General features: G+C 65.9%; 100 protein-coding genes, 1 tRNA gene and 3 pseudogenes (2 of these 104 only partly in view). 54 read left to right on the forward strand and 50 right to left on the reverse strand.

Annotated features, from left to right (window positions below; all coding sequences use genetic code 11):
- The 4 genes in view from FA90_RS18260 to FA90_RS18275 are tightly spaced (at most 40 nt apart) and all read right to left on the reverse strand, a layout consistent with a single transcriptional unit that may run on beyond the window.
- Positions 1-657, reverse strand: the 5' portion of a protein-coding gene (locus FA90_RS18260) for a VacJ family lipoprotein (protein ID WP_036171181.1). 261 nt of this gene lie to the left of the window's left edge; 657 of the gene's 918 nt are visible here — the first part of the coding sequence; it begins with the start codon at positions 655-657; its stop codon lies off the left edge, out of view.
- Positions 654-1127 carry an outer membrane lipid asymmetry maintenance protein MlaD gene (mlaD, locus tag FA90_RS18265; protein ID WP_036171184.1) on the reverse strand — a complete coding sequence of 158 codons (474 nt, stop codon included), beginning with the start codon at positions 1125-1127 and terminating at the stop codon, positions 654-656. Before mlaD ends, FA90_RS18260 begins: the two co-directional genes overlap by 4 nt.
- 40 nt (positions 1128-1167) lie before the next feature.
- Complete coding sequence (gene mlaE / locus FA90_RS18270) at positions 1168-1953, reverse strand: lipid asymmetry maintenance ABC transporter permease subunit MlaE (RefSeq protein ID WP_036171187.1); 786 nt, start codon at positions 1951-1953, stop codon at positions 1168-1170.
- Entirely contained in the window at positions 1950-2753 is an 804-nt protein-coding gene (locus FA90_RS18275) for an ABC transporter ATP-binding protein (RefSeq protein ID WP_036171190.1), read from the reverse strand. Before FA90_RS18275 ends, mlaE begins: the two co-directional genes overlap by 4 nt.
- 289 nt (positions 2754-3042) lie before the next feature.
- Between FA90_RS18275 and FA90_RS26610 the strand changes: the two genes are divergently transcribed.
- The 4 genes from FA90_RS26610 to FA90_RS18290 all read left to right on the forward strand — a co-directional run bounded on the left by FA90_RS26610 (position 3043) and on the right by FA90_RS18290 (position 6725).
- Positions 3043-3291 (forward strand): hypothetical protein, encoded by a 249-nt coding sequence (locus tag FA90_RS26610; protein WP_156116766.1) that lies wholly within the window; start codon positions 3043-3045, stop codon positions 3289-3291.
- A 274-nt stretch (positions 3292-3565) separates the two neighbouring features.
- On the forward strand, positions 3566-3979 hold the full coding sequence (locus FA90_RS18280) for a GtrA family protein (protein ID WP_051971901.1): 414 nt from the start codon (positions 3566-3568) through the stop codon (positions 3977-3979).
- A complete protein-coding gene (locus FA90_RS18285; protein ID WP_081933923.1) occupies positions 3964-5010 on the forward strand; it encodes a glycosyltransferase family 2 protein in 1047 nt (348 codons plus the stop codon). The genes FA90_RS18280 and FA90_RS18285 overlap by 16 nt, the downstream gene beginning before the upstream one ends.
- Positions 5007-6725, forward strand: a complete 1719-nt coding sequence (locus FA90_RS18290) for a 6-pyruvoyl-tetrahydropterin synthase-related protein (RefSeq protein WP_036171193.1) — start codon at positions 5007-5009, stop codon at positions 6723-6725. The genes FA90_RS18285 and FA90_RS18290 overlap by 4 nt, the downstream gene beginning before the upstream one ends.
- Positions 6726-6804: 79 nt before the next feature.
- On the opposite strand, the gene FA90_RS18295 is transcribed toward FA90_RS18290, so the two are convergent.
- From FA90_RS18295 to FA90_RS18305, 3 genes are all read right to left on the reverse strand, one after another.
- The gene (locus FA90_RS18295) at positions 6805-8268 is read right to left on the reverse strand and encodes a glutamate synthase subunit beta (protein WP_036171196.1); all 1464 of its coding nucleotides are present in this window, start codon (positions 8266-8268) and stop codon (positions 6805-6807) included.
- A 27-nt stretch (positions 8269-8295) separates the two neighbouring features.
- Entirely contained in the window at positions 8296-13002 is a 4707-nt protein-coding gene (locus tag FA90_RS18300; protein WP_036171199.1) for a glutamate synthase-related protein, read from the reverse strand.
- Between the two features lie 146 nt (positions 13003-13148).
- Positions 13149-13997: an alpha/beta fold hydrolase gene (locus tag FA90_RS18305; RefSeq protein WP_036171201.1), complete on the reverse strand. Its 849-nt coding sequence runs from the start codon at positions 13995-13997 to the stop codon at positions 13149-13151.
- A 230-nt stretch (positions 13998-14227) separates the two neighbouring features.
- Between FA90_RS18305 and FA90_RS18310 the strand changes: the two genes are divergently transcribed.
- Entirely contained in the window at positions 14228-15061 is an 834-nt protein-coding gene (locus FA90_RS18310; protein WP_239700813.1) for an alpha/beta fold hydrolase, read from the forward strand.
- A gap of 28 nt (positions 15062-15089) precedes the next feature.
- Here FA90_RS18310 and FA90_RS18315 read toward each other — a convergent pair whose 3' ends face one another.
- The 5 genes and pseudogenes from FA90_RS18315 to FA90_RS18335 all read right to left on the reverse strand — a co-directional run bounded on the left by FA90_RS18315 (position 15090) and on the right by FA90_RS18335 (position 21475).
- Entirely contained in the window at positions 15090-15815 is a 726-nt protein-coding gene (locus FA90_RS18315; RefSeq protein WP_036171202.1) for a transposase, read from the reverse strand.
- Between the two features lie 117 nt (positions 15816-15932).
- Positions 15933-16190 (reverse strand): hypothetical protein, encoded by a 258-nt coding sequence (locus FA90_RS18320; protein ID WP_036171205.1) that lies wholly within the window; start codon positions 16188-16190, stop codon positions 15933-15935.
- 93 nt (positions 16191-16283) lie between these two features.
- Positions 16284-16967, reverse strand: a complete 684-nt coding sequence (locus tag FA90_RS18325; RefSeq protein WP_036171208.1) for a response regulator transcription factor — start codon at positions 16965-16967, stop codon at positions 16284-16286.
- 24 nt (positions 16968-16991) lie between these two features.
- Complete coding sequence (locus tag FA90_RS18330; RefSeq protein ID WP_081933924.1) at positions 16992-18185, reverse strand: PAS domain-containing sensor histidine kinase; 1194 nt, start codon at positions 18183-18185, stop codon at positions 16992-16994.
- 175 nt (positions 18186-18360) lie between these two features.
- Positions 18361-21475, reverse strand: a pseudogene (locus FA90_RS18335) (DEAD/DEAH box helicase).
- A gap of 330 nt (positions 21476-21805) precedes the next feature.
- Between FA90_RS18335 and FA90_RS25155 the strand changes: the two are divergent.
- The 4 genes from FA90_RS25155 (at position 21806) to FA90_RS18355 (ending at position 26023) form a co-directional block, all read left to right on the forward strand.
- Positions 21806-22432 carry a PEP-CTERM sorting domain-containing protein gene (locus FA90_RS25155; protein WP_051971902.1) on the forward strand — a complete coding sequence of 209 codons (627 nt, stop codon included), beginning with the start codon at positions 21806-21808 and terminating at the stop codon, positions 22430-22432.
- A 141-nt stretch (positions 22433-22573) separates the two neighbouring features.
- Positions 22574-24949: a Tex family protein gene (locus tag FA90_RS18345; RefSeq protein WP_036171211.1), complete on the forward strand. Its 2376-nt coding sequence runs from the start codon at positions 22574-22576 to the stop codon at positions 24947-24949.
- A gap of 156 nt (positions 24950-25105) precedes the next feature.
- Positions 25106-25423: a Grx4 family monothiol glutaredoxin gene (gene grxD / locus FA90_RS18350; RefSeq protein WP_036171213.1), complete on the forward strand. Its 318-nt coding sequence runs from the start codon at positions 25106-25108 to the stop codon at positions 25421-25423.
- Positions 25424-25429: 6 nt separating this feature from the next.
- A complete protein-coding gene (locus tag FA90_RS18355) occupies positions 25430-26023 on the forward strand; it encodes a UbiX family flavin prenyltransferase (RefSeq protein WP_036171215.1) in 594 nt (197 codons plus the stop codon).
- Between the two features lie 173 nt (positions 26024-26196).
- Here the strand turns inward: FA90_RS18355 and FA90_RS27000 are convergent, their stop codons facing one another.
- The 3 genes from FA90_RS27000 to FA90_RS18365 all read right to left on the reverse strand — a co-directional run bounded on the left by FA90_RS27000 (position 26197) and on the right by FA90_RS18365 (position 28392).
- Positions 26197-26367: a hypothetical protein gene (locus FA90_RS27000; RefSeq protein WP_197065325.1), complete on the reverse strand. Its 171-nt coding sequence runs from the start codon at positions 26365-26367 to the stop codon at positions 26197-26199.
- A 242-nt stretch (positions 26368-26609) separates the two neighbouring features.
- Positions 26610-27023 (reverse strand): hypothetical protein, encoded by a 414-nt coding sequence (locus tag FA90_RS18360; protein ID WP_036171219.1) that lies wholly within the window; start codon positions 27021-27023, stop codon positions 26610-26612.
- Between the two features lie 313 nt (positions 27024-27336).
- A complete protein-coding gene (locus FA90_RS18365; protein ID WP_036171223.1) occupies positions 27337-28392 on the reverse strand; it encodes an MBL fold metallo-hydrolase in 1056 nt (351 codons plus the stop codon).
- 140 nt (positions 28393-28532) lie between these two features.
- Between FA90_RS18365 and FA90_RS18370 the strand changes: the two genes are divergently transcribed.
- The 7 genes from FA90_RS18370 to FA90_RS18400 all read left to right on the forward strand — a co-directional run bounded on the left by FA90_RS18370 (position 28533) and on the right by FA90_RS18400 (position 36178).
- Entirely contained in the window at positions 28533-28997 is a 465-nt protein-coding gene (locus tag FA90_RS18370; protein ID WP_051971903.1) for a MerR family DNA-binding transcriptional regulator, read from the forward strand.
- Positions 28998-29128: 131 nt separating this feature from the next.
- A complete protein-coding gene (locus FA90_RS18375; RefSeq protein WP_036171226.1) occupies positions 29129-30313 on the forward strand; it encodes an isovaleryl-CoA dehydrogenase in 1185 nt (394 codons plus the stop codon).
- Positions 30314-30465: 152 nt separating this feature from the next.
- Positions 30466-32301 (forward strand): bifunctional isocitrate dehydrogenase kinase/phosphatase, encoded by a 1836-nt coding sequence (gene aceK, locus FA90_RS18380; protein WP_036171229.1) that lies wholly within the window; start codon positions 30466-30468, stop codon positions 32299-32301.
- Positions 32294-33493 (forward strand): acetyl-CoA C-acyltransferase, encoded by a 1200-nt coding sequence (locus tag FA90_RS18385; protein ID WP_036171230.1) that lies wholly within the window; start codon positions 32294-32296, stop codon positions 33491-33493. The genes aceK and FA90_RS18385 overlap by 8 nt, the downstream gene beginning before the upstream one ends.
- Before the next feature lie 157 nt (positions 33494-33650).
- Entirely contained in the window at positions 33651-34319 is a 669-nt protein-coding gene (locus FA90_RS18390) for an SDR family oxidoreductase (protein WP_036171231.1), read from the forward strand.
- A gap of 141 nt (positions 34320-34460) precedes the next feature.
- Positions 34461-35588, forward strand: a complete 1128-nt coding sequence (locus FA90_RS18395; RefSeq protein WP_036171237.1) for an acyl-CoA dehydrogenase family protein — start codon at positions 34461-34463, stop codon at positions 35586-35588.
- Positions 35589-35599: 11 nt separating this feature from the next.
- A complete protein-coding gene (locus tag FA90_RS18400) occupies positions 35600-36178 on the forward strand; it encodes a GNAT family N-acetyltransferase (protein ID WP_239700815.1) in 579 nt (192 codons plus the stop codon).
- Between the two features lie 14 nt (positions 36179-36192).
- Here the strand turns inward: FA90_RS18400 and FA90_RS25160 are convergent, their stop codons facing one another.
- Together FA90_RS25160 and FA90_RS18410 are read right to left on the reverse strand one after the other, a co-directional pair.
- Positions 36193-37230, reverse strand: a complete 1038-nt coding sequence (locus FA90_RS25160; protein ID WP_197065326.1) for a DJ-1/PfpI family protein — start codon at positions 37228-37230, stop codon at positions 36193-36195.
- Between the two features lie 116 nt (positions 37231-37346).
- A complete protein-coding gene (locus tag FA90_RS18410) occupies positions 37347-38330 on the reverse strand; it encodes a GlxA family transcriptional regulator (protein WP_036171240.1) in 984 nt (327 codons plus the stop codon).
- An 83-nt stretch (positions 38331-38413) separates the two neighbouring features.
- Between FA90_RS18410 and FA90_RS18415 the strand changes: the two genes are divergently transcribed.
- Positions 38414-39103 carry a DJ-1/PfpI family protein gene (locus FA90_RS18415; RefSeq protein ID WP_036171243.1) on the forward strand — a complete coding sequence of 230 codons (690 nt, stop codon included), beginning with the start codon at positions 38414-38416 and terminating at the stop codon, positions 39101-39103.
- Between the two features lie 26 nt (positions 39104-39129).
- Here the strand turns inward: FA90_RS18415 and FA90_RS18420 are convergent, their stop codons facing one another.
- Complete coding sequence (locus FA90_RS18420) at positions 39130-40146, reverse strand: zinc-binding alcohol dehydrogenase family protein (RefSeq protein ID WP_036171246.1); 1017 nt, start codon at positions 40144-40146, stop codon at positions 39130-39132.
- 128 nt (positions 40147-40274) lie between these two features.
- Between FA90_RS18420 and FA90_RS18425 the strand changes: the two genes are divergently transcribed.
- The gene (locus tag FA90_RS18425; protein WP_307171885.1) at positions 40275-41183 is read left to right on the forward strand and encodes a LysR family transcriptional regulator; all 909 of its coding nucleotides are present in this window, start codon (positions 40275-40277) and stop codon (positions 41181-41183) included.
- A 69-nt stretch (positions 41184-41252) separates the two neighbouring features.
- Positions 41253-41792, forward strand: a complete 540-nt coding sequence (locus tag FA90_RS18430; protein WP_036171250.1) for a PaaI family thioesterase — start codon at positions 41253-41255, stop codon at positions 41790-41792.
- A 3-nt stretch (positions 41793-41795) separates the two neighbouring features.
- On the opposite strand, the gene FA90_RS18435 is transcribed toward FA90_RS18430, so the two are convergent.
- The 5 genes from FA90_RS18435 to FA90_RS18455 form a co-directional block, all read right to left on the reverse strand.
- Positions 41796-42590: an SDR family NAD(P)-dependent oxidoreductase gene (locus FA90_RS18435; protein WP_036171253.1), complete on the reverse strand. Its 795-nt coding sequence runs from the start codon at positions 42588-42590 to the stop codon at positions 41796-41798.
- Positions 42591-42609: 19 nt separating this feature from the next.
- On the reverse strand, positions 42610-43335 hold the full coding sequence (locus FA90_RS18440; RefSeq protein ID WP_036176274.1) for an SDR family oxidoreductase: 726 nt from the start codon (positions 43333-43335) through the stop codon (positions 42610-42612).
- 77 nt (positions 43336-43412) lie between these two features.
- A complete protein-coding gene (locus tag FA90_RS18445) occupies positions 43413-44489 on the reverse strand; it encodes an LD-carboxypeptidase (protein WP_036176278.1) in 1077 nt (358 codons plus the stop codon).
- Between the two features lie 99 nt (positions 44490-44588).
- Complete coding sequence (locus FA90_RS18450; protein ID WP_036171256.1) at positions 44589-47348, reverse strand: TonB-dependent receptor domain-containing protein; 2760 nt, start codon at positions 47346-47348, stop codon at positions 44589-44591.
- Positions 47349-47529: 181 nt separating this feature from the next.
- Positions 47530-49329: an ABC transporter substrate-binding protein gene (locus FA90_RS18455; RefSeq protein WP_036171259.1), complete on the reverse strand. Its 1800-nt coding sequence runs from the start codon at positions 49327-49329 to the stop codon at positions 47530-47532.
- Between the two features lie 324 nt (positions 49330-49653).
- Here FA90_RS18455 and FA90_RS18460 point away from each other — a divergent pair, with 324 nt between their 5' ends.
- Genes FA90_RS18460 through FA90_RS18470 form a run of 3 tightly spaced genes read left to right on the forward strand, consistent with a single transcriptional unit; the run spans position 49654 to position 53276 of the window.
- Positions 49654-50892: a nucleoside recognition domain-containing protein gene (locus tag FA90_RS18460; protein WP_036171263.1), complete on the forward strand. Its 1239-nt coding sequence runs from the start codon at positions 49654-49656 to the stop codon at positions 50890-50892.
- Between the two features lie 30 nt (positions 50893-50922).
- Positions 50923-52608 (forward strand): D-alanyl-D-alanine carboxypeptidase/D-alanyl-D-alanine-endopeptidase, encoded by a 1686-nt coding sequence (gene dacB / locus FA90_RS18465; RefSeq protein WP_307171891.1) that lies wholly within the window; start codon positions 50923-50925, stop codon positions 52606-52608.
- On the forward strand, positions 52605-53276 hold the full coding sequence (locus tag FA90_RS18470) for a GNAT family N-acetyltransferase (RefSeq protein WP_239700819.1): 672 nt from the start codon (positions 52605-52607) through the stop codon (positions 53274-53276). The genes dacB and FA90_RS18470 overlap by 4 nt, the downstream gene beginning before the upstream one ends.
- A gap of 42 nt (positions 53277-53318) precedes the next feature.
- On the opposite strand, the gene FA90_RS18475 is transcribed toward FA90_RS18470, so the two are convergent.
- From FA90_RS18475 to murQ, 8 genes and pseudogenes are all read right to left on the reverse strand, one after another.
- Positions 53319-54248, reverse strand: coding sequence for a hypothetical protein (locus FA90_RS18475; protein ID WP_051971906.1), 930 nt, complete (start codon positions 54246-54248; stop codon positions 53319-53321).
- 149 nt (positions 54249-54397) lie between these two features.
- On the reverse strand, positions 54398-55057 hold the full coding sequence (locus FA90_RS18480; RefSeq protein ID WP_081933926.1) for a M15 family metallopeptidase: 660 nt from the start codon (positions 55055-55057) through the stop codon (positions 54398-54400).
- Positions 55029-55958, reverse strand: a complete 930-nt coding sequence (locus tag FA90_RS18485) for a LysR family transcriptional regulator (RefSeq protein WP_036171270.1) — start codon at positions 55956-55958, stop codon at positions 55029-55031. Before FA90_RS18485 ends, FA90_RS18480 begins: the two co-directional genes overlap by 29 nt.
- Before the next feature lie 274 nt (positions 55959-56232).
- Positions 56233-57009 (reverse strand): annotated as a pseudogene (locus FA90_RS18490) (N-acetylmuramoyl-L-alanine amidase); the annotation flags it as partial.
- On the reverse strand, positions 57006-57959 hold the full coding sequence (locus tag FA90_RS18495) for an N-acetylglucosamine kinase (RefSeq protein WP_051972215.1): 954 nt from the start codon (positions 57957-57959) through the stop codon (positions 57006-57008). The gene FA90_RS18495 and the pseudogene FA90_RS18490, both read right to left, overlap by 4 nt.
- Positions 57960-58038: 79 nt before the next feature.
- On the reverse strand, positions 58039-59655 hold the full coding sequence (locus FA90_RS18500) for a glycoside hydrolase family 10 protein (protein WP_036171272.1): 1617 nt from the start codon (positions 59653-59655) through the stop codon (positions 58039-58041).
- A 58-nt stretch (positions 59656-59713) separates the two neighbouring features.
- Positions 59714-60979: an MFS transporter gene (locus tag FA90_RS18505; RefSeq protein WP_036171275.1), complete on the reverse strand. Its 1266-nt coding sequence runs from the start codon at positions 60977-60979 to the stop codon at positions 59714-59716.
- A gap of 57 nt (positions 60980-61036) precedes the next feature.
- Positions 61037-61918 (reverse strand): N-acetylmuramic acid 6-phosphate etherase, encoded by an 882-nt coding sequence (gene murQ, locus FA90_RS18510; RefSeq protein WP_036171278.1) that lies wholly within the window; start codon positions 61916-61918, stop codon positions 61037-61039.
- Positions 61919-62097: 179 nt separating this feature from the next.
- Between murQ and FA90_RS18515 the strand changes: the two genes are divergently transcribed.
- Together FA90_RS18515 and FA90_RS18520 are read left to right on the forward strand one after the other, a co-directional pair.
- Positions 62098-63456 (forward strand): serine hydrolase, encoded by a 1359-nt coding sequence (locus FA90_RS18515; protein ID WP_051971907.1) that lies wholly within the window; start codon positions 62098-62100, stop codon positions 63454-63456.
- 93 nt (positions 63457-63549) lie between these two features.
- Positions 63550-64794, forward strand: a complete 1245-nt coding sequence (locus FA90_RS18520; RefSeq protein WP_036171281.1) for a D-amino acid dehydrogenase — start codon at positions 63550-63552, stop codon at positions 64792-64794.
- 3 nt (positions 64795-64797) lie between these two features.
- Here the strand turns inward: FA90_RS18520 and FA90_RS18525 are convergent, their stop codons facing one another.
- The gene (locus tag FA90_RS18525; RefSeq protein ID WP_036171285.1) at positions 64798-65157 is read right to left on the reverse strand and encodes a hypothetical protein; all 360 of its coding nucleotides are present in this window, start codon (positions 65155-65157) and stop codon (positions 64798-64800) included.
- A gap of 225 nt (positions 65158-65382) precedes the next feature.
- Between FA90_RS18525 and FA90_RS18530 the strand changes: the two genes are divergently transcribed.
- The 10 genes from FA90_RS18530 to FA90_RS18575 all read left to right on the forward strand — a co-directional run bounded on the left by FA90_RS18530 (position 65383) and on the right by FA90_RS18575 (position 76776).
- On the forward strand, positions 65383-65817 hold the full coding sequence (locus FA90_RS18530) for a YchJ family protein (protein ID WP_036171288.1): 435 nt from the start codon (positions 65383-65385) through the stop codon (positions 65815-65817).
- Positions 65818-65841: 24 nt separating this feature from the next.
- On the forward strand, positions 65842-67449 hold the full coding sequence (locus FA90_RS18535; protein ID WP_036171290.1) for a carboxyl transferase domain-containing protein: 1608 nt from the start codon (positions 65842-65844) through the stop codon (positions 67447-67449).
- A 14-nt stretch (positions 67450-67463) separates the two neighbouring features.
- Positions 67464-68252, forward strand: a complete 789-nt coding sequence (locus FA90_RS18540) for an enoyl-CoA hydratase/isomerase family protein (RefSeq protein ID WP_036171293.1) — start codon at positions 67464-67466, stop codon at positions 68250-68252.
- 46 nt (positions 68253-68298) lie between these two features.
- Positions 68299-69648, forward strand: coding sequence for an adenosylmethionine--8-amino-7-oxononanoate transaminase (bioA, locus tag FA90_RS18545; protein WP_036171296.1), 1350 nt, complete (start codon positions 68299-68301; stop codon positions 69646-69648).
- Positions 69645-70883 (forward strand): 8-amino-7-oxononanoate synthase, encoded by a 1239-nt coding sequence (gene bioF / locus FA90_RS18550; RefSeq protein WP_239700822.1) that lies wholly within the window; start codon positions 69645-69647, stop codon positions 70881-70883. The genes bioA and bioF overlap by 4 nt, the downstream gene beginning before the upstream one ends.
- Positions 70880-71704 (forward strand): dethiobiotin synthase, encoded by an 825-nt coding sequence (gene bioD / locus FA90_RS18555; protein WP_081933928.1) that lies wholly within the window; start codon positions 70880-70882, stop codon positions 71702-71704. The genes bioF and bioD overlap by 4 nt, the downstream gene beginning before the upstream one ends.
- Before the next feature lie 10 nt (positions 71705-71714).
- On the forward strand, positions 71715-72743 hold the full coding sequence (bioB, locus tag FA90_RS18560; RefSeq protein ID WP_036171301.1) for a biotin synthase BioB: 1029 nt from the start codon (positions 71715-71717) through the stop codon (positions 72741-72743).
- A gap of 80 nt (positions 72744-72823) precedes the next feature.
- Positions 72824-74872 (forward strand): acetyl/propionyl/methylcrotonyl-CoA carboxylase subunit alpha, encoded by a 2049-nt coding sequence (locus FA90_RS18565; RefSeq protein ID WP_036171302.1) that lies wholly within the window; start codon positions 72824-72826, stop codon positions 74870-74872.
- Between the two features lie 48 nt (positions 74873-74920).
- On the forward strand, positions 74921-75850 hold the full coding sequence (locus FA90_RS18570; protein WP_036171304.1) for a glyoxylate/hydroxypyruvate reductase A: 930 nt from the start codon (positions 74921-74923) through the stop codon (positions 75848-75850).
- Positions 75851-75867: 17 nt separating this feature from the next.
- Positions 75868-76776, forward strand: coding sequence for a hydroxymethylglutaryl-CoA lyase (locus FA90_RS18575; RefSeq protein ID WP_036171306.1), 909 nt, complete (start codon positions 75868-75870; stop codon positions 76774-76776).
- A 68-nt stretch (positions 76777-76844) separates the two neighbouring features.
- Here the strand turns inward: FA90_RS18575 and FA90_RS18580 are convergent.
- Together FA90_RS18580 and rsmI are read right to left on the reverse strand one after the other, a co-directional pair.
- A tRNA-Pro gene (locus tag FA90_RS18580) sits at positions 76845-76921 on the reverse strand.
- 74 nt (positions 76922-76995) lie between these two features.
- On the reverse strand, positions 76996-77913 hold the full coding sequence (gene rsmI, locus FA90_RS18585; protein WP_036171308.1) for a 16S rRNA (cytidine(1402)-2'-O)-methyltransferase: 918 nt from the start codon (positions 77911-77913) through the stop codon (positions 76996-76998).
- Positions 77914-77988: 75 nt separating this feature from the next.
- Between rsmI and FA90_RS18590 the strand changes: the two genes are divergently transcribed.
- The 6 genes from FA90_RS18590 to FA90_RS18615 all read left to right on the forward strand — a co-directional run bounded on the left by FA90_RS18590 (position 77989) and on the right by FA90_RS18615 (position 82324).
- Positions 77989-79224: a penicillin-binding protein activator gene (locus FA90_RS18590; protein WP_197065327.1), complete on the forward strand. Its 1236-nt coding sequence runs from the start codon at positions 77989-77991 to the stop codon at positions 79222-79224.
- A 1-nt stretch (position 79225) separates the two neighbouring features.
- A complete protein-coding gene (locus FA90_RS18595; RefSeq protein ID WP_036171310.1) occupies positions 79226-79585 on the forward strand; it encodes a YraN family protein in 360 nt (119 codons plus the stop codon).
- Positions 79586-79726: 141 nt separating this feature from the next.
- On the forward strand, positions 79727-80323 hold the full coding sequence (locus FA90_RS18600; protein ID WP_036171312.1) for a phosphoheptose isomerase: 597 nt from the start codon (positions 79727-79729) through the stop codon (positions 80321-80323).
- Positions 80313-80939 carry a BON domain-containing protein gene (locus FA90_RS18605; protein ID WP_036171315.1) on the forward strand — a complete coding sequence of 209 codons (627 nt, stop codon included), beginning with the start codon at positions 80313-80315 and terminating at the stop codon, positions 80937-80939. The genes FA90_RS18600 and FA90_RS18605 overlap by 11 nt, the downstream gene beginning before the upstream one ends.
- 94 nt (positions 80940-81033) lie before the next feature.
- Entirely contained in the window at positions 81034-81558 is a 525-nt protein-coding gene (locus FA90_RS18610; RefSeq protein ID WP_036176298.1) for a peroxiredoxin, read from the forward strand.
- Positions 81559-81694: 136 nt separating this feature from the next.
- Positions 81695-82324 (forward strand): hypothetical protein, encoded by a 630-nt coding sequence (locus tag FA90_RS18615; protein WP_156116767.1) that lies wholly within the window; start codon positions 81695-81697, stop codon positions 82322-82324.
- 186 nt (positions 82325-82510) lie between these two features.
- Here FA90_RS18615 and FA90_RS18620 read toward each other — a convergent pair whose 3' ends face one another.
- The 9 genes and pseudogenes from FA90_RS18620 to FA90_RS18660 all read right to left on the reverse strand — a co-directional run bounded on the left by FA90_RS18620 (position 82511) and on the right by FA90_RS18660 (position 91431).
- On the reverse strand, positions 82511-84499 hold the full coding sequence (locus FA90_RS18620; RefSeq protein ID WP_036171323.1) for a helicase-related protein: 1989 nt from the start codon (positions 84497-84499) through the stop codon (positions 82511-82513).
- A 178-nt stretch (positions 84500-84677) separates the two neighbouring features.
- The gene (locus FA90_RS18625; RefSeq protein WP_036171327.1) at positions 84678-85220 is read right to left on the reverse strand and encodes a PEP-CTERM sorting domain-containing protein; all 543 of its coding nucleotides are present in this window, start codon (positions 85218-85220) and stop codon (positions 84678-84680) included.
- 462 nt (positions 85221-85682) lie between these two features.
- Positions 85683-86675 carry a lipoyl synthase gene (lipA, locus tag FA90_RS18630; RefSeq protein ID WP_036171331.1) on the reverse strand — a complete coding sequence of 331 codons (993 nt, stop codon included), beginning with the start codon at positions 86673-86675 and terminating at the stop codon, positions 85683-85685.
- A gap of 23 nt (positions 86676-86698) precedes the next feature.
- Complete coding sequence (lipB, locus tag FA90_RS18635) at positions 86699-87460, reverse strand: lipoyl(octanoyl) transferase LipB (protein WP_081933930.1); 762 nt, start codon at positions 87458-87460, stop codon at positions 86699-86701.
- Between the two features lie 88 nt (positions 87461-87548).
- A pseudogene (locus FA90_RS18640) lies at positions 87549-87818 on the reverse strand (DUF493 family protein); the annotation flags it as partial.
- 95 nt (positions 87819-87913) lie between these two features.
- Positions 87914-89911, reverse strand: a complete 1998-nt coding sequence (locus FA90_RS18645; RefSeq protein ID WP_051971909.1) for a DUF6600 domain-containing protein — start codon at positions 89909-89911, stop codon at positions 87914-87916.
- A 120-nt stretch (positions 89912-90031) separates the two neighbouring features.
- The gene (locus FA90_RS18650; protein WP_036171337.1) at positions 90032-90676 is read right to left on the reverse strand and encodes a LysE family transporter; all 645 of its coding nucleotides are present in this window, start codon (positions 90674-90676) and stop codon (positions 90032-90034) included.
- Positions 90677-90803: 127 nt separating this feature from the next.
- A complete protein-coding gene (locus FA90_RS18655; protein ID WP_036171340.1) occupies positions 90804-91100 on the reverse strand; it encodes an HU family DNA-binding protein in 297 nt (98 codons plus the stop codon).
- Positions 91101-91224: 124 nt separating this feature from the next.
- A complete protein-coding gene (locus FA90_RS18660; protein ID WP_036171343.1) occupies positions 91225-91431 on the reverse strand; it encodes a BrnA antitoxin family protein in 207 nt (68 codons plus the stop codon).
- 217 nt (positions 91432-91648) lie between these two features.
- Here FA90_RS18660 and FA90_RS18665 point away from each other — a divergent pair, with 217 nt between their 5' ends.
- From FA90_RS18665 to FA90_RS18685, 5 genes are all read left to right on the forward strand, one after another.
- Positions 91649-92581, forward strand: a complete 933-nt coding sequence (locus tag FA90_RS18665; protein WP_036176309.1) for a DUF808 domain-containing protein — start codon at positions 91649-91651, stop codon at positions 92579-92581.
- Positions 92582-92651: 70 nt separating this feature from the next.
- A complete protein-coding gene (locus FA90_RS18670; protein ID WP_036171346.1) occupies positions 92652-94805 on the forward strand; it encodes an EAL domain-containing protein in 2154 nt (717 codons plus the stop codon).
- Positions 94806-94988: 183 nt separating this feature from the next.
- Entirely contained in the window at positions 94989-97466 is a 2478-nt protein-coding gene (locus tag FA90_RS18675; protein WP_239700823.1) for a TonB-dependent siderophore receptor, read from the forward strand.
- Between the two features lie 130 nt (positions 97467-97596).
- On the forward strand, positions 97597-99372 hold the full coding sequence (locus FA90_RS18680; RefSeq protein ID WP_036171352.1) for a DUF885 domain-containing protein: 1776 nt from the start codon (positions 97597-97599) through the stop codon (positions 99370-99372).
- Positions 99373-99752: 380 nt separating this feature from the next.
- A complete protein-coding gene (locus FA90_RS18685) occupies positions 99753-100772 on the forward strand; it encodes an NAD(P)-dependent alcohol dehydrogenase (protein WP_036176312.1) in 1020 nt (339 codons plus the stop codon).
- A 3-nt stretch (positions 100773-100775) separates the two neighbouring features.
- On the opposite strand, the gene FA90_RS18690 is transcribed toward FA90_RS18685, so the two are convergent.
- Positions 100776-101579 carry a glutaminyl-peptide cyclotransferase gene (locus FA90_RS18690; RefSeq protein WP_036171355.1) on the reverse strand — a complete coding sequence of 268 codons (804 nt, stop codon included), beginning with the start codon at positions 101577-101579 and terminating at the stop codon, positions 100776-100778.
- 102 nt (positions 101580-101681) lie between these two features.
- Here FA90_RS18690 and FA90_RS18695 point away from each other — a divergent pair, with 102 nt between their 5' ends.
- From FA90_RS18695 to FA90_RS18710, 4 genes are all read left to right on the forward strand, one after another.
- Positions 101682-102116 (forward strand): hypothetical protein, encoded by a 435-nt coding sequence (locus FA90_RS18695; protein WP_036171358.1) that lies wholly within the window; start codon positions 101682-101684, stop codon positions 102114-102116.
- A gap of 87 nt (positions 102117-102203) precedes the next feature.
- Positions 102204-103205, forward strand: coding sequence for an XdhC family protein (locus tag FA90_RS18700; protein ID WP_036171360.1), 1002 nt, complete (start codon positions 102204-102206; stop codon positions 103203-103205).
- Positions 103206-103307: 102 nt separating this feature from the next.
- Positions 103308-103715, forward strand: a complete 408-nt coding sequence (locus tag FA90_RS25165; RefSeq protein WP_156116769.1) for a hypothetical protein — start codon at positions 103308-103310, stop codon at positions 103713-103715.
- 115 nt (positions 103716-103830) lie between these two features.
- Complete coding sequence (locus tag FA90_RS18710; protein ID WP_036171362.1) at positions 103831-104517, forward strand: beta/gamma crystallin-related protein; 687 nt, start codon at positions 103831-103833, stop codon at positions 104515-104517.
- Between the two features lie 24 nt (positions 104518-104541).
- Here FA90_RS18710 and modC read toward each other — a convergent pair whose 3' ends face one another.
- Genes modC through modA form a run of 3 tightly spaced genes read right to left on the reverse strand, consistent with a single transcriptional unit; the run spans position 104542 to position 107092 of the window.
- Positions 104542-105654, reverse strand: coding sequence for a molybdenum ABC transporter ATP-binding protein (gene modC, locus FA90_RS18715; protein WP_036171365.1), 1113 nt, complete (start codon positions 105652-105654; stop codon positions 104542-104544).
- Positions 105651-106334 carry a molybdate ABC transporter permease subunit gene (modB, locus tag FA90_RS18720; protein WP_036171367.1) on the reverse strand — a complete coding sequence of 228 codons (684 nt, stop codon included), beginning with the start codon at positions 106332-106334 and terminating at the stop codon, positions 105651-105653. Before modB ends, modC begins: the two co-directional genes overlap by 4 nt.
- 2 nt (positions 106335-106336) lie before the next feature.
- Positions 106337-107092 (reverse strand): molybdate ABC transporter substrate-binding protein, encoded by a 756-nt coding sequence (gene modA, locus FA90_RS18725; RefSeq protein WP_036171370.1) that lies wholly within the window; start codon positions 107090-107092, stop codon positions 106337-106339.
- A gap of 119 nt (positions 107093-107211) precedes the next feature.
- On the opposite strand from modA, the gene FA90_RS18730 reads away from it, so the two are divergent.
- Positions 107212-108024 (forward strand): TOBE domain-containing protein, encoded by an 813-nt coding sequence (locus FA90_RS18730; RefSeq protein WP_036171373.1) that lies wholly within the window; start codon positions 107212-107214, stop codon positions 108022-108024.
- Here the strand turns inward: FA90_RS18730 and FA90_RS18735 are convergent.
- Positions 107987-109336: a hypothetical protein gene (locus FA90_RS18735; protein WP_156116770.1), complete on the reverse strand. Its 1350-nt coding sequence runs from the start codon at positions 109334-109336 to the stop codon at positions 107987-107989. The two genes, FA90_RS18730 and FA90_RS18735, sit on opposite strands and share 38 nt — an antisense overlap.
- Before the next feature lie 56 nt (positions 109337-109392).
- The gene (gene tssK / locus FA90_RS18740; RefSeq protein ID WP_036171379.1) at positions 109393-110733 is read right to left on the reverse strand and encodes a type VI secretion system baseplate subunit TssK; all 1341 of its coding nucleotides are present in this window, start codon (positions 110731-110733) and stop codon (positions 109393-109395) included.
- 220 nt (positions 110734-110953) lie between these two features.
- Between tssK and tssE the strand changes: the two genes are divergently transcribed.
- Genes tssE through tssG form a run of 3 tightly spaced genes read left to right on the forward strand, consistent with a single transcriptional unit; the run spans position 110954 to position 114359 of the window.
- The gene (gene tssE, locus FA90_RS18745; RefSeq protein WP_036171383.1) at positions 110954-111448 is read left to right on the forward strand and encodes a type VI secretion system baseplate subunit TssE; all 495 of its coding nucleotides are present in this window, start codon (positions 110954-110956) and stop codon (positions 111446-111448) included.
- Between the two features lie 2 nt (positions 111449-111450).
- A complete protein-coding gene (tssF, locus tag FA90_RS18750) occupies positions 111451-113316 on the forward strand; it encodes a type VI secretion system baseplate subunit TssF (protein ID WP_036171385.1) in 1866 nt (621 codons plus the stop codon).
- Positions 113280-114359 carry a type VI secretion system baseplate subunit TssG gene (gene tssG / locus FA90_RS18755; protein WP_036176318.1) on the forward strand — a complete coding sequence of 360 codons (1080 nt, stop codon included), beginning with the start codon at positions 113280-113282 and terminating at the stop codon, positions 114357-114359. The genes tssF and tssG overlap by 37 nt, the downstream gene beginning before the upstream one ends.
- On the opposite strand, the gene FA90_RS18760 is transcribed toward tssG, so the two are convergent.
- The gene (locus FA90_RS18760) at positions 114338-115042 is read right to left on the reverse strand and encodes an MOSC domain-containing protein (RefSeq protein WP_036171387.1); all 705 of its coding nucleotides are present in this window, start codon (positions 115040-115042) and stop codon (positions 114338-114340) included. The genes tssG and FA90_RS18760 overlap by 22 nt on opposite strands.
- A 250-nt stretch (positions 115043-115292) precedes the next feature.
- Here FA90_RS18760 and FA90_RS18765 point away from each other — a divergent pair, with 250 nt between their 5' ends.
- Positions 115293-115343 carry the start of a tyrosinase family protein gene (locus tag FA90_RS18765; protein WP_197065328.1) on the forward strand. Its footprint extends 1419 nt past the window's final position, so only the first 51 of its 1470 coding nucleotides appear in the window; its start codon is at positions 115293-115295; the stop codon falls past the right edge of the window.

Below are 115343 nucleotides of genomic sequence, written 5' to 3' on the forward strand. Positions count from 1 at the left end.
ACCGTCGCGGATGAATTCGTAACGGTCGAGGGCGGCGTCTTCCAGCAGGTTCGAGGCATCCAGCACGCTGGCGCGCTGGTCGACCGCGCGCACCACGATGCCGCTGGTACGCCACGGGATGTCGTTCAGGTGGGTCCATGGATCGGCCCACCAGTCGCCCGGCAAGGCCACGGTGTCACGCACCGTAGATGGGCCCAGAATCGGCAACATCAAGTAGGGACCGCTGGGCACGCCCCAATAGCCCAGGGTCTGGCCCAGGTCTTCGTTGTGCTTGCGCATACCGGCCGGGGTCGCCAGGTCGAACACGCCGAGTACGCCGAACGTCGAGTTGACCGCGAAACGGGTGAAATCGTTCAGGCCATCGTGGCCTTTGCCCTGGAGGAACTGGTTCACCGAGCTCCACAGGTCCGACATGTTGCTGAAGAAGTTGCCCACGCCCGTCTGCACGAAGCTCGGGGTGTAGTTCTTGTACACGGTGGCGGTCGGCTTGAGCGCGACGCGGTCGACCGTGTCGTTGAACGTGAACATGGACCGGTTGAACTTCTCGAACGGATCCTTCGGATTCGTGCTTGCGCAACCGCTCAGCAACAGGGTGGCGCCGGCCGCGGCCGCGAGGCCCCAGGCGCGCAGGCTGCCGGATGTGGTACGGGTGATCATTTATTATTGTCCTTTCCGTCGGCGGCTTTGCTGTAGATGAATTGATTGATCAAATCTTCCAGCACCGTCGCCGATTGCGTACGGGTGATGCGATCGCCGTTCGCCAGGTTGTTGGAGTCGCCGCCGGCTTCGATGCCGACGTATTGTTCGCCGAGCAGGCCCGCCGTCAGGATCTTCAGCGAGCTGTCTTTCGGGAATTTGTAGTCCGGGTTCATATCGAGACGCACCATCGCCTGGTAGGTCTTGTCGTCGAAGCTGATCGAACCGACCCGGCCCACCACCACGCCGGCGCTCTTGACCGCGGCCTGCGGCTTCAAGCTGCCGATGTTGTCGAATTTACCGGTGACGGTGTAGGTCTTGCTGAACGAGATCGTCGCCATGTTGCCGACCTGCAGGGCGAGGAACAGCAGCGAGATCACCCCCAGCAGCACGAACAGGCCGACCCAGACGTCAATAGATTTGCGATGCATAATTTTTCCCGAGTTCTCTAATTTATCCTGCGCTTGTGTCTTAGGTATTAAACATCAGCGCCGTCATGATGAAATCCAGCGCCAGCACCATCAGCGAGGCGATCACCACCGTGCGCGTGGTCGCGCGCGACACGCCTTCCGGGGTCGGCTGCGCTTCGTAGCCCTGGAACAGCGCGGTGAAGGTCACGGCTACGCCAAAGATAACGCTTTTGATAACGCCGTTCAGTACGTCATGTCGCACATCGATGTTGCCTTGCATTTGCGACCAGAACGCGCCCGCGTCCACGCCGATCAGCTGCACGCCGACCAGGTAGCCGCCGATCACGCCGACCGCCGAAAACACCGCTGCCAGCACCGGCATGGCGATCACGCCGCCCCAGAAACGCGGCGCCAGCACGCGCTGGATCGGGTTGACCGCCATCATCTCCATCGCGCTGAGCTGCTCGCCGGCCTTCATCAGGCCGATCTCGGCGGTCAGCGAGGTGCCGGCGCGGCCGGCGAACAGCAGCGCGGTCACCACCGGGCCGAGTTCGCGCAGCAGCGACAGCGCCACCAGCTGGCCCAGCTTTTCCGAGGCGCCGAACTGGCTCAGCGTGTAATAGCCCTGCAGCGCCAGCACCATGCCCACGAACAGGCCCGACACCAGGATGATCAGCATCGAGTAGTTGCCGATGAAGTGGACTTGCTCCGAGATCAGGCTTGGACGGCGCCAGGCGCCCGGCGCCCGGCCCAACAGTTTGAAGAAGGAACGCGTGACGAAGCCGATGCGGCCCAGCATCTTGTCGATCACGAAGCTGCCAATGGCGGCCAAGAAACGCTTGATCATCGCTTGCCTCCCAGGCCCAGGTCGTCGGCCAGCGACTTGCCGGGATAATGGAACGGCACCGGACCGTCCGGCTCGGCGTGCACGAACTGGTGCACGTAGGGATCGGTCGAATTGCGCATGTCTTCAGGCGTGCCCTGGGCCACGATCTTGCCGGCGGACAGGAAATACACGTAGTCGGCGATGCGGAAGGTTTCTTCGACGTCGTGCGAGACCAGGATCGAGGTCGAGCCCAGCGCATCGTTCAGGTTGCGGATCAGGTTGGCGGTGACGCCCATCGAGATCGGGTCGAGGCCGGCGAACGGCTCGTCGTACATGATCAGCCTGGCGTCGAGCGCCACAGCGCGCGCGAGCGCGACCCGGCGCGCCATGCCGCCGGAGATTTCGTTGGGCTTGAGCTGGGCGGCATTGCGCAGGCCGACCGCGTTCAGGCGCATCAGCACCAGGTCGCGGATCAGCTCTTCCGGCAGGTCCGTATGTTCGCGCAGCGGAAACGCCACGTTCTCGAACACGGTCAGGTCGGTAAACAGCGCGCCGAACTGGAACAGCATGCCCATCTTGCGGCGCAAGCGGTACAGCCCTTCCGTGTCGAGCTTGTTGACGACCTGGCCGGCGACCGACACCGTGCCGCGTTGGGCACGGATCTGGCCGCCGATCAGGCGCAGCACCGTGGTCTTGCCCGAGCCCGAACCGCCCATCACGGCGATCAGCTTGCCGCGCGGGAAATCCATGCTCAGGTTCGACAGGATGGGACGATCTCCATACGAAAAATGCAGATCGCGGATTTCGACGAGGTTGGGCACGGTGGATATTGGTATTTAGTGAATCTCGTATTGTAGTGCAGAAAGGGCAATCCCTGCAGGACACCGCCTATTTCGCGGTCTCTCATCGACGCGATATTACAACACTAATAACCTTTGGGTCAGATATTCCGGTTTGTAAGTGCTTGTTTTTACTAAAGTATGCATATGCACACCGTTTCGATACATGAGCATTTGGTAACAAATGCTACATGGAAACTATATTTTCGGGCATGCTGGAGCACGCCGTCAGAACTGGTTTACGCTGATCCAGGTTGGGCATGTGCGCCCCATGCTCGAACTGCTCACGGCCGAGCAAGACCGCTTCTACGATACCCGCTTCGATATCGGCCTGCCGGCGCGGCGATTATGCCGCGCTGCAAGATGGCTCGGTGAACAGGATGCGACCGCAATTTTGCCGCTCGGCCTGTCCCGCGCCAGCACCGGCGCGGCCGCCGCGCGGCGGCTGGCCCGACCTGCCGGGCCTGGGCATCCTGCATGCTGTCGCGGCGCCCACCCTTCTCATCGTCGGCGGCAATGATCACGATGTCATTACGCTCGATCGCCGGGCATGAGCAGGTTTGCATTGGCCGAAAGACCTCGTCATCGCTCCCGGCGCGGGCCACTTCACCTACAACTGAATCGTCGCAGCCGAGTTGTATTTATACCGTGCGGGTTGCCCATATCGCGTAACGAGATCATCATTGTCGTGAATACCACAGGCGCGCACGATAGGAGTTAAATTTTTTTTATTCTGTTAGTATGAAGACATTTTGTGCCTTGCAGCATTAATAATTGATGACCCAACAGCCCCGATGAATAAAGACGTAGCCTACCCCAGCAGTTACATCGGGCGCCGCGCGCTCGGCGCCCAGTTCATGAAGTTCATTTTGTCCGGCGGCGCCGGCACGGTCGCGCAATATCTGGTGCTGATCGTCCTGGTCAAGCTGCTCGGGGTACCTCCGGGCCGCGCCTCGATGGCCGGCGCCGTTATCGGCGCCATCGTGGTGTACCTGCTGAGCCGCCGCTTCACCTTCGAGACCCAGCGCCGCCATCGCGAGACGCTGCCGCGTTTCGTGGTGATGGCCACCGCCGGCACGCTGATGAACGGCGCGCTGGTCGGCTATCTCAGCAAGATCGGTCTGTATTTCCTGTTGGCCCAGATGGTGGCCACGGTCGTCGTCCTCGTATTCAACTTCATCGTGAGCAAATTATGGATCTTCCGCTAGCCTCCCAATCGCGTGCCCTCAGCCATCCCTCGCTGACGCCGCGTGCGCCCAGCGCCCTGCCGTCGATCTCGGTGGTGGCGCCTGCCTATAACGAACAGGAAGTGCTGGAAGAGTTCTACAACCGCGTCAGTGCAGTGCTGAAAGGAACCGGCGCCCAGTACGAGATCGTGCTGGTCAACGACGGCAGCCGCGACAACACGCTGGCCATGATGCATGCGCTGCGCGAACGCGACCCGCACATCACCGTGGTCGACCTGTCGCGCAACTTCGGCAAGGAAATCGCGCTGAGCGCCGGCCTGGATCACACCAAGGGCGAAGTCGTGGTCGTGCTCGACTCCGACCTGCAGGACCCGCCGGAACTGATCCCGCAGATGCTGGACGGCTGGCGGGAAGGCTACGACGTGATCTACGGCATGCGCGCCGTGCGCGACGGCGAGACCTGGCTCAAGAAGGCCACTGCCAAGTATTTCTACCGCATGATCAAGAAGGTCAGCCGGGTCGACATCCCGAAGGACACCGGCGACTTCCGCCTGATGTCGCGCCGCGCGGTCGAAGCGCTGTCCAAGCTGCGCGAGGAACACCGCTTCATGAAGGGCCTGTTCGCCTGGGTCGGTTTCCCGTCGCGTCCGATCATGTACCGGCGCGACCCGCGCGCGGCCGGCGATACCAAATTCAACTATTGGAAGCTGTGGAACTTCGCGCTCGAGGGCATCACCTCGTTCACGGTGGCGCCGCTCAAGGTCAGCACCTATCTCGGCCTGGCCGTCGCCTCGCTCGCGCTGGTGTATGCGGTATTCGTGATCTGGAAGGCGATCATCTACGGCAACGCGGTGCGCGGTTATCCGTCGCTGATGGCGGTAATGTTGTTCCTCGGCGGCGTGCAGCTGATCTCGGTCGGCCTGCTGGGCGAATACGTCGGCCGCATCTTCAACGAGGTCAAGCGCCGTCCCCTGTACCTGCTCAACCGCCTGGTCGATTCCGAGCTGCCGGGTGAGCACAGCGCAAAGAGCGGCGGCGGAGCCAATTCGTGAGTGCAGGCGCGAGCACGCCTGCGCGCGCGCGCCTGGCGGGCGCAGCCTGCCTGCTCCTGCTGATCGCGCTGCTGTGGGCGCATCCGCTGCTCAGCGCCAGCCTGGCGCACCAGAACGACATCCCGGTCCACTTGCGCTGGGCCGAGCAGTTTCTGGACGCCTTCCGTGAAGGATGGGTCTTGCCGCGCTGGGCCTACGCGTCGCGCGGCGGCCTGGGCGACCCGACCTTCTTCTACTACCAGCCACTGTTCTATTACCTGACCACCGCGTTCGCGCTGCTCGGCGTGGACTCGGCGCGCGCACTGATGCTGGGCGCGATGGTGCCTTACGTGCTGCTGGCCGGCGTGGTCTACCTCGGCGTGCTGCGCCGCTACCCGAACCGCCACGCCCTGCTCGGCGCCATGTTCGTGGTGGCCTGCCCGCTGCTGTACTTCCTGTCGACCCACATGGCGGCCTTCCCCTGGTCGCTCAGCCTGCCGTTCAGCGTGCTGTTCGTCGCCGAGAGCAGCCGCGACGAGCCGCGTCCGCATCGTCTCGCCATCCTGCTGTGCCTGATCTGCCTGAGCCACCTGCTGAGCGGCCTGATGACCTTGCTGTGCACCGGCCTGGGCCGCCTGATCTTCGCCTTTCCGAATCGCCGCACGCTGCCGGGCAATATCGCCTGGGCCATCGGCGTGGTGCTGGGCCTGGCCTTGTCGGCGTTCTTCGTCTATCCGGCCGTGACCCAGATGGGCCTGATCACGCCGACCGGCTGGACCACCGGCAGCTTCGACTGGCGCAAGTGCTTCATCTTCCCGACCTTCTCGCTGCTGCACCACCCGCTGCACTGGTTCGCGATCCAGTGGCCGCTGGCGCTGCTGGCGCTGACGATGGCCGTCATCGGCGTGATCCAGCGCCGTTTCGGCACGCTCAATGCGCGCCAGGTGCAGGCGCAGCGCATCGCCATCGTCGCGCTGGCGGCGGTGGCCCTGGGCACCGAGCTGGCTTACCCGCTGTACGCCGGCCTGGGCGCGATGCAGAAGCTGCAATTCCCCTACCGCTTCGTGTTCCTGTCCAGCATCCTCGGCAGCGTCGCCCTGGTGATCCACCTGTGCGAAGGCGCCTGGGCGCGTTGGGGCCGTATCGCCCGCGCGGTCGTGGTCCTGCTGGTGCTGGCCCAGCTCGGCCAGCTGGCGATCATGGAACGCAACCTGTACCGCGACGGCGAGCGCCTGATGGACCGCGCCCACTTCATGCAAGGCCTGTTCGGCCAGCCGGAATACCTGCCGGCGGTCAGCGGCCCGCACTGGGACAAATACATCGCCGACGGCAAGCTGGCCGGCGAATGCCAGCGCCTGGGCATCCGCTGCGAGCAGACCGGCCAGCACACGCACGCCGAGTCGTTCACGATCAACACCCCGCGCGCGGTCGCGGTGCGCCTGCCGCTGTTCGCCTTCCCGGCCTGGCGCTTGAATGTCGACGGCCAGCCGCAGGCCCTGGCCGCCGATCCGGACACCGGCACGGTGGTGGCGCAGCTGACGCCGGGACGCCACCAGGTCGAGCTGGCCTGGGCCGGCCTGCCCGCCGAGAAGACCGGGCGTATCATCACGCTGGTCGCGCTGGTCTTGCTGGCGCTGCTGGCGCTGCGCGCGCGCGTACATGGCGGCGCGCGCGCGCCGGCCGGCACCCTGGACGCGCCGGTGATGGGGACGGGAGCGCGCTCGGACCTGACCTGACGTCCGGATGCTCGAGATGTCGAGATACAAAAAAGCGGCCTCGGCCGCTTTTTTTGTCCTTGCTGTCAGCACACTCCGCTCAGCGCGGCAACTCCGACGATCCCATCAGGAACTCGTCGACCGCGCGTGCGCATTGGCGGCCTTCGCGGATCGCCCACACCACCAGCGACTGGCCGCGGCGCATGTCACCCGCCGTGAACACCTTCGGCACCGAGGTCTGGTACGAGGTCTCGCCGTCGACCGTGGCGCGCGCATTGCCGCGCGCATCCTTCTGCACGCCGAACGCATCCAGCACCTGCTGCACCGGAGATACAAAACCCATGGCCAGCAGCACCAGGTCGGCTTTCAGCTCGAAGTCCGAACCTTCGACTTCCTGCATGCGGCCATCCTTCCACTCGACGCGGCAGGCGATGACCTTGTCGATCTTGCCGTTCTTGCCTTCGAAGCGCTTGGTCGCCACCGCGAAGTCGCGCTCGCAGCCTTCCTCGTGCGACGACGAGGTGCGCAGCTTGGTCGGCCAGTACGGCCACACCAGCGGCTTGTTCTCGTGTTCCGGCGGCATCGGCATCAGTTCGAACTGGGTGACCGATGCGGCGCCGTGACGGTTCGAGGTGCCGACGCAGTCCGAACCGGTGTCGCCGCCGCCGATCACGATCACGTGCTTGCCGGTGGCCTTGATCTGCTCTTTCACCTTGTCGCCGGCATTCACGCGGTTCTGCTGCGGCAGGAAATCCATCGCGAAGTGCACGCCTTTCAGGTCGCGGCCCGGCACCGGCAGGTCGCGCGGCTGCTCGGCGCCGCCGGCCATGACGACCGCGTCGAAGCTGTTGGCCAGGTCTTCCGGGAAGATGGTCTCGCGCGCCATGTTGCTGACCGTGGTCGGGAAATCCTTGCCGATCAGGACACTGGTGCGGAAGGTCACGCCCTCAAGCTGCATCTGTTCGACCCGGCGGTCGATCAGGTCCTTCTCCATCTTGAAGTCGGGGATGCCGTAGCGCAGCAGGCCGCCGACGCGGTCGCTCTTTTCGAACACCGTCACGTCATGGCCGGCGCGCGCCAGCTGCTGGGCCGCGGCCAGGCCGGCCGGACCGGAGCCGACGACTGCGACGCGCTTGCCGGTCTTGACCGCCGCCGGTTGCGGCACGATCCAGCCGTGTTCCCAGCCGGTGTCGGCGATCTTGCGCTCGATCGACTTGATGCCGACCGCTTCGTCGTTGATGTTCAGCGTGCAGGCCGACTCGCACGGCGCCGGGCAGATGCGCCCGGTGAACTCGGGGAAGTTGTTGGTCGAATGCAGGTTCTCGACCGCCGCGCGGAAGTTCCCGTGGTAGACCAGGTCGTTCCAGTCGGGGATCATGTTGTTGACCGGGCAGCCGGTGTTGCAGAACGGGATGCCGCAATCCATGCAGCGCGCGCCCTGCACCTTGGCTTGCGCATCGGTCAGCGTGACGACGAATTCCTTGTAGTTCTTCAGGCGCACGGCGGGGTCCAGGTGGTCTTCTTCCTGGCGCGTGAATTCCATGAAGCCGGTGATTTTACCCATTGTTTTTTCCTTGATTAGTGCCTGAACTTACGCCGTCTCTTCAACCGCGTCGTTCGCCTGTTCCATGCTGCTCTCGTACAGTTCCTGCAGCGCGCGTTTGTACTCGGTCGGGAAGACCTTGACGAACTTGCTGCGGCTGCTCGCCCAGTCGTCAAGCAGGTTGCGCGCGCGCGTGGAGCCGGTGTGCTTGAAGTGGCGCTCGATCAGGCGCTTGAGGATCACCTCGTCCGGCTCGCCCTGGCCGCCGCGGGTCTGCGCGTGCCAGCCGGCCGGGTCGCTCTGCTCCTTGCTCGACAAGACGCGCTCGAGCGCCACCATGCTGGTGTTGCACTTCTGCTCGAAGTCGCCTTTCGGGTCGTACACGAAGGCCACGCCGCCCGACATGCCGGCCGCGAAGTTGCGGCCGGTCTCGCCCAGCACCACGACCGTACCGCCGGTCATGTATTCGCAGCCGTGGTCGCCCAGGCCTTCCACCACGGCGGTCGCGCCCGAGTTGCGCACCGCAAAACGCTCGCCGGCCACGCCGTTGAAGAAGGCTTCGCCGGCGATCGCGCCGTACATCACCGTATTGCCGACGATGATGTTGTCGACCGCCCAGCCGCGGAACTCGGTGTTCGGACGCACGATGATGCGTCCGCCCGACAAGCCCTTGCCGACGTAGTCGTTGCCTTCGCCCACCAGGTCGATCGTGATGCCGGCCGCCAGGAAGGCCGCGGCCGACTGGCCCGCGGTGCCCTGCAGCTGGATGTGGATGGTGTCGTCCGGCAGGCCGACGTGGCCATAGCGCTTGGCGACTTCGCCCGACAGCATCGTGCCGACCGTGCGGTTGACGTTGCGCACCGGCGAGATGAACGAAACCCGCTCGCCCTTTTCCAGCGCCGGCTTGGCTTGCGCAATCAGCTTGTGGTCGAGCGCGCGGTCCAGGCCGTGGTCTTGCACGTCCGAGTGCAGGAGGTTGCGCGGCGCATCGCTCTTCGGCAGGTAGAAGATATTGCTGAAATCCAGGCCCTGCGCCTTCCAGTGGCCGATCGCGCGGCTCTTGTCGAGCAGGTCGGCGCGGCCGATCAGCTCGTCGTAGCTGCGGATGCCCAGCTGGGCCATGATCTGGCGCGCTTCCTCGGCGACGAAGAAGAAGTAGTTCACGACGTGTTCCGGCTTGCCCTGGAACTTGGCGCGCAGCACCGGGTCCTGGGTCGCCACGCCCACCGGGCAGGTGTTCAGGTGGCACTTGCGCATCATGATGCAGCCCTCGACCACCAGCGGTGCGGTGGCGAAGCCGATTTCGTCGGCGCCGAGCATGGCGGCGATCACGACGTCGCGGCCGGTCTTCATCTGGCCGTCGGCCTGCACGCGGATGCGGCTGCGCAGGCCGTTGAGCACCAGCGTCTGCTGGGTTTCGGCCAGGCCCAGCTCCCACGGGGTGCCGGCGTGCTTGACCGAGGACAGCGGCGAGGCGCCGGTGCCGCCGTCATGGCCGGCCACCACCACGTGGTCGGCCTTGGCCTTCGAGACGCCCGCGGCCACGGTGCCGATGCCGACTTCCGACACCAGCTTTACGGAAATCGACGCGTTCGGGTTGGCGTTCTTGAGGTCGTGGATCAGCTGCGCCAGGTCTTCGATCGAATAGATGTCGTGGTGCGGCGGCGGCGAGATCAGGCCCACGCCCGGCACCGAGAAGCGCAGCGAAGCGATGTACTCGGACACCTTGTGACCCGGCAGCTGGCCGCCCTCACCCGGCTTGGCGCCTTGCGCCATCTTGATCTGGATCTGGTCGGCCGAGTTCAGGTACTCGGCGGTCACGCCGAAGCGGCCCGAGGCCACCTGCTTGATCTTCGAGCGCAGCGAATCGCCGTCTTCGAGCGGGATGTCGGCCGCGACACGGTCCTTGCCGAGCACCGAGGCCAGGGTTTCGCCCTTGCTGATCTTGATGCCCTTGAACTCGTTCATGTAGCGCGCCGGGTCTTCGCCGCCTTCGCCGGTGTTCGACTTGCCGCCGATGCGGTTCATCGCGATCGCCAGCGTGGCGTGGGCTTCGGTCGAGATCGAACCGAGCGACATCGCACCGGTGACGAAGCGCTTGACGATTTCCTTGGCCGGCTCGACTTCGTCCAGCGGAATCGCCTTGGCCGGGTCGATCTTGAATTCGAACAAGCCGCGCAGCGTCAGGTGGCGCTTGGTCTGGTCGTTGATCAGCTGCGCGTACTCTTTATAGGTGCTGAAGCTGTTGGCGCGCGTCGAGTGCTGCAGCTTGGCGATCGCATCCGGGGTCCAGAGGTGATCTTCGCCGCGCACGCGGTAGGCGTATTCGCCGCCGACGTCCAGGCTGTGCGCCAGGATCGGATCCTTGCCGAAGGCCAGGGCGTGCAGGCGCAGCGCTTCCTCGGCCACTTCGAACAGGCCGATGCCTTCCACGGTCGACGAGGTGCCCCTGAAGTACTTGTCGACCAGCGACTTGTTCAAGCCGACCGCTTCGAAGATCTGCGCGCCGCAGTAGGACATGTAGGTCGAGATGCCCATCTTCGACATCACCTTCATCAGGCCCTTGCCGGTCGCCTTCGTGAAATTGGCGATGGCTTTTTCAGCCGCCATGTCGTGCGGCAGGTGCGCGGCCAGGTCGGCCAGCGTTTCCAGCGCCAGGTAGGGGTGGACCGCTTCTGCACCGTAGCCGGCCAGCAGGGCGAAATGGTGGGTCTCGCGCGCCGAGCCGGTTTCGACCACCAGGCCGGTGGACGCGCGCAGGCCGCGCTTGACCAGGTGCTGGTGCACGGCGGAGGTCGCCAGCAATGCCGGAATCGCGACCTGCTCGCTGCTCATCGCACGGTCCGACACGATCAGGATGTTGTGGCCCGACTTGACCGCGTCGACGGCTTCCGCGCACAGCGACGCCAGCGACGCCTCGATGCCTTCCTTGCCCCAGGCGACCGGGTAGCAGATGTTCAATTCGTACGACTTGAACTTGCCGCCGGTATGCAGGCTGATGTTGCGCAGGCGCGCCATGTCGTCAAAACTGATGACCGGCTGCGACACTTCCAGGCGCATCGGCGGGTTGACGTTGTTGGTGTCGAGCAGGTTCGGCTTCGGGCCGATGAAGGACACCAGCGACATCACCATCGCTTCGCGGATCGGGTCGATCGGCGGGTTGGTCACCTGCGCGAACAGCTGCTTGAAGTAGGAATACAGCGGCTTGAGCTTGTTCGACATGATCGCCAGCGGCGAGTCGTTGCCCATCGAGCCGGTCGCTTCCTCGGCCAGCACGGCCATCGGCGACATCAGGAACTTCAGGTCTTCCTGCGTGTAGCCGAAGGCTTGCTGGCGATCGAGCAGGCTCAAGGCGCTCTTCTCGCCCTGGGCGCGATGTTGCGCCTGCTGGCTTTCCGACAGCTTGATTTCGTTCAGCTTGATGCGCACCGACTTGATCCATGCCTTGTACGGCTTGGCGTTCGAATAGGTGTCTTTGAGTTCCTTGTCGTCGATGATGCGGCCGGCTTCCAGGTCGATCAGGAACATCTTGCCCGGCTGCAGGCGCCACTTCTTGACGATGCGCGATTCCGGGATCGGCAGCACGCCCGACTCGGACGCCATCACGACCAGGTCGTCGTCGGTCACGACGTAGCGCGCCGGACGCAGGCCGTTGCGGTCCAGCGTGCCGCCGATGTGGCGGCCGTCGGTGAACGCCATGGCGGCCGGGCCGTCCCATGGCTCCATCATCGCGGCATGGTATTCGTAGAAGGCGCGGCGGTTCTCGTCCATGGTCGCATGGTTTTCCCAGGCTTCCGGGATCATCATCATCATCGCCTGGGCGATCGGGTAGCCGGCCATGACCAGCAGTTCGAGCGCGTTGTCGAAGCAGGCGGTGTCGGACTGGCCTTCGTAAATCAGCGGGAACAGCTTGTTCAGGTCTTCGCCCAGCACGGCGGATTTCAGCATGCCCTCGCGCGCGCGGGTCCAGTTGAAGTTGCCCTTGACGGTGTTGATCTCGCCGTTGTGCGCGATCAGGCGGTACGGGTGGGCCAGCGGCCATTCCGGGAAGGTGTTGGTCGAGAAACGCTGGTGCACCAGCGCGAGGGCCGACACGCAGCGCGGATCCTGCAGGTCTTTATAGTAGACGCCGACCTGGTCCGCCAGCAGCAGGCCTTTATAGACGATGGTGCGCGCCGACATCGACGGCACGAAGAATTCTTTGCCGTGCATCAGCTGCAGCGCCTGGATCGCGTGACCCGACGATTTACGGATGACGTACAGCTTGCGCTCGAGCGCATCGGTGACCATCACGTCCGGGCCGCGGCCGATGAAGATCTGGCGGATCAGCGGTTCCTTGGCGCGCACGGTGGGCGACATCGGCATGGTGTCGTCGACCGGCACGTTGCGCCAGCCCAGCACGACCTGGCCTTCGGCGCGCACGGCGCGCTCGATTTCCTGTTCGCAGGCGATGCGCGATGCGTTTTCCTTCGGCAGGAAGATCATGCCGACGCCATATTCGCCCGGCGGCGGCAGCTCGACGCCCTGCCTGGCCATCTCGTCGCGGTAGTACTGGTCCGGGATCTGGATCAGGATGCCGGCGCCGTCGCCCATCAGCGCGTCGGCGCCGACCGCGCCGCGGTGGTCCAGGTTTTTCAGGATCAGCAGGCCCTGGTCGATGATGGAATGGCTCTTGTTGCCCTTGATGTGGGCGATGAAGCCGACGCCGCAGGCATCGTGTTCATTGGCGGGATCGTACAAACCTTGGGCAATCATGAGGGACTCCACGGCATTTTTTAAAGATGAAGGCCGAGAATAGAGCAGAGTCCCGTAAACATCAATCATAACAATTAGGGTCAGAGTTGATTTAATCGCTATGCCTTATCCTTTCCAAATAAATGGGGACATGGTGCTAGCCGAGGTCAGCGTGCGACCGTCGTCATTCTCGACGGCTCCGCCAGCACCTCATGGATGGCCTTGATCACGGGTTCAGGCGTGCTCAACGCCATCTGGTGGTCCGAGTCCAGGATCACGGTTTTCGCTTTCGGATACATGTTGCGGACCAGCTCGATCGATGCCCGGTCGGTCCGGGTTGCGCCGAAGTCGACCGGGACCGGCGGCATCTCGCCCGGGTGCGGCTTGGGCACGTTCACCAGGCGCATGATCGGCATGGCATCGATGCCGGGCAGCGCCAGCACGGCTTCGCCGGTTGTGTCGATTTGTTCGATCTCGCGCCACACCGTGCGCGAGAACAGCAGCCGACCCGCCACACGCGTGGCCCACGGGAAGTCGTCGCTGCGCTTGACCGTGCGCGGATACAGCGCGTCGACCAGCACCAGTCCCTTCACCTCGTCCGGATGGGCCCGCGCAAACAATTGCATGTACAGCCCGCCGAGCGAATGACCGACCAGCACGTAAGGCGGCTGCAAGCCTTTGGCGTGTAGCAGCCGGCGCAGTTCCTCGACGATCGTGCGGCCGTCGCGCGAGGTCGCGACCGGTTCGCTGTTGCCGTAACCGGGCCGGTTATAGGCAAACACTGTCGCCTCGCGGCTGACGTCTGTCAGCAGGGCGCCCCATTTGTCGAGGGTATTGCGTGAGCCGCCTTCGAACACCACCACGAAAGGCGAAGCCGGCTGGCGCAGGGTCAGCGATTCGACCTGGCGCTCGTCGATGGTCTCGACCGCCGGCGGCGTCTGCGCGTGTGCGCATGGCAGGGCGAGGCAAGGGGATGCCAGGGTCATCAGGAGCAGCGAGCGGGACGTCTTGGTCATGGCGTTCTCATCATCGAGTTAAAAATGCCAGCATCGCAGCAGCGCACACCAGGCACACGCGCGATGCGACAAATCGCCAACCGGTGCGATGAACGGCGCTTTCGTCTACTTGCGCCGCTCGCTTCCAGCTTGACTGCTGTCATGACGACCCACACCAGACTATCCACACTATCGTTTCCGCAAGGAAATATTAAACAGACGTTGTTACGCTTAACATTTGGGAGAATCACATGGTCTGGAAAACGATGGATCGGCGCTCTTTTGTCACCACCACGCTGGGCCTGCTGGTCGGCCAGGCCGCGGCTGCAAAGGCCGCGAACGTCACCGTATCGACTGCGCCGCCCGTCAAGCCGAAGAATTTCGTGCTGGTGCACGGCGCCTGGTATGGCGGCTGGTGCTGGGACAAGGTCGCGCGCAACCTGCGCGCGCAGGGCCACACCGTGACCACGCCGACCTGCCCCGGCATGGGCGAGCATGCCCACATGCTATCTAAAGACATTTGTCTCTCGACCTTTATTACCAGCATCAGCAACCACATCGCCTATCAAAACCTGAATGAGGTGGTGCTGGTGGGCAGCGGCTTCGGCGGCGTGGTGATCAGCGGCGTCGCCGACCATATCCCGTTCATGCTCAGGCATCTGGTGTATGTCGACGCGATGGTGCTGGAAAGCGGGATGTCGGCGTTCGAGAGGCAGCCGGCCGCGGTCACGCAAAAACGCCTGGAGCAGGTGGCCACCCAGGGCAAGGGCATCGCCATCCCGGCGCCGCCGGTCAACCCCGATTCCTACCGCGGCGCCGACAAGAAAACCCTGGCTTGGCTGGCGCAGCGCCTGACGCCGCAGCCGGTCGGCACCTACCAGGAAAAGCTGGTGCTCAACAATGCGCTGGGCAATGGCGTGCCGCGCACCTATGTCGATTGCACGGCGTCGCCGTTCGCGCCGCTGGTCGAGGTCAAGAAGCACCTCAGGCGCCAGGGCGGCTGGAACTGGGTCGAGCTGGCGAGCCACCATGATCCGATGATCACCGAGCCGCAGATGCTCAGCGATTTTCTCGCGCGCGTTTGAAGCCCACGCGCCCTTGGCCCGGGCGGCGTCAAACCCCACGCGGTGGCGCGGCGCACTCGACCGGCGCTGCAGCCTTGGCCGGCCGTCCGCGCTTGGCCGGCAGGATGCGGCGCTGGGTCTTTTTCTCGAGCTCGGCCATGAAGGCACGCGAACCGACCGGCGCGCCTTTGGCCAGCGCGGTATCGATCAGCGTCAATTCCTCGCTGTTCTGCCCCTGCTCCACCAGCGCGGTGTAGGCGGCCTCGCGCTGGAACGGCGTATTGCCGAGTCCCCAATACAGCATGTGGTCGGTGATCAGCGCATCCGAGCGCGCGCCCGCATGGTGCGCATAGCTGGACCAGCGATAGTCGAGCGCGCCGGCCGCCAGCTGCGCGCGCACCGGCGCCAGCTCGATGTGGCGGCTGCAGGCCAGCATGTAATGCACGGCATCGACGATGGCGGTGCGAAAACGTCCCTGGAACAGCGTGCCCGAGCGTCCATGCTTGTTGTTGAACCAGGGCACGTAATAGCGGCCGACCTTTTGCATCATCAGCGCCAGGCCGTCCTCGTCGGCAGGCGTAGCCAGGACGATCACGTGACTCGGCATCAGCACGTAGGCATGCACCGCCACCTTGTAAAAGCGCGCGCACTCCTTCAGCCAGCCGAGGAAGCGCTCGTGGTCTTCTTCGTCGCGAAAGATATGCTGATTGTCGTTGCCGCGCTGGATAACCAGGTGCGGCTGGTTCGGCAGGATGAGGCGGGGCTGGCGAGCCATGGTAGGGTCGGGATACGTCGAGGACGCCAATTCTAGCGCAGCCGATTCGCTCTGTCCCTTTTTATTCCAAAAATCATCCAAATCCGGCTTGACTCTGTCCCGGATTATGTGGCCTGCTCATGGAATCCGCTGGAACACGCCATCGAACGGTGGCTCGGGCCATACCAGCCGCCAGACTTCGCGGCTCATGACGTGCATGTACCAGACTTCGACGACTTCGGCTTGCATCGGCGCGTGTCCGGCATAGGCCTGCTCGACCCGGACCTGGCGCGCCATGCCGGCGCTGACCTGGCCGGCGATCCAGCGCTCGAAACTACGGAATTCAACCAGGTTCTGGAACCGGTCGATCGCTTCCCAGGGACAAGCAAACCGCATAGCTCACCTCGCAAACGCTAGGAGCAGGACAGTCTAACCCGAGGCACGTGGCGCGGTGTGCGGCGCCTGATGCAGATCAGCGCTGGTCAGTGCTCAGGCCAGCGTAAAGCCGGCCGACAGGCTGTAGCCTTCGCCGTAGGCGCTGCGCAGGGGCAAATCCTGGCCGAGGCCGGTGCGCGCCTTTTTGCGCAAACGATACACCAGCATGTCGACGCGGCGGCTGGCATCCGGGTCTTCGCCGCCCATGCCGGCCACGATCACCTGGCGCGGCACCGGCCGGGTATTGATCGTCAACAGGTGCAGGAAATTGCACTCTTTTTCGGTCAGGTCGATCACCTTGCCCATCAGCTCGAGCTGGCGCGCCGAGACGCGCAGCGTCCACTTGCTGGTCGCGGCCGGCAGCGGCTCGGGCGGACGCACGCGGCGGTCGAGCGCTTCGATGTGCGCGGCCAGTTCCGGAAACTTGATCGGCTTGGTGAGATAGTGGTCGGCGCCGAGGCGCAGGCCGAGGATGCGGTTGTCGAAAGCGACCCGGCCGGTCAACACCAGCAGGCCGATCTCCGGGTAGAGCTGGCGCATGCGCGGGATGACGTTGAAGCCATCCTCGTCGGGCAGGCCGAGGTCGAGCACGACGACCGCGGCCGGCGTGCGCGTCAGCGCCGCCCACATGTCGCCGGCGGTGGTGGCGATGGTCACCTCGTGGCCCAGCTCCCGCAGGAAGTCGGCCATGTCGCCGGCATATTCGCCATTGTCTTCAACAATCAGTATTTGCGTCATGGGTTTGCCATGTTTCTCGTTATTTCATTGTCCCGGCGTGGTCATTGTCGGGTGGCGATCCCGTGCCTCGTCCCGATTATCACTGTTGGTTTGGTTCGAAGCAAGATTTTTTGCCGCTTCAAGCTGCACCGGCAACCACATCCGGAATTGTGCTCCGCCTTGTACAGACGCCACGCAAGCGAGCGAACCGCCGTGCACCTCGACGACCGAGCGCGCCATGTACAGGCCCAGGCCATTGCCCGGCAGCCCGGCGGCGTTGGCGCCGCGATAACCTTTTTCGAAAATGCGTTCGGCATCCTCGGGCGGCACACCGGGACCCATATCGCGCAGCGACAACTCGACCCCGCCGGCGATGGGCACACCCGATACCGTCAGCGGCGTATGCGGCGGCGAATAGCGTAGCGCATTGTCCAGGATGAGCTTGAGCGCCAGCCGCAGCCCGGCCGGTTCGCAGCGCAGCGCCGCCGGCAGGTCGGCAGCATCGAAGGTGACCGGACGGCCGGCCACGCGCGCCTGCGCGACCACCTCTTCCAGCAGCAAACGCGGCGACACCGTGTTGGCCTGGCGCTCGCGGCCGAGCTCGGCCATGCGGTCCGGCGACAGGTAATCGTCCAGCATCCCGATCAGGCGATCGGTTGCGACCGCGATCTTGCGGTAGCGCTGGCGGGTCGGCTCGTCGGCGTTGGCGGCCGCTGCGGTCGCTTCCAGGCGCTGGATCGCGCCGTCGATGGTCGACAGCGGAGTACGGAATTCATGGTTGAGCATGCTGGCAAAACGCTTTTGCTCGAGAGCACGGGCACGCTGCGCCGACTGGTCGCGCACCAGGCCGACCAGCGCCGCCGCCTGCCCCGACGCATCCAGCACGAGCGTCGAGATCACCTCGAGCGGGACCGTGCGCCCATCCGGCCGGCGCACTTCGAACGCGCGCGTCACGCGCAGGCGCGAACCGTCACCCTCGGCGAAGCGGCGCAAGCGCGCCGGCAAGCCGGCACACAACGCCGCCAGCGGCCCGGCTTCCTGGTTGATCAGCTGTTGTTGGATGTCAGCGCTACCATAGCCCAGCAGGGCGTCGACGTTCGGGCTGACGTAGACCGGCAAGCCGGTTGCGCAATCGAGGATGAAGGCGATATCGCCGCTCAGTTCGGCGATGGTGCGGAAAGCCTCGGCCGTGGCCAGGGCCGCCTGGGCAGACTCTGGGACGGGACAATTGCGGATCATGACGAGAGCGCCTTCCACTGAAAGATTCTGAACAACAAGTATAGTGCCGGGATCGACAGTCTGTATAGACATTGCGGCATGCGGCGTTGCGCCGATCACGCATTTTGCATACGTGGCTCGCAAAAGACATCGCCCCGGGGGAATCGGGGCGACTAGGGCTGCTGAAACTGCTGGTTTATTCGTCCAGCGGGGCGAAGATCGCCTGCAGGTCTTCCTGTGTCAGCGCCATCTTCTGGGATTCGCCTTCGGCCAGGATCGACTGCGCCAGCTCCGACTTCTTCTGCTGCAGCAGCTGGATCTTCTCTTCCAGCGTACCTTTCGCAATCAATTTATTTATACACGAACACCGGCTTGTCCTGCCCGATGCGCCAGGCGCGGTCGGTCGCCTGGTTTTCGGCCGCCGGGTTCCACCACGGGTCGTAGTGGATCACGGTGTCGGCCGCGGTCAGGTTCAGGCCAACGCCACCGGCTTTAAGGCTGATCAGGAAGATCGGTACGGCGCCCTGCTGGAAAGCCGCGACTTGCGCCGAACGGTCGCGCGTCTCACCGGTCAGCAATGCGTAGCGGATATTACGCGCGTCCAGCTCTTCCTCGATCAGGCCGAGCATGCTGGTAAATTGCGAGAACACCAGGATGCGGCGGCCTTCCTGCAGCAAGTCTTCGACCATCTGCATCAGGTCCATCAGCTTGGCCGACACCACCGCCGAATTCTTCTTGCCCGGCATGGCTTTGACCAGGCGCGGGTCGCAGCAGACCTGGCGCAGTTTCAGCAAGGCTTCGAGGATGACGATCTGGCTGCGCGCCACGCCCTTGCGATCGATTTCCTCGCGCACTTTCTTGTCCATCGCCAGGCGCACGGTTTCGTACAGGTCGCGCTGCGGGCCGGAGATTTCGATGCGGCGGATCATCTCCGTCTTTTCCGGCAGTTCCTTGGCAACATTGTCCTTGGTCCGGCGCAGCAGGAACGGCTTGATGCGGCGGTTCAGCAGCGTGCGACGCACCGGATCGTCCTGGCGTTCGATCGGGTGGCGGAACTGACTGTTGAAGGTTTTCTCATCGCCCAGCAAGCCCGGCAGCAGGAAGTGGAACTGCGACCACAACTCACCCAGGTGGTTTTCCAGCGGCGTGCCGGACAGGCACAGGCGGTGGCGTGCATTCAGCGAACCGGCCGTCTGCGCCGCTTTCGAGCGCGTGTTCTTGATGTAGTGCGACTCGTCCAGGATCACCAGGTGATACTCGTGCTCGCGCAGCTTTTCCTCGTCGCGCGGCAGCAAGGCGTAGGTGGTCAGCACGATGTCGGCACCGTCGATCTGGTCGAACAGGTCCATGCGTTCCTTGCCTTGCAGCAGCAGCACTTTCAGGCTGGGGGCGAAACGCGCCGATTCTTCCATCCAGTTCATCATGAGGCTGGTCGGGGCGATCACCAGCGCCGGCGCGGTCAGGCGACCGGCTTCCTTTTCGGTCAGGATGTGCGCGATGGTCTGCACGGTCTTGCCGAGGCCCATGTCGTCGGCCAGGATGCCGCCCAGGTCGTACTCGCGCAGGAACTGCATCCAGGCCAGGCCGTCGAGCTGGTAGTCGCGCAGCGTGGCTTGCAAACCCTGCGGCGCGTCGACCTTTTTGACCTTGCCGAACTGGCTCAGCTTGCGGCCGGTTTCGCGCAGGCGCTCGCCGCCGGTCCAGTTGAACTCGGCGCCGCGCGCCAGTTCTTCCAGGCGCGCAGCGTCCAGCGTTGACAAGCGCACTTTGTTTTTGATCTTGTCGTTAAAATACAACTCACCCAGTGTGGCCAGGATCGGTTTGACGCGCCCCCAGGGCAGCGCAACGCGCACGCCGTCCGGTAGCGTGGCCAGCATCTGGTCGGCCTCGCCGTGGAAAGCCAGCACTTCCGGATTGAAATCGCTCGGCGCGCTGCGGATCAGCTGCACCAGCACCGGCAGCAGCGGCACGCGCTTGCGGTTGACCACGATGCCGAGTTCCAGCTCGAACCAGGCGTTGCCGGCCTCGACCGGTTCGTCGATCTGCGCGTACCAGTCCTCGACCGGCACCACGTCGTAGCGGTACTTCGGCGACTTCTGCACGTGCCAGCCGATGTCCGACAGCGCGTCGAGTTCGTTTTCGGCAAAGCGCAGCCAGTGCGCCTGGCCGTCCAGCAGCAGCGCGCCGGGCAGCGCCGACAAGGGCGCCGTGGCCGGCTTGCGGAAGCCGATCTCGCTGAGCATGTCGAGCGCGGCGGCTTCGAACGCTTCGTTGCGCTGGATGACTTCGGTGACGTCGCCGATCTGGCGCACCACGCGCTGGGCCGGGTCGAACGAGATGCGCTGGCCGTCGTAGTCGAACGACAGGACCGCGAAGTCCTGCCAGCGCTGGCCCGTGCCTTCAGCCAGCGGCAGCGCGTCGAGCAGCAGGTGCGGCTGCGGCTTGACGTCGTCGCGGATGCGCTGCGTGAGCGGCTGCGGCAGAGGCATCAGCTGCTGCAGGCCGTGCGCCAGCAGCAGCTGCGACACGCGTTTCTTGTCGGTGCCGCTCAGCGGCGGCGCTTGCGAGACCAGCGCCTGCAAGTCCGCCAGCGAGATGTCGATGCCGCCGCGGTTCAGGTCCAGCGGACCGCAGGACAGGTTGTCGATATACCAGGGCGGATCGGTCGGCAGCATGTAGTCGACCAAGTCGGCGCCGGCGTGGGTCGCGCCCTTGGAAGGCTCCACCGACCAGCCGAGCTTGGCCGTACGGCCCTCGTCGCGCCAGATCAGATTGGCCTTGCGCACCGGACCGCCCTGCAGCGGGTACAGCAGGCCATTGGTCATGTCCGACCACGAATTCGCCCACAGCAGCTTGCCCTGGTCGAGCAGGTGCTGCAGCAGGATGGCGCCCACTTTACCCTTCGGCTCGGTCGCGCTGGTGCTCTGGTTAGAACCGCTGCGCATGGCGATGAACAGGCGCACCAGGTCTTCGTCGTCGCCTTCGAGATAGCTGGGGGGCGCCGACAGCAGCGAGAACACTTCACTCACCGGGCTGGCCGCGGCCACGTCGCCGTTCGGGCGCAGGCGCGCCTTGCACAGGCAGACCGCCACGTGGCGGCCGCCACTGGTCGGCGCCATGACATAAACAAATTTGTACTGGGCAGCCTTGGGGTCGGCAACCTCGGCGGTCAGCTTGGGCTGCGGATGCGCTGCCGCTTCGACCCTTTGCAGCCAGCTCAACACAGGCGCAGGCAAGGCTGGAGCGCGGGCGGGCGCTCGAGCGGGCGGTGCGTCGCTGATGTCGTCACGAGGTAAATCAACTGTGTGCATGGGTCTCACGAGTCTGGTATTTGAAAAAACAACAACCGTTATTATCCTTCATGCGAACAAAACTGTTTTGTTCGGAATCGCACTTAGCGGATGAAACATTACAAGCCGAAAAGATCAAAAGTTACACTCTTCCGCGCCGTTTGACTACCATGTCAGCAAGCAACAACGTTAGCTAGATAGGGTAAAAGCGTCAGAAAATCTTACAGTTCGCTGAGCTCATCAGTATTTCTTCAATCGGATCAGGCACTTAGTCAGCTGGCACGATATTTGCTATTATTACAACGAATCGCAATCAAATTGCTGCCTTTGTAAGACCTATCTGGAGATGAAATGAACAAATTGCTTTTGGCCGCGCTCATCGCATGCTGCGCCAACGCGTCCGCCGCTGTTCTGACTTTCGACGACCTCCCGGCCGGTTTGAAGGCCGTGCCCGATGGGTATGGCGGTTTCAACTGGAACAAGGATGCTGAGCTCGACGTGTACAGCCGACGCGACATCGCGACCAATAGCTTACCGATGGGTTACTCCAACGGCATCACTTCCGGCAGCCAGGCAAGCGTCAATGCCGGCGGCGATGTGCCGGTCACCGTGACCACGGCGACTGGCGGCACCTTCACCTTCACCGGCGCCAACTTCACCGCCACGGTCGGTACCGAGACCCTGACCTTCCTCGGTTACCTCAACGGCGACTTGACCGCATCGAGTGCGCCTTACCTGATCACCGATGCCGCCGCAACGACCATCACGCTGCCGGATTTTACGAACATCGACACGCTGCTGATCTTTAGCAAATCGCTCGGTTCCACCATGTTCGCCATGGACGACTTCGCCTTCACCGGCGGCAATCCGGGCAACCCGCCCGGCAACGGCGGCAACCCGGTGCCGGAACCGTTCAGCCTGAGCCTGATGGGCCTGGGCCTGGCCGCCATCGGCGCGGTGCGCCGCCGCAAGGGCTGAACCGGGCCTGACCCGGCCGGCACGAGCCGGCCCGGGCCGGGAGGCGCAGGCATCAGAACGTGAACGATGTCAAGACTGGCGCAATGGCCGCGATTGCGTATCATTGCCGGTCCGACTTATCGATTCACGTCTGCCCACGCCATGCTGCCCTCCATCGAACAACGCCTCGCTTCAGAACTGTCCGCCAAACCGGCGCAGGTGGCCGCCGCCATCGCCCTGCTCGACGAAGGCGCGACCGTCCCCTTCATCGCGCGCTACCGCAAGGAAGCCACCGGCGGCCTGGACGACATCCAGCTGCGCCTGCTGGAAGAGCGCCTGCGCTACCTGCGCGAGCTGGAAGAGCGCCGCGCGGCGATCGTCGCCTCGATCACCGAGCAGAACAAGATGACGCCGGAGCTGCTGCAGGCGATTTCCCTGGCCGAGGATAAGACCCGCCTGGAAGACCTGTACCTGCCATACAAGCAGAAGCGCCGCACCAAGGCCCAGATCGCGATCGAAGCCGGCCTGGCGCCGCTGGCTGACGGCCTGCTGACCGACCCGTCGCAAAACCCCGAAGACGTGGCCGCGCAATACCTGCGCGAAGCCTTCACCAACGCCGATGGCGTGAACAACCCCGGCGTGTCCGACACCAAGGCCGCGCTGGACGGCGCGCGCCAGATCCTGATGGAGCGCTTCGCCGAGGATGCCGAGCTGCTGCAATCGCTGCGCGAATACGTGCAGGACCACGGCGTGGTCGAATCGAAGGTCGTCGAAGGCAAGCAGGAAGAAGGCGAAAAGTTCGCCGACTATTTTGACTATTCCGAGACGCTGTCCACGGTCCCCTCGCACCGCGCGCTGGCGCTGCTGCGCGGGCGCCGCGAAGGCATCCTGGACGTCACCCTGCGTCTGGATTCCGAGGAGGAAAAGCCGAAGTGGGACGCGCCGCACAACCCGTGCGAGAGCCGCATCGCGGCGCGCTTCGGCATCAAGGGCGCCGGCCGTCCGGCCGACAAATGGCTGCTCGACACCGCGCGCTGGACCTGGCGCGTGAAAAGCTTCATGTACATCGAGACGGAACTGATGGGCCTGCTGCGCGAAAAGGCGGAGAGCGACGCCATCCACGTATTCGCGCGCAACCTGAAGGACTTGCTGCTGGCCGCGCCCGCAGGCCCGCGCGCGACCATGGGCCTTGACCCGGGCCTGCGCACCGGCGTCAAGGTGGCCGTGGTCGACGCCACCGGCAAGGTGGTCGACACCTCGACCATCTACCCGCACGCGCCGCGCAACGACTGGGACGGTTCGCTGCACACGCTGGCGAAACTCGCGGCCAAGCACAACGTCGCCCTGGTTTCGATCGGCAACGGCACGGCGTCGCGCGAGACCGACAAACTGGCCCAGGACCTGATTAAACAGCATCCGGAACTGAAGCTGACCAAGATCGTCGTGTCGGAAGCCGGCGCGTCGGTGTACTCGGCGTCCGAATTCGCCTCGCGCGAGCTGCCGGAGCTGGACGTGTCGCTACGCGGCGCGGTGTCGATCGCGCGCCGCTTGCAGGACCCGCTGGCCGAACTGGTGAAAATCGACCCGAAGAGCATCGGCGTCGGCCAGTACCAGCACGACGTCTCGCAGACCCAGCTTGCGCGCCAGCTCGACGCCGTGGTCGAGGATTGCGTGAACGCGGTCGGGGTCGACGTCAACACGGCCTCGGCGCCGCTGCTGGCGCGCGTGTCGGGCCTGTCGAGCAGCGTGGCGCAGAGCATCGTCAACTACCGCGACCAGCAGGGCGCCTTCGCCTCGCGCGCGGCCTTGAAGAAAGTCCCGCGTCTCGGCGATAAAACCTTCGAGCAGGCGGCGGGCTTTTTGCGCGTGATGAGCGGCGACAATCCACTGGATGCGTCGGCGGTGCACCCGGAGTCGTACCCGGTGGTCGAAAAAATCCTGGCCGACATCAAGCAGGACATCAAGACGGTGATCGGCGACAGCGCACTGGTCAAACGCCTCGATCCAGCCAAGTACGCCGACGAGAAGTTCGGCGTGCCGACCGTCTCCGACATCCTGAAAGAGCTGGAAAAGCCGGGGCGCGACCCGCGTCCGGAGTTCACGACGGCCACTTTCAAGGAAGGCGTGGAAGAGATTGCCGACCTGCGTCCGGACATGATCCTGGAAGGCGTGGTGACCAACGTCGCGGCCTTCGGGGCGTTCGTCGACATCGGCGTGCACCAGGATGGCCTGGTGCACATCTCGGCGCTGTCGAACACTTTCGTCAAGGATCCGCACACCGTGGTGAAGGCTGGCCAGGTGGTGAAAGTCAAAGTGCTGGAAGTCGACGTCAAGCGCAAGCGCATCGCGCTGACCATGCGCTTGTCCGACAGCGCGCCGCAGGCGGGTTCGCGCCCGGAACAGCGCGGCGACCGCGACGACCGCAAGCGCCTGGGTGAACACCAGCGCCAGAATCAACGCGACAGCGGCCGCCAGGAGCGTTCGGCGGCCCCGGCCAGCGGTGCGATGGCGGCGGCGTTTGCCAAGCTGAAGAAATAATCACCGGCCGGATACGGAGCGCGCCGTGGCTTTGCACCCGGCGCGCTCCGGCATCAAATAGCGCCCGGATTGACGGGCGAAAGGGTCTTGCACCCCCATTCCGGTTTTCTTATAAAATGCCGGCATCCACCCTATTTCTCACCGAAGGCAAACCAAATGAGCGACGTACAAACCTGGATCAAAGAAACCGTGACCAATACGCCGGTCGTGCTGTTCATGAAGGGCACCGCCCAGTTCCCGCAATGCGGCTTTTCCGGCCGCGCCATCCAGATCCTGAAATCGTGCGGTGTCGACAACATCGCCACCGTGAACGTGCTGGAAGATGCAGAAGTACGCCAGGGCATCAAGGAATTCTCGAACTGGCCGACCGTTCCGCAGTTGTACGTGAACGGCGAATTCGTCGGCGGTTCGGACATCATGACCGAGATGTACGAGTCGGGCGAACTGCAGACGCTGCTGAAAAAGAACGGCTGATAAAACATGGCTGACAACAGGCCGCGCCGGATCGTCGTCGCCATCACCGGCGCGACCGGCGCGGTCTATGGCGTGCGGCTGCTCGAGCACCTGCGCGCCATCCCCGGCGTCGAGACCCATCTGGTGATCTCCGACGCCGCGGTCCTCACGCTGCACCAGGAAGTCGGCCTGCAACGGCGCGACGTCGAAGCCCTGGCCCACGTCGTGCACAAGAACCGGGAAATCGGCGCCTCGATCGCCAGCGGTTCGTTCCAGACCGACGGCATGGTGATCGCCCCCTGCTCCATGAAGACGCTGGCCGCCGTGGCCCATGGTCTGGCCGATAACCTGGTCGCGCGCGCCGCCGACGTGTTTCTCAAGGAACGCCGGCGCCTGATCCTGATGGTGCGCGAAACCCCTTTTAATCTGGCGCACCTGCGCAACATGACCGCCGTCACCGAGATGGGCGGTATCGTCTTCCCACCGCTGCCGAGCTTTTACAACCGTCCGGCCACCATCGAAGAGATGGTCGACCACACGGTCGCGCGCGTGCTGGACCTGCTGGGCATCGAGAACAGCGTTGCGCCGCGGTGGAGTGGCCTGAAAGCCGCCGCCACTTAAAAAGCCTTCAAAACCTACTGCGCGTTGCATTTCGGGTTTGCGATGCTCGCCGTACCGTAAGTACGGCTGCGCTTCTCAACCCGAACTGCGGCCGCTCGCTACGGTTTTGAAGGCTTTTTGAGAGCGCTACATTTCTCGAAAAGCATTCTATTTACTTGGGGATCGCTGCTTGATCAGCGCTCGCCATACGGATCGCGCTCGGCGCGCTGCTGTTCGCGGGCATCTTCGATCTTCCTGCGCTGCTCATTACGTTTTCGCATGATCTCTGCATGCTGGGCCGCCGTCATCGGCGGGGCGGTCATCAGGTCTTTCAACTGCGCGGTATTGCTGTAGTTATTAATCATCGGCCTACTGCATCCTTAGTGACTGATAACGGGTGCGATTGCCGGGAAATGTCCGGATGGTCTCCGAAATTTCGCTGGCGTATTGATTATGCGCGAGACTCGGCAATTTGTGCCGCTCAGTTGAACAAAATCGCTGACCGGCAGAAAAAGACAACGGCCCGGTCGGGACATCCCGCCGGGCCGCACTGTTCTGTATCGTATGCGCCGTGCATTCGTCGACGCAGAGCGCTTATCTCAACTGCTTACTTCAGCTGCTGGTGATTCATGCGCACCAGCATGCGGATGAACTCGCGTGCCAGTTGCTTGTGGTGCTCGTCCAGGCGCTGCAGGTCGGCGATCAGCTTGACGTCGGCCGATTCGAAGCGCGCGGCGCCATCGTTGGCTGCGCCGCTGCCGGTCGCGTTCTCGGAGCCGCCGAAGCGCAGCCAGTCGGCCGGCACGCCCAGCCACTGGGCGATCATGCGCAGCTTTTCCTGGGTGGGGATGGCTTCCCCGACCAGCCATTTGCGTGCCGCGTGCACAGTGATCGGGCGGCCTTCGAAACGAATGTTGAACTCGCGCGCCAGCCGCGTCGGGCTATCGGGCGAATAATGGGCGTTTCGCAAGGCCTGCTGCAGGCGCGAGCTGAAACTCTCCCTTTCGTTGGTCGAATTCATGGGTGGTACTAATGGTTCGTGCAAAGCCGTCATGGTCGCTCCGTTAATCAGACCGTCTGTGACGGCTGAACAGGCTGGAAGTAACAAATGAGTGAGTATTGACCAATCCTCACGTTGATGTCCAGCAATTCTCTGCCTTTTGAGGTAAGACAGACACAAGTGTGAAAAATATCCTACAGGAAAAAGAAATCGTTTGCTCGACTCATTTGCAGGTACAAAACAAAGAGGCACGTTGATCTATGTCCTGATGTACATCTTCACGATGTGCCTGACCTTAGCAGGATAACAATCGCGCTGGTCCGTTGCCGAGGTTTTATGCCTTATTTCTGAAACGCAAAATCGCGTCGTTGCCGGTTACACGCGCTAAACGACCGTCAAACCACAGCATATGCAGGTGAGCGAGCGCTTCGCCGATCGCAAAGCTGAGCTGGTGGGCATCGAGCTGGCGGCGGAACATGAGCGGCACGATATCGAGTGCGCTGCGCGGCGTCGCGCAGGCCGCGAGCACTTCTTCCAGTCGCGCAGCGTGGTGTGCGCGCAACTGTTCGATGCGGGTATGCAGGCCACGGAACGGCCGGCCATGCGCCGGCAGCACCAGCGCGTCCGCGGGCAGGTCGGCGAACTTGTCCAGCGAATCGAGGTAGAGCTGCAGCGGATTGCCTTCCGGTTCGACCGCAAACACCGAAACGTTGGTGGAAATACGCGGCAGCACCATGTCGCCGGACAGCAAGATGTTGCACTGTTCGCTGTACAAGGAGACGTGCTCGGGCGAATGCCCAAACCCCGTGATCACGCGCCAGGCATGGCCGCCGATCGTCACCCGCTGGCCATCCTGCAGGCGCGTATAAGCAGCCGGTACCGACGGCACCAGCGACGGGTAGTAATTCTTGCGGCTCTGCATCTGCTCGAGCATGGCCGGGTCGGTCAAGCCGTGCTTCTGGAAGTGCGGAATCGCCGACGGACCGTCGACGCCCGGCAGCGCGGCCGCCATCATGCGCGCAAAAGCGAACTCGGCGGCGCTGGTCCAGAACGGCGCCTCGAAACGCTCGCACAGCCAGCCGGACAGGCCGACGTGGTCGGGGTGGCAGTGGGTGGCGAACAGGCGCAGCAGCGGTCGATTCTCCATCGCGCCGCCGAACAATTGCTCCCATGCGTCGCGCGTGACCGTGGTACCGGCGCCGCTGTCGATCAGCGACCAGCCTTGCCGGCCATCGATCTCGTCGGCGATCAGCCATAAATTGATGTGATCGAGTGCAAACGGCAGCGGCATGCGCAGCCAGAGCAGGCCGGGCGCGACCTCGATTGTCTCGCCAAGCGGCGGCAGGGTGTCGGCGAAGGGATAGCTCAGCTGGGATTCGAGGGCATTCATGATGGGACTTTTGATGTCGATACAGACGTCGCGCTACAATGCGCGGACGTTGACGTTAACGTTGACGTAAACGGAAAACACGCAGAGTACGATTCTAAGCCATTCTCGACGTTGCCACTTTTTGACCGAGCATAAGCACCATGGCCACCACCTACACCATTGCCGAACTGGCGCGCGAATTCGACATCACCGCCCGCGCCATCCGTTTCTACGAAGACCAGGGCTTGCTCAGCCCGATGCGCGAGGGCCAGGGCGGACGCAACCGGGTCTACACGCCGCGCGACCGCACGCGCCTGAAACTGACGCTGCGCGGCAAGCGGCTCGGCCTGACACTGTCGGAGATCAAGAGCATCATCGACATGTACGAAACGCCGAAGGACACCGTGGCCCAGATCGACCGCTTCCTGGCCGTGCTGGCCCACCAGAAGGAAACCCTCGAGCAGCAGCGCGCCGACATCGAGATGTCGCTGGGCGAGATCGCCGTGCACGAAGACGAATGCCGCCGCTTGCTGGCCGAGGCCGGAATGCCTGGCGGTGTTCCCGCTGACGGCGCTGGCGATGCCGCTGGCAACGGCGGGCTGGCGGCCGAGCGCGACGCCGCCTGACCCGGTTTCGCAGGCCCGGGCTGGGTTCGATCGATACGCGCAAGCCGCGTACGACTTGACGTTTACGTTAACGTCACTCCGCGCTATCATGCATCTATTCAGCACAACACCAACACGAGAACGAGGACGACATGCTGCATCTGCCTGGCTTGAGCTTTGATCACGGCGACGACATCGCCGCGCTGCGCGAAGCGGTCCAACAATTTGCGGCCAGCGAAATCGCGCCGCGCGCGGCGGAAATCGACCGCACCGACCAGTTCCCGATGGACCTGTGGAAGAAGATGGGCGAGCTGGGCTTGCTCGGCGTGACCGTCAGCGAGGAATACGGCGGCAGCGACATGGGCTACCTGGCCCACATCGTCGCGATGGAAGAGATCTCGCGCGCCTCGGCTTCGGTCGGCTTGTCCTATGGCGCGCACTCGAACCTGTGCGTCAACCAGATCAAGCGCAACGGTACCGCGGAACAAAAACAGAAATACCTGCCCAAGCTCATCTCGGGTGAACACGTCGGCGCGCTGGCGATGTCCGAACCGAACGCCGGCTCCGATGTGGTCAGCATGAAGCTGCGCGCCGAGCTGAAGGGCGACCGCTACGTGCTCAACGGCACCAAGATGTGGATTACCAACGGTCCGGATGCCGACACCCTGGTCGTCTACGCCAAGACCGACGTCAATGCCGGCGCGCGCGGCATGACCGCCTTCCTGGTCGAAAAGGGCTACAAGGGCTTTTCGGTGGCGCAAAAGCTCAACAAGCTGGGCATGCGCGGTTCGCACACCGGCGAGCTGGTGTTCGAGGATTGCGAAGTGCCGGCCGAGAACGTGCTGGGCGGCGTCGGCAAGGGTGTCAACGTGCTGATGTCGGGCCTGGACTTCGAGCGTACCGTGCTGTCCGGCGGGCCGCTGGGCATCATGGCGGCCTGCATGGACGTGGTGGTGCCCTACATCCACGAGCGCAAGCAGTTCGGCCAGGCGATCGGTGAATTCCAGCTGATGCAGGGCAAGATCGCCGATATGTACTCGACCATGATGGCCTCGCGCGCATACGTGTACGCGGTCGGCCAGGCCTGCGACCGCGCCAAGACGCCGGAAGCGGTGCGCGCCTTGCGCAAGGATGCCGCCGGCGCCATCCTGTACAGCGCCGAAAAGGCGACCTGGATGGCGGGCGAAGCGATCCAGACCCTGGGCGGCAACGGCTACATCAACGAAAACCCGACCGGCCGCCTGTGGCGCGACGCCAAGCTGTATGAAATCGGCGCCGGCACCAGCGAAATCCGCCGCATGCTGATCGGTCGCGAGCTGTTCGGCGAGACGGCATAAGCGCTCTAGTAAGAACTTCACGCGGAGAGCGGGAGGAGACACGGGCTGGAAAAAGAGCCAACATATGGCCGTCCCAGTCCGCAGCTCGAACGTCGTCCTGGTGCGTGCCGGGACGACGATCGGCGCTAACCATGACGGAGCGCAAACGACCGATGACCCAGGCCAGCTTTCCCAAACTGCTATCGTCCCGGATCGCCTTCGACATCGCGCGCACCATCCTGGATGGCTTCGATCGCCACTATGCGCTGTTCCGCCATGCCAGCCAGATGGCGCGGACGCATTTCGAGCGCGGCGATTGGCACACGGCCCAGCAAGCCGCGCGCGAACGCATCGGCTTTTACGACACACGCGTGCAGGAATGCGTGCAAGCGCTGGAACAGGCGTACGCGCCCGCCGACCTGAACGACGCCACCTGGCGCGAGGTCAAGCTGCACTACATTGGCCTGCTGACCCACCACAAGCGCCCCGAGCTGGCCGAAAGTTTTTTCAATTCGGTCAGCTGCCACATCCTGCACCGCAGCTATTACCGCAACGATTTTATTTTCGTGCGCCCGGCCGTCTCGACCGAATACATCGAGACCGACGAGCCGGCGCCGACCTACCGCGTCTACTACCCGGGCGTCGATGGCTTGCGCGTGGCGCTGCGCCGCATCGTCACCAATTTTCAGCTGGCGCCGCCGTTTGCCGATCTGGAGCGCGACGTGGCGCTGGTCGAAGCGCGCATGGTCGAATGCTTCGGCCTGGACAAGCCGGAACCGAACCTGCAGCTGCAAGTGCTCTCGAGCCTGTTCTTCCGCAACAAGGGCGCTTACATCGTCGGCCGCGCAATCAATGGCGCGCGCGAATATCCGTTCGTCATCCCGATCCTTTACGGCACTGATGAATCGCATGGCCGGCTGGTGCTGGACACCGTGCTGACCGACCAGGAGCAGGTAACGATTCTGTTCTCGTTCACGCGCGCCTACTTCATGGTCGACATGGAAGTGCCGTCGGCTTACGTGCAGTTCCTGTGCAACCTCATGCCGCACAAGCCGAGAAGCGAGATCTATACCGTGCTCGGCCTGCAAAAACAGGGCAAGACGCTGTTTTACCGCGATTTTTTGCAGCACCTGAAGCACAGTTCCGACGACTTTCGCATCGCGCCCGGCATCCGCGGCCTGGTCATGCTGGTGTTCGAGCTGCCCTCCTTTCCTTACGTGTTCAAGGTGATCAAGGATTGGTATCCGCCGCCGAAGGAAACCACGCGCGCCCAGGTCGAGGAAAAATACCTGCTCGTGAAATACCACGACCGCGTCGGCCGCATGGCCGATACGCTCGAATACTCGGACGTGGCGTTTCCGCTGGCGCGTTTTTCCGAAGCCCTCCTCGACGAACTGAAACGCGATGCGCCGTCGCTGCTCGCCGTCGAGGGCGACCGCCTCGTCATCAAGCACGTGTACATCGAACGGCGCATGACGCCGCTGAACCTGTTCCTGCACGATGCCGACCGCGCCGGCGACGACGCCCTGCTCGCGCATGGCATGCTCGAGTACGGCAACGCGATCCGCGACCTGGTCGCCGCGAATATTTTTCCGGGCGATATGTTGTACAAGAACTTTGGCGTAACCCGCCACGGTCGTGTCGTGTTCTACGACTACGACGAGATCGAGTACCTCAGCGATTGCAACTTCCGCGACATCCCGCCACCCCGCAACGAGGAAGACGAGATGGCCGCCGAACCGTGGTACCCGATCGGACGCCACGACGTGTTTCCCGAACAGTTCGACCGCTTCCTGCTCGCGAACCCGAAGATACGCGAACTCTTCATGCGACACCACGCCGCACTATTGACGCGCGTCTGGTGGCAAACGCACAAGGAGCGCATCTTGGCCGGCGAGGTCGAAGACGTGTTCCCGTATCCGCAGCACATCCGGTTCTGCCGGCAGAACCGCACTATTCCGGCGACTTCATCGCCTTCTTATTACTTGGAGACCTTGCACAATGAATGATCCAGTCGTTATCGTCGGCGCCGCCCGCACTCCGATGGGCGCCTTCCAGGGCGATTTTTCCTCGAAGTCCGCCAGTGACCTGGGCGCCGTCGCGATCAAGGCCGCGGTCGAGCGCGCCGGCGTCGACCCCAGCCTGGTCGAGCACGTCTACTTCGGTAATTGCCTGATGGCCGGCCAGGGCCAGGCCCCGGCGCGCCAGGCCCTGATCAAGGCCGGCTTGCCGGTTTCGACCGGCGCCGTCACGCTGTCCAAGATGTGCGGCTCGGCGATGCAGGCGGCGATCTTCGCGCACGACGTCCTGAAAGCCGGCAGCGCCGACGTGGTCGTGGCCGGCGGCATGGAATCGATGACCAATGCGCCCTACCTGATCCCGAAGGCGCGCGGCGGCTACCGCATCGGCCACGCGCCGATGTTCGACCACATGATGCTCGACGGCCTCGAAGACGCCTATTCGCGTAACGAAAAGACCGGCGAGGGCCGCTCGATGGGCACCTTCGCCGAGGAGTGCGTCAGCAAGTACCAGTTCACCCGCGAGCAGCAGGATGCCTACGCGATCGAATCGGTCAAGCGCGCCCAGGACGCCACCGAAGGCGGCGATTTCAAGTGGGAGATCGCGCCGGTCGCGGTCGCCAACCGCCTGGGCGAAACCATCATCGAAAAGGACGAAGGCCCGGTCAAGGCCAAGACCGACAAGATCCCGACGCTGCGCCCGGCCTTCAAAAAGGACGGCACCATCACCGCGGCGTCTTCCTCGTCGATCAATGACGGCGCCGCCGCGCTGGTCATGATGCGCGAGTCGACCGCCAGGGAACTGGGCCTCACTCCGATCGCGCGCATCGTCGCCCACACCACGCACGCGCAGGCGCCGGACCAGTTCACCACCGCGCCGATCGGCTCGCTGCAAAAGCTGTTCAAGAAGACCGGCTGGACCCCGAAAGACGTCGACCTGTTCGAGATCAACGAAGCCTTCGCGACCGTGCCGATGGCAGCCATGCACGAGCTCGACATCCCGCACAGCAAGGTCAACATCCACGGCGGCGCCTGCGCGCTCGGCCACCCGATCGGCGCCTCGGGCGCGCGCATCGTCGTGACCTTGCTCGGTGCGCTGAAAAAGACCGGCGGCAAGCGCGGCGTGGCCTCGCTGTGCATCGGCGGCGGCGAAGCGACGGCGCTGGCGGTCGAAATGGTCTGATCCGCGGCCCGTCCGACGTGAAGGCAGATTTCGCGTTAGGCTAAAGGATTCCGTTCAATTTAGTTAGCTTATCGGGGCCTCGAAAACCGTAGCGAGCATCGCAGACCGAAGCTGCAACGTGCAGTCGGTTTACGAGGCCCCCTTTCAGGAGATTCACATGCCTACTGCTCTGATTGTCGGCGCTTCGCGCGGCATCGGTAACGAACTGGTCCGTCAATACCGCGCCGACGGCTGGCGCGTGATCGCCACCGCGCGCAAGTCCGAAGATTGCGATGCGCTGCGCCAGCTCGGCGCCGAAGCACACCCGGTCGACGTCACCAACGCCGAGTCGATCGGCGGCCTCGGCTGGAAACTCGACGACGAGAAGATCGATGCCGCCTGGATCGTTGCCGGCGTCTACGGTCCGGACCACACGGGCTTTCCGACCGAGCAGGAGTTCGACCAGGTCATGCACACCAACGTGCTGGCCGCGATGCGCCTGCTGCCGATCGTCGCGCCGCTGGTGGCGCCCACGCGCGGCAAGGTCGCCGTGATCTCGTCGCGCATGGGCTCGATCGGCGAGCGCGACAATACGCAGGGCTCGCTGTACCGCGCCAGCAAGGCGGCGCTCAATTCCGTGCTGGCCGATGCCGCGCTGACCTACGGTCCGCAAGGCGCCACCTGCCTGACGTTCCACCCGGGCTGGGTGCAAACCGACATGGGCGGCGCCGGCGCCACGCTCACCGTGCAGCAAAGCGTCAGCGCCTTGCGCGCCACGCTGGCCAAGGCCACGCATGCGCAGAACGGCGCATTCCTGAATTACGACGGGGCGAACATCCCCTGGTAATCCCTTTTCAATAATCCAACAATATAAAGGACCTTCCAGAACCGTAGCGAGCGGCAGCAGTTTGTCGGAGCATCGCCGGCCTCGGCGACCCCGACGAAAATGCAACGCGCAATAGGTTTTGGAAGGTCCGACCGAGACACGATGATATTGACCGAAGAACACCAGATGATCCGCGACGCCCTGCGCAACTTTGCGCAGGAGCGTCTGGCCCCCAACGCCGCGCGCTGGGACCGAGAGCACCATTTTCCGCAGGACGAACTGAAGGAGCTGGCGCAGCTGGGCGCCTTTGGCGTCGCGGTGCCCGAGGAATACGGTGGGGCCGGCCTCGACTACGTGGCGCTGGCGCTGGTGCTGGAAGAGATCGCGGCCGGCGACGGTGGCGTGTCCACCATCATCTCGGTCAACAATTGCCCCGTGTGCTCGATCGGCATGAGCTACGCCAACGCGGCGCAGAAGGAAAAATGGCTGCGTCCGCTGGCCCAGGGCGAGATGCTGGGCGCGTTCGCCCTCACCGAGCCGCACACCGGCAGCGATGCCGCGGCGCTGCGCACCACCGCCACCCGCGATGGCGATCATTACGTGCTCAACGGTTCCAAGCAGTTCATCACCAGCGGCAAGAACGGCGACGTCGCCATCGTCATGGCGGTCACGGATAAAACGGCCGGCAAGAAAGGCATCAGTGCGTTCTGGGTGCCGGTCGATACGCCCGGCTACATCGTCGCCGGCATTGAAGACAAGATGGGCCAGCATTCGTCGGACACTGCGCAGATCGTGTTCGACAATTGCCGCATGCCGGCCGAGAATCTGATCGGCGAAGAAGGACAAGGCTACAAGATCGCGCTGTCCGGACTGGAGGGCGGACGCATCGGCATCGCCTCGCAATCGGTCGGCATGGCCCGCGCCGCGTTCGAGGCGGCACTGGCGTACTCGAAGGAGCGGACCAGCTTCGGTGCGCCGATTTTCGACCACCAGGCCGTGCAGTTCCGCCTGGCCGAGATGGCGATGCAGATCGAGGCCGCGCGCCAGCTGATCCTGCATGCGGCCTCGATGAAGGATGCGGGATTACCCTGCCTGAAGGAAGCGGCGATGGCCAAGCTGTTCGCCTCCGAGATGGCCGAGCGCGTGGTGTCGAGCGCGATGCAGGTATTCGGCGGCTACGGCTACGTGTCCGACTTCCCGATCGAACGCATCTACCGCGACGTGCGCGTCTGCCAGATCTACGAAGGCACCAGCGACATCCAGAAGATCCTGATCGCGCGGGCGCTCTAGTGAGTGATGCGATGAATGCCGTGATGAATCCGGTGACGCAGCAGGCGCCGAAGTCGACGATCCGCCCGGCTCTCGAGGCCGACCTGGCGCCCTTCTTCTCCTACCTCGACGACCACCTGCGCGACAACGGCGCCGGCGGCACGCCGCTGTTCCAGCCGATCGGGCGTGAGCAGCCGCGCCTGCCGGCCGGCTTGCGCATCGGTTTCATCAAGGGCATCGAGATCCCGGTCGGCCAGCCGGGCTGGCGGCGTCTGTGGCTGGCGCTCGGGCCGACCGGCAACATCGCCGGCCACATCGACCTGCGCAGCCGCCCGGAGCCGGCGGCCACGCATCGCGCCATGCTCGGCATGGGCGTGCACCGCGCCTGGCGCAGGCGTGGGCTGGGCCGGCAGCTGCTCGCGCACGCGCTCGCGTGGGCGCGTGCGGAGACCGAACTGGCCTGGATCGACCTGGAAGTGCTGTCAGATAACCTGCCCGCCGTGACGCTGTACGCGCGCAGCGGCTTTACGACGCTGGCGCGCATTGCGGACATGCTGCAGATCGATGGGGTGAGTCACGACCTCAGCTACATGAGCTACCGGTTGCGTTAGAGCACCTGCCGATATCACCCGTTCGGCCCTGCGCCGGCATCGATACGAACGACGCTGAGCTTGACTGCATGCAGATGCTGATCGTGGGGTGTGGCATGAACGTCAAGCTGCTCGGTCCAGAAACGGCCCTCGGTATCCGCAAATGTCCACTGGTGACGGGAAGAAGCGGCATAAGGCGGATTCATGTTCATCTTTTTGCGTTCCCCCGCCAATACCTGATCGATGCGATTGGCCAGTTCACTGCTCTCGAGGTCGGAGCGTACATACCAGACGTAGCTCCAGTGGCGCGCGTCGCCGCTGGTACTGAACAGCTTGTCGAGATGCCCGAACCCGGCCAGATCGTCGTCGTCGATGGTCTGATGCATGACGTGAAAAGCATTCTGCGCAGGGAGAAAACCGCCTTCAGGCACCCAGTTATATTCCATTACCTGGGCGACCCGTTGCGCATTACCCATCCCTTTCAATCGCGAGACGAGATGCAAGGCGCCGTCGATTCCCGCTGACAGGCCACCCGTCGTGATGATCGGGCCATTGTCCACGACACGCGCATCCGCTACCACATTCAGATCGGGATGCCGGCTACGCAGCGCATCAATATTGCCAGCGGTGGTCGTGACACGCATTCCCTTCAACAAGCCGGTATTCGCGAGCGTAAAAGCACCATTACACACCGACATCAAATAATTGCCGCGCTCGCGTCGCTGTCTGATCCAGGACAGTGTCGCAACATCGTCCTGCACCTTGTGCGTATCGCCTCCGGGGATCAGTACGGCATCCGCATCGGGTGCCGTCGCATAGCTGTAGTCCGGCACGACTTTCATGCCGCCTGTCGTCGTGATCGGCTTTCCTTCGGCACTGACGGTGAATACGTCCATTTCCGCGCTCACGAAGACATCGTATGGGCCGCTGAAATCGATGATGTCAGCACCATCGAACAACAATATCGCGACTTTCTTGTGCGGCACCTTAGCGACGGTCTCGGCGAGCGACATATTGCTGGAGAAGATTGCGAGAAAAAGAATGAACGGCAAAAGACAGCGGTATGAGCGCACGTGACTCTCCATGGTTAATCGAGCGGTTCATCGTAAAGGCCGCTTCCTATGGGTCACAATGACATTCGACGGGCGATTTCTGCCAAGCCCGATGCCGCATCGGCGACATCGTCCAGTCATTCCTGGCCGGGCGAGGCGCTATGGTGCATTTCGCGAAATAAGCCTGGGCTGACGCCGAAGCGACGCACGAATGCCTTGGAAAATTGCACCTGATTCGCAAAACCGATTTTTGCCGCGATCTCTTTCAACGACGCGGCCGTTGCCAAGAGATGACGGGCATGGTCGAGCCGTAATGTCTCGACGAAACGGGCTGGCGTTTCGCCAACCGCTTCCGTGAAGCGGCGATGAAAATTGCGGGGCGACATGGCCGCACGCTCGGCGAGGCACGTCACGTCCAGACGCTCGCCGATATGCGCGACCATCCAGTCAAGCAAGGTCGAAAACGACGACTCCACCTTGGCCTGGGCCGCCAGCACGGGACTGAACTGCGTCTGGTAGCCGGGGCGCCGCGCATACAGCACCAGGCGCTTGGCGATGGCGTTCGCCACCGCGTCCCCGAGGTCGCGCGCGACCAGCGCCAGGCACATGTCGATGCCGGTCGTGACCCCGGCCGAGGTCCATACCCGCCCGTCTTCGACGTAAAGCGCATTGGCGTCCACCTGCAGCTCGGGATGACTGCGGCTCAGGATCGATGTCGCTTCCCAGTGGGTGGTCACGCGTTTTCCCCGCACCAGTCCAAACGCGGCCAGGACCAGGGCCCCGGTGCAAACGGAGCCGTAGCGGCGCGCCCCGGCGCTCGCCTGCACCAGCCAGTCCCGTACCGTCTCGTCCTGCGCTACCGCCTTCAAACCGATGCTGTCGCCACCCACGATGAGGACCGTATCGGCCGCCTCAGGCGCAAGGCTCGCCAGCGGAGCGGTATCCAGCACGATTGCGCTATTGCTGGTCACGAGGCCGCCTTGGGCGGACAGGATATGGACTTGATAAAACGGCTTGCCAAACGCATCGTTGGCAGCCGCAAAGACCGCAGCCGGCCCCGTGACATCGAGTACCTGAATCCCGTCGAAGACCAGTAGGGCGACATGCCGAATTGTTTTCATTGGCAGGATTTAACCAGAACTTGGCTTTGCTGCCAATGGTGAGTGTTCCTAAAATGGCATTACCCTCTTTCCACGGACCTGCCATGAATGACGCGCTCCACATCGGCTTTCTGCTTTTTCCTCAGGTGACGCAGCTGGATTTGACCGGGCCCGCGCAAATGCTGGCGCGCGTCCCTGGCGCACAGGTGCATTTGCTGTGGAAGTCGCTCGATCCGGTGCCGACCGACGTCGGCTTCACCATCAACCCGACGACCACCTTCGCCGATGCCCCGCAACTGGACGTCCTGTGCGTGCCCGGCGGATTCGGCATCGAACACCGGCTCGACGATGAAGCCACACTCGCTTTCCTGCGGCGGCAGGGGGCGCATGCGAAATACGTCACGTCGGTGTGCAATGGTGCGCTGCTGTTGGGTGCAGCAGGATTGCTGCGCGGTTACCGCTCGGCCTGTCACTGGATGTGGCGCGACCTCTTGCCGCTCTTTGGGGCGGTGCGTGTGGACCAGCGGATCGTGCGCGACCGCAACCGGATTTCCGGCGGCGGTGTCACGGCCGGGATCGATTTCGGCCTGGCTCTCGCCGCCGAACTGGCCGGCGACGAAGTGGCAAAGCTGTTGCAGCTGGCGTTCGAATATGACCCGCAACCGCCATTCGATTGCGGTTCGCCCGAGACGGCGGGGCAGGAGCGGGTGGCACGCCTGCGGACGCTGCAGGCCGACACGATCGCCAGGGTGAGGCGGAAGATCGAGTCGGCGCACGCCGCGACAGCGCTGTAATCGCTACAGCGCTGTCGCCTGCCCGATCAGAACCCCGCCAGCACCACCTTACCGCGCGCCTTGTGCGACTCGATCATCGCATGCGCACGGCGCAGGTTCTCGGCGTTGATGGCGCCGTAGTTCTCGTTGGCCGTGTGGCGGATTTTGCCGGCGTCGACCAGGTCGGCCAGGCTGTTCAGGATGTTGTGCTGCTCGATCATGTCGTCGGTCGTGAACAGCGCGCGCGTGAACATCAGTTCCCAGTGCAGCGAAATCGCCTTGCGCTTGAACTTCATGATGTCGATCGGCGTGGCCGGGTCGTCGATCAGGCTGTACTTGCCCTGCGGCGCGATCGCTTCCACCACCTGGTCGAAGTGCGCATCGCTGTGGGTCAGGCTGGCGACGTATTCCGGTGCCGGCACGCCCAGCTTCTTGATCTCGTCGGCCAGCGGCTTGCTGTGGTCGATGACGTGGTGGGCGCCGAGCTCGCGCACCCAGTCCTGGGTCTCCGGACGCGAAGCGGTGCCGATGATGGTCAGCTGAGTCAGCTGGCGCAGCAGCTGCACCATGATCGAGCCGACGCCACCCGAGGCGCCGATCACGAGGATGGTCTTGCCCTTGCCTTCGGCGCCGGTCGGCACTTCCATGCGGTCGAACAGCATTTCCCAGGCGGTCAGGCCGGTCAGCGGCAGCGCAGCGGCCTGACCGAAGTCGAGCGAGCTCGGCATGCGGCCGACGATGCGCTCGTCGACCAGGTGCAGCTCGCTGTTGCTGCCGGCACGCGCGATCGAGCCGGCGTACCAGACGCGGTCGCCCGGCTTGAACAGGGTCACGTCCGGACCGACGGCCTTGACGATACCGGCCGCGTCCCAGCCCAGCACCTTCCAGGCGCCCGCTTCCGGCTTGGCGCTCTTGCGCACCTTGGTGTCGACCGGATTGACGGACACGGCTTGCACCTCGACCAGCAGGTCGCGGCCTTGCGCGACCGGGTCCGGCAGCGTGATGTCGACCAGCGATTGCGGATCGTCGGCGGGAAGGTTGTTCTGGTATCCGATGGCTTTCATGCTTTCTCCTGCGGTGAAGGTTGAAGTCGATGCATGGCATTCTGACCAGCTCCGGCTTTTTGATAAACTGGGTAATCGCGAAATCAATTTCAAAAAACGTTTGAAAATCCTGCCGTGAAGATCACTCAGTGAAGATCCGCAATCTGCAAGACCTGGAAACCTTCGTCGCCACCGCCGAGCAGGGCAGCCTGTCGGCTGCGGCGCGCCTGCTGGAAACCTCACCGGCCGTCGCCAGCGCCAGCCTGAAGCGGCTCGAAGCCGACCTCGGCACGCCGCTGTTCATCCGCAGCACGCGCAGCATGCGCCTGACACTGGCCGGCGAGCGCCTGCTCGGGCGCGCCAAGGCGCTACTGGACGGCCTGCGCGAAGCCGAAGAGGAAGTGCGCGCCGGCCAGGACGACATCGAAGGCCAGTTGCAGATTTCGATGCCGTCCGACCTCGGGCGCCACGTGGTGTTGCCCTGGCTGAACGAATTTCAATCTCGCTATCCGGGCGTCAAGCTGCGCCTGCAGCTGACCGACCGCCTGGCCAATATTTATCGGGAACCGGTCGACATCGCGCTGCGCTTCGGCGTACCGCCCGACTCCAGCATGGTGGCGCTGCCGCTGCTGGAGGATAACCGGCGCGTGCTGTGCGCGGCGCCCGCTTACCTGGCGCGGCACGGGGTGCCGGCCTCTCCGCGCGAGCTCGACGATCACAACTGCCTGTGCTTCATGCTCGATGAAACCATCAACGACCGCTGGCGCTTCCGCAAGGGAAACGACGAGGTCGAGGTGACCGTGCACGGCGACCGCGTCGCCGACGATTCCGAGGTGGTCAAGCGCTGGGCGCTGGCGGGCCTGGGCATCTGCTACCGCTCGCGCATCGACGTGCACGACGACTTGGCCAGCGGCCGCCTGCGCCTGCTGTGCCCGGACTGGGAAGGCGTCAACGCGCCGCTGTACATGCTGCTGGCGAACCGCAAGCAGGTGTCGCCGGCGGTGCGCTTGCTGCGCGAGTTTTTATCCAGCCGGATGCAGGCGCTAGGGGCGAGCTGATCACGCGTCAGCGCAGCCAGCCAAAGCTGGGCATAATGCCCGATCGTGACCCCAATCGAAGGAGATCGCATGCCAGATACCACCATTGCCCAACAATGGGAACAGCAGATGCGCGACATCCGCGCGCGCGTGGCGCAGGCGGGCGGGCGCCCGGGCGTGGTGCCACGCGAGGCGGCGCGTTCGATGGACGGCCTGGCGATCATGCAGGCGCTGCTGGAAGGCCGCTTTCCGTATGCGCAGATCGCCGAGACGCTCGATTTCTTCCTGGTCGAAGTCGACAAGGGCCGCGCCGTGTTCCAGGGCACGCCACAGGAAAAGCACCTCAATCCGATGGGTACGGTGCACGGCGGCTGGTATGCGACGCTGCTCGACTCGGCGGTCGGCTGCGCCGTGCAGACCATGCTGCCGCCCGGCCAGGGCTACACCACGGCCGAGCTGAGCGTGAACCTGGTGCGCGGCGCGCGCCTGGACGGCGGCCCGCTGCGCGCGATCGGCACGGTGCTGCATTGCGGACGCCAGCTGGCCACCGCCGAAGGCAAGATCGTCGACGCCGACGGCAAGCTGTACGCGCATGCGACCACCACCTGCCTGGTGTTCGAGGCGCGCTAGCCTTCAAATAATATCGTCCACCACCCCGCCATCGACGCGCAACGCCGCGCCGGTGGTCGCCGAGGCTTGCGGCGAGCACACGTAGACGATCATGTTGGCCACTTCCTCGACCGTCGCGGCACGGCGCAGGATCGAGCTCGGGCGCTGGGTGCGCACGAACTCGGTCATGGTGTCTTCGACCGACTTGCCGGACTGCGCGGCCACGTCCTTGAGCATGTCGCGCACGCCTTCGGACAGCGTCGGTCCGGGCAGCACGCTGTTGACGGTGACGCCGCTGCCGGCCGCCAGCTTGGCCAGCCCGCGCGAGACCGCCAGCTCGGCGGTCTTGGTCATGCCGTAGTGGATCATGTCGGCGGGAATGTTCAGCGCCGACTCGGACGAGATGAACACCACCCGGCCCCAGTTTTTCTCCAACATGCCCTTCAGGTAATGGCGCGACAAGCGCACGCCGGCCATCACGTTGACCTGGTAAAAGCGTTCCCAGGTGGCGTCGTCGATGTCGAAGAACGACTGCGGGCCGAAGATGCCGGCATTGTTGACCAGGATGTCGGCCGCCGGCGCGGCCGAGGTCAGGGCGGCGGCGCCGGCCGCATCGGACAAATCGGCGGCCACGCCGCGCACCCGGGCATTCGGCACGGCCGCCTGCAGCGCGGCGATGGCGCGGTCGACCGAGGCTTGGCTGCGCCCGTTGACGACGACCGTCGCGCCCGCGCGTGCGAGGCCGGTGGCGGTGGCCAGGCCGATACCGGCGGTCGAGGCGGTGACCAGGGCGGTCTTGCCGGATAAATCGATGTGCATGTGCGCGCTCCCCCGTTGACTAGGCGATGGTGCCGCCGCCGTCGACCAGCACGGTCGAGCCGGTCGCGTAGCCATTGGTGGCCAGGTAAAGCACGGCCTGGGCCACGTCTTCCGGCTGGCCGATGCGGCGCGCCGGCAACTTCGCAGCGGCGGCATCGAACATGGCCTGACGCGCGCCCGCATCCATCTGGTCCCACAGCGGCGTCTGGATCGTGCCGGGCGAGACGGTGTTCACGCGCACCGGCGACAATTCCAGCGCCAGTCCGCGCCCGAGCGCCTCGACCGCGGCGTTGATCGCGCCTTGCAGCACCGAATTCTTATTCGGGCGCACGGCCAGGTAGCCGGACACGAAAGTCAGCGAGCCGCCCTGGTTGATGCGCACCGCGCGCGCGACCTTGTAGGCGCCCCAGAACTTGCTGTCCATGGCCTTGCGTGCATCGTCCAACGGCAGCTGGCGCGCAGGGCCGGTCGGGGTCTGCGCGGCCGAGATCATCACGTGGTCGAACGGCCCGGCGCCGGCCAGGTAGCGTTCGACGCCGGCGTCGTCGGTGATGTCGAGCACGGCGGTGCTCACGTCACGGCCGGTGGCCTGGCGGATCTCATCCGCGACCTTGGCCAGCTTTTCCTGGCTGCGCGCGGCGATGGTGACCTGCGCGCCTTCCTGTGCGAACAGTCGGGCGGTGGCGGCGCCGATGCCGGAACTGCCGCCCACTACGAGGACGGCCTGCTTGTCGAGTCGGGTCATGTCGTTTTCCTTGTTGGCTGCATCGATGGCCTTGCAGTGTGCCAGAACCGGAAAACGCGGCGCGCCCGCTCGGCGCATCAACTCACCGCCGCCTCCAGCAACGTCACCGTCTGCGCCTGCGTATCGAGCCGCGCCCGCACCCCCATCGGCAGGGTGAACTGGTGGCGGATGTGGCCGAAGGAATAGCCGCTCACCGCCGGCACGTTCAAGCGGGCCAGATGCGTCGCCAGCGCCTGCTCGAGCGTGGTGCCGGGCCCGCCCGCGGGCTCGCATTTCTCGCAGATGCCGATCATGACCCCGGCCGTCCGCTCGAAGCCGATGGCCAGGTCGAGCTGGGTCATCCAGCGGTCGATGCGGTAGGGCTCTTCGTTGACTTCTTCCAGGAACAGCAGGCTGTCGCGGAAATCGGCGGCGTACGGCGTGCCGGCCAGCGCGCTCACCAGAGACAGATTGCCGCCGATGAGCGGCCCGGTCGCCACGCCGCCATGCACGGTCTGCACCGCATACACGGGCGCCTCGCGCGCGTGCGCGGCGTTGTCCGGCGACATCGGAATGACGTAGCTCGGCTGCGGATCGGTCAGCACGGCCAGCATGTGCCGGTTCGAGTATTCGTCCGGCGTCGACAGCGCCACCGGCCCGTGGAAGGTCACCAGGCCGGCTTGCTTCTGGATCGCCAGGTGCAGCGCGGTGATGTCGGAATAGCCGAGCAGGATCTTCGGGTGGCTGCGGATCAGGCCGTAGTCGATGTGGCGCAGCAGGGAGATAGCGCCGGAACCGCCGCGGATGCACCAGATCGCCTTGACCTCGGGGTCGAGGAACATGCGGTGCAGGTCGGCGAGCCGTTGCTCGACCGAGCCGGCGTAGTTGCCCTGCACTTCCTTCAGGTACAGGCCGAGCCTGGCGCGAAAGCCCAGCGCCTCGACGTGCTGGACCGATTTTTCGATGGCGTCGTCGTCGATGCGGCCGGACGGCGCGATCAGGCCGATGACGTCGCCCTGGGACAGGCGCGGCGGTTTGATCAGGGGGTGATGGGTCATGGGTGTCGACGGAGACGGGGCGGACCGCGCGGGCAGCGCCGGCAGCACGGGCAGCGTGGCGGCAGCCGCCAGCATCCTGGCGAATCGGCGGCGGCTGATCGTGTTCGTGCGTGGCATCGGGCGCATCCGGCAATGATTTCAAGGAATAAAAAAGCCCGTGCCGGGAAGCGGATCCTTCCCGGCACGGGCGGTCATCGTACAGCAGCCGTCAAGCGATCAGAACTTGTACTTGATGTCGAAGTTCAGCGAACGCAGGCGCGGATCGGCCACGCGCGGATCCCAGCCGGCACCCACGACCTCGTCGACGTTGTGCGCGGTGAACGACGGCTGGCGGTCGAACAGGTTCTGGATGCCGACGTCGATCGAGGTGTTCTTGATGCCGGTGTACGACGCGGTCAGGCCCCAGGTCGTGTAGCTGGCCACGCGCGGATTGAAGCCCGGCGGCGGCGCGCTCTTGCCGCCATCCGGCAGCTCGTCGTTGTAGCCGCTGCGGAACAGGTTGTTCACCATCACGCTCCAGTCGCCCTTGCTGACCGCGAAGGTCGCATTGGTCTTCCAGCGCAGGTAGATGTCGCGCGTATAAAAACTGCCGACTTCCTCGGTGTAGGCCATGCCCGGGATCTCGGACACCTTGTAGCTCTGGGTCCAGGTGCCGTCCAGCATCGCGTTCCACTTGAAGCCGCCCGGCAGGTTGCCACGCCCGCGCAGGCCGAGGTCGGCGCCGCGCGTCTTGATGCCGCCCGCATTGATCCAGCCGGCATTGACGTAGTCGATGGTGTCGTCGGTGTTGCGGATGATGTCTTCCGCCAGGAACGCCGAGTTGGCCAGCACGACTTGCGGCGTGCGATTCAGGATGTGGTCCTTGGTGTTGATCGCCCAGTAGTCGACCGAGGCCGAGAAGTTGGCGGTGGGTTCGATCACGAAGCCCAGCGTGCCCTGCTTCGAGGTTTCCGGACGCAGGTTCGGGTTGCCGCCGGTGAAGTAAGAAAGGCGCTCGATCGCGCAGAAGCGCGGGTCGTTCGGGTGCGATGCGCAGCCGACCGGGTCGGTCACGCCGTTCGGCAGTTCCTGGTCCAGGCGGCCGGAGTACAGTTGATTGAAGCTCGGCGCCAGGAAACCCTTGTTGGCCGAACCACGCAGCATCAGCCAGTTGACGGGGCGGTAGCTGAAGGCGATCTTTGGATTGGTGGTCGAGCCGATGGTCTGGTATTTGTCGGTGCGCAGCGCCAGCTGCAGTTCCAGGTTCTTAATGACCGGCACCACCAGTTCGGCGTACAGCGCGGTGATGCTGCGGTGCGCAGTCGGGAAGTTGGCATTGCCCGGGGCCAACAGGATCTGGGTGGCATCGACGTTTTGCGCGAAGCCATAGCCTTCCTGGCGCAGGTCGGTGCCGATCGCGCCTTGCAGGTCGCCGGCCGGGAGCGTCCAGATCGGACCGGAGATCGACGCGTTGATCTGGTCGAGCGTGGTCTTGCCGTGCTGGAACTCACCATAGAACTTTGTCGCGTTCAGCGCTGCCATCGCGGCATCGCTCTGGCCCTGCGACGGCGCCGCGAACGGGTTCACGATACCGCTGCCCAGCACCTTGTAGAACGGGGTGGTGTAGGCGTAGCCGTCGAGCAGGTCGGTGGTCGCGTGGCTTTCGCTGTGGCCGTAGTTTATCTTGTAATCGTACTTGCCGGCGATGGTGCCGACGGCGCCGAGCGACACGCGCACGGTGTTGGCGACGTTCTGCTGGGTACGGTTGCCGAGCGGCCAGGCGCGCCATTTGTACAGGATCGGCTTGGTCGGATCGAAGCTCGGGATGTACGGCTGCAAGTTCTGGTAGTACGGGCCGCCGGCCGGGTAGGCGTTGCCGGCCGCGAGCGTGGCCGACACCTGCACCGGGGTCAGGATCGACAGCGAACGGGTGTTCGCGCCGATGACTTCGGCGTAGACCTGGTTGTCCGGATTGATCTGGTAGGTCGCGCGCGCGACGCCGTTGGTGCGCTCGACCGGCAGCTGCATCACGTAGTCGGCGCCGTAGTCGTAGGCGCAGGAATAGGTCGAGCGCAACGGCGAGGTCACGTCTTTCCACAGCGCCGTGTTGTACTGCATCATGCCCGGCACGCTGTCGCACTTGCCTTGCAGGCTGAGCAGGCCGGCCTGCAGGTATTTGTTGGGGTCGCCCGGGCGCGTGAAGTTGACGCCGAGTGCGCTGCCGGCGCCGGTCAGCTGGTTGGCGACCGGGGTGCCGGTGGTGTCCGGCGACAGGCCGCGCGCCGGCTGGTAGCCGTTGGCGAACGAGCGCTGGCGCGAATCGAGTTCCTGGTTCTGGCTGTGGCTGATCGCCGCCATCACGTTGAAACCATCGCGGTCCAGGTTTCCCTTGCCCGCGAGCAGCTGCAGACGGCGGGTGTCGCCGCCGCCGTGCTGGGTCCAGTTGCCCGTGAAGCCGGCCTGGATGCCTTCGAAGTCGGTTTTCAAGATGAAGTTGATCACGCCGCCGACCGCATCGGTACCGTAGATCGCCGAGGCGCCATCCTTCAGGACTTCGACGCGCGCGATGGCTGCCAGCGGAATCGTGTTCAGGTCGACCGCCTTGGCCGACATGCCGTAGCCGGAGATGCGCTGGCCGTTGATCAAGACCAGGGTCGCGGTCGGGCCGAGGCCGCGCATCGACGCGAACGAGCCGCCGCCGCTGACGCGGTCGGCATCGGCGCCGAACACGTTGTTGCCCGAGGTCATGTTGTCGGCGCCGGTGCCGTTCGACGAGATCAGGCGCAGCATTTCCTCGGCGTTGGTGACGCCCTGCTTGTCCATCTGGTCCAGCGTGATCGTCTGTACCGGCAGCGCGCCCTCGGTGGCGAGACGGCGGATGCTCGAACCCGTGATTTCGACGCGCTGCATCGGCGCATCCGGCTGCGCGTTCTGTGCGGCTGCCGGACCGACCACGCCGATCAGGGCCATCAAATGGACTAACTTCTTCAGTTTCACGGGTCTCTCCTTGGGGGGCTTGCGTGGGCTACGCTCGGATTTCTAATTAGCTCGTAATGTCTTTGCATTACGATTTTGTTATTCCAAAGGTAAGCGCACTCGCAAGCCGCCAGCCAATGAATAATCCGGCGCTGAGTATAACTACAGGGAATGTTTTACTTAGGAAAATCTCACCAAAACACTACTTCGCTCTAGCGGTGCGTGCTCTTTGTGCAACATCGACATCCAGATAACGCCATTGCGTGAGTTCGACAGGGTGGCGCTTGTAGTTTTTGAGCCACGGTTGCTGCAAATCGGCCGATAACAGCTGGGTCAGCGTCACCCATGGGTTGTAGGCGTGGATCAGCTGGTTCATCTCGCCATACAGTTTGTCGCGGGCGGGACCGTCGCTGAGCAGGCGCGCCTGCTCGTAGCGCACGTTATAGGCGGGGAGATTGAAACGCGCATAGTTGGCGCGGCCGGCGTTGGGACCGTACAGCAGCTGGTAGAAATTGTCGCCGTCGGGGAAGTCCGCAACCCAGTTGGTCTCGAACATCTGCACCTTGCCCAGGCGCGAGGCCTTGATGATCTCGGTCTTCTTGTCCGACTTGAACACGACGCGCAAACCGACCGCGTTCAGGCATTTACGCCAGAACTCGTCGCGCAGGCGGCCGCTGACGGTCGCTTCGCTGCTCATCTGCAAGGTCAGCGGTACAGTGCCGCCGGCGCGTACCGGCATGCGCCGGTACCCATCCGGATCGCGCTTGCCGTAGCCGAAGCGGTCGAGCAAGGCATTGGCCAGCGCCGGATCGTAGGGCACCGGGCTGCGGTAGTTCGGGTCGTAGCCGAGCACGCCGGGCGCCAGCGGCGACTCGGCCTTGATCGCAAACCCCTTCTTGAGCAGGGCGATGTCCTCGGCGCTGTTGTAACTGAGCTCGATCGCGCGGCGCAGCGCCACCTTCTCCTTGTCATAGCCGCCGATGACCGGGTCGTCCATGTTCATCCACATGTAATAGGTCTGCAGCACCGGGAAGCGCGTCAGCCGGATGCCGCGCGCGGCCAGTTCCGGTTTCAGCTGGCCGTTGCGGATGACCATTTCCGTCATCGATTCCGGCACCTGCTCCAGATAATCGTATTCGCCATTGAGGAAGCCCAGCATGCGGCCCTGGAATTCCTCGGCGATTTTCACTTCGACCCGGTCCACGCGCGGCAGCTTTTGTCCCTCGAGCGCGGCGTCGATGGCGCGGTCGGCCGGATCGGCACCCGGGGTCGCGTGGAACACCGCGCTGGAATCGGGATTGGCCACCAGCACCATGCGGTCGCTGTGCTTCCATTCGCTCAGGATGAAGGGACCGGTGCCGACCGGGTGGTTGCCGGCCTGGCCCGGATAGGCGTCGATCACTTCGCGCGCGACCACGCTCGTGGCCGGCATCGCCATATAGAACAGGAAATTGTTGTCCGGTTCGCTCAAGCGGATGCGCAGCGTGTAGCGGTCGACCGCTTGCAGGCCGGGGATGTCGGTGTCGATGTTGAACGCGGTTTTCAGGGCCGCATCGCCGAGCAGCTTGCCGTCGAACAGGTAAGCCCACGGCGATTTCAGCGCCGGATCGTACAGGCGCTTGAAGCTGTAGACGTAATCCTGCGCGGTCAGCTCGCGCTGCCTGCCTTTGAAGGCCGGGTCCGGCGTGAAGTGGATGCCGGGCCGCAGGTGAAAGGTGTAGGTGCGGCCATCGGCGGAGATCTCGGGCAGGCCGGTCGTGGTGTTGCCCTGCAATTTCACGGGACGCGCCAGGTAGTCATAGCGCAGCAGCGGATCGAACAGGTTTTCCAGCAGCGACAAGGTGGCCAGGTCGGAGCCGATCGCCGGGTCGAGGCTGGCTTCGCTGGTCGAGAGGAACATGTGCAGCACCTTGGGCGCGTGCGCGGGCGCGTCGGCGGTATGCGCGGACATGGACAGCAGGGAGAACGAGAGCGCGGCGGCGAGGGTGCGAAGTGGCGGCATGGCGGGGTCCTGGAGGCGTTGCGTATCATAGGCCGAGGCTTATGCGCAGGCAATACACCACGGTGCCAATGTCTTGTTTGCTCGGCAAGGCGCATAACTTTTTTGTATAGCCACGCGGCATTCTTTCATCAATGCAGTGTGCTCAGCGCCTATACTCTGTCCGCTGAACATTCACGAAATATCCGGGTCCCTGAAGAACCGTAGCGAGCGGAAGCAGTGTTGGGCGAGAAGCGCAGCTGTACGCGTAGTACAGCGAGCATCGCAGGGCTCGGCGCCCCACCGACAATCCGACGCGCAGCAGGTTATTCAGGGATCCTCTCAGACATGGCTCTCAATTACATCTGGATCGGCTTCTTCCTGGTCGGTTTTATTGCGGCATTGGCCCAATGGATCTTCCTCGGGGACACCGAGATCTTCAAGCGCATCATCGACGGCACCTTCGACTCCGCCAAGAGCGGCGTGATGGACATCGCCCTGCCGCTGGCCGGCGTGATGACGCTGTGGCTGGGCATCATGAACATCGGCGAAAAGGCCGGCGCGATCGGCTGGCTGGCAAAAATCATCGCGCCCTTCTTTTCGCGCATTTTTCCGGACGTGCCGAAGGACCACCCGGCCACCGGCCACATGGTGATGAATTTCTCGGCCAACCTGCTCGGCCTGGACAACGCCGCCACGCCGTTCGGCCTGAAGGCGATGGAAAGCCTGCAGACCCTGAATCCGAACAAGGACACGGCCAGCAACGCCCAGATCATGTTCCTGGTGCTGCATACGTCGGGCCTGACCCTGATCCCGCTGGCGATCATGGCCCAGCGCGCGATCCTCGGCGCCAGGGACCCGTCCGACATTTTTATCCCATGCATGATCGCGACCTACGTCGCCACGGTCGCGGGTATCATCGCCGTGTCGATCCGCCAGCGCATCAACCTGTTCGACCGCGTCGTGCTCGGCTGGCTGGGCGGCATGACGGCGGCGATCGCCGGCGTGATCTGGTACTTCACGCAAGTCCTGACGAAAGCGGAAATCGAAGGCGTGTCCAAGCTCGTCAGCAACCTGGTGCTGTTCTCGATCATCGTCGTGTTCATCGTCGGCGCCGTGCTCAAGAAGGTGAACGTGTACGAAACCTTCATCGAAGGCGCGAAAGGCGGCATCCAGACCTCGCTGACCATCATTCCATACCTCGTCGGCATGCTGGTGGCGATTTCCGTGATCCGCAATTCGGGCGTGCTCGGCTTCGTGGTGCATGGCATGGACTGGGTGTTCACCCAGGCCGGCCTGGACACGCGTTTTACCCCGTCGCTGCCCACTGCCCTGATGAAACCGCTGTCCGGCAGCGGTTCGAAGGCGATGATGATCGACGCCATGAAGACCTATGGCGTCGATTCCTTCGTCGGGCGCCTGGCCTGTATCTTCCAGGGCTCGGCCGACACCACCTTCTACATCGTCGCGCTGTACTTCGGCTCGGTTGGGGTGCGCAAGACGCGCTATGCGATTTCCTGCGGGCTGATCGCCGACCTGGCCGGCATCGTCGCCGCGATCGCCGTGGCCTATGTGTTTTTCGGATAAATGGATTTAAGGATGGATTCAAGGAGCCGCATGGCGCGCCGTTTTTCTTTCGTCTCCCGTCCGGCTCGGTCGGTCACGCAGTCGGCCGCGCAGTCGGCCATGCTGCTGGCTGCCCTGCTGACGACGCTGCCCGCCCACGCCCAGTTGCCCGAGCCGGTCGCGTATGTGATGCAGGCCAACCACATTCCCGAGGATGCGCTCAGCGCGCTGGTGCTGCGCGACAATCAAACCATCCTGTCGCACCTGGCCGACCATCCGATGCAGCCGGCCTCGACGATGAAACTGGTCACCACGCTGGTCGGCCTCGAGCGCCTGGGTCCGGTATTTCGCAGCCGCACCGAATTGCGCAGCGCCGGCGAGCTGCATGGCGACATCCTGGCCGGCGACCTGTATTTGCGCGGCGGCGCCGACGCCGATTTCACCACCGAGACCTTGACCGGCATGCTGCGCAAACTGCGCAACGCCGGCATCCGCAAGATCGACGGCCGCCTGGTCGTCGACCGCCAGGTGTTCAACCCGGCGCGCCTGGACCTGAACGCGCCGCCGTTCGACGATTCGCCCGAGGCGGCGTACAACGTCATCCCCGATGCGGCCATGGTCAACAAAAACCTGCTGCAGATCGACATGCGCTCCACCGGCGGCAAGCTCAAGCTGGCGCTGCAGCCCGACTTGCAGGGCGTGACCATCGATTCCGACATGAAGCTCGTCAACGCCGCCTGCGTCGATTGGGAAAGCGGCTGGAAACCGCCCGAAGCCGTGCCGCAGCCCGACGGCGGCATCAAGATCATGCTGCACGGGACCTTCCCGAAAAACTGCGAGACGGTCAATGCGATCAGCGTGATCGACCGCCAGACCTACCTGGACCGCCTGTTCCGCGCGGCGTGGCAACAGCTGGGCGGCAGCATCAGCGGCGACACCACTGAAGGCACGACGCCGGCCTCGACCCGGCTGCTGGCCGACCATCTGTCGCGCGCGCTGCCGGAAATCGTCCGCGACACGAATAAACCTTCCGACAACACGCTGGCGCGCCTGATCTTCCTGAGCCTGGGCGCGCTGGAAGCCGATCCGCTGCTGGGCAGCCGGCCGCAGGTGTTCAAGCCTGCGTTGGCGGGCGGCACCGCAGGCCTTGCCATGGGCGCGGGCGCCGGTACGGACAGCGCCAGCGCGGTGCCGACCCTCGCGCGCGCGGACGCGGCCGTGCGCGCGTGGATGAACCAGCACGGCATCGACGACCGCGGCCTGGTGCTGGACAACGGCTCCGGCCTGTCGCGCCTGGAACGCATCACGCCGATCCAGATGGGCGCCGTGCTGCAGGCCGGTTTGCGCAGCAACTGGGCGCCGGAATTCCAGTCCAGCATCCCGATCGTCGCGGTGGACGGGACCATGCGCCGCCGCCTGCACGAGAGCCCGGCCGCCGGCCGCGCGCGCCTGAAGACCGGCACGCTGCGCAACGTCACGGCGATCGCCGGCTACGTGCCCGATGCCAGCGGGCGCCAGTGCGTGGTGGTCGCCTTCGTCAACAGCGAACTGGCTGCCAACGGCCACGGCCGCGCCGTGCTCGACAGCCTGGTCGACTGGGTCGCGCGCCTGAACCCGGCGCCGGGTTCCAGCGCGCCGGTATCGGCGCCGCAACAACCGCAGCCTTTGCAGCCGCAGCCCTTGCAGCCGCTGCCGCCGAGCGCACCGGCTCCGGCCTCGGCCGTGAGCGGCGCATGAGCCGCGACCAAGGCACCCTGCCGCCGTCAGCGGTGTCCACCACGACACCGGAACTGCCACCCGCGCCGGCACCGGCAGCGATGTCCACGTCCACCCCAGCGCCCGGCATGACGATCCGCCGCCTGCTGGCCCGCGACTGGCCAGCCTATCGCGCCCTGCGCCTGCGTTCGCTGGCCGATGCGCCCTACGCCTTCGGCAGCTCGCTGGCCCTGGAAGAATCCTGGCGCCCCGAGCTCTGGATGGCGCGCCTGACCGCCGCCGAAATCTCGGGCCGCGACTACCCCCTCATCGCCGAAGACGCCAGCGTCACCGCAAGCGCCGACGGCACGGACGAGGCGCCGACAGCATCAGCCGCCCCGCTCGGCTTGGTCTACGCCAAGTGCGACCCCGAACGAGCCGGCGTGGTGAACCTGTTCCAGATGTGGGTCGCACCGGAAGCGCGCGGCCGCGGCGTGGCCCTGGCGCTGCTGCAGGCATCGATCGACTGGGCCAGGTCGATCGGCGCGCAGCGCGTGCGCCTGGGCGTCGTGTGCGGCAACGATGCGGCGGCGCGGCTGTACCGACGCGCAGGTTTTCGCGACGTCGGCGCGCCCGAACCGCTGCGCCCTGGCGCGGCGGCGCTCGAACAGACCATGGAACTGGGGCTCGACGCCGCGGCGCAGACCTGAACCCGCACGCGAATTACGGCCGCTTAGACTGCTCGGGGCTGCTTACGGCTGCTTGCTGGTCGACGCAGTTGCCCGCGCACCCGATTGCACGCCCGGCTGCACCCCGTGCTGCGCAGCCGCTGCGGTTGACGGCGCAGGTGACGTTACGGGTAATGTCACGGGCGACGTCACTGGTGACGTGACTACGGGCGAAGGCGTGGTTTCCGATGCCGGCGCCGGGGCAGCTGAAGGCGCCGGTGCTGCCGGAGCAGGCGCAGATGCTAGTGCGGATGCTGGTGCAGATGCAGGCGCCGCAGCCGGCGCAGCCGGCGTCCCAGCCGAGGCCGTCGTGTTCTCCAGCCACGGCGTGCCGGCCAGCGCCGGCTTGGCCTCGACCAGCGTCACCTGCGCACCGGTGCTGCCGTGAATCGAGCGCACCACGTCGACCATCGTGTTTTCCGTGAATTTTTCGGGCGTGCCGACGATCGCCCCGCCCAGCCGGCGCGGCCAGGCCAGCCAGCCGCCTTCGGGCTTGGTGAACACCGCGTACATGTCGAGGTGGTAGCCGCTCTTGTAGGGGAACAGGCAGGCGACCATGTTCATGTTGTCGCCGCCGCGCACCTGCGGCGCCGCCTTGGCCGTCCAGGCGGCGCCTTCGCAGGTCGGGCCCTTGCCGGCGACCGGCGCGGATGCCGCACCCGGCGTGGATGCCGCCGTGGATGCCGTTGCTGCAGCCGGATCGGCCATCTTGAAGTGGCCCGGCAATTCCGTCACGTCGACCGTGGCCGGTGTCGAGATCACGGCGTCCCTGACGTTGCGGTTGATGCCCTCGCTCGCGGCCTTGGCCAGCGCCTGGGCGCCGGCGTCGGTCCGGATGTCGAACACCCGGTAGTACTCGACCGTCGTGTCGCGCGCCGCGAACTGGTTGTTGCCGTCGGCGCTGCATCCCGCCAATGCGGCCGCGGTGCACGCCGCGGCGGTGCAAGCCATCATCGCGCTTCTCATCTTCACCTCGCTATGTTGAGTGAATACCTGTCCTGCATCGATGGGCCGATTTTCCGGTCTGGACAAGCAAGGTGAATGAGCTTGCTCAAGCGTTCACGCGAGGCGTCGGCATGACGCCACAGGAACGCGGTGAGCGATCAGAGTACGCGGCGGAAGGTCTGGCGCACACGGCCGCGGTCGCCGCAATCGAAGTGCCACCATTCGGTGTTGATGCCGACGAAGCCGGCCCCGTTCATCGCGCTGCGCAGCAGGCGGCGGTTGGCCACCTGGGCCTCGCTGAGCCCGCCGCTGCGCAGGAAGCCTTCTTCCAGCGCCGGGTGCGACAGTTCGGTCATGTCGTCGAAGCCGGTGCCCATGTCGAGCTCGCGCCCGATCGCGTCGACCAGCGTGATGTCGAGCGCCATCCCGTACGAGTGGATCGAGCCGCGCGCCGGGTCGGCCAGGTACATTTGGAGGCCGGTGCCGGCCAGCGTATTCCACAGCTGCTGCTGCACGCGCTGCGGGCGCAGGGCGTCCAGCACCAGCGGCGTCAGGTCGGGCCGGCGCGCGCGCAGCCACGCGACCACGCGCGCGAGGGCGTCGGCGGCCTCGACGTGCAGCCAGGCGCAGTCATACGGCGAATACAGGTCGCGTCCGACGAAGTTGTCCGGCGTCGCGTAGCGCAGGTCGACCTTGACCCCGGCGATGCGCGACAGGTGGCGGAACTCGGGGTGGCCGGCGATCTCCTCGCTCGGGATGCCCGGCGGTGGCTCAGGTGGCTCAGATGGTTCAGGCAGGGTCGACCCGTTGATGCTCATGGCTTCCTTTGTCCAGCAGGCTGCGCGCGGCGGCGCCGATGCAATTGGCCAGCTCGCGCGCGCCGTGCGACAGCGGCGCGTGGCTGGCCGTGAGGAGATACAGCTGGACCGGGATCTGCGGCGCCCACAGGCGGCACTGCACCTTGGCGGACGCGGCCGAGGCGGCCGTGAACGGATCCAGCACCGCGGTGCCGGCGCCGGCTTCGACCAGCGAGCGCGCGATCTGGTAGGTTTGCACCACGGTGTGGAAGACCGGATGCACGTCCTGGTCTTCGCAGGCGGCCACCACCAGTTCGCCGAGCGGGTCGCCGTCCGCCAGGCCGATCAGTTCGCCGGTGAGCGCGTGCGGCGTGACCGGCTGCCGGCATTCGGCCTCGCTCCAGGTGCCGCTTGGGGCCATCACGGTCAGGAAGCCCTGCGCGATCGGCTCGGCTTCGATGCCGGGATGGCGCGGGTCCTGCAGCGACAGCGCCAGGTCGGCTTCGCCCAGGCGCAGCGCGTTGACGATCTCGCTGGTATGAAAGGTCGCCAGCTCGCAGCGCGTCTGGGCGTAGTCGCGCCGCCAGGCGGTCAATGCGGCGGGCAGCACGCTGATCGCGATGGTCGGGGTCGACACCAGGCGCACCGTCTCGCCGGCGCGGCTTTTGAGCGTCGCGGCCAGGCGGCGGATGCCTTGCAGGTCGCGGTGCAGCTTTTCGGTCTCGGCGAACAGGCGGTGCGCTTCCGGCTTCGGATACAGCTTGCCGCGCACGCGTTCGAACAGCGGCATGCCGAGCTGCAGTTCGGCGTGCTGCAGCACCTTGGTCACGGCCGGCTGGGAGATGTGCAGCACTTGCGCGGCGCCGCTGATGGTGCCGACTTGCATGATGGCGTGGAAGACTTCGATATGGCGCAGACGCATCGCTTCAAGTTCCTGGAAAGGTCCGCGCCCTGGTGGACGCGGATTTTTGCAGCATAGCCGAAACCTGTGCGCCTACCAACGCTCAGCGCTGGATGGTGGCCGGCGGTGTTGCGGGAATGGCAGTCGGGCTGTCGGCGGCCGGCGGCGTGGTCGGCGTCGGCGGCGGCGGCGCTGGCGCCGGGGGCGCCGGTTGCACCGCCGGTTCAGCCGGCACCGGCACCGTGATCACCGGCGTCGGCGGCAGCACCGGCGGGATCGGGCCGCGCGGATTGGTCAGCGCTTCCAGCAGCGACGCCGTTTCGGCGTCCGGGTTGCCGTCGATGTTGGCCGGACGGTATTTCATCTGGAAGGCCGACAGCACGGTGCGGGTCTGCTCGTCCAATTGACCGGACTGCACCAGGCCGTAGCCCCAGGTCGCCAGCTTCTTCTGGTACCAGCCGATGTCGGGCAGCTGCGCCTGGAAGTACGGGTTCAGGGCGGCGACGCGGTTGGCGTCCGGCCAGGTCACCAGGCCGGCTGCGGCCAGCTGCTTCCACGGGAACATCGGGCCCGGGTCCTGCTTGCGCTGCGGTGCGATGTCCGAGTGGCCGAGCACGTTTTCCGGCGCGATGTGGTGGCGCGCCACGATGTCCTTCACCAGCGGGATCAGCGCGTCGATCTGCGATTGCGGGAACGGTGCGTAGACGCGGCCGTTCGGCGTGTCCTTCCAGCCCGGGTTGACGATCTCGATGCCGATCGAGCTGTTGTTCAGCTGGGTGAAATTCTTCCAGCTCGAGTTACCGGCATGCCAGGCGGCGTTCTTCTCGTCGACCAGGCCGTAGATCACCGGGACCGGGTCGTCGGTGACCAGGTAATGCGCGCTGACTTCCTGCTGGGTCAGCGTGGTCAGCGACGAGGCCTTGTCGCCGACCGTGTAGTGCAGCACCAGGAAGCGCACGCGGCTGGCCTGGCCCTTGGCCGTGTAGGTGTGATCGATGACCGGGCCGGACGGCGGCGGCGTGGCGCAGCCGGCCAGCAGGGCGAGGAGCAGGGACGCGACGAGAATTTTCATGGGCGTGTAGGTAGGTGGATGTCGGTGTCGATGGCCATGCGTGCGGCCGCCTGGTGGGCGCCGCCGGAACGCTGCGTCAATACCGTCCCGGACGGCAGCGCGGCGCGCATCGCTGCCGGAATGATAGCGTGCAGCTCGGCCGCGCGCCCTGACAGCGCCACCGGACGTGCGCCGAAGCGGTCGATCAAGGCGCGCGCCAGGCGCGCCAGCTCGGCGCCGGCGGCGTGCAGGATGGCGTTGGCGGCCGGGTCGCGCTCGGCCGTCGCGGCCACGGCCAGCGCCAGCGTGCCGACCGCGCCGCGTTCCTGGCCGTAGATGAACTGGCGAGAACAGGCCCAGTCGGATCCGCCGACGGTGTCGAACACCGCCTGCGCCATCGGCGAGTCCTGCCAGCAGCCGGGCCGCTCGTCTTCGTTTCGCCAGATGTGGCGCAGCGCCTCGCGCGCGATCCAGAAGCCGCCGCCACCGTCGTCGAGCACCACCCCGCGTCCGCCGGCACGGTGGAATTGCCCATCGACGTCGATGAAGGCGCCGATCGAGCCGGTGCCGGCGTAGACCAGGTAGCCTTCGCCGGGCGTAAAACTGGCGCGGTAGGCGATCTCCATGTCGCTGCAGAAGTGGATCGCGTGCGGGTCGACGTGCAGCAGTTCGGCCAGCCAGCGCTGCAGCAGCTCATTGTCCCCCGCGTCGCCGCCGAAGCCGGTCAGGCCGGCCCATGCACGTGCGGGGGCGCCATGCTGGAGGACGTCGGCGGCCAGTTGCGTGAACGCCGCGCGCACCGCCTCGCGCCCGGCCGCGCTGCCCATCTGCAGGGCCGACAGGCCGGCATTGACGCCTTCGGCGACGATCCGGCCGCCGGGCGCGGCGAGCGCCCAGCGGGTCCGGGTGCCGCCGGCATCGATGCCGAGGCCCAGCGCTTCAGTGGAGGATGCGGATTGCGAACGGATCATGGTCGAACCGAAGTGTACGCCCTGCGCCCGCACCCATGCGAATGAATGCTGGCCGTATGTGCATGACCAAATGTTATGGTCAGGCGCGTTTCCACGCCTGTATGCGCGCGCTTTCGTTACCCAGGCGGTCGACCGCGCTGACGAACACCGCATCCGGCAGGCCGTGTTTCGCATCGCTCGGCACCGACCAGTCCACGCGCGAGGCCGGCGCGGTCGCGAAGCGCCACTGGCCGGCGTAGCGCGACCAGATCGCATAGGTCGCGTTGGCCTTGCCGGCGGCCAGCTTGAGCAGCACCGTGTCGCCCTTCCTGACGGCGGCGACCGACGGCGTGCCCGGCGTCTCGCGGCCCAGCCAGGGCGTGGCCGGAATCAGCGCCGGCACCGCGTAGGTCGCGGCGCGCAATTGATCGGCGATGCCTTTGCGGTTCTGCATCAGCGCGGCCATGCTGAAGTGGACGTGGCCGTCCGCGCGCGGGCGCGTGCGCGTGAGCGCGATCTGCTCGATGATTTCCTGCGGCGCGTATTCCTTGCTCGGCGCGCCGATGCGGCTGGTGTACAGGCCCGGCCACAGGTGGCGGCCCTGGCTGTTCTGCGCCAGCCAGTAATCGAGCAGCGTGCCGTAGGCTTGCGCCGGCTGGCGGATCGGCCAGTACAGCTGCGGCGAGAAATAATCGAGCCAGCCGTTTTGCAGCCAGGTCTCGGCGTCGGCGTACAGCTTGTCGTACTGCGAGAAGCCGTTGATGCCGTGCGGGCGGCGGTCCGGACGGCCCACGCCGAACGGGCTGATGCCGAAGCGCACCCAGCTCTTTTCGCGGTGGATGCCCTCGTACAGCGCGCGGATCAGCTTGTTCACGTTCTGGCGGCGCCAGCCGGCGCGGTCGAGCCGGCCGCCGCCGGCCAGGTAGCGCTGCCAGGAGGCGTCGTCGGGGAAGTCGAGCTCGCCGCGCCCGCCCTTGCCTTCCAGCGCCGCGCCTTCCGCGCCGGTGGCCGCGGTGTTCCCGGCCTCGATCGGATACGGATAAAAATAATCGTCGATGTGGACGCCGTCGATATCGTAGCGGCGCACCACGTCCAGCACCACGTCCAGGGTCTGCTGGACGGCGGCTTCCTCGCCCGGGTCCATCCACAGGTATTTGCCGTAGGTCTTGACGGCGGCCGGCTTGGTGCGCGAGATGTGGTTCGGCGCCGCCGGCGACCGGGCGCCGTTCTGGCGCGCGCGGTAGGGATTGAACCAGGCGTGCAGCTCGAGCCCGCGCAGGTGCGCCTGCGTCACCCAGAAGTCGAGCGGATCGTAGTACGGCGCCGGCGCCGCGCCCTGCAGGCCGGTCAGGTACTCGGACCAGGGTTCGATCGGCGAGGGGTAGATCGCATCGGCGGCCGGACGCACCTGCAGCACGATGGCGTTCAGGTTGAGCGCCTTGGCGCGGTCCAGGATGGCGATCGCCTCGGCCTGCTGCCTGTCGGATTTCAGGTTGGGCTTGCTGGGCCAGTCGATGTTGGCGACGGTCGAGACCCAGGCGGCGCGGAATTCGCGCGGGGCGGGTGGCGGCAGCTCGCCGCCGGCGATGCCGGGGCCGAAGGTATCGCCGCCGGTGACCGGCTTGGTACTGGTACAGGCCGTGAACAGGCCGCTGCTCGCCAATGCGCCGGCGACGCCCGCGAGCGTCAGCGCCCGCCGTTTTTGATTAACTTGCAAAACTACTCCGGATTCTTCTGCTCGTGTTGAGCGGCATGTGAATGGTAGCGCAATTGCCTCACTTTTTGCCGTACAGCGGATCGATCCTGACCAGCGCCGCCATCAGGAAGGCCGGAATCGTCGACAGCACCGTCCACACAAAGAAATGCTGGTAGCCGATCGTCTCCTGCAGCTTGCCGCTCCACATGCCCGGCACCATCATCCCGAGCGCCATCAGGCCGGTGCAGATCGCGTAGTGCGCGGTTTTATACGGGCCGTCGGCGACCATCATCATGTACACCAGCAGCGCCGTGAAACCGAAACCGTAGCCGAACTGCTCGATGGCGAGGAAACCGGTGATCACGCCGAAGCTCTGCGGCTGCACGCTCGACAGGTACACGAATACCAGGTCGGGCAAATGCACCGCGGCGACCATCCACCACAGCGCGCGCCGCAAGCCCACGCGCGAGATCAGCCAGCCGCCGCACAGGCCGCCGACCGTCAGCGCGACGATGCCGACCGTGCCGTAGGCGACGCCGTACTGTTCGTTCGACAGGCCCAGGCCGCCCTTGGCCAGCGGATCCTTGAGGAACAGCGCGGCCAGTTTCAGCAGCTGCGCTTCGCCCAGGCGGAAGGTCAGAATGAAGCCGAGGATCAGCCAGATGTCGCGCTTGGCAAAAAAGCTGCCGAAAGTGGCGAAGAACGCGCGCAGCGGACCGCTGCCGTCCATGGCCTTGTGGTCGTTGAGCGGGTGCGGCAGCACCGACCGGTGCCAGGCGCACAGGACGAAAAAGAACGCTGCCAGGATGAAGAACACGATCGCCCAGGCCTGGCGCACGTCGTGCAGGGACGTGGCCAGGTAGCCGGCCAGGATCACCAGCGGCCCTTGCGCCGCCAGCGTCGCCAGGCGATAAAAGGTCGAACGCACGCCCACATAAGCGGCCTGCTGCGAGGCCGGCATGGCGAGCATGTAGAAACCGTCGGCGGATATGTCGTGCGTGGCCGAGGCGAACGCCAGCAGCCACATTACGCCCAGGCTGAGCATGAAGAAGCCGGGCAGGTGCAGCGTCGCCCCGACCGCCCCCAGCGCCGCCGCCATCGCCAGCTGCAGCGCGACGGTCCAGGCGCGCTTGGTGCCGGACAAGTCGACCAGCGGCGACCACAGCGGCTTGATCACCCAGGGCAGGTACAGCAGGCTGGTATAGAAGGCGATGTCGGCGTTCGAGATGCCGAGGTCCTTGTACAGGATGACCGACAGGCTGTTGGCGACGATGTAGGGGATGGCTTGGCCGAAGTACAGGGAGGGAACCCAGAACCAGGGGCTCTTCGCTTGCGATGTCTGCATAAAAGACTAAGTAGTAGTGGGCCGGCCTGCCGCGCGAGCGCGTTGCGCGCTGGCCGGTCAGGCCGCGAGGGCCCGGCGCACGCTGCCGCGCGCCGTTTCCAGCAAGGCGCGCGCCTGCTCGACCGGGACGCCGCGTCCCAGTGCGACGATCGCTACCTTGACGTGGAAATCGCACTGCGCCAGCACGGCGCGCACGTCGTCCTCGTCGGCGCCGGTGGCGAAGACCGTCAGGCGGACCGCGCGCCGCACCAGCTTGGCATTGGTCGCCCTCAAGTCTACCATCAGGTTGCCATAAACCTTGTTCAAACGCACCATCAGCGCGCTCGAGAAGGTATTCAGCGCGATCTTCTGGGCGGTGCCGGCTTTCAGTCGGGTGCTGCCGGAGATGGCTTCCGGGCCGGTGTCGAGGGTGATGCCGATGTCGGCTTCGCCCGCGACCGGCGCGTCCGGGTTGTTGGCCAGGCCGATGGTCAGCGCGCCGGCCGCGCGCGCGGCGCGCAGGGCGCCCAGCACGTAAGGGGTGGCGCCGGAGGCGGCGATCAGGAGCACCACGTCGTCGGCGCCGACGTTCACGCCTTGCAGGTCGGCCGCACCCTGCTCGGCGTCGTCCTCGGCGCCTTCGACCGCGACGAACATGGCGTCGCGGCCGCCGGCCAGCAGCGCCACCGCGCGCTCATGCGGCCAGGAAAAGGTGGGATACAGCTCGACGCTGTCCAGCACGCCCAGGCGGCCCGAGGTGCCGGCCCCGACGTAGACCAGGCGCCCGCCCGCCTCCATGCGCGGCAGCGCGGCGCTGACCGCGGCGGCAATGCGCGGCGCGGCGGCGCGCACGGCTTGCACCGCTTGGCCCTGGTCGTCCACCAACACGTTCACGAGCTCGGCGGTGGGATACTGGTCAAGGTTGGCGTGTTGCGAAGCCGGGGTTTCGGTATTGAGCATGAGGGCAGTGTAATCCCAATCGCGCCCAGCCTGTCATGAAAGGATCAGGACGCGCCATTCCGGCAGGTTATGCATACGGCAATACACATAGACCACGGTTATGCGCCTGCCATGCGCCGGCATTTGCCTCTGCTGTGCTGCGCCCGTATGCTCGGGCCTATCAAACACAGGAGACGCGGATGAAGAATCGCCGGCGCAAGCTGCTCGGATTGGCCCTGCTGGGCGCGGCGCATCCGCTCGTGCGTGCGCGGGCGCGCCTGCCTGCGGGCGCGCTGCCGGCGGCCGCGCATGAGCGGCTCGGCCACGAGCTGGCTGCGATCGCCGCCGACCCCGCGTGCGAGCTGGCCAGCTTGTCGGTGCTGGCGATCCGCGCCGGCCAGGTCAGCTACACCGGCCAGTTCGGCCGTCGCTTCATCGGCGTGGACGGCCTGCCCGACCAGCCGGTCGACGCCGGCACCCGATTCCGCATCGCCTCGGTCTCGAAGATGGTGACCACGCTCGGCCTGCTGCGCCTGCTCGAAGCCGGCCGGCTCGATCTCGACGCCGACGTCGCCGGCTACCTCGGCTGGCGGCTGCGCAATCCGCACTTCCCGGACGCGCCGATCACGCTGCGCCACCTGCTGACCCACACGTCTTCGCTGCGCGACGACGCCGGCTATGCCTTCGGCCCCGACACCGCGCTGCGCGACGTGCTGGCGCCGGGCGCCCGGCTGTATGGCGATGGCCAGGCCTGGGCCGCCAACGCCGCTCCCGGCGCATATTTCACCTACTGTAACCTCGGCTTCGGCCTGGCCGGCACCATCATGGAATCGGTCAGCGGCGAGCGCTTCGACCGCCTCATGGCGCGCCAGCTGCTCGAACCGCTCGGCCTGCGCGCCAGCTACCATCCGGCCAACTTGAGCGCCACCGACCTTGCCAGGCTGGCCACGCTGTACCGCAAGCGCAGCGTCGACACGGAGATATGGAACCCGGCCTGTCCCTGGATCGCCCAGGCCGACGATTTTCACAGCGCCCCGCCCGCGCTCCCGGCCGGCATCGGGCACTACGTGATCGGCGCCAACGCGACGCCGTTCAGCCCGACCGGCGGCCTGCGCATCTCGGCGCCGGAGCTGGGCGTGATCATGCGCATGCTGATGAACGATGGCATGCACGATGGCCATCGCATCCTGAAGCCGGAAACCCTGCGCACCATGTTCACGCGCCAGTGGACCTTCGATGGCGGCAACGGCGACAGCGCCGGGGGCCTGCTCGAGGCGTGGGGCATCGGCAACGAGCAATTCCCCGACTGCGGTCCCGGCAGCCTGCGCCTGGTCGACGGCGGCGGTTTCGACGCGGTCGGGCACCTGGGCGATGCCTACGGCCTGCTGTCGGCGTTCGTCATGGACCGGCAGCGCCGCAACGGCATGGTCGTGCTGGTCGGCGGCACCTCGACCGATCCCTTCTCGAACGCGAACAAGGGCGAGTACTCGGCGCTGGCACGTTTCCAGGAACGCATCCTCACGGTGCTGTACCGACGCGCCATCCTGGTGCAAACATGAACTCCGGTTATGCCCTGCCGCGCTACATTCATTGGCCGCGCGCCTGGGCAGCCCCTAAGCTCTCGGCATGTCAATGTTCGTGAGTGGGCGCGGATGCAAGAAGTCATCGTAATCGGCGGCGGTGTCGTCGGCCTGACCTCGGCCTGGTGGCTGCTGGAGGCCGGGCACAAGGTCACGCTGCTCGATCGCGCACCCGGCGTCGGCACCGGCACCAGCTACAGCAACGGCGGGCAGCTCAGCTATCGCTACGTGTCCCCGCTGGCCGATGCCGGCGTGCCGGCCAAAGCCCTGCAGTGGCTGTTCCAGGAACACGGACCGCTGCGCTTCAAGCCGCAGTTCGACGCCCACCAATGGCGCTGGCTGTCGGCCTTCCTCGCCAACTGCCGCGCCGACATCAACCGCAAAACGACCGAGAAACTGTTGCAGCTGGGCGAGCTGTCGCGCCAGGCGATGGCGCGGTTGGAGCCGACCGTACCACTGGCCGAATTCCAGTGGCGCGACGCCGGCAAGCTGGTGGTCTACCGCAACCGCAAGGCCTTCGACGCCGCCACCGCGAAGTCCGATTCCGCGTCCACGCGCCAGGTGTGGAACGCCGCTGAATGCGCCGCGCGCGAACCGGCCCTGGCCGCGATGCAGGACAAGCTGGCCGGCGGCATCTACAACGGCGGCGAAGCGGTCGCCGACTGCTACGCCTTCTGCGTCGCGCTGGCCGAGCGCATCCACGCCCACCCGCGCTTCCTCGGCTTCATCCACGGCGACGTCCGGCGCATTCAGAGCGACGGCGGCCGCGTGACCGGCTTGGCGACCGGCGCCGGCATCGTTGAAGCCGACGCCTACGTGCTGGCGGCCGGCATGCAGAGCCGCACACTGGCCGCCGGCGCCGGCATCGACCTGCCGCTGTACCCGCTCAAGGGCTACAGCCTGAGCGCGCCGATCCGCAGCGAGGACGTCGCGCCCGAGATCAGCGTGACCGACTTCGAGCGCAAGGTGCTGTACGCGCGCATCGGCGACACCCTGCGCGTGGCGGCGATGGTCGACATGGTCGGCGAAGACCTCAATCTCGACCGCGCGCGCCTGGCCAGCCTGACGCGCCAGGTGCAGGAGACGATGCCGCGCGCCGCCGACTACACGCGGATCACACCCTGGGCCGGCCTGCGCCCGGCGACGCCGAGCAGCGCGCCGATCATCGGTGCCAGTCCTTTGAAGAACCTGTGGCTGAACGTCGGCCACGGCCCCCTCGGCTTTACCTTTGCCTGCGGCAGCGCCAGTCTGCTGGCCGACCTGGTGGATGGCAAGGCGCCGCCGTTCGCGCTGGACGGGTTGACGCTGTCCCGGTAAAACTCAGTGAAACACCGTCTTGACCCGGATCTCGACACCGCAATCGAGCAGGCGCAGGCGAGTCAGGTTGCCTTCCTTGACGTTCACGTTCACGTCGTTGAACGTGCCCGGCTTGCTGGCGTCGCAGGGCACGCGCATCTTGTATTTGCCGGGTTTGACGTGCACCACCTGGCCGCGCTTGGTAATGGCGCCCGCCAGCGGACCGCCTTCGATGCGTTCGAAAAAGCGCGGCTGCACGTGCTCGGGCTCGGCCTTGTCGACGATGAGGTCGGCGGCCAGCGCCGCGCCGGCGGTGTTCAGCAGGATGGCGGCAAGAATGGCTGTACGGATAGCGGCTGCGGGCAGCCGGGGCTTTACGGACATACGACCTCCCAATCGTTCAGCGTTCGTTATATTTCAATCAATTATAGGGCGTACATGCGACGCCAGGCGTCCGGCTGACGTGCTTTTTTCTGTGCCCGTTTTATGATCAGTTCGTTTATTTTCGGAAAAAGATCACCGAAGATGCGCTAACGCCGTCCAAAAAGTGCTCTTCCTTTCCAGCGTACCAATGTGCGGCGCCCCCTGAAATGGCGGATAATTGCCGCCATGTCTACCCGTTCCCATCCCTGTCCCTGCGGCGGCGCGTCGCTGGCGAGCTGCTGCGCGCCATTCCTGGCCGGCGTTGCCTTGGCGCCCACGGCCGAGCGGCTGATGCGTTCGCGCTATACGGCCTATGTATTGCGCGACGAGGATTACCTGCGCGCGACCTGGCATCCGAGTACCCGGCCCACCGAGCCGATCATTGACAGGAACGAGCCGATTCAATGGCTGGGACTTGAGGTAAAATCTGCTTTACGTTTACGTCAACGTAAAGCAGATCTGCCGGAACAACTCGACCAGGACACCGTCGAATTCGTCGCCCGCTTCCGCATCAATGGCCGCGCCCATCGTCTGCACGAGATCAGCAAGTTCGTGCGCGAGCCGGAAGTTGCGGGCGGGACGCCCCGATGGTTCTATGTCGACGGCAGCTTTCCCGAATAAAAAAGCAATCCGGAGACAGCACCCATGCCCCAGCTCGAGACACAACTGAACCCGCGCGGCGAGGATTTCAAAGCCAACGCCGCCGCCATGCAAACGCTGGTCGACGATTTGCGCGCCAAGGTGGCCGCTGTCGCCCAGGGCGGCGGCGAAGCGGCCTCGGCAAAGCACGTCGCGCGCGGCAAACTGCTGCCGCGCGAGCGCGTGCAGATGCTGCTCGACCCGGGCACGCCGTTTCTCGAGCTGTCGCAGCTGGCTGCGTACGAAATGTACGACGGCGCCGCGCCCAGCGCCGGCATCATCACCGGCATCGGCCGCGTGGCTGGCCAGGAATGCGTGATCGTGTGTAACGACGCGACCGTCAAGGGCGGCACCTATTATCCGATGACGGTGAAAAAACACCTGCGCGCCCAGGAAATCGCCGACCAGAACAATTTGCCGTGCATTTATCTGGTCGATTCGGGCGGCGCCAACCTGCCGAACCAGGACGACGTCTTTCCCGACCGCGACCACTTCGGCCGCATCTTCTATAACCAAGCCAACTTGTCCGCCAAGGGCATCCCGCAGATCGCGGTGGTGATGGGTTCGTGCACCGCCGGCGGCGCGTACGTGCCGGCGATGAGCGACGAATCGATCATCGTCAAGGAACAGGGCACGATCTTCCTCGGCGGCCCGCCCCTGGTGAAAGCGGCGACCGGCGAAGTCGTGAGCGCCGAAGACCTGGGCGGCGGCGACGTCCACACCCGCTTGTCCGGCGTGGTCGACCACCTGGCCCGCAACGACACCCACGCGCTCGCGCTCGCGCGCACGATCGTCTCCAACCTGAACCGCACCAAGCCCGTGCAGGGCGCGCTGCGCGAGTCGATCGAGCCGAAATTCGCGCCGCAAGAGCTGTACGGCGTGATCCCGGTCGACACCCGCAAGCCCTTCGACGTGCGCGAAGTCATCGCGCGCATCGTCGACGGCAGCGAGTTCGACGAATTCAAGGCGAGATACGGCACCACGCTGGTGTGCGGCTTCGCCCACATCTTCGGCATGAAGGTCGGGATCATCGCCAACAACGGCATCCTGTTTTCGGAGTCGGCGCTGAAGGGGTCGCATTTCATCGAGCTGTGCTGCCAGCGCAAGATCCCGCTGGTGTTCCTGCAAAATATCACCGGCTTCATGGTCGGCCGCAAGTACGAAAACGAGGGCATCGCGCGCAACGGCGCCAAGATGGTCACCGCGGTCGCCACCGCCGCGGTGCCGAAGTTCACCGTGATCATCGGCGGCTCGTTCGGGGCCGGCAACTACGGCATGTGCGGGCGCGCGTTCTCGCCGCGCTTCCTGTGGATGTGGCCGAATGCGCGCATCTCCGTGATGGGCGGCGATCAGGCCGCGTCGGTGCTGGCGACCGTCAAGCGCGACGGCATCGAAGCCAGGGGCGGCCAGTGGTCGGCGGATGAGGAAGCCGCGTTCAAGCAGCCGATCAAGGAACAGTACGAGCACCAGGGCCACCCCTACTACGCCACCGCGCGCCTGTGGGACGACGGCGTGATCGATCCGGCCGACACGCGCATGGTGCTGGGCCTGGGATTGAGCGCAGCCCTGAATGCGCCGATCGAAGACACGAAGTTCGGCGTGTTCCGCATGTAACGGGGAGAGAGACCATGGACACTTACGAAACGCTCGAAGTCACGGTCGCCGACAAGGTCGCCACCATCACGCTGAACCGCCCGCAGCTGCGCAACGCCTTCAACGAGACCGCCATTGCCGACATCGCGATGGCCTTCGACGAAGCCGGCCAGGATGCCGACGTGCGCGCCATCGTGCTGGCCGCGAATGGCCCCGCCTTTTGCGCCGGCGCCGACCTGAACTGGATGAAGAAGATGGCCGGCTACTCGTACGACGAGAACGAGTCCGACGCCCTGCGCCTGGCCGACATGCTGCGCACCATCTACTTCAGCCCCAAGCCGGTCGTGGCCAAGGTGCAGGGCGACTGCTACGCCGGCGGCATGGGCCTGGTTGCGGCCTGCGACATCGTGGTGGCGAGCGAAGGCGTCAACTTCTGCCTGTCGGAAGTGAAACTCGGCCTGATCCCGGCAACCATCTCGCCGTACGTGATCAAGGCGATGGGCGAGCAGGCCGCGCGCCGCTACTTCTTGAGCGCCGAGCGCTTCGATGCGGCCGAGGCGCGCCGTCTCGGCCTGGCGCATGAAGTGGTCCCGAGCGAGCAGCTCGACGCCACCGTCGCCGCCATCGCCGGCGCGCTGGTCAATAACAGCCCGAACGCGGTGCGCGAAGCCAAGAAGCTGGTGCGCGACATCGCCGGCTTGCCCATCGACGATCCGCTGCTGGCCGATACCGCCGGGCGCATCGCCGCCATCCGCGCCTCGACCGAAGGCAAGGAAGGCGTCGCCGCTTTCCTCGAAAAGCGCAAGCCGTCATGGCTCGGTTAGCAAATCCAGTAAATAGTTTATTTAGTTTAGATCGTTAGGAATCATTTTGACTCACCCGACCCGCCAAAGCTCATCCGACTGGATCGCGCGCAGCCTGCGCAGCGTCTGGCATCCATGCACGCAAATGCAGCACCACGAAGAGGTGCCGCTGATCGCCGTCAGCCATGCCAAGGGACCGTGGCTGTACGACCATGAAGGCCGGCGCTACCTGGACGGCATCAGCTCGTGGTGGGTCAATTTGTTCGGCCACGCCAACCCGCGCATCAACGCCGCCCTGAAGGACCAGCTCGACAAGCTCGAGCACGCGATGCTGGCCGGTTTCACGCACGAGCCGGTGGTCGAGCTGTCCGAGCAGCTGTCCGAACTGACCGGCCACGCGCTCGGTCATGCGTTTTATGCGTCGGACGGCGCCTCGGCGGTCGAGATCGCGCTCAAGATGAGTTTTCATTATTGGCGCAACGCCGGCTATCCGAAAAAGCAGGAGTTCGTTTGCCTGCAGGGCTCGTACCACGGCGAGACCATCGGTGCGCTGGCCGTGACCGACGTCGCGCTGTTCAAGGATGCCTACGGTCCGCTGCTGCGCGCCGCGCGCACGGTGGCGTCGCCGGACGCGCGCAACGCGGTCGATGGCGAATCCGCCCAGGACGTGGCGCGCCGCGCGATCAAGGACGTCGAAGCGCTGTTCGAGCAAAGCGCCGACACCATCGCCGCCATCATCGTCGAGCCGCTGGTGCAGTGCGCGACCGGCATGGCGATGCACGACCCGATGTACCTGCAGCGCCTGCGCGAGCTGTGCGACAAGCACCACGTGCACCTGATCGCCGACGAGATCGCGGTCGGATGCGGCCGCACCGGCACCTTCTTCGCCTGCGAGCAGGCCGCGATCTGGCCCGACTTCCTGTGCCTGTCGAAAGGCATCAGCGGCGGCTACCTGCCGCTGTCGCTGGTGCTCAGCACTGACAAGATCTACGAAGGCTTTTATAGCGAAGACATCACGCGCGGCTTCCTGCACTCGCACTCGTACACCGGCAATGCGCTGGCCTGCCGCGCCGCGCTGGCCACGCTGCAGATTTTCAAGGAAGACGACGTCATCACCAAGAACCGCGAGACCGCGACCCGCCTGATGCTGGAAATGGCGCCGCTGCTCGAGCACGAGCGTGTCACCCATTTCCGCCAGCGCGGCATGATCCTCGCCTTCGACGCGGTCGAGCCGGACAGCAAGCGGGCGTCGACCTTCGCGCGCCGCTTCTTCACCACTGCGCTGGAAAACGAACTGATGCTGCGCCCGATCGGCCGCACCGTCTACCTGATGCCGCCGTACGTGCTGGACGACGAAGAACTCGCCGGCCTGGCCGCGCGCACCCGCAAAACCTTCGAGTCGGTGATCGCCGCATGAAAATGGACGTCCCCAACAACCGCGACCTGATCGCCGGCGTGCAGGCCCAGCTCGACGAGCTGCTCGGGCGCAGCCTGCTGCGCAAGCGCCGCCATGCCGAGTCGCCGGCGGCGCCGCGCCAGATCGTCGACGGGCGCGAGCTGCTGGCCTTTTGCAGCAACGATTACCTCGGCCTGGCCGCGCACCCGGCCGTGGTCGACGCGCTGCGCGAAGGCGCGACGCTGTACGGCGCCGGCAGCGGGGCCTCGCACCTGGTCTCGGGCCACAGTCGTGCGCATGCGCTGCTGGAAGACGCGCTGGCCGCGTTCGAGGCGCCGCACCTGGAGCAGGCGCGCGCACTGTACTTCTGCACCGGCTACATGGCCAACCTGGCCGTGCTCACGGCGCTGGGGAACAGCACGGACGCGATGATCTTCTCGGAGGCGCTCAACCACGCCTCGCTGATCGACGGCGCCCGCCTCGCGCGTGCGCGCGTGAGCGTGTACCCGCACGGAGACGTGCGCGCGCTGGAAGCCCAGCTGATCGCCAGCGACGCGCCCACCAAGATCGTCGTCACCGACAGCGTGTTCAGCATGGACGGCGACCTGGCGCCGCTGCCCGAACTCCTGGGCCTGTGCGAGCGCCATGGCGCCTGGCTGGTGGTCGACGATGCGCACGGCTTCGGCGTGCTGGGCGCGAACGGCCGCGGCGCGCTCGAACATTTCGACCTGCGCTCGCCCAACCTGGTCTACGTCGGCACGCTCGGCAAGGCGGCCGGCGTCGGCGGCGCCTTCGTCGCTGCGCACGACAGCGTGGTCGAACTGGTGCTGCAGCGCGCCCGCCCCTATATCTACACCACGGCCGCCCCGCCGGCGCTGGCGCATGCGCTGCTCGCCAGCCTTGCTATCATCGCGGGAGACGAAGGCCGCGAACGCCGTGCGGCGCTGCAGGCGCGCATCGCCGAGCTGGATGACGCCCTGGCGCTCATCCGTTGGCAGCGCCTGCCGTCCGGCACCGCGATCCAGCCGATCGTGATCGGCGCCAACGACGAGGCGCTGGCCGCCTCAAGCAGACTGCACGAGCAAGGCCTGTGGGTGCCGGCGATCCGGCCGCCGACCGTGGCGGCGGGCACCGCGCGCCTGCGCGTGACGCTGTGCGCGGCGCATACGCAGGACGACGTCGCCCAGCTCGCGGCGGCGCTGAATACGCTTGAAGCCGAGCAGTTCGAACTCAATACGCAAAGGAGCCAGGCATGACCCTGATTGACCCCGAACCATCGCCTGGCGGCGAATCCGGCGTGGCCATTCCCGCAAGGGCTCCGAGCACGGCTGCGGCCCCGCTGACCGTGCCGGCGCCGCTGGCTGCCGAAGGCGTGCCGACCCGCTTCGCCTGCTTCGTCACCGGCACCGACACCGAGATCGGCAAGACCTTGATCACCAGCGCGATCCTGCACAAGCTGGTCGAGATCGGCCAGCGCGCCTGCGGCATGAAGCCGATCGCCGCCGGCGCGGACATCGGCGCGGATGGCCAGCTGCACAACGAGGACGCCGACATGCTGCGCGCGGCCGGTAACGTGCACCTGCCGCAGTCGATCACGACGCCGTTCATGCTGCGCGAACCGTGCGCGCCGCACATCGCCGCGGCGCTGGAAAACGTCACCATCGACCCGGTCACGATCCTGACCGCCTACGCCGAGATCCTCGCGGCCTCGGACGCCACCGTGGTCGAAGGCGTCGGCGGCTTCTGCGTGCCGTTTACCGACACCTTCGACAGCGCCGACCTGGCGGTGCAGCTCGGCCTGCCCGTCGTCCTGGTGGTCGGCATGCGCCTGGGCTGCATCAGCCACGCGATCCTGAGCGCCGAGGCGATCATCACACGCGGCCTGGTGCTGGCCGGCTGGGTCGCCAACCAGGTCGACCCGCACATGCGCTTCGCCGACGAGAATATCGAAGAACTGCAGCGCCGCCTGCCCGCCCCGCTGCTGGGCCGCGTGCCGCGCCTGGACAACCCGACGGCCGCCGACGCAGCGGCCTTCATCGATTTATCGAGCCTGCCTGGATGGCCGGCCAAACACTAAGGAAATAGAGATGTCCCAAGTTGTCACCCTGTACCCGCCGGCCACCCCGGCTTCGCTGTCCAAGAACGCTACCTGGCCGCTGGCCGAGGTGCAGGCTCTGTTCGCGCTGCCGCTGCCTGAACTGATGTTCCGCGCGCAGGAAGTCCACCGCGCCGAATTCCCCGACGGCGACGTCGAACTGGCCACCCTGCTGTCGATCAAGACCGGCGGCTGCGAAGAAGACTGCGGCTACTGCCCGCAGGCCGCGCGCTACGACACCGGGGTCGAAGCCAAGAAGATCCTCGAACTCGACACCGTGCTGGCCGCCGCACGCGAAGCCAAGGCCAACGGCGCGACCCGCTTCTGCATGGGCGCCGCCTGGCGCAGCCCGAAAGAGCGCGACATGGAAAAGGTCGAGGCGATGGTGCGCGAGGTAAAAGCGCTGGGCATGGAAACCTGCGCGACGCTGGGCATGCTCGAAGAGGGACAAGCAGAACAGCTGAAACAGGCGGGCCTGGACTTCTACAACCACAACATCGACACCTCGCCCGACTTCTACGGCGACGTGATTTCGACGCGCCAGTACCAGGACCGCCTGGACACGCTCGGCCGCGTGCGCGACGCCGGCCTGAAAATCTGCTGCGGCGGCATCGTCGGCATGGGCGAGACGCGCGAGCAGCGCGCCGGCCTGATCGCCCAGCTGGCCAACATGAACCCGTATCCGGAATCGGTGCCGGTCAACCACCTGGTGCAGGTCGAGGGCACCCCGCTGCACGGCCTGCCGAAGCTGGACCCGATCGAGTTCGTGCGCACCATCGCGGTGGCGCGCATCACGATGCCGAAGGCGCGCGTGCGTTTGTCGGCCGGCCGGCGCGAGCTGGGCGAAGCGGTGCAGGCGATGTGCTTCATGGCCGGCGCCAACTCGATTTTCTACGGCGACAAGCTGCTCACCACCGGCAATCCGGAAGCCGACGACGACCGCGCACTGCTCGACAAGCTGGGCCTCAAGACCCGCGCGAACACGCTGGAGTCGGTGCAGAAGGAAAGCTGCGGGTGCTGAGACCGCAAGCATAGACACGCGGCCCGGCGCAGATCGGGCCGCGTGATCGAAGTCATAATCATAAAAGACACGAGACAACCATGTTCACCAAGATCCTCATCGCCAACCGTGGCGAAATCGCCTGCCGGGTCGCGGCCACCGCGCGCCGCCTCGGCATCAAGACCGTTGCCGTCTATTCCGAAGCCGACGCCGGCGCGAAGCACGTCGCGGTCTGCGATGAGGCGATCTTGATCGGACCGGCCGCCGCCAAGGACAGCTACCTGCGCGGCGACAAGATCATCGAGGTCGCGCGCGCCACCGGCGCCCAGGCGATCCACCCGGGCTACGGTTTCCTGTCCGAGAACGCCGAGTTCGCGGAAAATTGCGAAGCCGCCGGCCTGGTCTTCATCGGCCCGCCGGGTTCGTCGATGCGCGCGATGGGATCGAAATCCGCGGCCAAGCAGCTGATGGAACATGCCAACGTGCCGCTGGTGCCCGGTTACCACGGCGACGACCAGGATCCCGAGCTGCTGCAATCCGAAGCCAACCGCATCGGCTATCCGGTACTGCTCAAGGCCAGCGCCGGCGGCGGCGGCAAGGGCATGCGCGTGGTCGAGCGCTCGGAAGATTTCCAGGCCGCGCTGGCCTCGTGCAAGCGGGAAGCGATCAGTTCCTTCGGTGACGACAAGGTGCTGGTCGAAAAATACCTGACGCGTCCGCGCCACATCGAGATCCAGGTGTTCGCGGACACGCACGGCAACTGCGTCTACCTGCACGAGCGCGATTGCTCGGTGCAGCGCCGTCACCAGAAAGTGCTGGAAGAAGCGCCGGCGCCCGGCATGCCGCCCGAGCGCCGCGCCGCAATGGGCGAGGCCGCGGTGGCGGCCGCACGCGCGGTCGGCTACGTCGGCGCGGGCACGGTCGAATTCATCGCCAACCAGGACGGCTCGTTCTACTTCATGGAGATGAACACGCGCCTGCAGGTCGAGCACCCGGTCACCGAGATGATCACCGGGCTCGATCTGGTCGAATGGCAGCTGCGCGTCGCAGCCGGCCAGCCGCTGCCGAGGCAGCAGCAGGAACTGGCGATCAACGGCCACGCGATCGAGGCGCGCGTCTACGCCGAGAACCCCGAAAAAGGTTTCCTGCCGTCGATCGGCACGCTGCGCCACATGGACGTACCGGCGCACGTGGCGTTCGAGCTGGGCGGCGTGACCGGGCAGCCTGCCGGCGTGCGCATCGATTCGGGCGTGCGCCAGGGCGATGCCATTTCTCCGTTCTACGACCCGATGATCGCCAAGCTGATCGTCTGGGGCGCGGATCGCGCGCAGGCGCTCGCGCGCATGGCGCAGGCGCTGTCCGAGTTCCACATCGTCGGGCTGGCGACCAACATCGGCTTCTTGAAACGCCTGGTCGAAGGCGATGCCTTTGCCGGCGCCGACCTCGACACCGGCCTGATCGAGCGGAACGGGGCGACGCTGTTCCCGCCGCCGGCGCCGGTCCCGGCCGGCGTGCTGGCGCTGGCCGCGCTGGCCCTGCTCGACGCCGAGCAAACCCAGGCCGCCGTGCAGGCGCACGCACACAACCCCGCCGATCCGTGGACCAGCGCCCATGGCTGGCGCATGAACGGCGATTATCGCCGCCGCCTGTCGTTCGCGGATGACTATGCGGCGACGCTGGACGCCAAGGCGTATCAAATCGGCCTGGCCTACCGCCCGCACGGCTGGGTGCTCGAGCTGGATGGCAATGCGCATCCGCTCGCGCTGGTGTCGCGCCAGGCTGGGCGCTATGCGATCCGGCTCGACGGTGCCGCGCTGCAGGGCAGCGTACTGCGTGAAGGCGACGTGATCCACGTGTTCGCCAACGGACGGCATCACGCGCTGACCTGGAACGATCCGCTGGCGCACGCCGGCGACACCGAAGCCGCGGGCGGACGCCTGACCGCGCCGATGCCGGGCAAGGTGGTCGCGGTGGTCGCGGCCAATGGCCAGAGCGTGAAAAAGGGCGAACCGCTGGTCATCATGGAAGCGATGAAGATGGAGCACACGATCGCCGCGCCGAGCGACGGCCTGGTCGAGGAGATCCTGTATCAGGTCGGGGACCAGGTGGCGGACGGCGCGCCACTTCTTGCATTCAAGGCGGCTGCATAAATCCGACCATACCAAATAAACCGTATAAATAATAAAAAGAGGGAAGACATGCGGATACTTTTGTACAGAAACGACGGCATCGTCGAACCCTGGGCGCGCGATTTCGAAGCCGCCCTGCCCGAGGCCGAGACCGTGCCGTGGCGTGAAGGCCAGCCGGTCGAGCGCTGCGACTACGCCGTGATCTGGGCGCCCACGCCGGCGCTGCTCGAGCAGCTCGCGCAAGTCAAAGCGATCTTCCTCATGGGCGCCGGCGTCGACGCCTTGCTGAAGTTCGGCGACGCCCTGCCCGAGGTGCCGATCGTGCGCCTGGGCGATGCCGGCATGGCCGAGCAGATGGTGGAATACGTCGTGCACGCGGTGCTGCGCTACTTCCGCCGCTTCGACGAGTACGAGCGGCAGGCGCGCGACGGCATCTGGGAAGCCTTGACGCCGCATGTGAAAAGCGAATTCACGGTCGGCGTGCTGGGGCTCGGCAAACTCGGCGTGCCGGTGCTGCGCGCACTGCGCCAGCTCGGCTTTCCGGTGCGCGGCTGGAGCCGCACGCCCAAGGACTTGCCGGGCGTCGAATGCTACGCCGGCATGGAGACGCTCGACGCCTTCCTGTCCGGCACGCGCGTGCTGGTCTCGCTGCTGCCGCTGACGCCGGAGACCAACAACCTGCTCGACCGCGCCCACCTGTCCAGGCTGCCTGCGGGCGCCTACCTGATCAACGTGGCGCGCGGGGCCCAGGTTGCCGAGCCGGACCTGCTCGCGCTGATCCGCGCCGGCCACATCGCCGGGGTCACGCTCGACGTGTTCCGCAACGAACCGCTGCCCGCGCCGCACCCGTTCTGGAACGAACCGCGCATCACCATCACGCCGCACGTGTCGGCGCTCACGCTGCGCGAGGACGCCGTGCGCCAGATCGTCCACAAGATCGGGCTGCTCGAACGCGGAGAGACCGTCGCCGACGTCGTCGACCGCACCCGCGGATACTGATTCAGGAGTTTGAGACCATGAACCTGCCCAGCAACGTCAAGATCGTCGAAGTCGGCCCGCGCGACGGCCTGCAAAACGAAAAGGAAGCGCTCAGCGCGGCCGTGAAAATCGAACTGGTCGACCGCCTGTCGCGCGCCGGTTTCGCGAACATCGAGGCGGCCTCGTTCGTCTCGCCGAAGTGGGTGCCGCAGATGGCGACCAGCCGCGAGGTCATGGCCGGCATCGCGCGCCATCCGGGAACGCTGTATTCGGCGCTGACGCCGAACATGCAGGGTTTCGAGGCGGCGCTGGCCGCCAGGGCCGACGAGGTCGTGATCTTCGGTTCGGCCTCGGAAGCGTTCTCGCAAAAGAACATCAACTGCTCGATCGCCGAATCGATCGCGCGCTTCGAACCGGTGGCCGCCGCCGCCAAGGCCAGCGGCCTGCGCCTGCGCGGTTCGATCAGCTGCGCCTTCGGCTGCCCCTACCAGGGCGAGGTGCCGCTCGACGCGGTGGCCGACGTGGTACGGCGCATGCGCGACCTGGGCTGCGACGAGATCGACATCGCCGACACCATCGGCGTGGCGACGCCGCGCAAGACCCAGGCGGTGATGGAGACCGCAGCCAACGCCTTCGACCTGGCGCGCATCTCCGGCCACTTCCACGACACCTACGGCCAGGCGCTGGCCAACATCTACGCCAGCCTGGAGCTGGGCGTAGCAATCTTTCATTCGTCGGTATCGGGACTGGGCGGCTGCCCGTATGCGAAGGGTGCGACCGGCAACGTCGCGACCGAGGACGTGGTCTACATGCTCGATGGCCTGGGCATCCGGACCGGCATCGATCTCGACCAGGTGGTGGACGCCGGCGCCTTCATCTCGCAGCAACTCGGCCGCAAGGGCGCGAGCCGGGCCGGCAATGCGCTGCTGGCCAAGAGAGCCAGCTGAGCGCCAGGGCCGACGAGGCTCTGACAAATGAAAAAGGCCGACAGCGAACTGTCGGCCTTTCCTGAAACTGGTCGGAGTACAAGGATTCGAACCTTGGACCCTCTGGTCCCAAACCAGATGCGCTACCGGGCTGCGCTACACTCCGAAGGCAACCATCATAACCGCCCGATGGCGTCGCGGTCAAGGAAAGCTTGTAACGTGGCGTCGCTTATTCGTCGATTAGTCGTCCGCGCCGTCGTTCTTGAGCTGCAAGGCCCGCTCGTACAAGGCGTTTTTCTTCTTGCCGGTGATCTGCGCCGCCAGGTTCGCTGCCTGCTTGACCGAACATTCCGACAGCAGGATCTGCAGGATGCGCTCGGCGTCCTGGTCCTCGGCGTCGCCAGCCGGGGGCGCCGCGTCGACCAGCACCACGAACTCGCCGCGCTCGCGGTTGGCGTCGGCTTTCACCCAGGCCAGCGCCTCCTGCAAGGTGCAGCGGTGGATCTCTTCGAACAACTTGGTGAGCTCGCGCGCGAATACGACCTGGCGCGTCGGCTCGAACGCGGCCACCAGGGATTGAACACAGTCGACGATGCGATGCGGTGCCTCATAGAACACGAGGGTCGCATTCACGCCCTTGAGCGCGGCCAGTTCCGCTTCGCGCTGCTTGGCCTTGGCCGGTAAAAACCCGACAAAATAGAAGCGGTCGTTCAGCAGCCCGCTGGCCGAGAGCGCCGTGACCGAGGCCGATGCGCCCGGCACCGGCACCACGTGCAGGCCGGCCGCGCGCACCGCGTCGACGATGCGCGCGCCGGGGTCGGACACGGCCGGCGTGCCGGCGTCGGACACCAGCGCCACGCGCTCGCCGGCGCGCAGGCGCTGGATTAATTTGTCGGCGGCTTCGCGTTCGTTGTGCTGGTGCGCGGCCACCATGTGCTTGTTTAAACCGAAGCGCGTCAGCAATGCGCCGGTCTTGCGCGTGTCCTCGCAGGCGACCACGTCGGCCAGCAGCAGCACCTGCAGCGCGCGCAACGTGATGTCGGTGACGTTGCCGATGGGTGTGGCCACCACGTAAAGCGTTGCGGTAGGATAGCTTTGCTGGGCGGCCTCGCCCATGACGGGCAGTTGGGCAATCTGGCTGGACTGAATTTCTGTCATGTTGGGGATCGGATGCTGATAAAAAGTCTCGAGGCCCGCTGCATCGGGTGCATTGCCTGCCTTGCGGCGCTGCTCATGCTGGCCGCCGCAAGTCCTGCATGGGCCGGCCCCTGCGAGGAACGGGAGCGATTGTGCGCGCCGGATGGCGCAAACACAAGTGCGGCCACGACGGCCGCCGATCCGGAACTCGCCGCGGCGGCAAGGCAGGCTGCGGCCGCGCGCCGCAATGCCGATGCCGCCAACGCTGCCGATGCCGCCGCATCCACCACCGCCACCACCGCCGGCAACGCATCCGCCAGCACCAACGCCACACCCGCGACGCCAATCCGCATCGCCCTGCTGCTGCCGACGCGCTCGGCCACCCTGACGGCGGCCGCCGAGGCCGTGCGCAGCGGCTTCATGGCCGGTGCCGAGCGCGACGGCGCCGGTTTCAAGGTCGAGCTGGTCTCGACCGGCGATACGCCGCAGGATGCGCTCGAGGCCTACGCGCGCGCGGCTGCCGCCAGCGACATCGTGGTCGGTCCGCTGGCGCGCCCGGCGGTGACGGCCTTGGTTGCCGCCAATGGCGTGACCAAACCGACCGTCGCGCTGAACTATCCGGAAGGACGCGGCCCGCTGCCGCGCGCGCTGCTGGTCGCCGGCCTGTCGGTCGAGGACGAGGCGCGCCAGATCGCCGAGTGGGCGGCGCGCGAACATCCGCAGGGCCGCGCGCTGGTCCTGACCGGCAACGCCGCCTGGTCGCAGCGCGCCGCCGCTGCGTTCAACGCGCGCTGGGAGCAGCTCGGCCACACCGGCCAGAACGCCGCCATCCCGTCCACCAACGGCCGGGTCGAGCAAGCCGGCATCGACGCGCTGCGCACGCGCCTGGAAATCGATCCGCCGGCGCTGGTGTTCGCCGCGCTCGACGTCGCCGAGCTGCGCCAGGTGCGCCGCGCCACCGGCACCGCAGTGCCCTGCTATGCCGGCGGCGCCGCCAATCCGGGGCGCGCCGCCGGCGCCGAGTTCGCCGAACTGGACGGCGTGCGCCTGCTCGACCTTCCCTGGATGGTGCGGCCCGACGAGGCCTCGGTGATGGTCTACCCGCGCGCCCTGAACAGCGAACAGCCGCTCGACATGGACCGCCTGTACGCGCTCGGTATCGACGCGTTCCTGCTGGCGCGCCAGCTCGCCCTGCATCCGGGCGCATCGTTCAAGATCGACGGGGTCACCGGGCGGCTCGAAGCCTTCGAGGGCAGTGGCCGGCTGCACCGGCGCGAAGCGGCAGCCATCTACCGCCAGGGCGTGTTCGAAGCGGTCGAGCAAGGCCGCTGAGATGTGGTCCGGTCGCCTGTCGCAGCCGCAGGAGCGCGGCAAGTCGTGGGAAGAAGCTGCCCGCGTCTACCTCGAGCGCCACGGCCTGGTCATGATCGAATCAAACTTCCGCTGCAAGCTGGGCGAGATCGACCTGGTCATGCGCGACGGCGCGACGCTGGTGTTCGTCGAGGTGCGCCAGCGCGCCGCCGGCAGCCAGGTGTCGGCGGCGGCCAGCATCACGCCGGCCAAGATCCGCAGACTGGTGCGCGCCGCCCAGGTCTACCTGCAGCGTTTGCAGCGCCTGCCGCCCTGCCGCTTCGACGTGGTCGCCATCGACGGGCGCAGTGTCGAGTGGATCCGCAACGCCATCGAGGCTTGAACAGCACCGGGCCGCGCGACAGCGGGCCTGCGACGGACGTACAACACATGCGCCTGCCGAGGTGTGATCAGCCTTGCAAGTGTAAGCATTTTTTGCTGCCCTTGATCGTTGTGCATTGCCACTGCACTATAATCCTCGACCATGAATACTCAACGCATCCTCGCCCATTTCCAGGAAAGCGCCGAACTCAAGTTGAAGTCGGCTGCGGCCCTCGCACAACCCATTTCCGAAGCGATTGAGCTGATGTTCAATGCGCTTTCGAATGGCAACAAGATCCTTGCCTGCGGTAACGGCGGCTCGGCCGGCGACGCGCAGCACTTCGCCGCCGAACTGGTCGGGCGCTTCGAGCGCGAGCGTTTCCCGCTGCCGGCCATCTCGCTGACGACCGACACCTCGATCATCACCGCGGTCGCCAACGACTACAGCTTCAACGAGATCTTCAGCAAGCAGGTGCAAGCGTTCGGCCAGGCCGGCGACGTCCTGCTGGCGATCTCGACCTCGGGCAATTCCGGCAACGTGGTGGCGGCGGTGGAAGCGGCGCTCGAGCGCGAGATGCGCGTGGTCGCCCTGACCGGCAAGGATGGCGGCAAGCTGGCGCAGATGCTGACCGATGCCGACGTCCACATCAACGTGCCGCATTCGCGCACGGCGCGCATCCAGGAAGTTCACCTGGTGGCGATCCACAGTATCTGCGACGGCCTGGACGTCGCCCTGTTTGGAGAAGAAGATGCAAGTTAAGAATCTGCTGGCCCCCCTGTCCAAGGCCGTGCTGTGCGCGGCCCTGCTGTCGCAGCTGGGCGGCTGCGTCGCCCTGTTCGCCGGCGCCGCCGTCGGTGGCGCGCTCGCCAGCTCGGACCGCCGCACCATCGGCACACAGACCGAAGACGAGGGCATCGAGGTCAAGGCGGCGACCCGGCTGCCGAACATCGTCGGCGACGCCGGCCACGTCAACGTCACCAGCTACAACCGCAAGGTGCTGGTGACCGGCGAAGTGCGCGACGCGGGGATGAAGCGCGCGGTCGCGGACGAGGTGCGCAGCATCGCCAACGTCGAGACCGTGATGGACGAACTGGAAATCGCCGGACCGTCGAGCTATACCTCGCGTTCGAGCGACACCCTGATCACCAGCAAGGTCAAACTCAGCCTGGCCGACAAGAAGACCATCAAGGCGACCTCGATCAAGGTCGTCACCGAGCGCGGTACGGTCTACCTGATGGGCATGGTGACCCAGCGCGAAGGCAATATCGCGGCCCAGGTCGCCCAGGGCGTGTCGGGCGTGATGCGCGTCGTCAAGATGTTCGAATACATCAGCGAAGAAGACGTGCGCACGCTGGAGCCGGCCCGCGCGTCCTGACGCGTCGGCAACACGGAGCGGCCCGAGCAGCAAACCGGCGGCGCGTCTATAATCGATGCGCTGCCCGCCGGGCCCCACGATGGACGAATCAATCATGACCGCTTCTTCCGCGCCTTCCCGTTCCTGGATCAAACCGGCCGCCATCGGCGCCGTGGTGCTGGCCATCGCCGGCATCGGCACGGCCGCCTTCGGTCACCAGCCGAGCGCGCCCGACGTCACCTTCATCAGCATCGCCGGCCAGAAGATCAACACGCAGGACTTGCGCGGCAAGGTCGTGATGGTCAACTTCTGGGCTACCTCCTGCACCACCTGCATGCACGAGATGCCGCAGATGGTCGAGACCTACAACAAGTTCAAGGACCAGGGCCTGCAATTCGTCGCCGTGGCGATGAACTACGACCGTCCCGACTACGTGCTGAACTACACGCAGACGCGCAAGCTGCCGTTCACCGTCGCCCTCGATTCCGGCGGCGACCTGGCCAAGCAGTTCGGCAACGTCGAGATGACGCCGACCACCTTCGTCATCGGCAAGGATGGCAAGATCCTCAAGCGCTACCTGGGCGAACCCGATTTCGCCTCGCTGCACGCGCTGCTGCAAAAGTCGCTGAGTACGGGCTGAAAAGCGGCTGACAACGCCCGCGCCCGCGCGCATACTCGCGCACGCCTGACATCCCGCAAGCCCGGAACGCCAGCTTGATCCAAGCTTGACGCGCCCGCTTCCCCTGTTCCACACTGCGATGGCAAAGGAGCTTGCGATGCGCTACCCTTTCGTTTCTGTCCTCACGCTGCTGTCGCTGGCGGCCTGCAGCGGCGCCGCGCCGCATCGGCACGATACCGTGGTGCTGCATTACCAGCACGTCGCCAACGTCCACCAGATCAATTTCAGCGTCCAGGTCGAGGTGCCGGGCCGCGGCGAGCCGGTGCAGTCGGTGCTGCCGCTGCAATCGGAAGGCTTCTGGGCGGTGTTCCTGCTGTGCAGCCTGGATGCCACCGGCGCGCGCATCCCCAGCTTTTATGTCGACCTCGACCGCTTCCGCGTCGAGTACGGCAAGCAGCGCTTCGGCCCGCTGCGCCCGTACACGCTGCGCCTGGACGACTCGGTCGAGCTGAACAAGCGCGCCGACACGCGCGCCCTCGCCGACGCCATCGCCGCCGAGATCGGCTCGAATCTGCCGAACCCGGTGTTCCGGCATGGGTATCACCCGGATCTGAATGTGCGTTTCGCGATCTACATCCCGCGCGGCTTGCCCGATTATTCCGGCGATCAGCTGCCATTGCGCTACGAGGGCGTCCAGGCCGTGGTGCTCGGCAACGGGGCGCCGCCGTCGGACGTCGACGTGGTCGGCCTGGGCGGCACCGGCATCGCGGCGCAGTGCCTGCCTTAGCCTTGCCTGCGCACGGTCGTTGACGCGATGCGCACGCCGACGCCGGCGGCGGTAAGCTGTGCGCATCGTACGATCGATGGAGGACGCCATGGACAGCGCCAACACCACGCTGGCGGTCGAGCAAGCCGGCCTGAGCCTTGTGCGCCTGCATGCGCGCGCGCGGATGCAGGCGCGCGCGCGACAGGCTTACCAGCGCGCCCGTTCGCGCTTGGACTGTTTCTTGCGCGCCGCCGCGTTCTGCTGCTGCAGCAGCGAATCGACGCGCTCGGACGCTTCGCGCGCCAGCTGCTGGGCTTCCTCGACGCTCGGGAAATAGTCCGGCATGCGGTAGCCGAGCCAGGCATAGGCCGAGTACATCCGGCAGGTGTCTTCGACTTCCTGCAGGTTCTTCCAGAACAGTTCCTGCGGCTGCGGTTCGAGCTTGCAGACGCGCTTCTTGGCCAGCGACTGCGCCCAGTGCGACCAGGCGTTTTCCAGCGCCGGCACCCGGGTCGAGACCGGCACCAGAGACAGCGTGAACTTTTCGGCCACGCTCAAGTCGAGCGTATCGAGCCACTCGGCGCGCTCGTTCTGCTCTTCGGTAATGCGCGGATAAAAGAAGCCGTCCGGCACGTCGATGTTGTGTACGAAGCGGCGCAGCAGTTTCACCAGCGAGGTCTCGCCGGTGACGGCAGCGATCCGGTGCAGCTGCTCGAGCGAAGGCGCGACCGCGAACCCGGTGGCCGGCACCGGCGGGATCTTTTCCTTCATCAGCGAGCGCATGATCTGGTGGGTGTCGTCGTCGTAGCCGGCGACGAAACCTTCCTCGTGCACGCCGAAGCGCCCTGCCCGCCCGGCGATCTGCTTGGCCAGCGCGGCCGAGATCTCTTCTTCCTCGACGCCGTTGTATTTGACGGCCGTGGTCATCACGATGCGCTGGATCGGCATGTTCAAGCCCATCGCCAGCGCGTCGGTGCCGACCACGATGTCGGCCTGGCCTTCCCGGAACCGCTCGGCCTGGGCGCGCCGCACTTCCGGCGACAGATTGCCGTAGACGGTGGCGACCGACAGCCCGGTCTCGGTGATCATGTCTCTCCACATCAGTACGTCGCGCCGGGAAAAGGCGATGACGGCGTCGCCGCGTTTCAAGTTGCGGATCTTGCGCACGGCGCTCGGCTCCATGGACAGCGGCGCCTTGCGTTTCAAGACGTGCACTTCCAGTGGACACTCCAGGCGCGCGGCCAGCGCCTCGATCGCGCGTCGTGCTTCGGGCGCCCCGACCAGGTAGACGGTCGAGGCCGGCGCGCCGCACACGGCCGCGGTCCAGGCGGCGCCGCGGTCGCGGTCGGCCAGCATCTGGATCTCGTCGATCACCGCGACCTCGACCTTGGTGCGGGTGTCGAGCATCTCGACCGTGCTGGCGACGTGGGTCGCGCCTTCGGCCAGGCGGCGCTCCTCGCCGGTGACCAGGCTGACCTTGATCGGCTCGCCGTCTTCGCTGTAGGTGTTCTGCAGGCGCTCGAAGTTTTCCAGCGCCAGCAGGCGCAGCGGCGCCAGGTAGACGCCGCTCCCGGCCTGGGCCAGGTGTTCCATCGCGCGGTGCGTCTTGCCGGAATTGGTCGGCCCGAGCAGCGCAATGAATTTCCTGCCCATCCTGCTGGCGACCTCGAACGATTGCGGGTACTCGGCCAGGTTGATGCTTTCCTTGGTGCGCGCGGCGTAGCGTTCCTCGCGCTCGCGCTCGACCGCGTGTTCGAGGCGCTGGCGGATGCGCTCGAACACATACTCGGCCGGCTCGGAGGTCTCCAGCTCTTCGAGGACGTGCAGGAACAGCATCGGGTCGAAGCCCTCTTCCTCGCACTGGTCGGCCACCTCGATGACGAACTCCTCGACCTCCTGGTTCAGGTCGTCGATGGCGTCGCGCGTGGCGCGCTCCTCGACCAGCTCGCGCCGCGCCAGCAAGTCCATCTTTCTCCATTTGCTCGGTTTCGCGAGCACGCCGCGCGCCGGCACCAGGCGGTACGCGACGTGCAGGCCGTCGACGCGCACCGCGCCCGAGAAGCGCAGGAAGACACGGCCCTCCATCTTGACCAGCTCGACGCCTTTCGCGTCCAGCTTGAGCTCGCGCGTGAGGAAATCGTCGTCGTCCTGGGTGTCGTCGACGTCGGTATCGGGGTGGTGGCGTGGATGGTTCATATGGGCTTGGTACGCAAAATCTTCATGGCAGCACTATAGCGGATGCGGCCGCGCCTGCGCACGCACGGTACAGCCAGGAACCGATCGGCATGCGCCGCGGGATCGCCGGTGGCCCGCCAATGACAAACGGCCCCGCAGGGCCGTCCATCGACAATGCAGAACCTGTCCGCGAAGGTGATCAGCTCTTGCGGCGACGCAGTGCGAGCGCGCCCATGCCCAGGCCTATCAGCGCCAGCGACGCCGGTTCCGGGACGTTGGTGGTCGTGTCCAGGTTGGTCGCTTGGGCCGTCAGGGTCGAGCTGACGAAAATGTAGTCGCCAGAGGTCGAGCTGAGGTTGACCGTCAGCTGGCCGTCTTTCGCCAGGTCGGCCAGCGATTTTTGCAAGTTGACCGTATAGGACTTTTCCTGGTGGTTCGGCACGTTGCTGCCGGTATAGGTTTGCAGGAACTTACCGGAACCGATGTCGAACTCGAAGCTTTCGTCGCCTGCGTTGTCGGTCAGGGTGAAGGTCAGCACGCCGCTGGTCAGGGACTGGGTCAGCGGGTTGTAACCTTTGCTCAGAATATCGAAGTTGATGTCGTAACCGTCGACGTCGCTCTTGTTGATCTTGACTTGTTTGGACGGCGTGATGGTTTGGGTATACGTCAAGACACTTGCGTGAGCAAAGACGGTAGCGGTGGACAGGGCGATGGTGGCGAACAGGTGTTTGACGATGGACATTTAGATTTCTCCTAGTTTTGGTATTTGCATATAAGCATTTACCGTGCCAGGAAAGAAATCTTATTTAAAACAAACACTTATTTACACTCAACAAGATTTACGTCGCTGAGTGTAAAGAAAATAGACAATTATTTAAGAATCTCTCATTTTTGTTAACTTTCGCCAGCCTTTTTATTTCTTAAAGAAACTATTTTCCCAAACTCTGTTAAATTATTTCTTGAAAGTATTTATTATTTTTCCATAAAGAAATAACAGATGAATTTTTGATTACTTGATGTAAGGAAAACCGACACTACCGCCCTGCTGACGCAGATCAAGCCATATGGAAGGACGCGGTGAGCGCCGATACCGTCGTGTGCGACGGCTGTGATCGGTGGGATGGGAAAGAAGAAGAAACACGATCAAGCGCGAGGCTGGGCGCCTTCGCGGAAGCGCCAGGCAGGCGCTTCCCTGTGCACGACGTCAGGCTGCGACGCCCGCCTCGTGCGCCTGCTGGTCGGCGTGGTACGACGAACGCACCATCGCGCCGACGGCCGCGTGCACGAAGCCCATCTCGTACGCGGCTTCCTCGAACTTCTTGAACTGGTCCGGGTGCACGTAGCGGCGCACCGGCAGGTGCGAGTTCGACGGCGCCAGGTACTGGCCGATGGTCAGCATGTCGATGTCGTGCGCGCGCATGTCGCGCATGACTTCGAGGATTTCATCGTCGGTCTCGCCCAGGCCGACCATCAGGCCCGATTTCGTCACGGCGCTCGGGTACTTCTGCTTGAATTGCTTGAGCAGCTCGAGCGAGTGCTTGTAGTCGGCGCCCGGGCGCGCTTCCTTGTACAGGCGCGGCACGGTTTCCAGGTTGTGGTTCATCACGTCCGGCAGACCGTCGGCGAAGATGTTCAACGCCTTGTCGAGGCGGCCGCGGAAGTCCGGCACCAGCACTTCGATCTTGGTGTTCGGCGACAATGCGCGGGTCTTGCTGATGCACTCGACGAAGTGGCCGGCGCCGCCGTCGCGCAGGTCGTCGCGGTCGACCGAGGTGATCACGACATACGACAGGCGCAGGTCGGCGATAGTTTTAGCCAGGTTGCCCGGCTCGTTGACGTCGAGCGGGTCGGGACGGCCGTGGCCGACGTCGCAGAACGGGCAACGGCGCGTGCACTTGTCGCCCATGATCATGAAGGTCGCGGTGCCCTTGCCGAAGCATTCGCCGATGTTCGGGCAGCTCGCTTCTTCGCACACCGTGACCAGGTTGTTGGCGCGCAGGATGTCCTTGATCTCGTAGAAGCGCGACGAGGCGCTCGCGGCCTTCACGCGGATCCAGTCCGGCTTTTTCAGGCGCTCGTGCTGCTCGAGCGGGACGATCTTGATCGGGATGCGCGAGGTCTTGTCGGCGCCCTTCTGCTTGTCGCTGGCGTTGTAGGCGGATGCTGCGGCGCTGCCGGTGTCGATTTCGGAAGTCATTGTGTTCTCTGCCACGAGGGCGTTCAATGGGTGGGTTCGTTGGCGGGCTTCGCGTCCGCTGCGGTCAAATGGCGGATCAAGGCGGCGGCCAGCGCCTGCTGCACTTCCGCCAGCGGCGCGTCGACGCCCATGCTGCGCATGTCGACGGTGGCCAGGCCGGAATAGCCGCACGGGTTGATCCAGCCGAACGGCGCCAGATCCATGCCGACGTTCAGCGACACGCCGTGGTAGGTGCAGCCGTTGCCGCGCACTTTCAGGCCGAGCGCGGCGATCTTGGCGCCCCGCATGGCGCCGTTGGCCATGTAGATGCCGGGCGCGCCTTCGACGCGTTCACCGGCAAGATTATACGCCGCCAGCACATCGATGACCGCCTGCTCGATTTTATGCACGAACTGGCGCGCGTACAGCTTGCCGCCCGGCTTGTTGCGGCGCAGGTCCATCAGCAGGTAGATCACGACCTGGCCGGGACCGTGGTACGTGACTTCGCCGCCGCGGTCGGTCTGCACCACCGGCACGTCGTGTGTCGCCACGGCGCCCAGCAGGTGGCCGCGGTCGGCGCCGAGGCCGAGCGTGAACACCGGCGGATGTTCGACGATCCAGAGTTCGTCGCGCGTCTCGGGCGTGCGCGCGTCGGTGAAGGCGCGCATCGCGGCGAAGACGCTGTCGTAGTCGGCGCGGCCGAGGTCGCGGACCAGGGGACCGGATCCGGTGTCGTGCGGCGGTTTGCTCAGGGCGGGGTCGGGCGCGACCGGGCCGGTTGGGCCGATAGGGCGGTTCGCTTGCATGATAGTCGGGGCGATGGAAGCATTGAGCTACCCCGTCATTATAAGCCAGGGTCATGTGGCTTGCCCAAGACCCTGGCAAAAAGAGATGTTAGAGGACGACTTTGACCATCGGGTGCGAGGACAGCTCGCGGTAGATGTTGTCCAGCATCTCGCGGCTGGTGGCGCGCACGGTCACGGTCAGGCCCGTGTACGTGCCCTTGGCCGAGGGGCGGACTTCCATCTTGCCTTCGTGGAAAGTCGGGTCGTGCGCCACCACGAGCTGGTGGATCGTGGCCGGGAAATCCTCGTGCGAGGCGCCCATCACCTTGATCGGGAAATCGCTCGGGTATTCGATGAGGGAATCTTTCGGGTCCATGGCCGCTCCTGTTAAAACCGCATTGTAGCCAAACTCGCCGGGGCGCGCCGGGAACGGCCCCCATGGCCCGCCCGGCCCGGCCGGCGATCCTCCATCGATCAGCGCTCCTGCTGGTGTTGTCCGCGCGCGTCGACGTGGGCGCGCTTGTCTTCGCCACGCGGCTGTGGCGGCTGTGGCGGCGGTCCGGCCGGACGGGCAGAGGGCTGCGGCGCCGCGGCCGGTGCGGGCGCCGGCGCGGGTGGCAGCGCTGGCGCCATCACCGGGCGCGGTGCGATCGCAGCCGGCGCCGGCGCTGCGGAGGGCATCGGCGCGGACGGGCGTTCCCACTCGCTGCGGCGCGCACGGTCGGGACGCGGCTCGAATCCGGCTTGCGGCTGGCCGCCGAGCGCGGCCGGCGGCATCTGCGCCGGCTGGCGGGCGCGGCGCATTTCCCGCATTTCCTCGAATTGTTCGCGGCGCTCGAAGCGTCCCGGACCGGCCGGGTTGATGCCCCCCGGCGCCTCGGTGGTGATCGGCGCCGGGCCGGTCTGGCGCGGCGCCGGGCTGGTGATGCCGAGCCCCTGCGGTGGCTGGCGCGGCGTCGGACTGGTGACGCCGAGCGCCTGCGGCGGCTGCTGCGGCGTCGGGCTGGTCACGCCCAGCGCTTGCTGCGGCTGGCGCGGCGTCGGGCTGACCACGCCGAACGGCTGGGCGCCGACGGACGGGGCGGTCAGCACCGGGGTATTTTGGCGGATAAACCCGTCGCGCCGGATGCGTTCGGTGTCGAGCGTGCTGTTCTGGCCCAGCTGCGGGCCGCGCGCGAAGCCGCGTTCCTGACCATGGTCGAAGCCGCGATCGAAGCGGTCGCCGCGCTGCCAGCGGTTGGGCGGCGGCGGCGGTGCGGAGCCGCCCGCCAGCGGCACGGGAGGGGCATTGCGGCCACCCAGCGCCGGCAGGTTCAACAGCGGCGTACGCGCCACGTTGACGCGGCCGGGCTGGTTGAAACGGTCCTGCGGCACCACCGTCAGGCCCTGCGGGCGGAAGTCGTGCGGACGGCGCGGATCGGGGCGCACGTCGCCGTTCATCCAGCGCACGTGGTTTTCCGAGATGCGATAGCCCGGCACGAAGCGGTCGTGCGGACTCAACGGATACCAGCCGGATGCGGGCCGGCCGCCGCCGCCGACCCAGCCGACCAGCGCCGGCGCCCACACCGGGTGCTCGCGGTGACGGCCCGGCGCCCACGACCAGCGCCGGTTGACGTAGACCCAGCGGCCGTAGTGGAAGGGCGCGTAACCCCAGGGCGAATTGTCGACCCAGGTCCAGCCCCACGGATCGATCCAGGCCCAGCTGCCGTCGCGGTAGGGCACCCAGTCGGCGCCGACCACCGGCGTCCACAGCGGGCCGTACTCGTCGCTGGTCTGCCAGCTGCCGTAGCGGTCGAGGTCTTCGTAGCCGGTCATGTCGGTGCCGACGTAGCGTGCGGCGACCGCGTTGTCCGTGGTGCGGTCGCGCGCGGCCGACCAGTCGTCGAAGGCGTCGCGCTGGGCCAGCAGCGTGCGCACGTCGTCGTCGCCGAATTCGGCGCCCTTGCCGGCGCGCAGGGTCAGCTCGGAACCGCCGCCATCGACCAGCGCGACGCCGTCGAACACCTCGACCGCGCTGGTGTCGCGGATGCGCTCGGCGTCCACGCGCACGCGCGCGCCCGTCTGCAGGCGCACGCGCGCCTGTGGCGTCTCGAGCCCGAAGCCGGCCACCACGTCTTCGTTGATCACATGCACGCTGGCGCTGCCGTAGTGCAGGCGCAGGCGCAGGTTGGCGTCGTCCAGTTGCGTGACTTCGAGCGAGGACTCGCCGTCCAGGCGGATCGAGGTCGAGCCGATGCGCAGCTCGGTGCGCGCGCCGGGCGCGGTGGTCACCATGGTGCCCGAGGTGACCGGCCAGTTGACCTGGGCCGGCGCCATTTCGGCGCCGACGTCGCCGGCGATGCTGACCTGGCCCTGGGTAAGGGCGATGCGGCCGACCCGGCCGGGCAGGTCGTCGTCGGCGGCGGCCAGCGTCGACAGGGTCGCGAACGCCAGCAGCGTCAGCGTCTTCAGGGCGAAACGGGGGATGCGCATGGTGTCTCCGGCTGGACGTTATCGTGGCGCTGGCCTGGACGGACCGCGTCCACTGATACTACAACGCAGCAGCGCCCGAAAAGACAACGCAGGTTACAAACAGTTGCGAAATAGCTGAGCTCAGGCGTGGCCGCGCTTGACGAAGAAGAGCAGGGCGCCGACCACGATCAGCACGCCGCCGAACACGCGGTTCTGGATCTTGACCGCGCGCGCATCGCGGAAGAAACGCTGCATCGACGAAGCCAGGAAGGCGTAGCCGTGCATGACGCTGGTGTCGATGGTCACCATGGTCGCGCCCAGGATCGCCAGCTGCGGCAGCACCGGCGCGTCTTTCGAGATGAACTGCGGCAGCACCGCGACCATGAAGATGATGCCCTTCGGGTTGGTCGCGTTGGTGAGAAAGCCGGTCAGCACGCGCCGCCCGAACGAGGGGTGCGCGGCCATGCCGGCGGTCGACGGCCCGCTCGCCGCATGCGGCTCGCCTTTAGCGCGCCACTGCCCGATGCCGAGCCAGATCAGGTACAGCGCGCCGATGGTCTTGACGATCGTAAACGCCAGCTCGGAGGCCAGCAGCAGCGAGCCGACGCCGGCGCCGGCGATGAGCAGCACCATGATCAGGCCCATCTGCAGGCCGAGCACGGTGGCGCTGGCCTTCCTGACCCCGTACGCCAGCCCGTGCGACATCGACAGTACGGCGCCCGAGCCGGGAGAAATGGCGATGACGATGCCGGCGATGACGAAGGTGATCCAGGTGGCGAAGCTCATGGCGGAAAAAAGGGAAGCGGGGAGAGGAGGGATCGAGCCTGGTGCAGGCTTGCAGCCGGCCTTGGAAAACAGGGAAGGGTACGCGAAAAACCCGTGCGCGCCAGCCCAGCCGGCGCGCAGCGGATCGTCAGTCGGCCTTTTTGGCGCGCTTCGGGTTGACAGCCGCCTTCAGCGTCGCGCCGGCAGCGAAACGCGGGGTCTTCGACGCTGCGATCTTGATCGCTTCGCCGGTGGCCGGGTTGCGGCCCTTGCGTGCGGCGCGCTTGGTGACCGAGAACGTGCCGAAGCCGGTGATGCCGACCGTGTCGCCTTTTTTCAGGCGCTCGGTGATGATCGCAATGATCGTGTTCACCGCGTCGTTGGCGGCGGCGCCGGACATTTCCGTACGCTTCGCAAATTCAGCGATCAGTTCGCCTTTTTTCATAAATCCTCCGGGTTGAAAGAGCCGGAAGATTAGCATAATTAATTGCCGTATGTAATCTTCTCAGGAATGAAAAACCGGCATACGGCCTTTATTGACGGGCGTTCTGGGTTTTCGGACCGCTGTTTCAGGCGCCTGCCGGCAGTTCCTGGCCGGCCAGGCGCAGGCGCAGCGCGGCGTTGATCAGCGTCTGGTAGCCGGTGCCGGTGCGCTCGGCGCGCGAACGGAATTCGTTGAGCACCTCGTCGTCGAGGTAGATGGTGATGCGGGTCTTGCGCTTGGGCGGACGGGCACGGCGACGGGGAACGATGGATGGGTCGAAATCGGTGGTCATGGCATCTCCTTCAGGTCAGAGGCTGCTGCACCGCAGCCAATGCTTGCACTATACGTACGTGCCTGGAGCGCCTGGCGCGGAAAGTGACGAGCTGCAGATTTCCAGGGATGAAATGCACATACCGGGCTTGAAGCGTGGCCTGTTCGCGCTGCCGGACCCGTGTGCCCCGATTCCCGTGCATCCATTAAGATGTGGCCATATTTACATGGAGGATTGGATGGCTGCAGGCAGTTTATTGGCATTGATCGACGATATCGCGAGCGTCCTCGACGACGTCGCCCTGATGAGCAAGGTCGCGGCCAAGAAGACCGCCGGCGTGCTCGGCGACGACCTGGCCCTGAACGCCCAGCAGGTCACCGGGGTGAACGCCGACCGCGAGCTGCCGGTCGTGTGGGCGGTGGCGCTCGGCTCGCTGCGCAACAAGGCGATCCTGGTGCCGGCGGCCCTGGCGATCTCGGCGTTCATCCCGCAAGCGATCACGCCGCTGCTGATGATCGGCGGCGCCTACCTGTGCTTCGAAGGCTTCGAGAAGGTCGCGCATAAATTCCTGCACGGCGCCGGAGAGGACGCGGCGCACGAACAGGAGCTTGTCAGCGCGCTGGCGGCCGGCGCCGACATGCAAGCCGTCGAACGCGACAAGATCAAGGGCGCGGTGCGCACCGATTTCATTCTGTCGGCCGAGATCATCGTGATTGCGCTCGGCGTGGTCAACGAGGGCGGCGCCGCATTCGGGTCGCAGGTGGCGGCGCTGGTCGCGGTGGCGATCGTGATGACGATCGGCGTGTACGGCGTGGTGGCCGGCATCGTCAAGATCGACGACGCCGGGCTGTACCTGAGCCGGCGCCAGGGCGCTTTCGCGCGCGCGTCCGGCGGCCTGCTGCTGGCCGCTGCGCCGCGCTTGATGAAAGCGCTGTCCGTCATCGGCACGATCGCCATGTTCATGGTCGGCGGCGGTATCATCGGCCATGCGTTCGCGCCGCTGCACCATCTGGCCGAGGGCGCAGCCGCGGCCGTGGCCGGCGTGCCGCTGCTGGGACGCGTGCTGGCGGCGCTGACGCCGTCGGTGGTCGACGCCGTGGCCGGGGTCGTGGTCGGCGCGGTGGTGTTGCTGGTCGTATCGCTGGTCAAACGTCTGCGCGGGCGGCGCTGAGCCGGATCTGCCCGTTTTCAGCCACGGAACCTCGTGGCCGCAGCCGGCTCCAAATGCAGAGGGGACGGACATGCAAGACGTACACTTGCGCCTGCAAATGGCGCTGACTTCGGCGCGGATGTCGACCTGGGACGCCAGCGTGGTCGGCGACAGCGTGCTCGAAGGGACGATCGCCTGGTCGGCCGAGGGCGCCGCGCTGATCGGCCTGACGCCAATCGCGCAAAGCCAGGCCTTTTCCGATTTCCTGCGCATGGTGCATCCGGACGACGCCGGCTGGCTGCTGGAGGCCATGCAGCGCCGCGTCGACGAATGCGCCGGCTACGCCTTCGAATACCGCCTCCTGCGTCCCGACGGCCAGATGATCTGGCTGGCCTGCCGCGCCACCACGATATGCGAAGACGGCGCCGCGGTGCGCACCCTCGGCCTGTGCTGGGACGACAGCGGGCGCAAGCAGCAGGAAGCCGCGCTGGCCGAGCAAAAGGAATTGGCCGACGTCACGCTGGCGTCGATCGGCGACGCCGTCGTCACCACCGATGCGCAGGGCCGCATCACCTTCATGAACCGGGTCGCCGAGCAGCTCACCGGCTGGAGCGACGCCGAGGCGCGCGGCCTCGACGTGGGGCAGGTGGTCGGCCTGGCCGACGAAGCCAACGGCCAGCCGATCGACAGCCCGGCGCTGCGCAGCCTGCAACTGCGCCAGGCGATCGCGGTAACCAGCCGTGCACAGCTGGTCACGCGCGACGGCCACCACGTCGCGGTCGAGGATTCGGCGGCGCCGATCTGGTCGCGCGACGGCGAGGTGCTGGGCGCCGTGATGGTGTTCCACGACGTCAGCCATGAACGGCGCCTGACCCACCAGCTCAGCTGGCAGGCCTCGCACGACGCCCTGACCGGCCTGCTCAACCGGCGCGCCTTCGAGGATGCCGTCGCCGGGGCGCTGCGCAGCGCCAAGGACGAGCGCCACCACCATGCGCTGCTGTACATGGACCTCGATCGTTTCAAGATCGTCAACGACAGCGTCGGCCACGGCGCCGGTGACGTGCTGCTGCAGACGCTGGCGCGCATGCTGCTCGGCCACATGCGCGAGAGCGACGTGCTGGCGCGATTGGGCGGCGACGAACTCGGCGTGCTGCTGCCGTACTGCCCGATGAGCCGCGCCGAACAGCTGGCCGACGAGCTGCGCCGGTCGATCAAGGATTTCCGTTTCGTCTGGAGCGACAAGGTGTTCGAGCTGGGCGTGTCGATCGGCCTGGTCGAGATCAGCGAAGAGAGCAAGTCGACCAGCGAGCTGCTGGTGGCCGCCGACCAGGCCTGCTACTTGGCCAAGGAGCAGGGCCGCAACCGCATCCACGTCTACCGCGAGTCCGACGTGATGCTGGCGCGCCGCCAGGGCGAACTGCAATGGGTGACGCGCCTGAACGACGCGCTCGCGCATGACCGCTTCCGCCTGTTCGCCCAGCACATCGTGTCGCTCGACGGCGCGGACGACGGCCATTACGAGGTGCTGCTGCGGATCGCCAGCAACGAGAACGGCGACGAGGCCGGCAACGAGTCGGGCAACGAGTCGGGCAACGGGTCCGGCCTGATCCTGCCCGGCGCCTTCATCCCGGCCGCCGAGCGCTACGACCTGATGGCGCCGCTGGACCGCTGGGTGGTGACCCACACCTGCCGCCACATCGCGCGCGAGCGCGCACGCATGGGCATGCCCGACACCGCCACCGGCAGCGTGCAGCGCATGCCGCCGCCGGTGTATTCGGTCAACCTGTCCGGCATGTCGCTCGGCGACGAGGGCATGCTCGCCCACATCGTCGCCCAGTTCGACGAGAACGGCGTCGATCCGACCCAGCTGTGCTTCGAGATCACCGAGACCGCCGTCATCGCCAACATGCCGCGCGCCCAGGAATTCATCGCCGCGCTGCGCGCGCTCGGCTGCTGCTTTTCGCTCGACGATTTCGGCAGCGGCTTGTCGTCCTTCGCCTACCTGCGCACCCTGCCGGTCGACTACCTGAAAATCGACGGCGTGTTCATCCGCGGCATCGCGCACAACGACATCAACCGCGCGCTGGTCAAGGCGATCAACGAGGTCGGGCACGTGATGGGCATCCGCACCATCGCCGAGTACGTCGAAGACCCGCCGACGCTGGACGCGGTGCGCGCGCTCGGCATCGATTACGCCCAGGGCTACGCGGTCGGCGACATCAGGCAGCTCGAACTGGCCCACTGACTCTTCCTTCGTCGCCGCTGCGGTGCACTTGTGTTGCATATTTACACTGCGTGTTCTAGTTGTATTGACAACACGTGCGCGTAACCGCCAGTATGGGATCAAGCTTGCTGCATAGCATTGCGGCGCCCCCACCCATGACGAAGGAAGAAGATGCAACAACGATTTGTACCAGCAAAAACCGTATTGGCTGTATCGATCGCCTCGCTGTTCGCCGGCGGTCTTGCCCAAGCCCAGGAAATGGGCAACGGCGCGGGTGGCGACGGCGCAAGCGCGAACGCCGCCACCGTGGTCGTGACCGGTACCCGGGTCGCCAACCGCAGCGTGCTCGACACCGCGTCGCCGGTCGACGTCATCTCGGCCGAGACCCTGAAAAGCAGCGGCTCGACCGAACTCACCCAGGCGCTGTCGGTGGCCCTGCCTTCGCTCAACTTCCCGCGTCCATCGCTGACCGACGGCACCGACACCATCCGTCCGGCCACGCTGCGCGGCATGGCGCCGGACCAGACGCTGGTGCTGGTCAACTCCAAGCGCCGCCACGCGTCCGCGCTGGTCAACCTGAACGGCTCGATCGGACGCGGTTCGGCCGGGGTCGACATGAACACGATCCCGGAAGCGATGGTCAAGAGCATCGAGGTGCTGCGCGACGGCGCCGCCGCCCAGTACGGCTCGGATGCGATCGCCGGCGTGGTCAACGTCCGCCTGCGCACCGACCGCAGCGGCGGCGAAGGCACCGTCATCTACGGCGCCCACAAGACCGAATACGACCTGTTGAACGACGTCACCCCGGCCGGCGGCACCTGGAGCGGTCCGTCCAAGCGCGAGCGCACCGACGGCCAGACCGCCACCGTCAGCGCCTGGAAAGGCTTGCCGTGGGGAGAAACCGGCTTCGTCACCCTGGCGGCCGAATACAAGGACCAGGCGCATACCGAGCGCAGCGGCTACGACGTGCGCCAGCAATACCCGAAAGTGAAAGGCGCGTTCGATCCGCGCGAGAACACCATCAACCGCTTCGACGCCTGGTACGGCGACCCGGAGATGAAGCAGAAAACCGTCTTCGTCAACGCCGGCAACGACCTCACGCCCGACGTCAAGTTCTACGCCTGGGGCAGCTACCAGCGGCGCGACGCGCGCTCGGCCGGCTACTTCCGTCCGGCGCAGGACGCGCGCAACGTACTGTCGATCTACCCGGACGGCTTCCTGCCGATCATCGCGCCGACCGTCGACGACTACAGCGCGGCGGCCGGCTTCAGCTGGACCCTGGCCGGCTGGGACATGGACAGCTCGCTGGTGTACGGCAAGGACAAGATGTCTTACCAGATCGAGAACACGCTGAACGCCTCGATCGGCGCGGGCAGCAAGACCAGCTTCGATGCCGGCGGCTTTTCGTACGACCAGCTGGTCTACAACCTGACCGGCGTGCGCAAGTTCGACGTCCAGGGCCTGGCTTCGCCGCTGAACCTGGCGCTCGGCCTGGAGGCGCGCCGCGAAGGTTATAAACTGGAGGCGGGCGAACCGGACTCCTACCGCTACGGCGGCGTGGTGCTGCCGAGCGGCACCCCGGCCGCACCGGGCGCCCAGGTGTTCCCGGGCTTCCGTCCGGCCAACGCCATCGACACCTCGCGCAGCGCCGTCGGCCTGTTCGCCGACCTCGAGGCGAACCTGACGGACAAGCTGCTGGCCTCGGCCGCGGTGCGCGGCGAGCACTATTCGGACTTCGGCAGCAGCCTGGCCGGCAAGCTGTCGGCGCGCTACGACTTCACCCGCAACTTCGCGTTGCGCGGCGCGGTCCAGAACGGCTTCCGCGCACCGTCGCTGCAGCAGCAGAACTTCACGTCCACCTCGACCAACTTCATCAACGGCGTGCCGTTCGAGATCACGACCTTCAAACCGTCCGACCCGGTCGCGGTCGCGCTCGGCGCCAAGCCGCTCAAGGCCGAGAAGTCGACCAACTTCTCGCTCGGCGCGGTGATGCGCTTCGACCCGTTCAGCCTGACCGTGGACGCCTACCGCATCAACGTGCGCGACCGCATCATCCTGTCCGAGAACCTGACCTCGGCCACGGTACGCAACTACATCACCGGCCAAGGCTTTACCGGCGTGGGCGGCGGCCGTTTCTTCATCAACGGCGTCGACACCCGCACCGAGGGCGTGGATATCGTCGCCAACTACCCGCTCAACCTGGGCGCGAGCGGGCGCTTCGACTTCACGCTGGCGGGCAACGTCAACCATACCGACGTCACCAAGGTGCCGACCACCGCCCAGCTGGCGGCGCTGAATCCGGCGCCGATCCTGTTCGACCGCGTCAACGTGCTGACGCTCGAGAAGGGCCAGCCGAAGAACAAGCTGACGGCCAGCGTCAACTGGAAGCTGGGCCAGTGGGGCGTGACCGCGCGCGCCACGCGCTACGGCGAAGTGCTGTCGCCGGGCACCACGCCGGCCTTCGACTTCGTGATCCACCCGCACACGCTGGCCGACCTCGAGGTGCGCTACGCCGTCACGCCGAAGCTGAACCTGGCGCTGGGCGCGGACAACCTGTTCGACCAGTACTCGGAAACGCTGCCGCCGTCGCTCAACACGACCGGCAACACCCCGTTCGCCAACTACACGCCGTTCGGCACCGGCGGCCGTTACGTCTACGGGCGCGCCAGCTACGCGTTCTGACCGGCACTGCCCTGCGCGCGCGCCTCACGCGCGCGCAGGGATTTTTCCCGTTGTGACCGGGATGAATCGATGGGCTAGAATCGAGCGTCGCCCGCACGGGTCTCACTCACGCCATCGCACAAAGGAAGTCATGTCCCGCATCGGTCTCGGTCTCGCCGCCATCCCTGCCTTCGTCCTCGCCTCCGCCAGCACCTTCGCCGCCACGCCGCCCGCCTGGGTCGCGCGCAGCGACGCCTACACGCAGCCCGTGCTGAAAGACACCGGCCGCTACCACCCCGAAGCCGCGAGCGAAGTCGGCGACGAGAGTTTCGACACGGCGGTGGCGGACTTCAAGCCGGGCGCCTACGAGCGGGAACTGGCCGACACCGAGAAGCGCCTGGCGGACCTGCGCCGCGAACGCGCGGCCGAACAGGATCCGAAGGTGAGACAGGACCTCGACATCCTGATCGAGTCGCGTGTAAAACAGATCGCCACCATGAAGCTGGAGCGCCAGTACCTGCTCGACTACACCAACGTCGGCGAGCTGGTGTACGGCGGCCTGCAGGCGCTGCTCGAGCCGCGCAACAAACCCGCGCGCCAGAAGCTGGCCCTGGTGCGCCTGAAGCGCTATGCCGGGCGCGACGCCGGCACTACCCCGATCGCGACCCTGGCGCGCGCCCGCACCGAGGAGAGACTGGGCGACAAGTCGCTGATCGGCCCGTATGTCGGCGAGGTCGAGGAAGCGCTGCACAACAACGCGACCTACATGAACGGCATCGCCGAGATGTTCAAGAAGGCGAACGTGACCGGCTGGGAAGCCGACTTCGACGCGCTCAAAAAACAGGTGCAGGACTACGACGCCTTCGTGCGCGCCAGCGTGCTCCCGCGCGCGCGCAAGGAAGTGCGCCTGCCGGAAGCGCTGTACGTGAACCGCCTGCTCAACGTCGGCGTCGACATCGCGCCGGACCAGATGATCGAGCGCGCCAGCTTCGATTTCCAGGAGGTGCGCGACGAGATGCAGGTGGTGGCCAACGGCATCGCGGCCCAGCGCCATCTGCCCTCGAACGACTACCGCGACGTCCTGCGCGAACTGAAGAAAACCTCGATCGCGCCCGACCAGCTGCTGCCGTCCTACCGTTCGCGCCTGAAAGACATCGAAGCCATCATCCGCCAGCACCACCTGGTGACGCTGCCCTCGCGCGACGCCAACATCCGCATCGCGACCGACGCCGAGGCGGCGCGCACGCCGGCGCCGTTCATGAACCCGCCGCGCCTGATCGGCAACACCGGAGAGTATGGCGAGTTCGTCATCCCGCTGTCGAACCCGAACTCGAAGTCGAAGGAGCGCATGAACGACTTCGATTACTCGGCCGTGTCGTGGGGCGTGACCGCGCACGAGGCGCGTCCCGGCCACGAGCTGCAGTTCGCGTCGATGGTCGAGCAGGGCATGTCGGTGGCGCGTGCGCGCTTCGCCTTCAACAGCGCCAACGTCGAAGGCTGGGGCCTGTATTCGGAAGCGCTGGTGCTGCCCTACATGCCACCGGAAGGGCAGCTGGCCGCGCTGCAGATCCGCCTGCTGCGCATGGCGCGCGCCCTGCTCGACCCGCAGATCAACCTGGGCCGCATGACGCCCGAGCAGGCGAAAGCCTTCCTGATGAAGGAAGTGGTGCTGTCCGAGCCATTCGCGCAGTCGGAAGTGGACCGCTACTCGTACCGGATGCCGGGCCAGGCAACGTCCTACTACTACGGCTACGTCAAGCTGGAAGCGCTCAAGACGCTGGCCGAGATCGCGCTGGGCGACCGTTTCGATTTGCAGGCTTTCAACGATTTCGTGATCGCCCAGGGCATCCTGCCGCCGAACCTGATGAAGCAGGCGGTGATGGAGGAGTTCATTCCGGCGCAGAAGGCGAAGCTGAGTGCGAAGTGAGCCTTGGCGTTGTCCATACGAACCCTGCGCCATCGATACCGGCTTCGGGTTAAGGTGATCGACGTCGGACGCAGCGCATGTCGCGCCGCGTCGCCTTGTACTCAACAGGAGGTTCCATGCGCAAGCTGATCATGATGGCCATCGCCGGGTATGTAATGAAAAAGGTGCAGGCCCGCTTCATGAAGCAAAACTATAGCGTCACGCCGCCCCGTCGTTACTGACAGCGGCACTGTCGCCACCGAGCCCGTTCCTGTCGCCAGGACGGGCTTTTTTTTCATGGCTTTTCCGGCAGGCAGCTTTCGCACGACCGTGCGCCGGCCCGTCCAGGATTCGCGTCACAATGTCAGCCTTTCGACAGCAACCTTTGGATGGAGGACGAGATGCGGGCTTACCAGATTCTTCCCGGCGATGGGATCGACGGGCTGCAGTGCGTGGATTTTCCCGAGCGTGAACTCGGCACGGGCGAGGTGCGCGTGCGCGTGCATGCGGTGTCGCTGAATTACCGCGACCTGATGGTGGCGAGCGGGAACTACCTGGTCACCGTCGACAATCCGATCGTGCCGTGCTCGGACGGCGCCGGCGAGGTGCTGGCGGTCGGCCCGGGCGTGACCCGGGTGCAGGTCGGCGACCGCGTGGCCGGCTCGTTCTTCCCGTACTGGCAGGACGGCCCGGTGACCCCGGAAAAGGTGCGCCACGCGCTCGGCGGCGACATCGATGGCATGCTGGCCGAAGAGGTGATCCTGGACGAGGATGCGCTGGCGAAGATCCCGGCAGCCATGAGCTTCGTCGACGCCGCCACCATGCCGTGCGCCGGCGTGACGGCGTGGAACGCGATTTTCGAATCCAGCAACAACGTCCGCCCCGGCGACACCGTGCTGCTGCTCGGCACAGGCGGCGTCTCGGTGCTCGGCCTGCAGCTGGCCAAGGCAGCCGGGCTGAAGGCGATCATCACCTCGTCCAGCGACCAGAAACTCGAGCGCGCGCGCGAACTGGGCGCCCATCACACGATCAACTACCGCAGCTTCCCGGAATGGCAGGAAGAGGTGCTGCGCGCCACCCACGGCGTCGGCGCCCACGTGGTGCTGGAAGTCGGCGGCCAGGGCACCGTCAACCGCTCGGTGGCGTCCGCCGCGATGGGCGGCAGCATCGCCATCATTGGCGGCGTCAGCGGTTTCGGCGGCGAGGTCAATCCGGCCACGCTGCTGGCGACCTCGAAGCGCATGGTCGGCATCTACGTCGGCAGCCGCACGATGCTCGACAAAGTGATGCGCTTCGCCGACACCTCGGGCATCCAGCCGGTGGTAGACCGGGTGTTTACCTTCGACCAGGTCAAGGAGGCGTACCGCCACATGGAGTCGGGGTCGCACTTCGGCAAGGTCGTGATCGCGGTCACGCAGTAAGCCTTACGGCCGTTGCACCTGGATCAGCTCGATCTCGAACAGCTTCGGCCACAACTTGCCCGTGACGTACAGCTTGCGGCCCTTCGGTTCGTAGGCGATGCCGTTCAGGACCGCGTCGACGTTGGTGGTGCCGCGCTGGTCCGGCGGCAGCAGGCCGGTCAGGTCGATCCAGCCGACCACGTTGCCGCTGTCCGGGTCGATGCGCGCGATCACGTCGGTGCCCCAGACGTTGGCGAACAGCTGGCCTTCGACCAGTTCGAGTTCGTTCAGCTGCGTGATCGGCTTGCCGTCGGCGGTGACGTGGATGCGGCGCTGCTCTTCCAGCGTCTTCGGGTCGAGGATGCGGATGTCGGCGCTGCCGTCGCTCATGTAGACGTGGTTGGCGTCGCTGGCCAGGCCCCAGCCTTCGCCCTTGTAATTGAAACGGCCCTTGAGCGCGAAGGTCTTGGCGTCAAAAATGAAGCCGACGTTCGACTGCCAGGTCAGGTTGACGATGTTGGCGCCGACCGCGGTCGTGCCTTCGCCGAAGAACTCCGGCGCCAGCTCCTTCTTCTGCAGCACGCGGCCGGTTTTCAGGTCGACCTTGCGCAGCGAGGAATGGCCCTTCTGGCCGGTGCTCTCGTACAGCTGGCCCTCCCTGAAGAACAGACCTTCCGTAAAGGCGCCAGTGTCGTGCGGATAGGTGTTCTTGACGACGTAGCGGTACACCGGAATGGCGGCCTGGGCGGCTTGGGGTGCGGCGGCGGCGAGCACGGTGCAGCCGAGCGCGATCGATGCGAGGATCTGCGAGGTCTTCAGGGTCTTCATGGGGCTCCTGGATGGCGGGTTACCGCATAGTATGCCAGCAACCTGCGCCGTGCTGGGCATCCGGCACGCACGTCGGGCCGCCGCCGATGTTAAGCTTGCGCCATGCCTGCCAATACGCTTTCAAAATCCCTGCATTACCTTCACCTGCCCGCCGACGCCGAGCTGCCGGAACTGAAACTGCCGCCTTTCCTGGCCATCGTGCTGGTCGAGGACGACGTTACCGAATCCTGGATGTGGGACGCCAGCCGCTGGCTGGTGGCGTCCGGCTGCAGCGTCCTGCTGGCCTGGGGGAACGACTGTGAAGCCTGGCGCGACGCCGTCGACGACGCCGCGCTGGAAGCGGTCGACTACGAGGACGCGCCCGAGGAGCGCGCCGTGATCACGACCTCGCACGAGGACGAGGAGATCGAGGACGTGTTCTGGTTTGCCAAGCACCGCGCGTCGCACCCGGCCGTCCCCTTGAACGCGGTCCTGATCCTGCACATCGCCCCGGACGCTCGTAAAGACGAGCTCGAAGCCGAATACGCCGACGCCTGAACCGGTAGCGCACACGGCTGACCGGCGCGCTCGCGCTTGTCCGATTTGCGTTAGCATTCGGTTCACGTTTGAGGAAAAAGGACCGACATGGACAGCATCGATCTCGAAGTTTTGCACGCCTGCGACGCCTGGCTGCGTGCCGGCTACAAGTGCGAATACGTGACCGTGGTGCGCACCTGGGGCTCGAGCCCGCGCCCGCAAGGTGCGACCATGGCGATCCGCTCGGACGGCATGGTGGTCGGCTCGGTCTCGGGCGGCTGCATCGAGGACGACCTGATCGCCGCCGTGCGCGAACACGGCATCGTGCGCACGCAGCCGGAAGTCATCACCTACGGCATCTCGGCCGACGAGGCGCACCGTTTCGGCCTGCCCTGCGGCGGCACCATCCAGCTGGTGGTCGAGCCGCTAGGCAGCCACAGCCGCATGACCGAACTGCTCGACCTGGCGCAGCGCCGCGTGCTGACGCGCCGCACCCTCGACCTGGCCACGGGCGCGGTCGAGCTGGGCGCCGGCCAGGCCGAGGAGCAGCTGCAGATCGACGCGCGCCGGCTGGTGACGGTGCACGGCCCACGCCTGCGCATGCTGATCATCGGCGCCGGCCAGCTGTCGCAGTTCCTGGCCCAGATCGCGGTCGGGCTGGAATACCAGGTCACCGTGTGCGACCCGCGCGAAGAATACCGCGGCAGCTGGAGCCTGCCCGGCGTGAATGTGGTGCACGAGATGCCGGACGACGTCGTGCTCGAGATGAAACTCGACAGCCGCAGCGCCGTGATCGCGCTCACCCACGACCCCAAGCTCGACGACCTGGCGCTGATGGAAGCGCTCAAAACCGACGCGTTCTATGTCGGCGCGATCGGCTCGCGCGCCAACAATGCGCGCCGGCGCGAGCGCCTGCAGGAATTCGACCTCACCGAGACGCAGATCGACAAGCTGCACGGCCCGATCGGCTTGTATATCGGCAGCAAGACGCCGTACGAGATCGCGATCTCGATCCTGGCCGAGCTCACCGCCGTGAAAAACGGCGTGGCGCTGCCCGAGCAGATGACGGTCGAGCGCGGCAAGGCAATGGCCAATCGCCTGGCCGCCTGAAGCGCTAAAGTTTATCGCCATGCCATGACCCCTGGGGTACACTGGATCGACTAGCCGCCGTTTTTACCGAAGTCGATAAGTCTGTCACCGCTGGGGGTGCCGATGATCTGGCGTGTCGAGTTCTCGTCCGAGAAATTCCTGCCGACCCTGCCGGAAGCCTGCCAGGCCAATCCCGGCGCCTACGGCTTCGAGCTGGCCTTGTGGCTGGCCCAGGGCCTGTGCCGCCAGGGCATCGTCACCGGCTACCCGAACGGCGAGGACTGGGGCTGGTGCCTCGAGTACGATCCCGCCGACGGGCTCAGTTTCATGATCGGCTGCTGCAGCCAATGCCACGCCGGCGCCGGCTACCTGGGCTGCGCGGTCGGCTGGTCGGTCTTCATCCGCGAGCGCCGTACGCTGGAGCGGCGCATCCGCAATGTCTCCAACCAGGCCGAGCTGGAAGCGCTCGGCGGCCGCATCGTCGACCTGCTGCGCACCGAACAGATCGAGGCGGCGCCGGTCGCCGGCTAGCAGGCGCCCCTGGCGCCCGGCGTAGGAATTTGTTACAAGGCACTGTCTGCCTTGCGCCCTCCTGCGGCGTTACAGGCACAGACGCCCTGGGCGCACGACCCCGATTGGAGAGAACATGAAACGCCTGCTTGCCGCCGCCGCCGTGCTGGCCACCCTGACCCACGCCGCCGTCGCCGGCGAATTGACCTTGTTTGCCGACAGCGACTTCCGCGGCGCACGCGTGACCTTGCAGGGCGATGCGCGCGACCTGCGCCGCATGGATTTCAACGACCGCGTATCGAGCTTGATCGTGCGCTCGGGCGTATGGGAGCTGTGCTCGGACGGCGATTTCCGCGGCCGCTGCGTCCAGTTTGGACCGGGCGAATACCGCGGGCTGCCCGGCATGAATGACTCGGTGTCGTCGGTGCGCGAAGTAGCGCGTGGCGGGCCGCCGGGCCGTTGGCAGGACGACCGCGATGCACGCGACGAGCGCCGCGAGCAATGGCGTGAGGAGCGCGAGGAGCGCCGTGAGCAACGCGAAGAGCGCCGTGAAGAATGGCGTGAAGAGCACCGCGGTCCGGCCGTCGAGCTGTTCTCGGCCCCGCGCTTCGAAGGCGCCGCCGTGCCGGTGTCGGGCGACCTGCGTTCCTTGAACCAGATCGGCTTCAACGACCGCGCGGTGTCGCTGGTCATCCGCGAAGGCCGCTGGGAATTCTGCGAACATGCCGACTTCCGCGGCCAGTGTGTGGTGTTCGGCCCGGGTCGCTACCCCTTCCTGGAAGGCATGAACAACCGCATTTCGTCGATGCGCCGGGTACGCTGAGCCTTTTAATCGGCGCATTGCTGGTTAGCTGAGCAGCGCCACGCCCTTGATCTGGGCCCAGACCTGGCGCCCCGGCGCGATGTCCAGTTCGCGCCGGGAGCGCGCCGTGATGCGCGCCAGCAGCGGCGACGCCCCCATGCGCAGCTGCACCAGCACGTGGCCGGGCGTGCCGGTGTCGACGGTCGCCGTCACGGTGGCCGGCAGCAGGTTGACGATGCTGGAGCTCGGCGGCCGTTCCAGCGCCAGGCTGACGTCGCGCGCATGGATGCGGCAGCGCAGGCGCGTACCGATCGCCTCCTTGCGCTGTCCCACGTACAGCACGCCGCCATCGAAATCCAGGCGCGACAAGGCGTCCGGCTCGTGGCCGGCAAGCACCGTGTCCAGCACCACGCCGGCATCGTCGGCGAACACCGGCGGCAAGTCGGCGCGCGCCAGCGTCTCCGTGAGCGCGCCGCTGGCGACCACGCGTCCGGCGTCGAGCAGCACCAGGTGGTCGGCTAGGCGCGCGACCTCGTCCGGCGCATGGCTGACGTAGACGATCGGGATCGACAGCGCGTCGTGCATGCGTTCCAGATACGGCAAAATCTCCTGCTTGCGGCGGTGGTCGAGCGCCGCCAGCGGCTCGTCCATCAGCAGCAAACGTGGCGACGCCAGCAGCGCCCGTGCAATCGCCACGCGCTGGCGCTCCCCGCCCGACAGCCGGTCCGGCCGGCGTTCCAGCAGGGCGTCGATGCCGAGCAATTGCGCGACCTCGTCGACGTGGAAGCGGCGCTGCGCGGCCGGGATGCGCTTGTAGCCGAACGCCAGGTTGGCGCGCACCGACAAGTGCGCGAACAGGCTGGCTTCCTGGAACACGTAGCCGAGCGATCGTTTATGCACCGGCACGAACACGCCGCTGGCCTCGTCTTGCCAGACTTCGTCGCCCAGCGCGACGTAGCCGCCCGGCGCTCGCTCGAGGCCGGCGATGGCGCGCAGGCAGGTCGTCTTGCCCGAGCCGGAATGGCCGAACAGGGCGCTGATGCCGCGTCCGGGCAGGTCCAGCTCGACGTCGACCGTGAAACCGCCTTCATTGTCTGCACCGCCGCCGCGCTCGATGCGAAAGCGTGCGCGCAGCGTGTCGGGCGCCCGGGCCGTCATGCCGCACGTCCCCGGATCGCCTGCGGGTACAGCGAATACAGCGCCAGCAGCACCAGGAAGCTGAACGCCAGCATGCCGCCGGCCAGCCAGTGCGCCTGCGCGTATTCCATCGCCTCGACGTGGTCGTAGATCAGCACCGACAGCATGCGCGTCTGGCCGGGGATGTTCCCGCCGATCATCAGCACGATCCCGAATTCGCCGACCGTGTGCGCAAAGCCGAGCACGGCCGCCGACAGGAAGCCCGGCCGCGCCAGCGGCACCGCCACCGACCAGAAGCGGTCCCACGGTCCGGCGCCGAGCGTGGCCGCCGCTTCCAGCGGACGCTCGCCGATCGCCTCGAAGGCATTCTGCAGCGGCTGCACCACGAAAGGCAGCGAATAACACACCGACGCCAGCGTCAGTCCGGCGAAGGTGAACGGCAACAAGCCCAGCCCGAGCGCCTCGGTCAGCTTGCCGATCCAGCCGTTCGGACCGAGCATCAACAGCAGATAAAACCCCAGCACCGTCGGCGGCAGCACCAGCGGCAAGGCGACGATGGCGCTGACGACGTGGCGCAGGCGCGCGCGCGACCGCGCCAACCACCATGCGAGCGGCGTGCCAAACGCCAGCAGCAGGGCGGTGACGGTCAGCGCCAGCTTGAACGTCAGCCAGATCGTGGCGGCATCGGCGGCATCGAGCATGCTTACAGCGCGTAGCCGAAGCTGCGGATGATGGCCCTGGCCTTGTCCGACCGCAGGTAAGTGGTGAGTGCGCGTGCGGCAGGATTGGCCTCGCCCTTCTTGAGGATGACCGCGTCCTGGCGGATCGGGCTGTACAGATTCGACGGCACGATCCAGGCCGACCCGCTGCTCAGCTTACCGTCGTGCCAGACCTGGGACAGCGCCACGAAACCGAGCTCGGCGTTGCCGGTGCTGACGAATTGCTGGGCTTGCGAAATATTCTCGCCTTGTACCAGTTTGGACTGCAGACGATCCATTAAGTTCAGTGTCTTGAGCGTTTCCACCGCGGCCGCGCCGTACGGGGCGGTCTTGGGGTTGCCGATGGCCAGGTGGGCGAAGTGGCCCGCCCTGAGCACGGCGCCGTTCGGGTCGACGTAGCCGTCCTTGGCCGACCATAGCACCAGCTTGCCGATCGCATACGTAAAACGGATGCCGCGCGCGGTCTGGCCGGCCTGCTCGAGCTTGGCCGGCGTCTCGTCGTCGGCCGCCAGCAAGACCTCGAACGGCGCGCCGTTCTGGATCTGCGCATAAAACTTGCCGGTCGCGCCGAACGCCAGCACCGCCTTGTGGCCGGTGTCGTGCTCGAACTGGGCGGCGATTCTTTGCATCGGCGCCGTGAAATTGGCCGCCACCGCGACCTGGACCTCATCGGCCTGCGCCAGGCCGGTCCAGGCGATCATGGCCAGCAGGCCGGCAATGCGTTGCACGTGTCTTTCCATAATAGGGGCTAAGGTCATCAGAGCGTTATATATTCGAGTATATAGCGAACTGCCGATGAGCGCCGCCCGGCCGCGCCCGATTGGGGCTATGCTTCCGGACTGGATTTCTGGAGAGTGACATGGATGCGCAACACAAGCCGATCGCGCTGCAGGGCACGGTCTGGATGACAGTCGGCGGCGAAAACTTCGGCGGCCCCGGGCGGGTCGAGCTGTTGGCCAGGATCGCCGAGACCGGCTCGATCAGCCAGGCCGCCAAGGCGATCGGCATGAGCTACAAAGGCGCCTGGGACGCGATCGACGCGATGAACAACCTGGCCGGCGAAGCGCTGGTCGAGCGCCTCACCGGCGGCAAGGGCGGCGGCGGCACGCGCCTGACCGCGCGCGGCGAACAACTGGTCAGGAACTTCCGTCTGATCGACCAGGTCCACCGCGATTTCGTCGCCCAACTCAACCAGCGCGCCGCCGGCATCGCCGACGACCTTACCCTGATGAGCAGGCTCAACATGAAAACCAGCGCACGCAACCAGTTCTTCGGCACCGTGACCCGGATCCAATCCGGTGCGGTCAACGACGAGATCGAACTCGACATCGCCGGCGGCCAGCGCATCGTCGCCATCGTCACGCGCGACAGCACCGAACACCTGGGCCTGCAGCCCGGCCGCCAGGCGTTTGCGCTGATCAAGTCGTCGTCGGTGATCCTGGCCACCGACACCGGCGCAGCCCGCTTTTCGGCGCGCAACCAGCTCAGCGGCACCATCGCGCGCCTGACCCCGGGTGCGGTCAATACCGAAGTCGTGATCGACCTGGCGGGTGGCGGCAGCGTCGCGGCCGTCATCACCAACGACAGCGCGACCATGCTCGAACTGGCGCCGGGGAAGCCGGCCACGGCCATGTTCAAGGCGTCGAGCGTGATCGTGGGGGTCCCTGGGTAAGTTCATGCACCTGCACCTGCGCCGGCCGCACCGCCGTCACGATGCGGCGGAAGGCATCTTCATTGCTGATGCAGAGCACCGGACCCAGGCACCCGAGGGCATGATGCCGCGCCAGCGCCAGCGCGGCGATGAACGCCACGACGTCGCAATTGCCGCAGGCCAGGCCGATGCGCACGAAATCGTCGCCGGTATCCAGTTGCGACAGCGCTGCCGTACCGGCCATCAATTCGAGCACGCGGTTCGAGCGCTGGCCGGTGTCGGCCACGACCAGGGCGATGTCGGCGGGCGCGATACGGGCATGCTCGAGTGCGTGCCGGACCAGGTCGGCGAGCGGCTTGGGATCGACCCGCTCGTCGGCATCGGCCGAGGTGGCGCGGCGGGTTTCCTGCAGCGCCTCGAGGCGGACGAACGGCGTACCGGCGATCGAATGCATCTGGCGCTGGTCGGCAAGCAGGAGACCGGCCGCGCCTTCACCGGGAATCCGGCCGCGCGGCTGCTCGGCGCTGAATAAACTGTCTTGCGCCAGCCAGTGCGCGACGGTCTGGGCGCCGACGTGGGATGCGCACGCGACTACCAGCGCGTTCATCGGAGCATTGACCAGGACCGCTTCATGCGCCAGCCGGTTCAGCACCGTCACGGGGTTGGCGCCATCGGCGTCCGGATTGGCGGCAACGGCAGGGTCGGCATTGGCTGCGGTGGAGGCGGAGGCGGAGGCGGCGGACAAGGTGTCGGCCAGCTCGACCTGGGCCGGTGGCCAGCCGGCTTGCGTGACCGTATGCTCCAGCCACTGACTGACCGCACGCCGCTGCGTGGCATCCCACCCGGGCGGCAGCAGGGGAATCAAACGCAGCAGGCGCTGTGGTTTGCCCGCGCCCAGCCACAGGCCGGCGGCCTGCTGCGCCAGCTCGGCCGTCACTTGCGTCGCCAGCGTCAGGGCGCGCCACTGCTCGTCGCTGAAACACGGATCGGCCATGCCCTGCGCGGCCAGCCAGGCCGCGATGTCGTCCCGTAACACCGCGTCGCAGGCATGCTTGCTGCGCGCCGAGATGATCGGAAAGCCGTCATCGTCGATCAGCTCGGGATCGAGATCCACGCGCGCGCGCTGACCGGCCAGCGCCACCGCCAATTGCTCGGGTGAGGCGCCGTGTGGCAAGCGCAGCGCAGCGCCGAGCATGGCCAGCACCGGCGCGCGCGGCGGAGCCGATGCAGGGTGGGCCAGCGCAGCCGGTACCTCGGCCGAGGCTGCGCCGGTGGCAGGCCGGAGCGCCAGGCGGCGCATGCCGTGGAAGGCCAACAGCACAGCGAGCGGCACGAGCAGCCAGGCGATGACCGATATGCCCGTCAGCGCGTTGAACGGGGCTTGCATGGCTAGGCCGCCACCGCCAACAGCTCGAGCTTCAATTCCTTGATGCCGGACGGGACGTAGATCGAGATCGACTGCGCCTGCAGCATGCGCTCGTACATCTGCCCCTTTGGATCGAGCATGAAATAACAGGTGTCGGGCCGCACCGGGACCGCGGCCGGCAGTTGCGGGGTGTACTGCAGGCGCACGCCGGGCAGGGCGGCCAGCACGCATTTCTCGACGTCGTCGGGCGCGCCGACCTTGAAACGCAGCGGCACCGCATCGACCAGCTCGAGCGCCGCCAGATCGGCCGACACGGCGATATAAAACGTGGTCTTGTCGTCGATCTTGCCCGAGTCGAGCATGCCATGGTGATACGAAGGCCGCACTTCGCTGAGCACGATGGCGAAGTACTTGGACGAGATCACGGTGTCGAGCAGCTCGCGGATGATCGCGTGCAGCTTGGTGAAGCCCGGTCCGGGGTCCTGGTGCTGGTAGGGCGGCAGGTCGGACAGCGTCCAGCTCTTGGAAAACGTCATCAGGGAACCGGCCACCCCGAGCAGCTGCTCGTACAGCCGCTCCGGATGCGCGCCCGGGTGCTGGGCGTAATGCGCCAGCGTGGCGCAGGCGCTGCTGGCGGCATGCAGCAGCCAGAACGAGGCCATGTCGCCGGAACGGAATTCGATCACGTTACGGCTCGGCTCGCGCTGGTGGCCGACCAGGGCGCTGACCTTGGCTTGCAGCGCATCGAGCAGGCGGCGCAGCTGCAGGAACAGCATCGGCGCCGCGCCCACCGACAGGCTGGGCGGCACGAAGCCGGTGTCGAGATCGAACCCGCCGGACCCGGCGCGGCGCAGGCGCAGCAGCGGCAGGTGCAGGTAGGCGTCGCGCGGCTCGAACTCGGCCACCAGCCGCATCGACGTCGCCAGGCAAGCCATCTGCACCTGGGCGGCCTGGGTGTAGAGATCGGGCGTGTCCTGGCTGGTCTGGGCGAAGCGCAGCGTACCGTTGGCCTGGCCCGGCTGGGCGACGTTGCCGCCGAACGGTTTCAAGGCGGGCAGGGCGGCGTAATAGGTGACGCTTTGCTGGCCCTGCGGCAGCTGGCTCAGGTCGATGCTGGCCGGCAGTTCGTCGGCGCCGGGCGCATCGATCCATTCGCCGTCCGGGAAGCGCAGCGACAGCGCCAGGATGCGCAGCACGTTGCTGCCGAGCGCATCGCGGTCGACCTCCAGCCGCTCCACGCCCCAGGCATACGGCTGGAGTGCGTGAATATTCTTGTGCAAGCGCTGTTCGTGGTACTGGTCTTGGCGCTGAAAGTGTTGCGGTCGCAACAGCAGGCCTTCACCCCAGAGTATCTTGCCGCTCATGCCGCTTGCCTCCCATCGGTGGTCTCGATCTTGACAGCGCCAGCGGCCAACATTAGCCCTTCTGCTCGGCGTTTGTACCGCAACAATGTCCACGCTTGCGGTCGCTCAACGGATGAGTGGACAGCATCCAACTGAACTGTTTTTTCGGCCACGACTATGTAAATATTTTGCTTTCGAAGCGGTCGAAACGCCGCGAATCGACCGAGACAAGGGAGATGCGATGAAGGGTTTCACGCCTGGATTGTTCGACCGCCTGCTGGGCGTCCCGGTCCGCACGACCGGGGCCACGGTCTCGCGCCTGTCGCTGGAAGAGTTCAAGGATGCGGTGGCGCGCGACCTCGAGGCCCTGCTCAACACCCGCTCGTCCTTGCACGAGGATGCTTTGCAACCCTTTCCGGAATGCGAGCAATCGGTGGTCAGCTATGGCCTCAACGATTTCGCCGACCGCTCGCTGTCCAGCCCGGCCGACCGCGCCTACATCTGCGCCTGCCTGGAACAAACGATCGCGCGTCACGAGCCGAGGCTGCGCAACGCCAAGGCATCGCTCGACGTCCGCGACGAGATGGTCAACCGCCTGAATTTCTCGATCACGGCCCTGCTGGTCGCCAGCACCTCGCAGGAACCGGTCAACTTCGATGCGGTCCTGCAACCATCTTCCCTGCATTACAGCATCAGCAAGGCCGGACGGGCCGCGGCTGGGAACGCGGGAGCCTGAGCTTGGAACAATTACTTCCTTATTATGAGCAAGAGCTCGGCTACCTGCGCCGCCATCTGCGCGACTTCGCCGAGCGCTATCCCAAGATTGCCGGCCGCCTCTTGATCAGCGGCGAAGTGTGCGAGGATCCGCACATCGAGCGCATGATCGAATCGTTTGCCCTGCTCAATGCGCGCATTGCCAAGCGGCTCGACGACGATTATCCGGAATTCACCGAAGCGCTGTTCGAAGTGCTGTATCCGCACTATCTGCGGCCGTTTCCCTCGTGCTCGATCGCGCGCGTCGAGCCCGGCAGCGCCCAGCAGCCGACCACGGCCGGCGTGATCGCGCGCGGCACGCAGCTGAACACGCGCCCGGTGCGCGGCGCGGCCTGCACGTTCCGCACCGTGTACCCGGTGACGGTGGCGCCGCTCGACCTGGTCGGCGCCCATTTTTCGGCCATCGTCCAGCCGCCGGACACGGTGCGCCTGCCGCCCGGCGCCAGTGCCGCCATCAGCCTGACGATCGCCATGACCGCCGAGCAGCCCGCGCTGCGCGACCTGGCGCTGCCCAGGCTGCGCGTGTTCATCGACGGCGAACCTTCGTTCTGCGCGGCGCTGCGCGATGCGCTGTTCATGCGCGTGGTGTCGGCCCACGTTGAAAGCGAGCGCGACGGCCGCTGGGTGGCGCTCGAGGCGATTCCGGTCAGCCCGGCCGGCTTCGGCGACCACGACGCGCTGATCGATTTTCCATCGCGCTCGCACCAGGCTTATCGCCTGCTCACCGAATACTTTTGTTTTCCCGAAAAATTCAATTTCTTCGACATCGATTTCGCTGCCCTTACCGGCGTCCTGCCGCCGCGCACGCGCACGCTGACGCTGCACCTGGCCTTGTCCGGCATCCGCTCGGATTCCAACCTCGCGCGCATGCTGGGCACGTTGTCGCCGAATAACGTGCTGCTGGGCTGCACACCGGTCGTGAACCTGTTCCGCCAGCACGGCGAGCCGATCCGCCTGACCCACACCAGCGCCAGCTATCCGGTGCTCGCCGATGCGCGCCGCGCCTACGGCTACGAGGTGTACGCGATCGACTCGGTCAACCTGGTGCGCCAGACGCCGCAGGGCGAAACGATCGTCGAATTCCAGCCGTTTTATTCGCTCAAGCATGCCCAGAACGCCGAGCGCGGCGATGGGCACGACCGCCAGCGCGGCGGCCATTACTGGGCCTTGCGGCGCGACGACATGCTGGCCGATAAAAGTCCCGGCTTCGAGACCCAGATCACCATCGTCGACATCGACTTCGACCCGGCCGATGTCGAAACCAGCACACTGAACATCGAATTGACCTGCACCAACCGCGATTTGCCCTCGCTGCTGTCGTATGGCCAGCGCGGCGGCGATCTGTTCCTCGACGGCGGCTCGAACACGCGCGTTATCAGCTTCCTGCGCAAGCCGACCCACGCCTACCGCTTCGAGCGCGGCTACAACGCGCACTGGCGCCTGGTATCGCACTTGTCGCTGAATCATCTGACCTTGACCGCCGGCGGCGCCGACGCGCTGCGCGAGACCCTGGCCTTGTACGACCTGCCGGGCTCGCCGTCGTCGCAGCGCCAGATCGGCGCCATCAAGGACGTCACCCAGCACGCGGCCAGCGCCTGGCTGCCGGGTAATCCGTTTCCCTGCCTGGTACGCGGTGTCGAAGTGCGCCTGCTGGTCGACGCGGAAGCCTTCATCGGCAGCGGCATCCACGCGTTCGCCCACGTACTCGAGCGTTTTCTTGCACTGTTGGTGCACGCCAATAGTTTTACCCAACTGGCGATCGTCTCCGACAAATCCGGCGAGACCTTATTCACATGCACAGCACGAAGCGGCGAATTGAGCCTGCTGTAATCGAGTGCCTGTTCCGCGAACCCTACCGCTTCGATTATTTCCAGGCGGTGCGCGTGCTCGAGCTCTGGCTGCGCCGCCGCGGCGTGGCCGCACAGGACGTGGCGCCGCGCTTCCTGCGCTTCGAAAACTCGACCTCGCTCGGTTCTCCGGCCAGCCAGCTGGAAGCGATCGCCACCGAGCCGCACGACATCGCCCACGACGCGCCAGCGCTGGCAGCCGCGGTGCAATCGTCGGCGCTACAGGCGATCCGCGTACGGCCCGCCTTCATGGGTTTGCTGAGCGGCACTGGCGTGCTGCCGGTCCATTACACCGAACGCATCGCCGAACACGAGCTGCAGCACAAGGACCCCGGCCCGCGCGCTTTCCTGGACACGCTGTCGAACCGATCGCTGGCACAGTTTTATGCGGCATGGAAAAAATATCGGCTGGAGCTGCACTACCAGGGCAAGAACGACGATGGTTTTCTGCCCTTGCTGCTCCACCTGGCCGGGCTCGGTCAACCGGCCTTGCGCAAGCGCCTGCGCGCGCGCGAGGGTGGTTTGCAGGACGCAACCATCGGGTATTTTGCCGCGGCAATCCGGCATCGGCCGGTGTCCGCGGTGCAGATCGCGCGCGTGCTGTCGGATTATTTTGGCCAGCCGGTCGAGGTCGAACAATTCGTCGGCAGCTGGTACGCGGTGCCACCAACCCAGCAAAGCACGCTCGGCAGTCCGAGCGCCACGCTGGGCCGGACCGCACTGACCGGGGCGCGCGTCTGGCAACGGGATTTGCGCCTGCGCCTGATCGCCGGGCCGCTCGATGGTCCCGGATTCGCCGCCTTCCTGCCGGGCGGCACGGCGGCGAGCGCGCTGCGCACCTTGCTGTCCCTGTTCACCGGTCTTACGCTCGAATACGAAATCGAGCTGGTGCTGCGCGCCGCCGACGTGCGCAGCGTCACGCTCGGCGACGACCAGGCCGGCCGGCTCGGCTGGGACGCCTACCTGGTTGACGCACCGCAGACGCACGACCGGCGTGACGTGCGCTACGAGATCGCGCTTGGCTGAATCGACTGCGCCGGTGCATCGTCGAACAAGCCGTTGCCGTTCCAGCGCACCAGTGACGGCGGCGCCTGCCGCGCCACCGCCTTTCTCGCATACCCGGGTCCGAGCTTGGCCAGCATGCGCGGAAATGCCCGGCAATAACTGGACTGCACCCCGGCCAGCCGCGCCAGCTGGGCGTACTCGACCACGGCATCCGGCGGCGCCGCATTCAGCACACGCCGTACGCGTTCGCGCCAATCGTCGGACCAGGCCGGCAAGCAGATCCCGCTAACGCGCACCGCATCGCCTTCCCGGATCACACCGCCTTTGAGCACGCGCGCCAGCATGCCGCGGCGCGGCCCGAGTGCACGCGCCAGACCCTGTCGATAACGGTCGAGTTGTCCACAAGCTTCGCACTGAAACATCAAGCGCAGCAGCACGTCATCGCCGATATGCAGCACGGTGCCGGAACGCAGTTGCGCCGTGTCGACGTCGAGCAGCAGGTTTTCGCGCAGCGTGTGTTCTGGCAGCTCAAGTTGCGAATATGTGCCGGCATCGGCAAGCAGCACTTGGCGCGGCGACGAGGGATCGGCATGCCCGTCATGCGCCAGGCCGCTGCCGGCAATGGCATCGACCGCGTCGAGCCGCTGCGGCGCCGCGGCGCCCTGAGGGCGGATGGAGAGGGCGATGATACGTCCGATATTCATCGAAAGTGTTAGTTGGATACGTCGGTTAGCGATTGGACTCGAGACTTAGTTTACCTGCCTGCGCTCGTATCGCGCTGCCGGGGGATTTATACAACAAAATTGATTGCCTTTAGATAATCCGATTCAGGTATCAGATTTATCAAACCCAGTTAGGGCTTCGGGGAATAAGGTGGTGATGCATTGCGGGTATGCGCCAGCGTCAGACAAATCGGCCATGACTGGATGCGATACGCAAACGCGCAGCCATCGAATGCACAAGCTTTCCAGGGAGCTGATGATGACGCATGTTGAAGTGAGTAGA

Origin of the sequence: Massilia sp. 9096, from assembly GCF_000745265.1 — a bacterium.
Taxonomy (GTDB): domain Bacteria; phylum Pseudomonadota; class Gammaproteobacteria; order Burkholderiales; family Burkholderiaceae_D; genus Telluria.

Bases quoted from the DNA above. Each gene is read 5' to 3' on its own strand.
- FA90_RS18655 (WP_036171340.1), bottom strand. From the start codon at position 91,100: ATGAAAAAAGGCGAACTGATCGCTGAATTTGCGAAGCGTACGGAAATG.
- FA90_RS18700 (WP_036171360.1), top strand. From the start codon at position 102,204: ATGGACAGCATCGATCTCGAAGTTTTGCACGCCTGCGACGCCTGGCTG.
- FA90_RS18485 (WP_036171270.1), bottom strand. From the start codon at position 55,958: ATGCGTCTGCGCCATATCGAAGTCTTCCACGCCATCATGCAAGTCGGC.
- rsmI (WP_036171308.1), bottom strand. From the start codon at position 77,913: ATGACAGAAATTCAGTCCAGCCAGATTGCCCAACTGCCCGTCATGGGC.
- FA90_RS18695 (WP_036171358.1), top strand. From the start codon at position 101,682: ATGCCTGCCAATACGCTTTCAAAATCCCTGCATTACCTTCACCTGCCC.
- FA90_RS18685 (WP_036176312.1), top strand. From the start codon at position 99,753: ATGCGGGCTTACCAGATTCTTCCCGGCGATGGGATCGACGGGCTGCAG.
- FA90_RS18515 (WP_051971907.1), top strand. From the start codon at position 62,098: ATGAAGAATCGCCGGCGCAAGCTGCTCGGATTGGCCCTGCTGGGCGCG.
- FA90_RS18710 (WP_036171362.1), top strand. From the start codon at position 103,831: ATGAAACGCCTGCTTGCCGCCGCCGCCGTGCTGGCCACCCTGACCCAC.
- mlaE (WP_036171187.1), bottom strand. From the start codon at position 1,953: ATGATCAAGCGTTTCTTGGCCGCCATTGGCAGCTTCGTGATCGACAAG.
- FA90_RS18295 (WP_036171196.1), bottom strand. From the start codon at position 8,268: ATGGGTAAAATCACCGGCTTCATGGAATTCACGCGCCAGGAAGAAGAC.
- tssK (WP_036171379.1), bottom strand. From the start codon at position 110,733: ATGAGCGGCAAGATACTCTGGGGTGAAGGCCTGCTGTTGCGACCGCAA.
- FA90_RS18620 (WP_036171323.1), bottom strand. From the start codon at position 84,499: ATGAACCATCCACGCCACCACCCCGATACCGACGTCGACGACACCCAG.
- FA90_RS18455 (WP_036171259.1), bottom strand. From the start codon at position 49,329: ATGCCGCCACTTCGCACCCTCGCCGCCGCGCTCTCGTTCTCCCTGCTG.
- FA90_RS18590 (WP_197065327.1), top strand. From the start codon at position 77,989: ATGCTGGCCGCCGCAAGTCCTGCATGGGCCGGCCCCTGCGAGGAACGG.
- FA90_RS18495 (WP_051972215.1), bottom strand. From the start codon at position 57,959: ATGATCCGTTCGCAATCCGCATCCTCCACTGAAGCGCTGGGCCTCGGC.
- FA90_RS18680 (WP_036171352.1), top strand. From the start codon at position 97,597: ATGTCCCGCATCGGTCTCGGTCTCGCCGCCATCCCTGCCTTCGTCCTC.
- FA90_RS18760 (WP_036171387.1), bottom strand. From the start codon at position 115,042: ATGAATATCGGACGTATCATCGCCCTCTCCATCCGCCCTCAGGGCGCC.
- FA90_RS18470 (WP_239700819.1), top strand. From the start codon at position 52,605: ATGAGCCGCGACCAAGGCACCCTGCCGCCGTCAGCGGTGTCCACCACG.
- FA90_RS18610 (WP_036176298.1), top strand. From the start codon at position 81,034: ATGACCGCTTCTTCCGCGCCTTCCCGTTCCTGGATCAAACCGGCCGCC.
- FA90_RS18420 (WP_036171246.1), bottom strand. From the start codon at position 40,146: ATGAAAGCCATCGGATACCAGAACAACCTTCCCGCCGACGATCCGCAA.
- FA90_RS18440 (WP_036176274.1), bottom strand. From the start codon at position 43,335: ATGACCCGACTCGACAAGCAGGCCGTCCTCGTAGTGGGCGGCAGTTCC.
- mlaD (WP_036171184.1), bottom strand. From the start codon at position 1,127: ATGCATCGCAAATCTATTGACGTCTGGGTCGGCCTGTTCGTGCTGCTG.
- FA90_RS18690 (WP_036171355.1), bottom strand. From the start codon at position 101,579: ATGAAGACCCTGAAGACCTCGCAGATCCTCGCATCGATCGCGCTCGGC.
- FA90_RS18410 (WP_036171240.1), bottom strand. From the start codon at position 38,330: ATGAAAACAATTCGGCATGTCGCCCTACTGGTCTTCGACGGGATTCAG.
- bioF (WP_239700822.1), top strand. From the start codon at position 69,645: ATGAAAATGGACGTCCCCAACAACCGCGACCTGATCGCCGGCGTGCAG.
- FA90_RS18615 (WP_156116767.1), top strand. From the start codon at position 81,695: ATGCGCTACCCTTTCGTTTCTGTCCTCACGCTGCTGTCGCTGGCGGCC.
- FA90_RS18330 (WP_081933924.1), bottom strand. From the start codon at position 18,185: ATGATCCGCAATTGTCCCGTCCCAGAGTCTGCCCAGGCGGCCCTGGCC.
- FA90_RS18300 (WP_036171199.1), bottom strand. From the start codon at position 13,002: ATGATTGCCCAAGGTTTGTACGATCCCGCCAATGAACACGATGCCTGC.
- FA90_RS25165 (WP_156116769.1), top strand. From the start codon at position 103,308: ATGATCTGGCGTGTCGAGTTCTCGTCCGAGAAATTCCTGCCGACCCTG.
- bioB (WP_036171301.1), top strand. From the start codon at position 71,715: ATGTCCCAAGTTGTCACCCTGTACCCGCCGGCCACCCCGGCTTCGCTG.
- FA90_RS18415 (WP_036171243.1), top strand. From the start codon at position 38,414: ATGAATGACGCGCTCCACATCGGCTTTCTGCTTTTTCCTCAGGTGACG.
- FA90_RS18460 (WP_036171263.1), top strand. From the start codon at position 49,654: ATGGCTCTCAATTACATCTGGATCGGCTTCTTCCTGGTCGGTTTTATT.
- FA90_RS18475 (WP_051971906.1), bottom strand. From the start codon at position 54,248: ATGATGGCTTGCACCGCCGCGGCGTGCACCGCGGCCGCATTGGCGGGA.
- FA90_RS18650 (WP_036171337.1), bottom strand. From the start codon at position 90,676: ATGAGCTTCGCCACCTGGATCACCTTCGTCATCGCCGGCATCGTCATC.
- FA90_RS18645 (WP_051971909.1), bottom strand. From the start codon at position 89,911: ATGCGCATCCCCCGTTTCGCCCTGAAGACGCTGACGCTGCTGGCGTTC.
- FA90_RS18435 (WP_036171253.1), bottom strand. From the start codon at position 42,590: ATGCACATCGATTTATCCGGCAAGACCGCCCTGGTCACCGCCTCGACC.
- FA90_RS18530 (WP_036171288.1), top strand. From the start codon at position 65,383: ATGTCTACCCGTTCCCATCCCTGTCCCTGCGGCGGCGCGTCGCTGGCG.
- FA90_RS18325 (WP_036171208.1), bottom strand. From the start codon at position 16,967: ATGACGCAAATACTGATTGTTGAAGACAATGGCGAATATGCCGGCGAC.
- FA90_RS18345 (WP_036171211.1), top strand. From the start codon at position 22,574: ATGCTGCCCTCCATCGAACAACGCCTCGCTTCAGAACTGTCCGCCAAA.
- FA90_RS18665 (WP_036176309.1), top strand. From the start codon at position 91,649: ATGGCTGCAGGCAGTTTATTGGCATTGATCGACGATATCGCGAGCGTC.
- FA90_RS18540 (WP_036171293.1), top strand. From the start codon at position 67,464: ATGGACACTTACGAAACGCTCGAAGTCACGGTCGCCGACAAGGTCGCC.
- FA90_RS18390 (WP_036171231.1), top strand. From the start codon at position 33,651: ATGCCTACTGCTCTGATTGTCGGCGCTTCGCGCGGCATCGGTAACGAA.
- FA90_RS18310 (WP_239700813.1), top strand. From the start codon at position 14,228: ATGGTCTGGAAAACGATGGATCGGCGCTCTTTTGTCACCACCACGCTG.
- lipB (WP_081933930.1), bottom strand. From the start codon at position 87,460: ATGCAAGCGAACCGCCCTATCGGCCCAACCGGCCCGGTCGCGCCCGAC.
- FA90_RS18315 (WP_036171202.1), bottom strand. From the start codon at position 15,815: ATGGCTCGCCAGCCCCGCCTCATCCTGCCGAACCAGCCGCACCTGGTT.
- FA90_RS18375 (WP_036171226.1), top strand. From the start codon at position 29,129: ATGCTGCATCTGCCTGGCTTGAGCTTTGATCACGGCGACGACATCGCC.
- dacB (WP_307171891.1), top strand. From the start codon at position 50,923: ATGGCGCGCCGTTTTTCTTTCGTCTCCCGTCCGGCTCGGTCGGTCACG.
- FA90_RS18385 (WP_036171230.1), top strand. From the start codon at position 32,294: ATGAATGATCCAGTCGTTATCGTCGGCGCCGCCCGCACTCCGATGGGC.
- FA90_RS18285 (WP_081933923.1), top strand. From the start codon at position 3,964: ATGGATCTTCCGCTAGCCTCCCAATCGCGTGCCCTCAGCCATCCCTCG.
- aceK (WP_036171229.1), top strand. From the start codon at position 30,466: ATGACCCAGGCCAGCTTTCCCAAACTGCTATCGTCCCGGATCGCCTTC.
- tssE (WP_036171383.1), top strand. From the start codon at position 110,954: ATGAAGGGTTTCACGCCTGGATTGTTCGACCGCCTGCTGGGCGTCCCG.
- FA90_RS18575 (WP_036171306.1), top strand. From the start codon at position 75,868: ATGAACCTGCCCAGCAACGTCAAGATCGTCGAAGTCGGCCCGCGCGAC.
- FA90_RS18400 (WP_239700815.1), top strand. From the start codon at position 35,600: ATGAATGCCGTGATGAATCCGGTGACGCAGCAGGCGCCGAAGTCGACG.
- FA90_RS26610 (WP_156116766.1), top strand. From the start codon at position 3,043: ATGCTCGAACTGCTCACGGCCGAGCAAGACCGCTTCTACGATACCCGC.
- lipA (WP_036171331.1), bottom strand. From the start codon at position 86,675: ATGACTTCCGAAATCGACACCGGCAGCGCCGCAGCATCCGCCTACAAC.
- FA90_RS18605 (WP_036171315.1), top strand. From the start codon at position 80,313: ATGCAAGTTAAGAATCTGCTGGCCCCCCTGTCCAAGGCCGTGCTGTGC.
- FA90_RS18625 (WP_036171327.1), bottom strand. From the start codon at position 85,220: ATGTCCATCGTCAAACACCTGTTCGCCACCATCGCCCTGTCCACCGCT.
- FA90_RS18365 (WP_036171223.1), bottom strand. From the start codon at position 28,392: ATGAATGCCCTCGAATCCCAGCTGAGCTATCCCTTCGCCGACACCCTG.
- modC (WP_036171365.1), bottom strand. From the start codon at position 105,654: ATGACGGCCCGGGCGCCCGACACGCTGCGCGCACGCTTTCGCATCGAG.
- FA90_RS18570 (WP_036171304.1), top strand. From the start codon at position 74,921: ATGCGGATACTTTTGTACAGAAACGACGGCATCGTCGAACCCTGGGCG.
- FA90_RS18370 (WP_051971903.1), top strand. From the start codon at position 28,533: ATGGCCACCACCTACACCATTGCCGAACTGGCGCGCGAATTCGACATC.
- FA90_RS27000 (WP_197065325.1), bottom strand. From the start codon at position 26,367: ATGATTAATAACTACAGCAATACCGCGCAGTTGAAAGACCTGATGACC.
- FA90_RS18525 (WP_036171285.1), bottom strand. From the start codon at position 65,157: ATGTCCGTAAAGCCCCGGCTGCCCGCAGCCGCTATCCGTACAGCCATT.
- FA90_RS18430 (WP_036171250.1), top strand. From the start codon at position 41,253: ATGCCAGATACCACCATTGCCCAACAATGGGAACAGCAGATGCGCGAC.
- FA90_RS18535 (WP_036171290.1), top strand. From the start codon at position 65,842: ATGCCCCAGCTCGAGACACAACTGAACCCGCGCGGCGAGGATTTCAAA.
- FA90_RS18280 (WP_051971901.1), top strand. From the start codon at position 3,566: ATGAATAAAGACGTAGCCTACCCCAGCAGTTACATCGGGCGCCGCGCG.
- FA90_RS18360 (WP_036171219.1), bottom strand. From the start codon at position 27,023: ATGAATTCGACCAACGAAAGGGAGAGTTTCAGCTCGCGCCTGCAGCAG.
- FA90_RS18520 (WP_036171281.1), top strand. From the start codon at position 63,550: ATGCAAGAAGTCATCGTAATCGGCGGCGGTGTCGTCGGCCTGACCTCG.
- FA90_RS18730 (WP_036171373.1), top strand. From the start codon at position 107,212: ATGGATGCGCAACACAAGCCGATCGCGCTGCAGGGCACGGTCTGGATG.
- grxD (WP_036171213.1), top strand. From the start codon at position 25,106: ATGAGCGACGTACAAACCTGGATCAAAGAAACCGTGACCAATACGCCG.
- FA90_RS18670 (WP_036171346.1), top strand. From the start codon at position 92,652: ATGCAAGACGTACACTTGCGCCTGCAAATGGCGCTGACTTCGGCGCGG.
- FA90_RS18320 (WP_036171205.1), bottom strand. From the start codon at position 16,190: ATGCGGTTTGCTTGTCCCTGGGAAGCGATCGACCGGTTCCAGAACCTG.
- FA90_RS18660 (WP_036171343.1), bottom strand. From the start codon at position 91,431: ATGACCACCGATTTCGACCCATCCATCGTTCCCCGTCGCCGTGCCCGT.
- FA90_RS25155 (WP_051971902.1), top strand. From the start codon at position 21,806: ATGAACAAATTGCTTTTGGCCGCGCTCATCGCATGCTGCGCCAACGCG.
- FA90_RS18505 (WP_036171275.1), bottom strand. From the start codon at position 60,979: ATGCAGACATCGCAAGCGAAGAGCCCCTGGTTCTGGGTTCCCTCCCTG.
- modB (WP_036171367.1), bottom strand. From the start codon at position 106,334: ATGCTCGATGCCGCCGATGCCGCCACGATCTGGCTGACGTTCAAGCTG.
- modA (WP_036171370.1), bottom strand. From the start codon at position 107,092: ATGGAAAGACACGTGCAACGCATTGCCGGCCTGCTGGCCATGATCGCC.
- tssG (WP_036176318.1), top strand. From the start codon at position 113,280: ATGCACAGCACGAAGCGGCGAATTGAGCCTGCTGTAATCGAGTGCCTG.
- FA90_RS18565 (WP_036171302.1), top strand. From the start codon at position 72,824: ATGTTCACCAAGATCCTCATCGCCAACCGTGGCGAAATCGCCTGCCGG.
- murQ (WP_036171278.1), bottom strand. From the start codon at position 61,918: ATGCTCAATACCGAAACCCCGGCTTCGCAACACGCCAACCTTGACCAG.
- FA90_RS18480 (WP_081933926.1), bottom strand. From the start codon at position 55,057: ATGAGCATCAACGGGTCGACCCTGCCTGAACCATCTGAGCCACCTGAG.
- FA90_RS18305 (WP_036171201.1), bottom strand. From the start codon at position 13,997: ATGACCAAGACGTCCCGCTCGCTGCTCCTGATGACCCTGGCATCCCCT.
- FA90_RS18395 (WP_036171237.1), top strand. From the start codon at position 34,461: ATGATATTGACCGAAGAACACCAGATGATCCGCGACGCCCTGCGCAAC.
- FA90_RS18595 (WP_036171310.1), top strand. From the start codon at position 79,226: ATGTGGTCCGGTCGCCTGTCGCAGCCGCAGGAGCGCGGCAAGTCGTGG.
- FA90_RS18355 (WP_036171215.1), top strand. From the start codon at position 25,430: ATGGCTGACAACAGGCCGCGCCGGATCGTCGTCGCCATCACCGGCGCG.
- bioD (WP_081933928.1), top strand. From the start codon at position 70,880: ATGACCCTGATTGACCCCGAACCATCGCCTGGCGGCGAATCCGGCGTG.
- FA90_RS18600 (WP_036171312.1), top strand. From the start codon at position 79,727: ATGAATACTCAACGCATCCTCGCCCATTTCCAGGAAAGCGCCGAACTC.
- FA90_RS18445 (WP_036176278.1), bottom strand. From the start codon at position 44,489: ATGCCACGCACGAACACGATCAGCCGCCGCCGATTCGCCAGGATGCTG.